109 protein-coding genes and 1 pseudogene (1 of these 110 running past the window's edge) are annotated in these 115,343 nt (G+C 43.8%); 46 read left to right on the plus strand and 64 right to left on the minus strand.

Annotated features, from left to right (window positions below):
* The coding region (locus FTV48_RS00005; RefSeq protein WP_257218539.1) for an IS1 family transposase at positions 1 to 233 on the plus strand (233 nt) is incomplete at its 5' end.
* Positions 234 to 261: 28 nt separating this feature from the next.
* Here FTV48_RS00005 and FTV48_RS00010 read toward each other — a convergent pair.
* The 4 genes and pseudogenes from FTV48_RS00010 to FTV48_RS00025 all read right to left on the minus strand — a co-directional run.
* A pseudogene (locus FTV48_RS00010) lies at positions 262 to 657 on the minus strand (hypothetical protein); the annotation flags it as partial.
* A gap of 82 nt (positions 658 to 739) precedes the next feature.
* Positions 740 to 1,240, minus strand: a complete 501-nt coding sequence (locus FTV48_RS00015) for a hypothetical protein (protein ID WP_163167891.1) — start codon at positions 1,238 to 1,240, stop codon at positions 740 to 742.
* Positions 1,237 to 2,166, minus strand: coding sequence for a MobA/MobL family protein (locus tag FTV48_RS00020; protein WP_163167893.1), 930 nt, complete (start codon positions 2,164 to 2,166; stop codon positions 1,237 to 1,239). The genes FTV48_RS00015 and FTV48_RS00020 overlap by 4 nt, the downstream gene beginning before the upstream one ends.
* Positions 2,166 to 2,321, minus strand: a complete 156-nt coding sequence (locus FTV48_RS00025; RefSeq protein ID WP_171521753.1) for a hypothetical protein — start codon at positions 2,319 to 2,321, stop codon at positions 2,166 to 2,168. Before FTV48_RS00025 ends, FTV48_RS00020 begins: the two co-directional genes overlap by 1 nt.
* Positions 2,322 to 2,601: 280 nt before the next feature.
* Between FTV48_RS00025 and FTV48_RS00030 the strand changes: the two genes are divergently transcribed.
* Positions 2,602 to 3,012, plus strand: coding sequence for a conjugal transfer protein TraD (locus FTV48_RS00030; RefSeq protein WP_163167895.1), 411 nt, complete (start codon positions 2,602 to 2,604; stop codon positions 3,010 to 3,012).
* 149 nt (positions 3,013 to 3,161) lie between these two features.
* Here the strand turns inward: FTV48_RS00030 and FTV48_RS00035 are convergent, their stop codons facing one another.
* The 17 genes from FTV48_RS00035 to mazG all read right to left on the minus strand — a co-directional run bounded on the left by FTV48_RS00035 (position 3,162) and on the right by mazG (position 19,908).
* A complete protein-coding gene (locus FTV48_RS00035) occupies positions 3,162 to 3,671 on the minus strand; it encodes a glycosyltransferase family 2 protein (protein ID WP_179999029.1) in 510 nt (169 codons plus the stop codon).
* Positions 3,672 to 3,692: 21 nt separating this feature from the next.
* Positions 3,693 to 4,751, minus strand: a complete 1,059-nt coding sequence (locus tag FTV48_RS00040) for a glycosyltransferase (protein WP_179999031.1) — start codon at positions 4,749 to 4,751, stop codon at positions 3,693 to 3,695.
* A gap of 6 nt (positions 4,752 to 4,757) precedes the next feature.
* The gene (locus FTV48_RS00045; RefSeq protein WP_253602684.1) at positions 4,758 to 5,570 is read right to left on the minus strand and encodes a glycosyltransferase family 25 protein; all 813 of its coding nucleotides are present in this window, start codon (positions 5,568 to 5,570) and stop codon (positions 4,758 to 4,760) included.
* Between the two features lie 2 nt (positions 5,571 to 5,572).
* Positions 5,573 to 6,316: a hypothetical protein gene (locus FTV48_RS00050; RefSeq protein WP_179999035.1), complete on the minus strand. Its 744-nt coding sequence runs from the start codon at positions 6,314 to 6,316 to the stop codon at positions 5,573 to 5,575.
* Between the two features lie 38 nt (positions 6,317 to 6,354).
* The gene (locus FTV48_RS00055) at positions 6,355 to 7,077 is read right to left on the minus strand and encodes a glycosyltransferase (RefSeq protein ID WP_179999037.1); all 723 of its coding nucleotides are present in this window, start codon (positions 7,075 to 7,077) and stop codon (positions 6,355 to 6,357) included.
* Positions 7,078 to 7,205: 128 nt separating this feature from the next.
* Positions 7,206 to 8,132: a branched-chain amino acid transaminase gene (locus FTV48_RS00060; RefSeq protein ID WP_179999039.1), complete on the minus strand. Its 927-nt coding sequence runs from the start codon at positions 8,130 to 8,132 to the stop codon at positions 7,206 to 7,208.
* 24 nt (positions 8,133 to 8,156) lie between these two features.
* Positions 8,157 to 10,907 (minus strand): bifunctional [glutamate--ammonia ligase]-adenylyl-L-tyrosine phosphorylase/[glutamate--ammonia-ligase] adenylyltransferase, encoded by a 2,751-nt coding sequence (gene glnE / locus FTV48_RS00065; protein ID WP_100355735.1) that lies wholly within the window; start codon positions 10,905 to 10,907, stop codon positions 8,157 to 8,159.
* Between the two features lie 84 nt (positions 10,908 to 10,991).
* A complete protein-coding gene (locus FTV48_RS00070; protein ID WP_179999041.1) occupies positions 10,992 to 12,260 on the minus strand; it encodes a sensor histidine kinase KdpD in 1,269 nt (422 codons plus the stop codon).
* A gap of 986 nt (positions 12,261 to 13,246) precedes the next feature.
* Positions 13,247 to 13,780 (minus strand): ribosome biogenesis factor YjgA, encoded by a 534-nt coding sequence (gene yjgA / locus FTV48_RS00075; RefSeq protein WP_179999043.1) that lies wholly within the window; start codon positions 13,778 to 13,780, stop codon positions 13,247 to 13,249.
* Positions 13,781 to 13,782: 2 nt separating this feature from the next.
* Positions 13,783 to 14,052, minus strand: a complete 270-nt coding sequence (locus FTV48_RS00080; protein ID WP_034608740.1) for an HPr family phosphocarrier protein — start codon at positions 14,050 to 14,052, stop codon at positions 13,783 to 13,785.
* Positions 14,049 to 14,900 carry an RNase adapter RapZ gene (gene rapZ / locus FTV48_RS00085; protein WP_179999045.1) on the minus strand — a complete coding sequence of 284 codons (852 nt, stop codon included), beginning with the start codon at positions 14,898 to 14,900 and terminating at the stop codon, positions 14,049 to 14,051. Before rapZ ends, FTV48_RS00080 begins: the two co-directional genes overlap by 4 nt.
* An 18-nt stretch (positions 14,901 to 14,918) precedes the next feature.
* The gene (gene panC / locus FTV48_RS00090; RefSeq protein ID WP_005095700.1) at positions 14,919 to 15,767 is read right to left on the minus strand and encodes a pantoate--beta-alanine ligase; all 849 of its coding nucleotides are present in this window, start codon (positions 15,765 to 15,767) and stop codon (positions 14,919 to 14,921) included.
* 1 nt (position 15,768) lies between these two features.
* Positions 15,769 to 16,578, minus strand: coding sequence for a 3-methyl-2-oxobutanoate hydroxymethyltransferase (panB, locus tag FTV48_RS00095; RefSeq protein ID WP_074384037.1), 810 nt, complete (start codon positions 16,576 to 16,578; stop codon positions 15,769 to 15,771).
* A 53-nt stretch (positions 16,579 to 16,631) separates the two neighbouring features.
* Complete coding sequence (gene folK, locus FTV48_RS00100; protein WP_005095697.1) at positions 16,632 to 17,117, minus strand: 2-amino-4-hydroxy-6-hydroxymethyldihydropteridine diphosphokinase; 486 nt, start codon at positions 17,115 to 17,117, stop codon at positions 16,632 to 16,634.
* Positions 17,114 to 18,586: a polynucleotide adenylyltransferase PcnB gene (gene pcnB, locus FTV48_RS00105; protein WP_005095696.1), complete on the minus strand. Its 1,473-nt coding sequence runs from the start codon at positions 18,584 to 18,586 to the stop codon at positions 17,114 to 17,116. Before pcnB ends, folK begins: the two co-directional genes overlap by 4 nt.
* 136 nt (positions 18,587 to 18,722) lie before the next feature.
* The gene (locus FTV48_RS00110; RefSeq protein ID WP_005172659.1) at positions 18,723 to 19,136 is read right to left on the minus strand and encodes a ComEA family DNA-binding protein; all 414 of its coding nucleotides are present in this window, start codon (positions 19,134 to 19,136) and stop codon (positions 18,723 to 18,725) included.
* Entirely contained in the window at positions 19,096 to 19,908 is an 813-nt protein-coding gene (gene mazG, locus FTV48_RS00115) for a nucleoside triphosphate pyrophosphohydrolase (protein WP_179999047.1), read from the minus strand. Before mazG ends, FTV48_RS00110 begins: the two co-directional genes overlap by 41 nt.
* Positions 19,909 to 19,998: 90 nt before the next feature.
* On the opposite strand from mazG, the gene FTV48_RS00120 reads away from it, so the two are divergent.
* Positions 19,999 to 20,769: an SDR family oxidoreductase gene (locus FTV48_RS00120; RefSeq protein WP_179999049.1), complete on the plus strand. Its 771-nt coding sequence runs from the start codon at positions 19,999 to 20,001 to the stop codon at positions 20,767 to 20,769.
* Positions 20,770 to 20,791: 22 nt separating this feature from the next.
* Here FTV48_RS00120 and FTV48_RS00125 read toward each other — a convergent pair whose 3' ends face one another.
* Complete coding sequence (locus tag FTV48_RS00125; RefSeq protein ID WP_373683521.1) at positions 20,792 to 21,385, minus strand: 4'-phosphopantetheinyl transferase superfamily protein; 594 nt, start codon at positions 21,383 to 21,385, stop codon at positions 20,792 to 20,794.
* 313 nt (positions 21,386 to 21,698) lie between these two features.
* Here FTV48_RS00125 and FTV48_RS00130 point away from each other — a divergent pair, with 313 nt between their 5' ends.
* Positions 21,699 to 22,268 (plus strand): hypothetical protein, encoded by a 570-nt coding sequence (locus FTV48_RS00130; protein ID WP_005095685.1) that lies wholly within the window; start codon positions 21,699 to 21,701, stop codon positions 22,266 to 22,268.
* A gap of 58 nt (positions 22,269 to 22,326) precedes the next feature.
* Here FTV48_RS00130 and der read toward each other — a convergent pair whose 3' ends face one another.
* From der to FTV48_RS00205, 15 genes are all read right to left on the minus strand, one after another.
* Positions 22,327 to 23,736: a ribosome biogenesis GTPase Der gene (gene der / locus FTV48_RS00135; protein ID WP_005095683.1), complete on the minus strand. Its 1,410-nt coding sequence runs from the start codon at positions 23,734 to 23,736 to the stop codon at positions 22,327 to 22,329.
* A gap of 171 nt (positions 23,737 to 23,907) precedes the next feature.
* Positions 23,908 to 25,056 carry an outer membrane protein assembly factor BamB gene (gene bamB / locus FTV48_RS00140; protein WP_005095682.1) on the minus strand — a complete coding sequence of 383 codons (1,149 nt, stop codon included), beginning with the start codon at positions 25,054 to 25,056 and terminating at the stop codon, positions 23,908 to 23,910.
* The gene (locus FTV48_RS00145) at positions 25,053 to 25,748 is read right to left on the minus strand and encodes a tetratricopeptide repeat protein (protein ID WP_005095680.1); all 696 of its coding nucleotides are present in this window, start codon (positions 25,746 to 25,748) and stop codon (positions 25,053 to 25,055) included. The genes bamB and FTV48_RS00145 overlap by 4 nt, the downstream gene beginning before the upstream one ends.
* 30 nt (positions 25,749 to 25,778) lie before the next feature.
* Positions 25,779 to 27,074 (minus strand): histidine--tRNA ligase, encoded by a 1,296-nt coding sequence (gene hisS, locus FTV48_RS00150; RefSeq protein ID WP_005095678.1) that lies wholly within the window; start codon positions 27,072 to 27,074, stop codon positions 25,779 to 25,781.
* A 3-nt stretch (positions 27,075 to 27,077) separates the two neighbouring features.
* Positions 27,078 to 28,199: a flavodoxin-dependent (E)-4-hydroxy-3-methylbut-2-enyl-diphosphate synthase gene (gene ispG, locus FTV48_RS00155; RefSeq protein WP_005172685.1), complete on the minus strand. Its 1,122-nt coding sequence runs from the start codon at positions 28,197 to 28,199 to the stop codon at positions 27,078 to 27,080.
* 23 nt (positions 28,200 to 28,222) lie between these two features.
* Positions 28,223 to 29,014, minus strand: coding sequence for a helix-turn-helix domain-containing protein (locus FTV48_RS00160; RefSeq protein ID WP_179999053.1), 792 nt, complete (start codon positions 29,012 to 29,014; stop codon positions 28,223 to 28,225).
* Positions 29,005 to 29,805, minus strand: coding sequence for a type IV pilus biogenesis/stability protein PilW (gene pilW / locus FTV48_RS00165; protein WP_005172689.1), 801 nt, complete (start codon positions 29,803 to 29,805; stop codon positions 29,005 to 29,007). The genes FTV48_RS00160 and pilW overlap by 10 nt, the downstream gene beginning before the upstream one ends.
* A gap of 14 nt (positions 29,806 to 29,819) precedes the next feature.
* Positions 29,820 to 31,055 (minus strand): 23S rRNA (adenine(2503)-C(2))-methyltransferase RlmN, encoded by a 1,236-nt coding sequence (rlmN, locus tag FTV48_RS00170; RefSeq protein ID WP_159138485.1) that lies wholly within the window; start codon positions 31,053 to 31,055, stop codon positions 29,820 to 29,822.
* A gap of 122 nt (positions 31,056 to 31,177) precedes the next feature.
* The gene (gene ndk, locus FTV48_RS00175; protein WP_004647460.1) at positions 31,178 to 31,609 is read right to left on the minus strand and encodes a nucleoside-diphosphate kinase; all 432 of its coding nucleotides are present in this window, start codon (positions 31,607 to 31,609) and stop codon (positions 31,178 to 31,180) included.
* Between the two features lie 110 nt (positions 31,610 to 31,719).
* Positions 31,720 to 31,920: a Fe-S cluster assembly protein IscX gene (iscX, locus tag FTV48_RS00180; protein ID WP_005172695.1), complete on the minus strand. Its 201-nt coding sequence runs from the start codon at positions 31,918 to 31,920 to the stop codon at positions 31,720 to 31,722.
* Between the two features lie 88 nt (positions 31,921 to 32,008).
* Entirely contained in the window at positions 32,009 to 32,560 is a 552-nt protein-coding gene (locus FTV48_RS00185) for a phosphatase PAP2 family protein (RefSeq protein ID WP_179999129.1), read from the minus strand.
* A gap of 30 nt (positions 32,561 to 32,590) precedes the next feature.
* Positions 32,591 to 33,862, minus strand: a complete 1,272-nt coding sequence (locus tag FTV48_RS00190; RefSeq protein WP_100357514.1) for a glycosyltransferase family 1 protein — start codon at positions 33,860 to 33,862, stop codon at positions 32,591 to 32,593.
* A gap of 549 nt (positions 33,863 to 34,411) precedes the next feature.
* Positions 34,412 to 35,428 (minus strand): ketol-acid reductoisomerase, encoded by a 1,017-nt coding sequence (gene ilvC / locus FTV48_RS00195; protein ID WP_005172704.1) that lies wholly within the window; start codon positions 35,426 to 35,428, stop codon positions 34,412 to 34,414.
* Positions 35,429 to 35,532: 104 nt separating this feature from the next.
* Entirely contained in the window at positions 35,533 to 36,024 is a 492-nt protein-coding gene (gene ilvN / locus FTV48_RS00200) for an acetolactate synthase small subunit (protein WP_004813125.1), read from the minus strand.
* The gene (locus tag FTV48_RS00205; protein WP_034608751.1) at positions 36,021 to 37,748 is read right to left on the minus strand and encodes an acetolactate synthase 3 large subunit; all 1,728 of its coding nucleotides are present in this window, start codon (positions 37,746 to 37,748) and stop codon (positions 36,021 to 36,023) included. The genes ilvN and FTV48_RS00205 overlap by 4 nt, the downstream gene beginning before the upstream one ends.
* A gap of 687 nt (positions 37,749 to 38,435) precedes the next feature.
* Between FTV48_RS00205 and FTV48_RS00210 the strand changes: the two genes are divergently transcribed.
* The 4 genes from FTV48_RS00210 to holA all read left to right on the plus strand — a co-directional run bounded on the left by FTV48_RS00210 (position 38,436) and on the right by holA (position 43,362).
* Positions 38,436 to 38,786, plus strand: a complete 351-nt coding sequence (locus FTV48_RS00210; protein WP_179999055.1) for a DUF4124 domain-containing protein — start codon at positions 38,436 to 38,438, stop codon at positions 38,784 to 38,786.
* Positions 38,787 to 38,910: 124 nt separating this feature from the next.
* On the plus strand, positions 38,911 to 41,547 hold the full coding sequence (gene leuS / locus FTV48_RS00215) for a leucine--tRNA ligase (RefSeq protein WP_179999056.1): 2,637 nt from the start codon (positions 38,911 to 38,913) through the stop codon (positions 41,545 to 41,547).
* 273 nt (positions 41,548 to 41,820) lie between these two features.
* Positions 41,821 to 42,354 carry a hypothetical protein gene (locus FTV48_RS00220; protein ID WP_005095647.1) on the plus strand — a complete coding sequence of 178 codons (534 nt, stop codon included), beginning with the start codon at positions 41,821 to 41,823 and terminating at the stop codon, positions 42,352 to 42,354.
* A gap of 9 nt (positions 42,355 to 42,363) precedes the next feature.
* Positions 42,364 to 43,362, plus strand: coding sequence for a DNA polymerase III subunit delta (holA, locus tag FTV48_RS00225; RefSeq protein ID WP_005095645.1), 999 nt, complete (start codon positions 42,364 to 42,366; stop codon positions 43,360 to 43,362).
* Here holA and FTV48_RS00230 read toward each other — a convergent pair.
* Positions 43,359 to 43,808: a bacteriohemerythrin gene (locus tag FTV48_RS00230; RefSeq protein ID WP_005172715.1), complete on the minus strand. Its 450-nt coding sequence runs from the start codon at positions 43,806 to 43,808 to the stop codon at positions 43,359 to 43,361. The genes holA and FTV48_RS00230 overlap by 4 nt on opposite strands.
* A gap of 590 nt (positions 43,809 to 44,398) precedes the next feature.
* Here FTV48_RS00230 and FTV48_RS00235 point away from each other — a divergent pair.
* The 3 genes from FTV48_RS00235 to FTV48_RS00245 are packed head-to-tail and all read left to right on the plus strand — an operon-like array spanning position 44,399 to position 49,168.
* Positions 44,399 to 45,760, plus strand: coding sequence for a MacA family efflux pump subunit (locus FTV48_RS00235; protein ID WP_179999058.1), 1,362 nt, complete (start codon positions 44,399 to 44,401; stop codon positions 45,758 to 45,760).
* Positions 45,761 to 45,762: 2 nt separating this feature from the next.
* Positions 45,763 to 47,739, plus strand: coding sequence for a MacB family efflux pump subunit (locus tag FTV48_RS00240; protein WP_004647445.1), 1,977 nt, complete (start codon positions 45,763 to 45,765; stop codon positions 47,737 to 47,739).
* Between the two features lie 10 nt (positions 47,740 to 47,749).
* Positions 47,750 to 49,168: an efflux transporter outer membrane subunit gene (locus FTV48_RS00245; RefSeq protein WP_159516231.1), complete on the plus strand. Its 1,419-nt coding sequence runs from the start codon at positions 47,750 to 47,752 to the stop codon at positions 49,166 to 49,168.
* 70 nt (positions 49,169 to 49,238) lie between these two features.
* Here FTV48_RS00245 and FTV48_RS00250 read toward each other — a convergent pair whose 3' ends face one another.
* The 3 genes from FTV48_RS00250 to orn all read right to left on the minus strand — a co-directional run bounded on the left by FTV48_RS00250 (position 49,239) and on the right by orn (position 52,957).
* Positions 49,239 to 51,074, minus strand: coding sequence for a tetratricopeptide repeat protein (locus FTV48_RS00250; RefSeq protein ID WP_179999060.1), 1,836 nt, complete (start codon positions 51,072 to 51,074; stop codon positions 49,239 to 49,241).
* 98 nt (positions 51,075 to 51,172) lie between these two features.
* A complete protein-coding gene (locus FTV48_RS00255; RefSeq protein WP_005172727.1) occupies positions 51,173 to 51,943 on the minus strand; it encodes a ThiF family adenylyltransferase in 771 nt (256 codons plus the stop codon).
* Between the two features lie 456 nt (positions 51,944 to 52,399).
* Positions 52,400 to 52,957, minus strand: coding sequence for an oligoribonuclease (gene orn, locus FTV48_RS00260; protein ID WP_004278381.1), 558 nt, complete (start codon positions 52,955 to 52,957; stop codon positions 52,400 to 52,402).
* A gap of 124 nt (positions 52,958 to 53,081) precedes the next feature.
* On the opposite strand from orn, the gene rsgA reads away from it, so the two are divergent.
* The 4 genes from rsgA (at position 53,082) to secB (ending at position 55,414) form a co-directional block, all read left to right on the plus strand.
* On the plus strand, positions 53,082 to 54,140 hold the full coding sequence (rsgA, locus tag FTV48_RS00265) for a ribosome small subunit-dependent GTPase A (protein WP_005095621.1): 1,059 nt from the start codon (positions 53,082 to 53,084) through the stop codon (positions 54,138 to 54,140).
* Between the two features lie 93 nt (positions 54,141 to 54,233).
* Positions 54,234 to 54,641, plus strand: coding sequence for a rhodanese-like domain-containing protein (locus tag FTV48_RS00270; RefSeq protein WP_005095619.1), 408 nt, complete (start codon positions 54,234 to 54,236; stop codon positions 54,639 to 54,641).
* Positions 54,642 to 54,659: 18 nt separating this feature from the next.
* Positions 54,660 to 54,917, plus strand: coding sequence for a glutaredoxin 3 (gene grxC / locus FTV48_RS00275; RefSeq protein ID WP_100329331.1), 258 nt, complete (start codon positions 54,660 to 54,662; stop codon positions 54,915 to 54,917).
* 38 nt (positions 54,918 to 54,955) lie between these two features.
* Positions 54,956 to 55,414, plus strand: coding sequence for a protein-export chaperone SecB (gene secB / locus FTV48_RS00280; protein ID WP_004278389.1), 459 nt, complete (start codon positions 54,956 to 54,958; stop codon positions 55,412 to 55,414).
* Positions 55,415 to 55,625: 211 nt separating this feature from the next.
* Here the strand turns inward: secB and FTV48_RS00285 are convergent, their stop codons facing one another.
* The 7 genes from FTV48_RS00285 to FTV48_RS00315 form a co-directional block, all read right to left on the minus strand.
* Complete coding sequence (locus FTV48_RS00285) at positions 55,626 to 56,432, minus strand: enoyl-ACP reductase (RefSeq protein WP_005095616.1); 807 nt, start codon at positions 56,430 to 56,432, stop codon at positions 55,626 to 55,628.
* A 127-nt stretch (positions 56,433 to 56,559) separates the two neighbouring features.
* Positions 56,560 to 57,384 carry a TatD family hydrolase gene (locus FTV48_RS00290; RefSeq protein ID WP_005172732.1) on the minus strand — a complete coding sequence of 275 codons (825 nt, stop codon included), beginning with the start codon at positions 57,382 to 57,384 and terminating at the stop codon, positions 56,560 to 56,562.
* Complete coding sequence (locus FTV48_RS00295) at positions 57,381 to 58,343, minus strand: RsiV family protein (protein ID WP_100357525.1); 963 nt, start codon at positions 58,341 to 58,343, stop codon at positions 57,381 to 57,383. The genes FTV48_RS00290 and FTV48_RS00295 overlap by 4 nt, the downstream gene beginning before the upstream one ends.
* A 49-nt stretch (positions 58,344 to 58,392) precedes the next feature.
* The gene (locus FTV48_RS00300; RefSeq protein WP_005095610.1) at positions 58,393 to 59,217 is read right to left on the minus strand and encodes a hypothetical protein; all 825 of its coding nucleotides are present in this window, start codon (positions 59,215 to 59,217) and stop codon (positions 58,393 to 58,395) included.
* Between the two features lie 107 nt (positions 59,218 to 59,324).
* A complete protein-coding gene (locus FTV48_RS00305) occupies positions 59,325 to 60,917 on the minus strand; it encodes a peptide chain release factor 3 (protein ID WP_005095608.1) in 1,593 nt (530 codons plus the stop codon).
* A gap of 299 nt (positions 60,918 to 61,216) precedes the next feature.
* Positions 61,217 to 63,067: a bifunctional diguanylate cyclase/phosphodiesterase gene (locus tag FTV48_RS00310; RefSeq protein WP_179999062.1), complete on the minus strand. Its 1,851-nt coding sequence runs from the start codon at positions 63,065 to 63,067 to the stop codon at positions 61,217 to 61,219.
* A 447-nt stretch (positions 63,068 to 63,514) separates the two neighbouring features.
* Positions 63,515 to 65,701: a carboxy terminal-processing peptidase gene (locus FTV48_RS00315; RefSeq protein WP_179999063.1), complete on the minus strand. Its 2,187-nt coding sequence runs from the start codon at positions 65,699 to 65,701 to the stop codon at positions 63,515 to 63,517.
* A 199-nt stretch (positions 65,702 to 65,900) separates the two neighbouring features.
* On the opposite strand from FTV48_RS00315, the gene nagZ reads away from it, so the two are divergent.
* Together nagZ and FTV48_RS00325 are read left to right on the plus strand one after the other, a co-directional pair.
* Positions 65,901 to 66,923: a beta-N-acetylhexosaminidase gene (gene nagZ, locus FTV48_RS00320; RefSeq protein ID WP_005172743.1), complete on the plus strand. Its 1,023-nt coding sequence runs from the start codon at positions 65,901 to 65,903 to the stop codon at positions 66,921 to 66,923.
* A 120-nt stretch (positions 66,924 to 67,043) separates the two neighbouring features.
* Positions 67,044 to 67,910 carry a class I SAM-dependent methyltransferase gene (locus FTV48_RS00325; protein ID WP_005172745.1) on the plus strand — a complete coding sequence of 289 codons (867 nt, stop codon included), beginning with the start codon at positions 67,044 to 67,046 and terminating at the stop codon, positions 67,908 to 67,910.
* A gap of 24 nt (positions 67,911 to 67,934) precedes the next feature.
* Here the strand turns inward: FTV48_RS00325 and FTV48_RS00330 are convergent, their stop codons facing one another.
* Entirely contained in the window at positions 67,935 to 69,272 is a 1,338-nt protein-coding gene (locus FTV48_RS00330) for an alpha/beta fold hydrolase (protein WP_005172747.1), read from the minus strand.
* A 322-nt stretch (positions 69,273 to 69,594) separates the two neighbouring features.
* Here FTV48_RS00330 and FTV48_RS00335 point away from each other — a divergent pair, with 322 nt between their 5' ends.
* From FTV48_RS00335 to pta, 3 genes are all read left to right on the plus strand, one after another.
* Positions 69,595 to 70,860 (plus strand): glutamate-5-semialdehyde dehydrogenase, encoded by a 1,266-nt coding sequence (locus FTV48_RS00335; protein WP_034609142.1) that lies wholly within the window; start codon positions 69,595 to 69,597, stop codon positions 70,858 to 70,860.
* A 449-nt stretch (positions 70,861 to 71,309) separates the two neighbouring features.
* A complete protein-coding gene (locus FTV48_RS00340; RefSeq protein WP_005172750.1) occupies positions 71,310 to 72,530 on the plus strand; it encodes an acetate/propionate family kinase in 1,221 nt (406 codons plus the stop codon).
* Between the two features lie 54 nt (positions 72,531 to 72,584).
* Complete coding sequence (gene pta, locus FTV48_RS00345) at positions 72,585 to 74,723, plus strand: phosphate acetyltransferase (protein ID WP_179999065.1); 2,139 nt, start codon at positions 72,585 to 72,587, stop codon at positions 74,721 to 74,723.
* A gap of 793 nt (positions 74,724 to 75,516) precedes the next feature.
* Here the strand turns inward: pta and FTV48_RS00350 are convergent.
* On the minus strand, positions 75,517 to 75,756 hold the full coding sequence (locus FTV48_RS00350; protein WP_005095591.1) for a DUF2171 domain-containing protein: 240 nt from the start codon (positions 75,754 to 75,756) through the stop codon (positions 75,517 to 75,519).
* 726 nt (positions 75,757 to 76,482) lie between these two features.
* On the opposite strand from FTV48_RS00350, the gene FTV48_RS00355 reads away from it, so the two are divergent.
* Positions 76,483 to 78,009 carry a fumarate hydratase gene (locus tag FTV48_RS00355; RefSeq protein ID WP_005172753.1) on the plus strand — a complete coding sequence of 509 codons (1,527 nt, stop codon included), beginning with the start codon at positions 76,483 to 76,485 and terminating at the stop codon, positions 78,007 to 78,009.
* Positions 78,010 to 78,440: 431 nt separating this feature from the next.
* Here the strand turns inward: FTV48_RS00355 and FTV48_RS00360 are convergent, their stop codons facing one another.
* The 4 genes from FTV48_RS00360 to tig all read right to left on the minus strand — a co-directional run bounded on the left by FTV48_RS00360 (position 78,441) and on the right by tig (position 82,789).
* A complete protein-coding gene (locus FTV48_RS00360) occupies positions 78,441 to 79,157 on the minus strand; it encodes a DUF2846 domain-containing protein (RefSeq protein WP_005172754.1) in 717 nt (238 codons plus the stop codon).
* Between the two features lie 170 nt (positions 79,158 to 79,327).
* On the minus strand, positions 79,328 to 80,638 hold the full coding sequence (clpX, locus tag FTV48_RS00365) for an ATP-dependent protease ATP-binding subunit ClpX (RefSeq protein WP_005095585.1): 1,311 nt from the start codon (positions 80,636 to 80,638) through the stop codon (positions 79,328 to 79,330).
* Between the two features lie 29 nt (positions 80,639 to 80,667).
* Positions 80,668 to 81,273: an ATP-dependent Clp endopeptidase proteolytic subunit ClpP gene (gene clpP, locus FTV48_RS00370; protein WP_005095582.1), complete on the minus strand. Its 606-nt coding sequence runs from the start codon at positions 81,271 to 81,273 to the stop codon at positions 80,668 to 80,670.
* 184 nt (positions 81,274 to 81,457) lie between these two features.
* Positions 81,458 to 82,789: a trigger factor gene (gene tig / locus FTV48_RS00375; protein WP_005095580.1), complete on the minus strand. Its 1,332-nt coding sequence runs from the start codon at positions 82,787 to 82,789 to the stop codon at positions 81,458 to 81,460.
* 265 nt (positions 82,790 to 83,054) lie between these two features.
* Between tig and FTV48_RS00380 the strand changes: the two genes are divergently transcribed.
* The 8 genes from FTV48_RS00380 to rdgB all read left to right on the plus strand — a co-directional run bounded on the left by FTV48_RS00380 (position 83,055) and on the right by rdgB (position 93,861).
* Complete coding sequence (locus FTV48_RS00380) at positions 83,055 to 85,187, plus strand: TonB-dependent receptor domain-containing protein (protein WP_179999067.1); 2,133 nt, start codon at positions 83,055 to 83,057, stop codon at positions 85,185 to 85,187.
* A 312-nt stretch (positions 85,188 to 85,499) separates the two neighbouring features.
* The gene (locus tag FTV48_RS00385; RefSeq protein WP_179999069.1) at positions 85,500 to 87,797 is read left to right on the plus strand and encodes a TonB-dependent siderophore receptor; all 2,298 of its coding nucleotides are present in this window, start codon (positions 85,500 to 85,502) and stop codon (positions 87,795 to 87,797) included.
* Positions 87,798 to 87,868: 71 nt separating this feature from the next.
* Positions 87,869 to 88,552 (plus strand): Fe2+-dependent dioxygenase, encoded by a 684-nt coding sequence (locus tag FTV48_RS00390; RefSeq protein WP_179999071.1) that lies wholly within the window; start codon positions 87,869 to 87,871, stop codon positions 88,550 to 88,552.
* Positions 88,553 to 88,980: 428 nt separating this feature from the next.
* Positions 88,981 to 90,678, plus strand: coding sequence for a 2-isopropylmalate synthase (gene leuA, locus FTV48_RS00395; RefSeq protein ID WP_159138504.1), 1,698 nt, complete (start codon positions 88,981 to 88,983; stop codon positions 90,676 to 90,678).
* A 113-nt stretch (positions 90,679 to 90,791) separates the two neighbouring features.
* Complete coding sequence (locus FTV48_RS00400) at positions 90,792 to 91,952, plus strand: homoserine O-acetyltransferase (RefSeq protein ID WP_100329258.1); 1,161 nt, start codon at positions 90,792 to 90,794, stop codon at positions 91,950 to 91,952.
* Positions 91,952 to 92,545, plus strand: coding sequence for a methionine biosynthesis protein MetW (gene metW / locus FTV48_RS00405; RefSeq protein WP_004278415.1), 594 nt, complete (start codon positions 91,952 to 91,954; stop codon positions 92,543 to 92,545). The genes FTV48_RS00400 and metW overlap by 1 nt, the downstream gene beginning before the upstream one ends.
* Positions 92,542 to 93,132: a tetratricopeptide repeat protein gene (locus tag FTV48_RS00410; protein ID WP_100534625.1), complete on the plus strand. Its 591-nt coding sequence runs from the start codon at positions 92,542 to 92,544 to the stop codon at positions 93,130 to 93,132. The genes metW and FTV48_RS00410 overlap by 4 nt, the downstream gene beginning before the upstream one ends.
* Before the next feature lie 102 nt (positions 93,133 to 93,234).
* Positions 93,235 to 93,861 carry an RdgB/HAM1 family non-canonical purine NTP pyrophosphatase gene (rdgB, locus tag FTV48_RS00415; RefSeq protein ID WP_074383999.1) on the plus strand — a complete coding sequence of 209 codons (627 nt, stop codon included), beginning with the start codon at positions 93,235 to 93,237 and terminating at the stop codon, positions 93,859 to 93,861.
* Positions 93,862 to 93,991: 130 nt separating this feature from the next.
* Here the strand turns inward: rdgB and FTV48_RS00420 are convergent, their stop codons facing one another.
* Complete coding sequence (locus FTV48_RS00420; RefSeq protein WP_100534627.1) at positions 93,992 to 94,873, minus strand: permease; 882 nt, start codon at positions 94,871 to 94,873, stop codon at positions 93,992 to 93,994.
* Between the two features lie 185 nt (positions 94,874 to 95,058).
* Here FTV48_RS00420 and tatA point away from each other — a divergent pair, with 185 nt between their 5' ends.
* The 4 genes from tatA (at position 95,059) to FTV48_RS00440 (ending at position 98,929) form a co-directional block, all read left to right on the plus strand.
* Entirely contained in the window at positions 95,059 to 95,277 is a 219-nt protein-coding gene (gene tatA / locus FTV48_RS00425; RefSeq protein WP_100355649.1) for a Sec-independent protein translocase subunit TatA, read from the plus strand.
* 9 nt (positions 95,278 to 95,286) lie between these two features.
* Positions 95,287 to 95,709 carry a Sec-independent protein translocase protein TatB gene (gene tatB / locus FTV48_RS00430; protein WP_100355648.1) on the plus strand — a complete coding sequence of 141 codons (423 nt, stop codon included), beginning with the start codon at positions 95,287 to 95,289 and terminating at the stop codon, positions 95,707 to 95,709.
* Positions 95,706 to 96,482 (plus strand): twin-arginine translocase subunit TatC, encoded by a 777-nt coding sequence (tatC, locus tag FTV48_RS00435; protein WP_100355647.1) that lies wholly within the window; start codon positions 95,706 to 95,708, stop codon positions 96,480 to 96,482. The genes tatB and tatC overlap by 4 nt, the downstream gene beginning before the upstream one ends.
* 194 nt (positions 96,483 to 96,676) lie before the next feature.
* Entirely contained in the window at positions 96,677 to 98,929 is a 2,253-nt protein-coding gene (locus FTV48_RS00440) for a PhoX family phosphatase (RefSeq protein WP_179999073.1), read from the plus strand.
* A gap of 52 nt (positions 98,930 to 98,981) precedes the next feature.
* On the opposite strand, the gene FTV48_RS00445 is transcribed toward FTV48_RS00440, so the two are convergent.
* Positions 98,982 to 99,764 carry an NRDE family protein gene (locus tag FTV48_RS00445; protein ID WP_005095550.1) on the minus strand — a complete coding sequence of 261 codons (783 nt, stop codon included), beginning with the start codon at positions 99,762 to 99,764 and terminating at the stop codon, positions 98,982 to 98,984.
* A 93-nt stretch (positions 99,765 to 99,857) separates the two neighbouring features.
* On the opposite strand from FTV48_RS00445, the gene lgt reads away from it, so the two are divergent.
* The 3 genes from lgt to FTV48_RS00460 all read left to right on the plus strand — a co-directional run bounded on the left by lgt (position 99,858) and on the right by FTV48_RS00460 (position 101,529).
* Entirely contained in the window at positions 99,858 to 100,667 is an 810-nt protein-coding gene (gene lgt, locus FTV48_RS00450; RefSeq protein ID WP_005095548.1) for a prolipoprotein diacylglyceryl transferase, read from the plus strand.
* Positions 100,668 to 100,757: 90 nt separating this feature from the next.
* Positions 100,758 to 101,150 carry a hypothetical protein gene (locus FTV48_RS00455; protein WP_100534632.1) on the plus strand — a complete coding sequence of 131 codons (393 nt, stop codon included), beginning with the start codon at positions 100,758 to 100,760 and terminating at the stop codon, positions 101,148 to 101,150.
* Entirely contained in the window at positions 101,143 to 101,529 is a 387-nt protein-coding gene (locus tag FTV48_RS00460; protein WP_100534633.1) for a hypothetical protein, read from the plus strand. Before FTV48_RS00455 ends, FTV48_RS00460 begins: the two co-directional genes overlap by 8 nt.
* An 18-nt stretch (positions 101,530 to 101,547) precedes the next feature.
* On the opposite strand, the gene FTV48_RS00465 is transcribed toward FTV48_RS00460, so the two are convergent.
* Positions 101,548 to 102,063 carry a hypothetical protein gene (locus tag FTV48_RS00465; protein ID WP_005095543.1) on the minus strand — a complete coding sequence of 172 codons (516 nt, stop codon included), beginning with the start codon at positions 102,061 to 102,063 and terminating at the stop codon, positions 101,548 to 101,550.
* A gap of 407 nt (positions 102,064 to 102,470) precedes the next feature.
* Here FTV48_RS00465 and FTV48_RS00470 point away from each other — a divergent pair, with 407 nt between their 5' ends.
* From FTV48_RS00470 to msrA, 6 genes are all read left to right on the plus strand, one after another.
* On the plus strand, positions 102,471 to 102,962 hold the full coding sequence (locus tag FTV48_RS00470; protein WP_179999075.1) for a lipocalin family protein: 492 nt from the start codon (positions 102,471 to 102,473) through the stop codon (positions 102,960 to 102,962).
* Positions 102,963 to 103,143: 181 nt separating this feature from the next.
* Positions 103,144 to 103,986 carry a thymidylate synthase gene (gene thyA / locus FTV48_RS00475; RefSeq protein WP_179999077.1) on the plus strand — a complete coding sequence of 281 codons (843 nt, stop codon included), beginning with the start codon at positions 103,144 to 103,146 and terminating at the stop codon, positions 103,984 to 103,986.
* A 199-nt stretch (positions 103,987 to 104,185) separates the two neighbouring features.
* Positions 104,186 to 104,698, plus strand: coding sequence for a dihydrofolate reductase (locus FTV48_RS00480; protein WP_179999078.1), 513 nt, complete (start codon positions 104,186 to 104,188; stop codon positions 104,696 to 104,698).
* A 26-nt stretch (positions 104,699 to 104,724) separates the two neighbouring features.
* The gene (locus tag FTV48_RS00485) at positions 104,725 to 105,771 is read left to right on the plus strand and encodes a DUF4105 domain-containing protein (RefSeq protein ID WP_005095536.1); all 1,047 of its coding nucleotides are present in this window, start codon (positions 104,725 to 104,727) and stop codon (positions 105,769 to 105,771) included.
* A gap of 102 nt (positions 105,772 to 105,873) precedes the next feature.
* A complete protein-coding gene (locus FTV48_RS00490; RefSeq protein ID WP_100534637.1) occupies positions 105,874 to 106,335 on the plus strand; it encodes an META domain-containing protein in 462 nt (153 codons plus the stop codon).
* 103 nt (positions 106,336 to 106,438) lie between these two features.
* The gene (gene msrA / locus FTV48_RS00495) at positions 106,439 to 106,963 is read left to right on the plus strand and encodes a peptide-methionine (S)-S-oxide reductase MsrA (protein WP_005095533.1); all 525 of its coding nucleotides are present in this window, start codon (positions 106,439 to 106,441) and stop codon (positions 106,961 to 106,963) included.
* A gap of 65 nt (positions 106,964 to 107,028) precedes the next feature.
* On the opposite strand, the gene FTV48_RS00500 is transcribed toward msrA, so the two are convergent.
* The 5 genes from FTV48_RS00500 to FTV48_RS00520 form a co-directional block, all read right to left on the minus strand.
* Complete coding sequence (locus tag FTV48_RS00500; protein ID WP_005172785.1) at positions 107,029 to 107,433, minus strand: biopolymer transporter ExbD; 405 nt, start codon at positions 107,431 to 107,433, stop codon at positions 107,029 to 107,031.
* Positions 107,433 to 108,056 carry a MotA/TolQ/ExbB proton channel family protein gene (locus FTV48_RS00505; RefSeq protein WP_005095531.1) on the minus strand — a complete coding sequence of 208 codons (624 nt, stop codon included), beginning with the start codon at positions 108,054 to 108,056 and terminating at the stop codon, positions 107,433 to 107,435. The genes FTV48_RS00500 and FTV48_RS00505 overlap by 1 nt, the downstream gene beginning before the upstream one ends.
* A gap of 25 nt (positions 108,057 to 108,081) precedes the next feature.
* Positions 108,082 to 108,852, minus strand: coding sequence for a TonB-dependent receptor (locus tag FTV48_RS00510; protein ID WP_179999080.1), 771 nt, complete (start codon positions 108,850 to 108,852; stop codon positions 108,082 to 108,084).
* 193 nt (positions 108,853 to 109,045) lie between these two features.
* Complete coding sequence (gene purU, locus FTV48_RS00515) at positions 109,046 to 109,912, minus strand: formyltetrahydrofolate deformylase (RefSeq protein ID WP_005095527.1); 867 nt, start codon at positions 109,910 to 109,912, stop codon at positions 109,046 to 109,048.
* Positions 109,913 to 109,960: 48 nt separating this feature from the next.
* The gene (locus FTV48_RS00520) at positions 109,961 to 110,692 is read right to left on the minus strand and encodes a TetR/AcrR family transcriptional regulator (RefSeq protein ID WP_179999082.1); all 732 of its coding nucleotides are present in this window, start codon (positions 110,690 to 110,692) and stop codon (positions 109,961 to 109,963) included.
* Between the two features lie 115 nt (positions 110,693 to 110,807).
* On the opposite strand from FTV48_RS00520, the gene FTV48_RS00525 reads away from it, so the two are divergent.
* From FTV48_RS00525 to FTV48_RS00540, 4 genes are all read left to right on the plus strand, one after another.
* Entirely contained in the window at positions 110,808 to 112,256 is a 1,449-nt protein-coding gene (locus FTV48_RS00525) for a coniferyl aldehyde dehydrogenase (RefSeq protein ID WP_179999084.1), read from the plus strand.
* Between the two features lie 165 nt (positions 112,257 to 112,421).
* The gene (rpmB, locus tag FTV48_RS00530) at positions 112,422 to 112,658 is read left to right on the plus strand and encodes a 50S ribosomal protein L28 (RefSeq protein ID WP_000048256.1); all 237 of its coding nucleotides are present in this window, start codon (positions 112,422 to 112,424) and stop codon (positions 112,656 to 112,658) included.
* Positions 112,659 to 112,670: 12 nt separating this feature from the next.
* A complete protein-coding gene (gene rpmG, locus FTV48_RS00535) occupies positions 112,671 to 112,826 on the plus strand; it encodes a 50S ribosomal protein L33 (RefSeq protein WP_001205031.1) in 156 nt (51 codons plus the stop codon).
* A 135-nt stretch (positions 112,827 to 112,961) separates the two neighbouring features.
* On the plus strand, positions 112,962 to 114,677 hold the full coding sequence (locus tag FTV48_RS00540; protein ID WP_005172795.1) for a cation:proton antiporter: 1,716 nt from the start codon (positions 112,962 to 112,964) through the stop codon (positions 114,675 to 114,677).
* 223 nt (positions 114,678 to 114,900) lie between these two features.
* Here FTV48_RS00540 and FTV48_RS00545 read toward each other — a convergent pair whose 3' ends face one another.
* Together FTV48_RS00545 and FTV48_RS00550 are read right to left on the minus strand one after the other, a co-directional pair.
* Positions 114,901 to 115,179, minus strand: coding sequence for a hypothetical protein (locus tag FTV48_RS00545; RefSeq protein ID WP_004278462.1), 279 nt, complete (start codon positions 115,177 to 115,179; stop codon positions 114,901 to 114,903).
* A 105-nt stretch (positions 115,180 to 115,284) separates the two neighbouring features.
* Positions 115,285 to 115,343, minus strand: partial view of a DUF6586 family protein gene (locus FTV48_RS00550; protein WP_179999086.1) — the end only. 445 nt of this gene lie beyond the right edge of the window; the window shows 59 of its 504 coding nt (coding positions 446–504); the start codon falls outside the window, past its right edge; its stop codon occupies positions 115,285 to 115,287.

The following is a 115,343-nucleotide window of genomic DNA, read 5'->3' on the forward strand; positions in this document are numbered from 1 at the left end:
TAAGCTATACATGTATATCAAGTGACCATTGGGATAGCTTTGTTACGACCTTTAAAGAATGCAAACAGTTGATTGGTAAATTTTTCACTGTGGGTATAGAAGGCAATAATTGTCGATTACGGCATCGGATCAGGCGAGGCTTTAGGAGAAGCTGCAACTTCTCCAAAAAGCTTGAAAATCATTACAAAGCCTTTGATTTAGCGTTCTTTTATATCAATAATGGATTCGTTTAATGCCAGCATACTTTTTGAAACACCACCCAAAATCATAGTCATGATAAGAAATTACAGCATATCGGGTATTTTTCTTAGTCGGACTTTTAATATAACCTTTAACTGTTGCCTCCCCTTGATCAAGTAACTTTTTCAAATAGAAATCTTTGATTTGGTTTTCTATAAGCGCATTACCTCTATAGAACCTAAGCTTCTGACTGATTTCCGCCTGTTCTTCCAGGTTGTCTTCATCAACAAGTTTTAGCTGTTCGGATTGGTCAAGGAATTGAGCATAATTATATTGAGCAAGTTCGGATGTCCAAATCAGTAACTGATCAAGGTTTTTAGGCATAGGAACTTTCAAATCATTCAAATCAAGCTTTTTAATGGGCGCAAGTTCTTCTTCCTTAAACTCTGTTCTTTCTAAACTTGATTGCTTTAACATAATAATTTCCTTAACTTCCACTAATTTTAAAACATAATAAAAACTATAAATGAGTGCTTAGAGCTTTCATTTTTAGATTTAGCTATTTGGGGTCAATAACGCATAAATCCCCATACTTCCCATAGCCACACTGCTCTTTCATCACTCGGACGCAAGGCTTGGACTCTTCTCCAACGGCACAACTTTGAATATCAAACTGAATACCTTGCTGCCTTAAACTCTCGATCTTTGGAATATTCTCTAAAGGCTTAATATAAGATGCAAATAGCCACGTCATAGTCAGTATGAGAACTGAAAAAATACCTAAGAAAATGGTAATTAACTTCCATGAAAATTGATCACTGGTTGATTCAATCGAATTTTTTAAATGTCCAAGTGCTTTGGCAGTCTTAATAAGTTCCGCTGTACCCTCCTGTAAGCCCGTATTTAGCGATTTTGATACAGTATGATGGGTTTGCCCTGCGATGACCTTCTGAATGCGTTCCTCGGTGATTTGAAGCTCTTTAACGGCCTGATTAACTAAGTTTTGCTGTTGTTCTGCAACTGCCATCAGTGCATATAGCTTTTTTTCATCAGGTGTCATCGACTCATCCCCTTATAACTCATGGTTTTCTGTTGCTCTCGTTCTAATTTCTGCTGTTCTTTGTACTGTTTCAAAGCAAGCTGTTTGAAGGTATCAAAATCAGCCTTAAAGCTTTCAATACCCTGTTTAATTTCTTTGTCTGAAATTGGACTGTCTTTAAGGTCTTTCAGGTCTTTTTTCGGGTCGCCTAAATCAAGTCGTTCAAGCTCTTTATGGACTGTTCGTGACTGTTGCAGGGCTTCCCTGATTTCAGGATTCTTCGCTTGGCTTGGTAGCAGTTTTTTCTCAGGTTCTTTCTCTATGCCTTGCTCTTTGTAGCTTCGCATATCAATACGGCTGTCAATTTGATGTTTTTCTAAATGGCTGTTGCATAAATCTGCCCATCTTTGGCGTAGGTCTTTAATATCGGTTTTTCGTTCCTGGTAACTCTTGCCTGTATTGTCTTTTTTAGCTCCGCCACGTTCAGGATTCTTGCTGTTATAGCGTTTAAAATATTGCTCTGGATCTCGCTCGATTCCATCTTGTAGACGTTCATTAAACATGAGGTGAACGTGAGGCTGATCGTTGCCGTCCATTGCTTTAGGGTTATGAATCGCAAACTGATACGGATATTTTGAGCCAATTTCAGACTGAATGAAGTCCTCAACCAGTTCTAGGCGTTGCTCGGCATTCATCTCTCTAGGCAGGGCAATTTCATATTCTCGGTAGGTACTACCATTTTTGCGCTCATAAAGGTCGGCTGCCTGCCAAAAGTTAATCGGATTATGTTCTGCCCATTTCGGCATGTTTCCATAGTCACTATGTTCAAGGTCAGTTTTAGCCTGTTCCTCTTTTTTCTTTTTTTCTTCATCCCGATCTATATATTCGGCATGCGGTGCTGCCTTTCCTGCCTTACCGACTTTGACACTTAAACGAGCAATCGCCATTAGGTTTTATCCTGTTCCTTTTTTCGGTTGCGTTCCTTCTTAAACGCTCTTTGATCGAGTATCGAAGCAAGCACCATAATGAGGATGAGTAGCGGTGCTGCGATCACGCCAAAAATAATATCTTTGATCTTTCCCAATACCTGTTTTAGTTGCATGTTGTTGCTCCTAGCTTTGGTACTTCTTTTTTTCATTCAATTTTCAATTGAACGAAAAAAAGAAGTTTCAGGGTTTTAGGGATGAAGTCCCTAACGTGCTTAGGTTTCTCAATGAAATTGAGAAACGTCTAAGCGCGCCATCAAATTTTTGATGGAAGTACAGGCGAACTTCTCTAGGACGAACTTTAACAAAATTGCGGACATTGGACGTAATTATTTTGTTATCGTTCTTTGAGAATTGAGCCTGTACTTTTGCGGTATCTTACTTGAGGAATTGAATATGAATAATGATTGGCTGTCTGAAAAAATTACCTATATTTCTGCTTTAAAGAATCCCAGTGATGCACAAAAGCTTTTATTAGAATTAGCTCAAATCCAATACCGTACCCCTGACCAAGAGAAAAAACTGAATGCCTTGATCAAAGCAGAAAAAGCCATAGATCGAGCGAATAAACAAAAGGTAGTGGTTAGAAAATTATTGAATGCTGAAAAGGAAGCTGAACGTAAAGCTCGTACACGGCACCTTATTCAATTAGGTGCACTTTTTGAGATTGCAAATCTAGGTCAACGGGACCCAGCAGAATTACTTGGAGTTCTGCTTAAAACTGCTGAAATCGACCCAAATGATATGAAGTGGCAGATTTGGAAAGAACTCGGACAAGAAACTTTAAATCAACGTAAAAAGACTTAAAATTTATATTTCAATATATTCTTTAATTTAAATAATTAAAATCATGAAAAAAATCCCAACTCTGATAAGTTGGGATTTTAAAGATATTGAAGTTTAATAATAGAAATTTTTGTAAAGTACATTATGTTGATTTTAGTGAAAATCAAGAATTAATCATTAAAAAAATCAATAAGATTCCATGAAATACTAGCTGAATATCTTTCATTGTTATCAAGTAAATTAATAATTTCCATTTCATAACCAGCTAGTAGTGCTTCACCAATATTAGAACGTCCAAAATGTAGCTTTAATTCAGACTTTACAGATGGAATATTTACAAATTCCTTTAATGGTAATGATATTCTATCTATAAAATCCTGATCTTTAATCAATTCATCATCATATTGATAGTTAGTTTTTAAATACTTATTAAGCTTATCTATGACTTCATTTTCTTTCTGATAGAAAACTTTTAAATGTGGATAGCAATGGTGTATATCTCTTAAAATATCTGCACTTTCATCAGTCGATGCATCATCTAAAAGCAATACTTCAATATTTGAAGAAAGTTGAGGTAAAATTGAATGCAAACAATCTGCTAAATAAGGAGCAACATTATAAACAGGAATAAGAATACTGAGTAATGGACGAATGCTACTACCTGATTGAGCTACTATCATAAATATCTACCAAATAAGATGCTAATCTTGCTTTTTTAAATCTAAATAAAGCTTCACTGCTGTAGAGATAGAAAATTTTTCATCAAGATGTACTAAAAATTGATCAGGGCTTTGTAAAAATTTATTCAACTTGAGCGCCAAATTTTGAGTATCACGTATTTGGACCAAATGATGCAAGGGAAGCACCTCACTTGGCCCAGAAGGACAATCAGTGCTAATAATAGGCGTACCTAAAGCCAAGGCTTCTAAAATCGCAATACTAAAACCCTCAAAGTCAGATGATACAACCATCAACTTTGCATGTTTAATATATGGATAGGGATTTTTTTGAAAGCCAGTAAAAATCACCTTATCTTCAATACCCAAATCTTTAACCAGTTTTTTAGAAGCTTCTAATAACTCACCAGTCCCGACCAAAACCAGTTTTTCTTGAACATCGGCTTTTGCATAAGCTTTAATTAAAATATCATGTCGCTTCTGCTGCTTAAATTTTCCAACATTTACAATATACGGTTTTGCAATATCAGGAATATATTCATTTGCTGTTGAGACTACTTGTTCAACATCAATCGGATTATAGATTGTAGTAATACGACTTTTTGAACCAAATATTTCAATAAAGTCTGATTCAACACCCTTACTCACAGCGACACAAGGCTTGGCTAAATAAATTTTTTCCAGCTGTTTTCTCATTCCCTCTAATCTTTCGCCATATTCCAGACTCGTCGTGTTATGAATGACTAAATGAACATTCGGTAACCGACTTTTTGATAATACAAAATCAACAGGAAACAAGTTTGATAGGACAAGATCAGGAGTCCCAATATTTTTTAATACAAAATTATCAAATGCTTTTGCTGCAAAAATGGCCCGCATGAATTTTGGAATCGCACGATATTTCTGATAATCAAAAAAGTGGAGTTTTACCCCCTCAGGAATCGGTAGATCAATAATATTTTTAAAATAAACAATGTGTGCTTCATGACCCGCATCAATTAAACCTTTTGCCAAAGTTAAAGCAAAACGTTCAGCGCCATTTCCCTGTAAAGTAAAAATGGCTAATACGATTGTTTTTTTCATGAAGCACTAATCCTGAATAAATCTTGCTTGATCTAGGTTAATCAATCTTTTTTCTGCTTTTCCCATGACCTGCAAATAGCGCATCGCCATCGCAATCTGCCCCACCAACCGTCTTTTTTTAAATTTAATTTTTTCATTAATCGAGTTAAATTCAGACTTAAAGTGTTCAGAGCGTCCAATGGTTGAATCAAAACTTACTTGAGCAATCAGACCATAAGCAGCAAGCTGATCTTCTTGAATAATCGCTGCGGGTTCAGCTTGTAAACATTGTAATTCATACGCAGAAAATATAAACCCATCTGCAATCGCTGGTGCTGTCCGCGCCAAACGGTCTAATAATTTTTGCGCACCACTTGGATAAAGAATATAGCCTGCTGCTCCAGTACGATCCTGATACAAACTATATAATTTAAGCTGAACCTCATCTAAAGTGAATACAGGTGTCCGGCTAATAATTTTTTTACGACTTCTGACTTCAAGGTTAATTAAATCTACATCTTGAATGTGGTGCTCTTCGATTTTCTTTAAAATTTCTTTTGTATTTGAAGCGAGTACTGCATCATCTTCAAGAATTAAACAAGGTTCATTCTTCTTCAGTACTTCTTCCCACGCTTTTTGATGACTCAGAAAGCAGGCCACTTCCACTTTACGTAAAGGTCTTTGCCAACCAAAACCTAATTTCTGGTACTGCTCTTCACTCAAGTCTGCAACTGAAAATGCATCTAATACTTCAAAATTTAAGCCTAATTTTTCAAATTGCTTTTTTTGAAAATCGAGACGATCCTGTGAGGTCTTTAAATTAATAATTAAAATATTCACATTTACCACCATCTCGTTTTATCACGAGTATGACGCTGTTTGAATCGTGAATACACATTGTTATTCTGATCAAGCTGCAATCTGTCAAAAACTTTCATCACAATTTGCCCAAGCTCATGGGTTTCACATATCTGCTCTAGACGCCAACGCATATTACGCAAGGTATCATCTGTCCCGACAGTAAATGCAGAAGTGCCATCAAATAAAGCATAGCGTTGTTGTTGCAATAAATCCTGATGCTGTAAATTGACTTCGAGTGACTGATCACACAAGAATCTTTCAGTTTCTTGAAGCTTAATCGTATTAATCAGTATCACTGCATTCATCAAAATTGCTTGTAATAGCGGATCATCTTCTAAATCAATAAAAGTATCACAAGCAGAAATTAACCACCGCGTGTTTAATGAAGCCAGTAAATAGTCGCGCTCAGTCATCCATAATGCTTTAAATTTTGCATAATTATTCGGAACATCCACTTCGCGGCGTATCAGAACAATTAAACTGGCATGATAATGATTCAGTGCAGACTGACCGACAAATTCCTGTTCAAGCTGTTCAATATGCTCATTTAAATCTTTAGCAGAACCATGGGTATAGCGAGTTTCTTTACCATCAATGATCTGTTTTTTAAGCGCATCAAGATCTACATCATTAAACTGAGCATAGACCTTATCCGCTCCAAATCGACGCTGATGGCGACTAAATGAAAACCATTGTTCGAACTTACTCTTCTTTCTTACAGGCATTTGAAATCAAATCTCTTTCAATTTCACATTAGTTCAACTTACTGCCAAGCATCCTTAATCCACTGCGAAGGCAGCACATAACGGTACCACTTTCCACCACCACCATTGACTGCATCAGGTGGATTAATTTCACCATGAAACACAATAATTTTGGCACCTTCAGGCTTCACTGGGGGCTTGAAATAAGCCATCGGAATTTTTTGCAGGCAATGATATTTATAACTCTTACACCAGCTTTCTGGCCAATAAGTCTGCTTGCCCTCTTTATCTACATACCAAGACAAATAAGCCTGCTCATTACGGAATTTTTGACGGATTTCATCAAAATTTTCACGGAAATACGGTAAAAGTCCCGGAAATGCACCCAGTTTAAAACGATACACCGAACTGTTGCCGGTAATCCGCCAAGGACGTTTCCAGTCATGGATAATCAGAAAATCACCCGGATAGCTAAAAAACTCATCGATGTTATCGACAATCACCACATCAAGATCGAGAAATAGCGCATTGCCCTCTAAACCATATAAATCCGGTTCAAAAGTAGACAGCTTATTCCAGCCACGCTCAGGCGCACCTTCAGGCAATGCCAAAGGTGGAATTGGGAAACATTGTACTTCAGAATTAATTCCTTCCGTACGATCCGTCAGACAGACCATTTTGAAATCGACTGTCGTATGTCGTTTAACCATGTTGTATAAACGATTGACGTATTCAGAACCGTATTTGGTTCCCCATTTCATACAAATAACGATGTTACTCATTGCGTATGCCTAAGCTCATCTTAAAATCTTCTGGATACCGAATATGATGACATAAGTTCGGCAGAATAAGTATATCCCTTAAAAAAAACCTCTCAAATGAGAGGTTTTTTCAATCAGTAAATTATTACTTATTTCACGTAAGTTAACCAATGTGCATATTTAGGATCTTTACCCTGAACTGCATCAAAATAAGCTTTCTGGATTTGCGTCGTGATTGGACCACGGGCACCTTCACCAATTTGACGGTCATCATATTCACGGATTGGTGTCACTTCCGCAGCAGTACCGGTAAAGAACGCTTCATCGGCAATATAGAATTCATCACGGGTAATACGGCGTTCAACCACGTCATAACCCAGGTCTTTGGCAATGGTAATAATGGTTTGACGGGTAATACCATCCAGCGCACCACCGGCAATATCAGGGGTATGAATTACACCGTCAGTCACCAGGAATACGTTTTCGCCTGACCCCTGGCATACATAGCCTTGTGGATCAAGCAACATGGCTTCATCATAACCCGAATGCGCGACTTCCTGATGCGCCAGAATCGACAGCGTGTAGTTACCAGACGCTTTGGCTTTACACATGGTCACGTTTGGATGATGGTGGGTAAATGACGAAGTTTTCACGCGAATACCCTTCGCCATGGCTTCTTCACCCAAGTAAGCACCCCAGCTCCATGCCGCAACCACAGCATGAATCGTGTTATCAGTTGCAGCAATACCCAGTTTTTCAGAGCCAATAAAAAGGATTGGACGTAAATAGCAAGATGCCAGTTTATTTTCACGCACCACATCAATTTGCGCTTGTTCTAATGTTGCATGATCAAATGGAACTTTCATTTGATAAATTTTTGCAGAATTCAACAAACGCTTGGTATGTTCTTTTAGACGGAAAATAGCCGTTCCATTCGGAGTTTCATAAGCTCGGACGCCTTCAAACACACCCATGCTGTAATGCAAAGTATGGGTTAATACGTGGGTTTTCGCCTCACGCCAGTCAACCAGTTGTCCATCTTGCCAAATAAAACCATCACGATCAGCCAAATTCATGCCACAAACTCCAATTTTTCACAATTATTCACTATCCAGCGCAAAGCTTGCACTTGGATCAATTAGTCTTTGCCATAACTTGCAAACGGTCATTCGGGTATCGTGCCAGTCGCTTGCAGACACTTGCATGGATTGATTTGCAAGGGCTAAGCGGTGGCTCTCGGCGCGTTCACTGAGATAAGCTTGAATCAGAGCAGTCGCATCGTCGCTGGATAAGCAACCTGATTTTGCGGTATCCTCAAGAATTCTTACATTGTCGGAGAAATGGGCGAGATCTTTATTCGTCCCACTCCAGGCCAACACCGCATACTGTGCCATAAATTCGATGTCTACGATACCACCTGTATCTTGTTTTAAATGAAAAATTCCATCTTTTTTCTGCGCTTTGGAGGAGCCCAGATGATCCTTCATTTTCTGACGCATTTTTAGTACTTCTGCCCGCACATAATTTTCATCACGAGGCTGAATCAAAATATTACGGCGTAAGATTTCAAATTTTTGTCTTAGGCTTAGCTCACCCGCAATTGGACGCGCGCGCACCAAGGCTTGATGCTCCCATAACCAGGCACTCTTAAGCTGATATTGTTCAAAGGCTTTCAGACTGGTGACCAGGAGTCCTGCTTCACCAGAGGGACGTAAACGGGTATCGACCTCATAGACCCGCCCATCCAGGGTTTGCGTGGTCATCAATGACATGAATTTTTGTGCTACACGCATGGCAAACTCAAAACCACTAATCGGCTTGAGTCCATCTGTATCGGCCTGTTCTCCCATAAAATGAATAAATACTAAATCCAAGTCCGAGCCATAACCCAGTTCAATGCCACCGACCTTGCCATAACCAATGACCGCAAAAGCAGTATGCTCGATTGAACAGCGCTTGCCTTCGGCATCCAGTGGAAAACCATGCCTTTTGGCCACCATCTGATAGGCCAAATGCAGAGCTGCATTGACAGATACTTCAGCAATATCGGTTAAGGCATCAGAAACTTTCATCAAAGGACTTTCAGCCAGAACATCACTGGCTGCTACGGCCAAGACATTGGATTTTTTAAACAGGCGCAATACCCGCATCTGATCTTCAACCTGATCAATCTCAATACGGAGTAATTGCTGGCGTAAAGAATCTTCCAGATCCTGTCGTTTCGGCAACTCAAAATCCATCGACAGAAACTCATCCAGCAATACCGGATATTGCGAGAGTTCTTCACAAATCCAGGGACTCACCGTGGCCATTTTCACCAGTCGTTGCAGTGCGCCTTTACTTTCAATCAGCATGACCAGATAGACAGTACGGCGCATCACCGACTCAACCAGAGGCATGAGACGCAACAACGCCATTTGCGGCTTGGCAGACTCCAGAATCGCTTCAATCAGATAAGGCCAAAAGGTTTTTAAACGTTGAATCGCCTTGGCCGGCAACTTTTTCAATGCATGACCATGCCAGAATTCATGAACCAGATTCTTGGCGGCATCATCCAGAACATCGTTGAGCTTCTTTTCCAGCTGGACAAAACTTTCGACCTGGGTTTCCGGTTCATTTTCCTTAATCAGATGCTCAAACTGATAAATGACTTTGGCTCGCTTCTGGTTCAGGACAGTCATAAAATCTGACCAGTCTGCAAAACCTAAGGTCTCCACCATTCGCTGACGTAAATCAGGCTCAGTCGGTAATGATTGGGTTTGTTGATCGTTTAAGGCCTGAATCGCATGTTCCACCCGGCGCAGGAACAGATAGGCATCTTCCAGATCTTGGACTGCCTGTTCATCCAAGAGTTCGGCATCATCGAGATGGTTCAGATTGACCAGACATTGGCGATCCTGCAATTCAAGTTTGGCTCCACCATAAATCAGCTGAAAGACCTGCACGATAAATTCAACTTCGCGAATACCGCCAGCACCGAGCTTGATATCATCTTCAATATTACGCCGCTGGACTTCACGCTCGATCATGGTTTTCATTTCGCGCATGGCTTCAAAAGCACTGTAATCCACGTATTTACGAAAGACAAAAGGACGGGTCATGTCAAGCAGAGCATCACCTTCCGGACTTGGATTGACAACACGCGCCTTGATCCAAGCGTAGCGCTCCCATTCCCGGCCATGCTGACTTAAGTATTTCTCTAAGGCCACATGACTAATGGCCAGGGCTGAACCATCACCCCAAGGACGCAGACGCATATCGACCCGAAACACAAAACCATCCGCCGTGATCTGATCCAGCAGGTGAATCAGTTTTTGTCCCCACAGGATGCAAAACTGCTGCACATCGATACATTTGCGTCCATCGGTTTCACCCTGTTCATCGAAGGCAAAAATCAGGTCAATATCACTGGAAAGATTAAGTTCTTGCGCGCCGAGTTTGCCCATAGCGATGACAATAAGATCCTGAACTTTACCGTTATAAGCAATCGGCTGGCCATACTTGGCAGCAATCGGCATACGGGCAAAATCTTTGGCTGCACAAATACAGGCATCGGCAAAATCGGAGAGTTCTCGGGTGAGAGTGATGACATCGGTCAGTTGATTGGCATCCTGCCAGATCCAGCGAAACATCAGGCGGGCCCGCAGAATACGCATGGCGCGCATCCAGGCGGCTTCGTCTATAATATTCAGGATACAGTGCTGCACCAGCTGGTCAATATATTCCCGACTGAGTGCAGCCTGAAACTGGTCAATTGCATAATCCTGTTCCAGGAGGCTCTGGTGATTGGCCAATACCTGTTCAGCATATTGGCTTGCTCTTAAGGTTTTTTGCAATTGTGTCGCATTCATCACTCAACTCTTCCCCCGAAACGTTCTGCTTAGTTATAGCAGGAGTTTTGTCTCAGGGGGAGTGTTTTAGTTTGAAATTATCTTTTAGGATTTCTCAGCATGCAGATCTTCAAGCACCAGTGCCTGATGATCATTGGTGACCATTGGCAAACGCACCGTAAAGGTCGTACCTCGACCTTCTTTTGAATCCACCGCGATTTGACCATGATTCAGATCAATAAAGCGCTTGCACAATACCAAACCTAAACCAGCACCTTTCTCTTCAGCGGTACCTCGGACACTCACCATCAACGTCGGCTTGAACAGATTCTGTATTTGCTCTTCAGTCATACCCAGACCGGTATCCTGAATGGTGATTTTAACCTGCTCACCGTCCATTTCTGCCTCTAAAATGACTTTACCGCCTTGATTAACCGGGGTGAATTTCAGCGCATTGGAAACCAGATTCTGCATCACTGAAGTAATCATATTGATATCCGCATGGACTTTAATGTCTTCGGGAATATTGTCGATTAATTCAATTTTTTTATTCAACGCCAGACTGTGCAATACACTGCAGACAATTTTACTGGATTGCTTGAGTTCATAATTAATCGGATGATATACAAAGCGTCCGCCCTCGGCCATGGCCCAGGTCAGCAAGCTTTCCAGCAGGTTATAAGTCGATTGTGCATTATCATATAAATAATCCGCGATACTCTGAATACTGGACTCATCCAAGGTATCACGTTCCTGCGCCAGAACTTCGGAAAAGCCCAGCAGTCCATGAAATGGCGCACGCAGATCATGTGCGATGATCTGAAAAAATTTGGTTGTACTAAAGTTTTGTGCACATTGCTGTTCGTATAGTTCTTTCAGCTCAGTATGTTCTTCATTGAGTTGGATTCGAATTACTAAACTTTCAGCAAATTGCTTAACGGTCTCAATATCATCCTGATCAAACATGTCAGTTTGATCATCAAAAAAAATCACCTGACCTAGCGGCTGACCAGCATTCGCTTTTAAATTAAATGCGACCAGTCGGTGATGCACCACACCCAGCTCTTTCACATAATTCGACAATTCTGCATAAGCAGGATGAGTCTGGTCGATGACATCTGCCTGTTGCAGATATGTAGGGATGGCAATTTCCTGCGGGGCATGCATGGCCCGAAAACCGTGCGGACAGCTGTACCAGATATACGGCTCCATATGGAATCCAATAATACTGGTTTTAACGCCTAGGACTTTACGGGCAACCTTACAGAAGGTGTCTAGTAAATTATTGGAGGTATAGACGCCTAAAATGAGAGATATACGACATGAGCTTAAAAGCTCCGTATTCTGACCGACCTCTAGCAGTTTTAGTTCCATGTCTGCCTCTCTGAATATGTATGGAATATAGAAAACACTGCCGACCAAATTTATACAATCAATAACAAAGATTCTATATTTACTGAACGCTGAAAACTCACCTATAGGTTAAAGGATTTGTTAATCTGTTTCTATCCAAATACACTCATAACCGCAAGGCGCTGATATTTAATTAATTAAGAATAACTTGAAAATTTAATATTCAAAAAAAGTCTGCTTAAGTATTTGAAACTCAATATCTAAGCTAAAATGAAGCATGTTTATTTGTATTTACTTTAACACACTCTTGACCAAAAAATACTCAGCATCGATTTTTATCCCCTTTTAAATAAAAGTTAATGGTTTTTCAACTATATAAATTTAAATTTCGTTTAAAAAAATAAATTAGATTGGCTTCACTCTCTAATAACGCTCAAAATTCATTTTTTATTTTTAAAAAATACTTAACAATGATCTTGAGTCTCAACTTAAAGTCTCAAAAAAACTGTCTGAAAGATAGCCTTTGAATTGTAAAGAAATTACAGTCTTTAACAAATTAATTGCGAAAATTTTGTGATTTTTTATCACTCAAGCTTACATTAAAAATGGAAATTTCATGCTGAGGAAGAATGAATCCAATTCAGGGTATTTTTTTACACAAGGCATAGTGCACTTAAGGTAAAGACAAAAAAAGCGGCCCAAAAAGACTAATGCTGATCAGTTAAGGAGTTTAGAAATAGACTCTTTAACTTTTTAGTCGTTCACGACGGAGTCTTAAATTTATAAATCAAATACTTAAAAATAATTTGTTACTTTGGTTTCGCCCAAATGAGAAGCGAAGCTTCGCAAGGAAGGCATCTTGCGGTGCAATACACCTCATGCCTCAAACAGTTGCGGATGACTTTTCTATCTATCAGATATAATCATGAATTTGAAAAAGAAAATGCCAGTCAATTCCTTAACTGACTGGCATTAGCCTAAAAAGACCGCTTTTTTTTAACGAAGAATTAATTGTCTGAAATTAACGCCACTTGCTGTACATAGTTAAATAACTTTAACTTAGATGCATTGATCTCTGCTTCAGGTGCCTGATTCTTTAAATCACGATGTACGCGAAGATAATGCTGACGCAAGGTATGACGCTCTGTGGCATTATAGGTTTTGGTAAATTCATTAATGGCCGGGTCACCATCTTTGACAATTCGATCGACCCAACGCTGTAATTGGGCTGTCTTTTTAAGACCTTGCTTTGGTGTTAAATAAGATAAAATCACCGTTTCATTTTCATTGCGCAGTAATTTACCAATACGTGAAAATTGACGGCGACGTGCTTCATGTGAGGTAAATTCCTGTACATCGAGCAATGCTTCAATCAAACGCTCTTCAACAGGCAAGTTTTTAATTTGTTTAGCACTCAACTCAGCCAGCTGTGCACCCAAAGCCGCCATACGCTGGACTGCTTTTTTCTGTTCGGTTTTACTTGCGCGTCCCTCTAAAGAATCAAAATCTTCTTCAGTTAAACTGTTCGGTCGACGTGCCACGATTAATCTGCCTCATAAAATTTTGCTGCAAATAGTGCCTGAATTTCAGATAAGGCTTTGTCCTCATCCGCTCCTTCAATCACCAAGCGTAAAGTTGTTCCTTTGCCCGCACCGAGCATCAGCAAGGACATGATATTTTTTGCATCTACCAGTTTGTCCGTTTTTCCAATCTGGATACTGGAACGAAATTTGGTAGTCACTTCTATAAGTTTACCAGATGCGCGTGCATGTAAACCCAGTTTATTAATTACGTCAACAGTGGTATCAATCATGACCAGTGCTTCATTTCTCGATGGAGGACTTGAATAGACCATTTTGCCTCAAGGGCTTTTTTTAGTCTATCCACAATGTAAACAGAACGATGCTGACCACCGGTACAGCCAACCGACACAGTCATATAATGACGATGCCCTTCAGAAAAGGTTGGCAACCATTTGTCCAGAAAATGATAAATATCATTAAACATATCCTCGACCTGATCGCTCTTTTGCAAAAACTCCTGCACCGGTTGATCGAGTCCTGAAAATTTGCGTAATTCCAGTTCCCAATGCGGGTTAGGCAAATGCCGGACATCAAAGACATAATCGGCATCCAGTGGAATGCCATGCTTATAACCAAAAGACTGCAAAATCAGGATCAGGTTATCGGTCTGTCCCAACTTGGTCAATAAGGTATGTTTCAGGTCATGCACGCTTTTATCTGTAGTATCGATGTGCACGGTAGAACGCAGCTGGATGGGCATTAGCAGGATTTTTTCTTCCTGAATGCACTCGTTCAGACTCTTAAAGCGCGAAGCTAGAGGATGCGGCCGACGCGAGGCACTAAAGCGCGCAATCAGTTCCTGATCCTGCGTGGTTAGATAGATAATATCAACCGAGCCATGCTGTTGTAGCTGCTCGAACACATGATCAAATTCTTGCAAATCGGCACGGGTACTGCGTACATCGACCCCCAAAGCCAACTGTTCCAGATTGTTCTCACTGTGCAGTTTCGCCACGATTTCGGGAAGCAATGCCAAAGGCAGATTATCAATACAGTAATAACCCAGATCCTCAAGCACCTGCAATGCAGATGATTTACCTGAACCAGATTGTCCCGTGACAATTAAAATGCGCTTCATACATGCTACCCTTTCATCCTATCCGGCAGTGTATTTGACCTGCAGGTTATCGATCAGACGTGTATTACCTATCTTTGCAGCTACAAATAACACAACATCTTGATTAAACGTATGAATTTTTTTTAATTCTGGCGTTCGTGCTTCAACATAGTCTACGACAAACCCGACATCTGTTAAAGTCTGGCGAAGCTCGGCCAATACCGTATCCAGTTCAATCGCAGCATGGAGCTGCTGTTCAGCCTTTTGTAAGCTTTGATAAATGACCGGTGCGATTGCACGATGCTCTTGGCTTAGGTAACCATTTCGAGAACTTAAGGCTAAACCATCTTCTGCACGGGCAATTGGCACGCCAATCACTTCTAATGGAATATTCAGGTCTTGTACAAACTGGCGAATCACTGCCAACTGCTGATAATCTTTTTGCCCAAAGAAAGCATAGTTTGGCTGAACAATGTTAAACAATTTGGTCACCACCACCGCTACACCATCAAAATGGCCGGGGCGCTGCAAACCACACAAGTCATCAGTAATGTCAGAGATACTGATATTGGTCAGGCGCGGTTTTTTGCCATACATTTGCTCAACCGTTGGCGCGAAGACGATATCACAACCGACGTCTGCCAAAAGCTGCTGGTCCTGCTCCAACGTACGCGGGTAGTTATCAAAATCTTCATTGGGTCCAAACTGGATCGGATTGACAAAGATACTGACCACCACCACATCACACAGCTTACGCGCTTCACGTACCAGATTTAAATGACCCTGATGCAGATTGCCCATGGTGGGCACAAAACCAATAATCTTGCGGTTGGCACGTGCCGGATTAAGTGAGGCCGCGAGTCCCTGAATGGTGGTTTCTGTTTTCATCTTACAATTCAACCTGAAAAGTTTGTGCGGGTGCCGGGAAAGATCCATCCAAAACTGCAGCATGGTAAGCTTTAAAAGCATCCAGAATGGCAGTAGCACCCGATTGTTCCTGCATAAAATTACGGACAAATTTTGCAGTATGGCCAAAGGTTAAACCCAGCATGTCTTGTACTACCAAGACCTGACCATCAGTGGCTGCGCCTGCACCAATGCCAATCACCGGAATTTGTGGAAACAGTTCCGTGATTTCCTGACCCAATTGTGCCGGTACACATTCCAGCAGTAACAGTGCAGCACCTGCATCAACCACTGCTTTACAGTCTGCAATCAGTTGATCCGCTGCTTCACGGGTACGAGCTTGCAGCTTATAACCGCCAAAGACATGTACCGATTGTGGCGTCAATCCCAAGTGCACACAGACTGGAATACCGTTACGGGTCAGGACCTGCACGGTTTCTGCCAGCCATGCACCGCCTTCCATTTTCACCATTTGCGCACCGGCCTGCATCACGGTTTTGGAACTTTGCAAGGCATCATTTAAGGTGGCATAACTCATAAACGGCAAGTCAGTCATGATAAAGGCATGCTGGTTACCACGGCGTACCGCAGCGGTATGATAGGCCATATCTGCAACAGTCACTGGTAAAGTCGAATCGCGGCCCTGAATTGACATTCCCAAAGAGTCGCCAATCAGAATACTGTCTACTTCTGCAATTTCCATGGCTTTGGCCATGCTGGCATCATAGCAAGTCAGACATGAAAATTTGCGTCCATCTGCTTTGAAGCGTCTTAAGTCACTCAGACTGACCATGAAGATGTTCCTCTATGATTGAAGTTCTCGCGAACATACCCATAACTCAAAAATTAAATATTTGCCCAGTTTGTGTCATCAAGTACCGTTAAGGTCGATTGCTTGACGATGTCCAGGTCTTTTAAGGATGTAGCATGAACCTGTATTTCAGCATCAATGTCCAGCAACGGAATGAGTACAAAATCACGCTCTAACACACCGACATGCGGTACAGTCAGGCGTTGATTCTGTATCTGTTCATCTCCGTAGATCAGCAAGTCCAGATCCAGCGTACGCTCGCCCCAATGACGCAAACGTACCCGACCGGCTTCCTGCTCGAAGGCTTGCAGACGATCGAGGAGCTCTAATGCTGCCAGATCAGTATTCAACTGCACCACAGCATTCAGATAATTTGGCTGATCCTGTGGCCCCATCGGTGGACTTTGATACAGATGCGAAGTTTTCACCTGACCCAATGTCGCCAGTTTCTGTACAGCTTCTGCCAAAATCTGGCGTGAATCGCCCAGGTTACTGCCCAAGCCAATATACGTCACGATCATTGTGTTGGCCCAAACACCACCTGGCTTAAATCACGTTGTACCCGCTTACGTTTCATAATCGGATGATCTGCGCCAATTTCACCACTGGCACTGGCTGCCACATGTGACAGGGTTTTCGCCTTATCTTCAAACTTGGCTTTACGCACCCGGCGGTTACGTGGTTCAGGTTCATTGACTAAAGGCTCAATCTCGGCAAGATCTTGCTGCTGGGTCAGTTTCTGTTCCAGATGTTCTTCTTGACTCGCCTTACGACGGCTCTTGGCACGCTGACGGTTATACTGGCTAATCGCCCGTTCTTTCTCATCACCGCTCATTTGCTGGTAAGCATCCCACCAACTGCCCATGCCTTGCGCCGTTGCATCGCCTGATTTTTCGCGCAACAGCAAAAAGTCAAATCCGGCACGGAAGCGCGCATGACTAGACAAGGCCTCAATTTGTTGCGGTTTTGGATTCAGTAAACGGGTCTGCATTTCCCAGACTTCACGAATGAAAGTCTCGGCGAAGCGAGGAATAATGGTTCGGGTTGCCTGACGTTTCAAAACATCCAGACCCGCTTGGGCACGTGCTTCTGCTGCGACCACGCCTTTATTCAGATAAAACTCACAACGCTCGAGGAATGGCTGCCATAACAGTACCGCGTAGAAAAATGCAGGATTGATGGTCTTGCCAATCGAAATACGCTGATCGGTATTTTTCGCGGCACGCTCCATAAACGGCGTGATTTCAGCTTTGATATCGGCGAACAGCTGATGCCAGATTCCGAAATCAATCAGCATGGGCAACACACGATTCAGATGCCCCATGGTGAATAACTTTTGTGATTCATCATAGAGTCGATGCGGAGAGACATCACGCAGCAGCTGGGTCATTTCCGGGGTAAAGATATCCAAAATTGCTTCATCAATATTGAAATTCAATTTGGCAGCAAAACGTAAGGTACGTAACATCCGCACCGGATCTTCTTCAAATCTTAAGGCCGGATCACCGAGCAAACGTAAAGTTTTGCTGTGAATATCATCTACAGCATTGCAGAAATCCAGCACAATCGCTTTACGCGGCTGGTAATACATTGCATTGATCGAGAAGTCGCGACGGGCAAAATCCTGCTCGATGCTGCCCCAGTTATTATCACGCAGAATCATCCCCGCGGCCGAGGTGACTGCTTTTTTTGGAGGTGCCCGGAAAGTGGCCACTTCAACCAGTTCCCGCCCTGAATAGACATGCGCCAGTTCAAAACGCCGTCCGATAATTCGACAACGTCGTCCGAATACTTCCTTGACCTGAGCCGGGGTTGCATTGGTAACTGCATCGAAATCTTTAGGATTCAAACCTAACATCAGATCTCGAACACCACCACCCACGATATAAGCTTCATAGCCTGCCTTGTTTAAGGCATCAATCACATCGAGAATATAAGAAGGTAATTGAGCGGTTGATAAACCACATTTTGACGCGCGCAAAGTTTGCAAAAGACGCTGTCTCCTACGTCTGAACGTAAAATTCTAAGATGACGCTAATCATATCGCTTACACGACTAAAGGGCAATTTGATTATGTCAATCCTGCCGCTCAGATTGATTCTGTATTTTGCATCAATTCAGTCTATTCACAACGCGAGTCTGGCCTTGTTTTTGGCAAATAATGCCGGCCCAATGCCTTTGACCAGCTGAATATCTTCAATGCTTTTAAATTTCCCATTTTTCTGCCGATACTCAACAATGGCTTGGGCTTTCTTTTGTCCCACGCCATGCAACTGTTGCAATTGTTCAATATTTGCACTATTTAAACTAATTCTATCACCTGTCGCTTGTACCGAAAGTGCCGGTTTTGCCAGATAGTGATCTGCTTTAGTCGATGCATTCTGTTGTTTGAGCCGCGCATCATGTTGCTGTTGTCTGGTCTTCCATTCCATATAATCGGTCGCAGTTGCATGTGCAGTTCCAATAGCAATATAGCCTAGCCATAAACCCAGAAGAAGATTAATCCACGCCGGACTTGTTCGATGTTGTTGTTTGTTCATGCGCCGCTCTTTGTTTTAATTCTAATTTGGCCTGTTCCCAGAGCTGATCCAATTCAGCCAGTGACAAGCGGTCTATATTGAGTTGTTGTTTTTCCGCCTGATGTTCCATCAAGGAAAATCGAGTACGAAACTTATGGATCGTGCCTAATAATGCCATTTCACTCGAGATTCCAAGTTTACGGCCAACATTGACCAGAGAAAATAAGCAGTCACCAAATTCTTCCTGTATTTCATCGGAATTCTGGCTTGCCAAAGCTTCTTTTAACTCGGCCAGCTCTTCTTCTACTTTGTCATATGCCCCAGTGACATCGGGAAAATCAAAGCCGATTTTTGCGACATTTTTCTGGATTTCATCTGCCTGTACCAAGGCCGGTGCATGCTTGATTTCATCTAAACGGGAACGTGGCTTGCCCTGCTTTTCTTGCTGTTTAATTTCTTGCCAGAGCTGAGAGACATCTTCCGGGCTCAATTTTACAAACTGTTCAGCCTGAAATACATGCGGATGACGGCGGATGAGCTTGTCGCTAATGGCCTGCACCACATCCTGAAAATCAAAAGCACCCTGCTCGCTGTACATTTGCGACTGGAACACCACCTGTAACAGCAGATCGCCCAGTTCATCGCGAATTTCGTCAATATTTCCAGAACGTACTGCAGCTTCTACTTCATAAGCTTCTTCAATCGCATATTGGGTCAGAGATTCGGGAGTCTGCTGCTGATCCCATGGACATTTTTCACGTAATTCACGCATGATATTAAGCAATTGTTCCACTTTTAAAACCTCTTCTTTACCAAATAGTCGCGTCAATCTGCCTGTTTCTTGTTATGCTCAAGAAAAAAAGACAATAAGGAGATCAAGCACATGCACAGTATATTGATTAGTGGGGCAGCACAAGGAATTGGCGCCGCGACAGCCATGCTATTTTACCAGCACGGCTATAAAGTCGGTATTTATGATATCAATGTGGCACAGGCCGAACAGCTGGCCCAGCAACTGGGCGAACATGCCAAAGCAGGCTTTCTGGATGTGGCAGACTATACTTCCTGGGAAACAGCTTTGGCGGAGTTTTCAGCCTGGGCCGGTGAAATCAACATTCTGGTAAATAATGCCGGAATTTTATATTCAGGGCCTTTTGAAGACACCACAATTGCAGCGCATCATCGCACGCTGGATATTAATGTTAAAGGTCTCCTCAATGGCTGTCATGCCACTTTCCCTTATTTAAAAGAATCTTCCTTTGCTCGTGTCATTAATTTATCCTCGGCATCCGCCATTTATGGACAGGCCGATTTAGCCTCTTATGCGACCAGTAAATTTGCCGTGCGCGGTCTGACTGAAAGTCTGGATATTGAATGGCAACCCTATGGGATTCGGGTGCTTGATGTGATGCCACTTTTCGTCAGTACAGCCATGGTGAAAGATATGCAGGCAGAAAGTATTAAAAAAATGGGGGTACATTTGAAAGCAGAGGATGTCGCACAGGATATTCTAAAACTGGTACAGCTTAAAGATTCCATCTGGCACGCTACGCACCATCCGGTTGGATTAAAAAGTAAATTTTTATTTCATCTATCACGTATGAGTCCACAGTTTGTGAACCGAATCAGCAACCTGTTGATTGCCAGACAATAGAGTCTATTTCTACTCTGCTGATTTAAACAGATTGATGAATCTGGATTAGCGGAAATCTGAAACCCTTGTATGAATGCTCACTTTGCCAGGCCACGGTGAGCATACATCCTGCCATATTATAATTTTGATAGGCATAGACGCCGATCTCTGGATGTTCACATCTTCCACCATTCTGATCTGGATGAATCTGGGTATTTAACTCATTCAGGTTGATGCGTATGCCCAGTCCTGAGGCCTTTAATACAGCTTCCTTGGTGGTCCAGACCTTAAACCAGTATTCGGAATCATAGTCCAGTGCCTGCCACTGTTTAAGCTCTTCAGGATGAAAGGCATGTTGTGCCATGGCTTCAAATCGAACCTTACGGCTCAGCTCTTCAATATCAATTCCCAAATTTTGGACATTATTGCTCGTTGCCAGAGCATAGAAATTTTGACTATGGCTATGGTTAAAGTTGAAGTCTGGATGAGTGTGGAGATAGGGTTTGCCGAATTCAGTAATGCTAAAATCTGAAGACTGGATAAGATAATTAAGTTGATCTGAAAGCAATTGGTTACGATGGGCATAAATAATATTTTTACGCTGTTGAATATAGTCTTTACGATTATTTTGGATCAAATTTGCCAATAAAGGCTCTAGAGGAGTCCAATGAATATTGATATTTCGTTTCAATATTAAATGCCTACAGGCTTATTACAAAGCTTATTTCTAACATAAAATTTCCTAGATAGCTGTATCTGACGTCGCATTATCTAATCCTAAGTATTGTTCAAGCATCTGTTAATCTCCCACACAAAAATCAATGCTTATTAAAATTATTTAAAAAATTAAAATTAAAATTAAAATACTGTTATTAAATGTCATTTAAAATTTATACAAACATTAGTTACAATTCAATTACAATTTCACACATACAAAAACAGAGGGTCACATGTTTAAACAAATCATACTCAGCACTACTCTTGCAGTATCATCATTTTCAATACAGGCCGCCTCTTGGTTAGAAGCTGCAACAGCGGTGATGGGAGCAAAAAATGGCGCGATTATGGATCAGGCCGAAGCTAATATGGAGCGTAGCCGTGCACAGGCGAATGCTGCTGTGGCACGAGCAGACCGCACATATGCTTTTAACTATAATAATGCTTCACAGCAGAATAATAGCGTCTACTCAACCGCATACTTAAAAGGTTTAGATTGTACTGATTTAGCGGTAGAAGCACGCAGCTTTGAACGCACTCTAGAAGCCAGTCAAAATGCACAAAACCAGGCAAATGCTCAAGCCAATAATCCTGTTTCAAAATTAGCTGGTATTGCAAGTGGTGCATTGTCTGCTTTTGCAGGTCAATCACAAACAGTTGCACGTGCAAGTGAAATTACGAATGCCTTTTCTGGCAATAATAATCAAAATAATTTAGCCGCTTCTCAAGCCGATGCAGATGTTGCTTTAGCTAATCTTGAAAATATCCGTATTTATCAAAAAGCAAAAAAATGCACTATCTAAATGTAGCCGATAAAAAGCCTGCATCAGCAGGCTTTTTATCGAAAACTAAAAAAAGAAATTAACGTTTAAATTTCTTCTCGGCTTTCTTGAACTTCTGTACATAACGACGTTTACGCGCTGCAATACGCTCATCCATCACCGTCTTACGCCCTTCAAACGGGTTTTCAGAGGTTTTAAACTCGATTTTAATCGGCGTACCTTCAAGCTTGTATACTTTACGGAATACGTTTTCAAGATAACGACGGTAATCCGCAGGGGTTTTATCGACCTTGTTACCATGGATCACGATGGTTGGTGGATTCTGTCCGCCCATATGCGCATAACGCATTTTAATACGACGACCCTGAACCATAGGCGGTTGGTGGGCATCTGTTGCATCATTTAAAATCTGGGTGATTTTTGCCGGTGATACTTTCAAACGAGATGAATCATAGGCACGGTGAATCGAAGGATAAAGCTCACCCACACCCGTTCCATGCAATGCAGAAATCAAATGCACTTTTGCCCATGGAATGAAATCGAAGCGACGCTCTACATCGAGCTTACATTGCTTGCGATCATATTCAGTCATGTTATCCCATTTGTTGACAGCAATGACCATGGCACGACCCGCTTCAAGCGCATAGCCAATCAGATGCAAATCTTGCTCTACAATACCATCACGTGCATCGACCACAACCACAATCACGTTGGCATCTTTCATCGCCTGCAAAGTCTTAACAATCGAGAATTTCTCAATCATTTCATCCACTTTACCTTTACGACGCACCCCTGCAGTATCAATCAGGGTATATTGACGGCCATCACGCTCGAATGGAATATAAATCGAGTCACGTGTTGTACCCGGCTGGTCAAATGCCACCACACGCTCTTCGCCGAGCAAACGGTTCACCAGCGTAGATTTACCCACGTTTGGACGACCAATAATCGCTAAACGCAGACCAGTGTTTTTATCATGCTCTTCCGGGTTTTCATCTTCCGGTACATCGGCAAGCACGTCTTCCAGCATTTGCTGAACACCACGACCATGGCTGGCAGCAACTTGTAGCGGCTCGCCCATGCCCAGTTTGTAGAATTCAACCAAGGCAGCTTCAGCATGTACGCCATCGACTTTATTGGCCGCCAGAAAGACCTTTTTACCTAAAGTACGCAGTTCACGCGCAATCTGCTCATCGGAAGCCAGCAGTCCGGCACGCGCGTCGACCACAAAAATGATAATATCGGCTTCATGAATGGCAGTTTTAGATTGCTCTGCCATATACGAGTCAATACCGCCTTCATTTTCACCAATACCACCGGTATCAACCACAATGAAAGATTTATTTTGATAGGTTGCATCGCCATATTTACGGTCGCGTGTCAGACCAGCAAAGTCTGCCACCAATGCGTCACGGCTCTTGGTAATCTGATTGAACAGAGTTGATTTTCCGACGTTCGGACGACCAATGAGCGCAATTACGGGTTTCATAGAGTAACCTTTATTCAATAATCAGGCAGTCAAAGTGGCCTGAACATCAGAAAGTATAGGAAGATATAAGGGGAAAAATACCCTAAATAAAAACACGGGGCATTGATTTTTCAATCACCCCGCGTTCACAAAAATACGGTTGCGGCTAGTTTAACATAAGGCTCGTTAAAATTAACGGTTCTGCCAAATGCTTAATGCGCCCTTGCGTGTAGAAACATAAAGCTGGTTGTCGATCACGCGTAAGTTACGCACTTCACCAGAGGTTTTCGAACGACCAGTAATTTGTCCGGTACGCGGATCAATCAGGTGCAACACACCATCCAGATCACCGACCACCAAATCCGTGCCTAACATCACTGGATTACTGAGCTGACGATTCAACAATTGATCATTTTCCCAAAGCGGTTGACCCGAGCTAATCTCAAAAGCTTTAATTTTGCCATCAGTTTGCGCCACGAATACGCCATTGCCGACAACTTCTGGACGCTGGATGCTGCTGGCATCTTCACTCCAGATGACTTGCTGTGAAGCCAAGTCCAGTACAGTCACCTGACCTTGATAACTGGTCGTCACCACAAACTGGCCTGCAACGACCGGCTCACCGTCAATATCGACCAGACGCTGAATATCAGAACGGCCATCCGACACGGCGACACGACGCTGTAACTTTGGTACGCCACTTAAGGCATCCAGTGCATAAATATACGCATTTGAAGATGCAATCAGCACATTACGCGCATCTAATGGCACAGGAGCCGCCATACCACGCAGGCTGAATTGTACATTAGGCAGGTTATAAGTCCAAACTTGTGCACCGCTTGCCACTTCATGCGCATAGACCATACCGTCATTGCTCACACTAATCACACGACCTGCATGAATCAGTGAAGGCGCCAGTAAAGCACCCGTCAATTGTGCAGTCCATTTTTGCTCACCGGTTTGCTGATCGAGTGCAAACAGTTGGCCCTTCTGGCTACCGACAACAACCAGACCCTCGGCCGCTTCAACGCCAGAACTTAGATTATCTTTGCTGACTTTTTTCTGCCAAAGACGCTGTTTGCCCTTAAATGCAGACACCTCACCTTTTGGATCAATCGCAAAAACCACACCATTGTCTGCATCCAGACGTAAACGCAATGGATCGGCAGCATCTGTCGCAGATACACTGGTGGAAAATACAGGAACCAGTGTTTTGGCTTGGGTCAGTTTTGGAAGTGGGTTCGGTTTTACTTCTGGAACTTTATTTGTTTTACCTGCACAGCCAGCCAGTGCAAGCGTTAAAACAGTCAAGGCACAGGTAATTTTGTATTTTCTATTCATGCAGCTTCTTCCGCTTGTGTTTCTATAATTGGGCGTTCGATTTCTGGATCATCGACCAACACGCCTACGCTTTCGAGCTTAATTTGTAAAATCTGACGTTCTTCTTTACGTTCAATCAAGGCATCCCATGCACTTTGATATACTTTTTTCGCATTTTCAATATCATTTTTGGCAACATAGATATCGCCACGTGCTTCATCGGCAGTTGCTTTAAACGCAGGTTCAGTCACTGCTTCTAAAGTTTTCAATGCAGCATCATATTTTTTCTGTGCCAGTTGCGCATAAGCCAGACGAAGTTTGACCACCTGAACCAGACCTTTATCGTCTAGTGTCGAGTTTTCAACTTTTTGTAGCGCTTTCTCAGCCGCAGCATAATCTTCTTTGTCATAGGCCAGTTTCGCCATGACCAGCTGAGTCTGAATGGCCTGAGCTGAATCTGGTGCTTCTTTGACAATTTTGTCCGCAGTTTCAGACAGCTTGGCAAAGGCATCGCCCTGCGTCGCCTGTGCATCATCCATCAACTGCTGAACCTTGGCAGTGTGCATTTGCGACTCTGCCAGGTTTTTCTTCTGCCAATATTCCCATCCAAAAAAGGCAATCAGCGCAATCAAAATCCCTGTAATGATCGAAGAACCATATTTCTTCGTAAAGGATTTTAAGCTTTCAAACTGTTCATCACCCACTGCGCTCATGAGACTACCCTTTTCCTGATGTTTTATCGATTATTTTAAAGAAATTTTAGCACTAAAAAATGCAACGAAGTCCGTAAATGGTACATTCGATTGCTCTGCGGTTGCCAGTTCTTTCACCGTAAAAGTCTGCGCTTCAAGTTCACGCTCACCTAAAATCGCAGCAAACAAAGCACCGGCCTGATCGGCCTTTTTCATTTGCGACTTCATTGAACCTTGAGAGCCCACTTTCAAACGCACCTGACTCCCCGCTGCTTCAAGCTGATCACGGATCTGTTCAGCAATGACCAAGGCTTGACCTTGAGAAGCCGGTTCAGCCACCAGGAATACTTCACAATCACGCGTTGGTGTATTGTCTTCAACCTGTTCAAGCAGAAGCAATAAACGTTCGATACCCATGGCAAAACCAACCGCAGGTACAGACTGATCAGGCTTGCCCTTCAATTGACCAACAAGACCGTCATAACGGCCACCGGCACACACGGTTCCTTGTGAACCTAAATGTGTTGTGGTCCATTCAAACACAGTTTTGTTGTAGTAGTCTAAGCCACGTACCAGTTTTTGGTTGATCACAAAACTCACGCCGGCATCAGTCAGGTACTGTTGTAACTGGGCAAAATGCGCCAGAGTTTCTTCACCCATAAAGTCATGCAGTTTCGGTGCATTTTCTAGGATGCTTTGGGTTTTGGCATCTTTAGAATCCAGAATACGCAGTGGATTTGTGGTCAGACGGCGCTGAGAATCTTCGTCCAGATCGGCTTTATGTGACTCTAAAAATTCAACCAAGGCTGCACGATAGGCTGCACGTTCATCCGATTCGCCTAAAGTATTTAATTCAAGTTGAACCTTGTCCGCTACGCCCATACGTTTCCACAGACGGGCAGTCATCAAAATCAGCTCTGCATCCATGTCCGGAGTCGCCACACCAAAGGTTTCTACACCAAACTGGTGGAACTGACGGTAACGGCCTTTCTGTGGTTTTTCATAACGGAACATTGGCCCGATATACCAGACGCGAGGAGTTGCACCACGAAGCAGATTATGCTCCAGCATGGCACGTACACAGCCTGCAGTTCCTTCAGGGCGTAGTGTCAGAGACTCAGGCGGATTACCTTTGTCCAGAAAGGTATACATTTCTTTTTCAACGATATCGGTGGCATCACCGATCGAACGTTTGAACAGATTGGTCTGTTCAACGATAGGCAAACGGATTTGTTGATAGCCATAAGCATCCATCAAACCCGACAGATGTTGTTCAAGACGTCTCCAAGCTGGGCTTTGCGTTGGGAGAATGTCATTAAAACCTTTGATTGCGACGATTGAACTCATGATCTACTCAGAAAAACTTGTACGAATAATTTCTTTAGATTTAGCTTCTTCAAGCTCGGTAACACGTTGACGAACCATATTTTCGATCTCATCAACCAGTTGATTGGTATCAATTAGATGGCTCTTTTCACCATTACGATACACCAGTGAACGTGGCGCTGCACCTACGACACCGATATCGGCTTCTTTAGCCTCGCCCGGCCCATTTACTTTACAGCCAATCACCGAGACATCCATCGGGGTACGGATATCTTCCAGACGCTCTTCCAGTTGTTGCATCACTGAAATCACATTAAATTCCTGACGTGAACAGCTTGGGCAGGCAATAAAATTAATGCCGTTAGAACGCAGACCCAGCGATTTTAGAATATCAAAACCGATTTTAATTTCTTCTTCAGGCTCGGCAGCAAGCGAAATACGCATGGTATCGCCAATGCCTTCCATCAGCAAACCACCCAGAGCGATTGCAGATTTAACCGAACCTGTACGGTAAATACCGGCTTCGGTTACACCCAAATGCAGCGGATTATCAATTTGCTGTGACAGCAAACGGTACGCATCCATGGTCAGGAACACATTGGATGCTTTAACTGAAATTTTAAATTCCTGAAAATCCAGACGGTCTAAAATGTCGATATGACGCATCGCAGATTCAAGCAATGCTGCGCCTGTCGGCTCGCCATATTTCTTTTGAATGTCTTTTTCGAGTGAACCGGCATTGACACCAATCCGCATTGAAATATCATTATGACGTGCTGCTGCCACCACTTCACGAATCTTTGCTTCTGAGCCGATATTGCCCGGGTTAATCCGCAAACAGTCTGCACCGAAGTCCGCAACTGCCAAAGCAATTTTATAGTCGAAGTGAATATCCGCCACCAAAGGCACATTCACCTGCTTACGAATTTCACCAAAGGCTGCCGCCGCTTCCATCGTAGGCACAGAAACCCGCATGATGTCTGCACCGGCATCGACACAGCGCTGAATCTGTGCAACCGTGGCTGCCACATCACAGGTTTCAGTATTGGTCATAGACTGGATACTGATTGGTGCATCACCACCCACATAAACTGAACCGACACGAATTTTACGTGTTGGACGACGTTTAATTGGATTTACGATCATGGTTTTGCTCTACTCTTGATCTGTTAAGGTGACAAACGGAATTCTGCTTTTCCGTTTACGGTATAAGGTGACAATGAAATATTTTCATTATTCAGGCTGAGTGATACAGCTGCCGCATCATCAAGACGAATCTGGAATGGCGCTTCACCATTGAGTTGCAAACTCGATGCCTGACGGCCAGTCGCTAAAACGTTACCGGCTGAATCGACGATATGCACAGAGGTCGGACGGTTAAAATCGAGTTTTAGCTGGTCGCCAGACAGTGCGGCGCCTGCATCCAGATTCAGAATCTCGATATTGGAAGCACCGACTCCAGAAACTTCACTGCTATTTTGCGAACTACTGCTCGACCAGTTCTGAACCATGGCAAACAGTGCGCCCAAAATTAGCAGCAAGACCAGCGTAATAAAAATGCGCTTTAACCATTTACGGTTACGGTCACGCTTGGAACCTGGCAATTTCCCCATAATTTTGATGGGGGAATTATTCAGCGCATGATTGGGCAACAAACCCGTATCATTGGTATAAATTTCATCAAAACGCTGAATAATAGTCGACGCATCTACACCCAAAAGTTTGGCATAGATCCGGTAATAGCCTTTGATAAAAGTCGCCTCAGGCAAAGACTTATATTCATCCTGCTCAAGTGCAGTCAGGGTTTTAACCGGAATATTCAGCTCTTTGGCTACATCTTCCAGATCACGTTGCTGATTGAGACGAATCTGGCGCAAGTACTCGCCCGGACGTTGAATATTTCCTAACGCATTTGGAGCTACGCTCGAATGATTCGAAGGTGAATTAGGATTTACTTCCATACGGCCTCAGTACTGTACTGTAATTGCAAATAACGTTGGTATTCCTGGCTTTCAGGAAACAATGCACGTAACTGGTTCACCAATACCTGCATCCCCAACTGATCACCACTGGCACGCGCAGTGCGAATGCCAACCCAGAGCGCACGGGCACCCTGATTTTTCTGTCCCACACCACGCGCAAACTGTTGATACAGTTGTGTCGCTGCCGGGAACTGCTGGTTTAAATAAAAAATTTCTGACAACTCTAACATTGATATATATGAATCGCGATTCGCCTGAAGCGCCTGTTTGAATGATTTTTCAGCATTCACCACATCGCCCATTTTCAGGTAAATACGTCCCATATTTTCCAGTGCACGGAAACGCTGATCATAACCTAAAGTTGCACCGGCAATGTTAAACTGCTCGATCGCATCATTATAGCGTTCTAGCTGATATAAATACGTGCCATAGTTGTTGCGTGCCTGTGCATTTTTCGGATCTGCCGAAATCGCACGCTTGAAATAAGCATCTGCTTTCTCAAGATTGAGCTGACTACCTTCCTGTTGCAGTAGCACGCCCATCATCATATTCGCTTGCGAATCACGCGGAGTCGTTTCAAGTGCCTGATCCAGCGCACGTTTGGCTGCATCCAGATCACCTGTTCTTAAATATTCTGCCGCCAATTGGGTACGGACTTTGGTGGCTTTTTCAGGATCTTTCTGACCCAAATCTGGCGTTTGACATGCAACCAAAGCTAAAGACACACATACTGTTGAAATCAAAGCAATTTTAGATGTTAGATTTCTCAACTGGCGACCTCTTATTATCCTTGTGAACGCATAATCTCATTTGACTGCGCAATTTTCTTTTTCCACTGTTCCGCACGACGGGTACGATCAGCCACTTGACCTACAAGCTGTCCACACGCCGCATCAATATCATCACCGCGTGTCTGACGAATCGTACACACAAAACCGGCATCAGACAAAGTTTTTTGGAAAGAAATAATGCGGTTACGGCTTGAACGCCCATAAGGCGCGTGCGGGAAAGGGTTGAATGGAATCAAATTAATCTTGCTCGGCAAGTTCTTCAGCAGCTTAATCATTTGCTGTGCATGTTCAGGATGATCATTCACACCATCCAGCATCACATATTCAATGGTGACGTGTTTACGTGAACTTTCATTACCATCTTTGGCAATATAACGCTGACACGCCGCAATCAGTTGTTCTAAAGGATATTTCTTGTTGATTGGCACCAGTTCATTACGCAGTTCGTCATTTGGTGCGTGCAATGAAATTGCCAGTGCAACATCAATGTCTTTGACCATTTGATCGATTTTTGGCACCACACCTGATGTCGATAAGGTCACGCGACGTTTCGACATGCCATAAGCAAAGTCGTCCAGCATAATGCGCATGGAATTGAGTACGGCATCGTAGTTAAGCAGTGGTTCGCCCATGCCCATCATGACCACATTCGTGACTGAACGTTCACGATCTGCCACAGGCACATCTTCCATATAGGAATAGTTCGCCACCCACAACTGACCAATGATTTCTGACTGATCTAAATCGCGCTGAAAACCCTGTTTACCGGTTGAACAGAATGAACAGTCCAGTGCGCAGCCCACTTGAGACGAAATACACAAGGTACGACGTAGGCCGCTACGATGTTCTGCTGGAATCAATACAGTTTCGACAAGAGAGCCGTCACCATCACCGACACGGAAGACCCATTTACGGGTACCGTCTTTAGAATAATTTTTATGCACCACTTCGGGCGCTTTAATTTCACAAATACGTTCCAGTTTTTCACGCAGTTTGCCCGAGATATTGGTCATCTCGGCAAAATCAGTCACGAAAAATTGGTGAATCCATTTCATTACCTGCCCGGCACGAAACTTCTTCTCCCCCATATCCTCAAAGAATTGCTCCATTTGCGGACGAGACATGCCGAGTAGGTTCACTTTTTCCACAGCATTCTGCTGTGTGGGAGTGGACGGAGATGGTTGCTGTGCAGCTGAAACTGCAGATACAGCGACGACTTCAGTACTCATGTGTATTACCTAAACCATGTCTAAAGATCAAAGGAGAAGCTCAATATGTGAGCAAAGAATTATTCAAAGAATAAAAAAACCAGATAAGTATAATAACACTTATCTGGTTTGAATACTGCGAATTAACGAGTACGTGGAGCAATCTCAGTTTGAGCGAAGAAGTAGTTAACTTCACGGTCAGCTGATGCTACAGAGTCAGAACCGTGAGCAGCATTTTCGTCGATGCTTACAGCGAAATCTGCACGGATTGTACCAGGAGCAGCTTCTTTAGGATTCGTCGCGCCAAGGATGTCACGGTGAGCAAGAACAGCGTTTTCACCTTCAAGAACTGAAACAACCACTGGACCAGAAGTCATGAAAGCAACAAGATCAGCAAAGAAACCACGTTCTTTGTGCTCAGCGTAGAAGCCTTCAGCTTCAGCTTGAGTCAAGTGTTTCATTTTAGTTGCAACAATTTGAAGACCAGCTTTCTCGAAACGAGCAAAGATGTCGCCGATGTGGTTTTTAGCAACTGCGTCTGGTTTTACGATAGATAAAGTACGTTCGATAGCCATGATAGGCTCCTTAAGTCAATTGTTGACATGAAAATTTGGCGCATTATACCGAGATAATGCGCACTTTTCTGCTTTTACACTGTAAAAATATGCTTTTTTCAATCGGGCACTTAACGCGCTTCGTCAATCCATGCCATTTGAATCGCTTCCAGCAGACCTTCTGTGGATTTAGTCGGGTCATCTGCAAACTCAGGCAAGGCACATACCCAGGCGTGTAAATCAGTAAAACGAATCCACTGCGGGTCCACATCCGGATGCGCTTCGTAGAGTTCAATCGCGATATCGAGGGTATCAGTCCAACGTAAACCCATCTCTATTTCTCACCATATTTGCTTTAATGCTGTACTTTAGCAAATTTATAAAAATCTGCGAGCTTTCGCCCCAGTTTTCACTTATTTTTTACAACATAATATTGAGATAAGGTGCGCTCAGCACAATGACCACGGCCATCATGCCTCCGATCATTGCCCCAACCGCGACATCACTTGGATAATGCAATCCCAGAATCATGCGCGATAAAGCCACCAGCAGCGTAAAAGGGAGCATCAACAGCAATAATAGCGGTGCAACATAACCCAAGAGCGTGGTTGCCATTACCGCATGCAAGGTATGTCCAGACGGAAAACTAAAATGATCCAGCGGCCGCTCACCCAGTCGAATCACCTGATGCACCTGATAAGGTCTTGGACGTACAGTTTTTGTTTTGAGAATTTTATAAATCAGCGTGCCGAACGTTCCGCCCAAAATGATATAGAGCATCTGTAGCCCATATTCCAAGCCACGAAATCCCCATGCGGCAAAACACATCACATACCAAAACACGCCATCCCCCAAACGGCTAATGATTTTAAAAAAAGCAGCGATTCGATTTGAGTGGGAGAGATGATTGAGGTAGACACAGCCTTTTAAATCTATTTCTAAAAATTTGAGTTTGGCATTGTGGATTTTCATCATGTTGCTCCCGCTCTTGTTTTAATTAGGTCATTTATTTTGCCTTGTGATTGAATACAGAACCTGTTCAAACTGCTCTACAGGATGTTGCCATCCGACCTTCTGTGCACAGTGTGAAGCATACACACCCATTCTTCTAAGTGTGTGATAATCTGGTAACTTTAAGATATTGGCTGTTAAATCTTCTTGTAGACCCAGTGAGCTGAGCCAGCCTGTTCGGTCGTGTTGTACATGTAGATGTGCACAAGCATAATCATAAGCAATAACCGGTAGTCCACTGGCCATCGCCTCCAATACCACATTGCCAAAGGTTTCAACCTGACTCGCAAAGCAAAACACATCGGCACTGGCATAGGCTTCAGCAAGCTGTTGACCACGCAAACTCCCGGTAAACACAATCGAAGCATCATGATTCAACTGCTCTAAGCGCTGTCGGTCTGGACCATCTCCGACCACCACCAGACGCACATCCTGACAATGCATATGACGCAATGTGAAATATGCCTGAATCACCACTGGTATTTCTTTTTCAGGCGATAAACGCCCGACATACAACATGACACGGGTCTCTTTGGAAGCTCCCCAGCTCTGGCGTAGGGAATCAGAACGCCATTTAGGTGAAAAGGCTTGTGTATCTACCCCTCGTCCCACCACAACCAGTGGACACGTCACTCCAAATTTGCGGAGTGCTTCGGCAGTCTCACGACTCGGTACACAGGTAATTGCGGTATGATTATGAAACCATTTGAGATAATGCTGAATAGGTTTAACCAAAAATGCCAAATCAAAGAAACGGCTAAATTCCTGAAATGGTGAATGAAAACCGCTCGATACAGGAATTTCAAGGAATCTTGCAGTTTGCTGCGCGGCAAGCCCTAATGGGCCTTCTGTGACGATATGCACTACATCGGGTGCAAAGGCTTCTACCGCATGGCGAACCTTTAGAAACTGCGGCCAACCGAACTGTAAGCCTGAATATTTGGGAATACGCTGTGCTTTAACCAAACATTCCCGATAGGGTTGAAATTCAGCACAGATGCCTTTTTGCTCGGGTCGAATCAATAAAATTTTATGCCCCTGTTTTTTCAGCCCTTTGCAGAGTTGTAACAATGAATTTGCTACCCCATTAATTTCAGGTGGCCATGTTTCGGTCACTATGGCAATTTTTAAGCGGGGGCGTACCAAATCTGCAAGCGCAGATGATTTTTGAGGACTTTTCAGACGTTGCTGTTTTAAGTCAAATTGAAAGCCATCAAGGAGTGCTTGTTGTTTTGTTAAGGCTTGGCTGTAGGGCTGATTCATGTCGCACCTATCTTACTTATTTATGTTTTAAGCAAAGCATAGGTGTTCTGTGTGACTGTTTGATGAAGTAGCAAAAACTTAATAATGGGTGCTATGCAACCCAAAATAAGCCTTCTGAATTGAATATCATTTTGGCTGTAAAAGCTTTTTGATCTTTAATAGTTAGAATTAATCCTTTGTAGTAATTAGGGTCATTACAATCAATAAATACATCACGCTTAAAAATATCTTTTATCTCAAAAAACTAAATTGCTCTCAATAAAATCATTAATATTTATTAGATTCTTTTCTGTACTAATCTCAAATCCTAAGCATTTAACTTTCATGCATTTTCCAATAAAAAACCCCATAATAACGAGGCCTTTATAGCATAAAATTCAACCAAAAGGAGTATTAATTCTTTTCCTTATCAACGATTTTGTTTACTTGAATCCATGGTACGAAAAAAATAAAGCACTGCTTTATTCTTCTTGAGGCACGTAACACCAAAAATAAAAAACCCACTCAAAATGAGTGGGTCTTCGCATTCAAATCAATTGATTCGAGAAATTAGTTTTTCTCTTTATCAACAATTTTATTTGCTTGAATCCAAGGCATCATCGCGCGAAGTTTGTTACCCGTTACTTCAATACCGTGAGCAGCGTTTTGACGACGACGAGCAGTCATAGATGGGTAGTTCAACGCACCTTCTTGAATGAACATCTTCGCGTATTCGCCAGATTGAATACGTTTAAGTGCATTACGCATCGCTTCACGAGACTGCTCGTTAATTACTTCAGTACCCGTTACATATTCACCATATTCAGCGTTGTTCGATACTGAGTAGTTCATATCCGCGATACCGCCTTCGAACATCAAGTCAACGATCAATTTAAGCTCGTGTAGACATTCGAAGTACGCCATTTCAGGCGCATAACCAGCTTCAACCAAAGTTTCGAAGCCCATTTTAACCAGCTCAACTGCACCACCACAAAGAACTGCTTGCTCACCGAAAAGGTCAGTTTCAGTTTCTTCACGGAATGAAGTTTCGATAATACCAGTACGGCCGCCACCTACGCCTGAAGCATAAGAAAGTGCAACGTTACGCGCGTTACCAGATGCATCCTGGTGAATTGCGATTAAATCAGGAACACCTGAACCACGCTGGTATTCAGAACGTACTGTGTGACCAGGTGCTTTAGGCGCAACCATGATTACGTCAAGGTCAGCACGTGGAACAACTTGGTTGTAAAGAATCGAGAAACCGTGAGCAAACGCTAAAGTAGCACCTTGCTTGATGTTTGGCTCAATCTCGTCACGATAAAGTTGAGATTGGAATTCGTCTGGCGTCAAGATCATGACTACGTCCGCTTGCGCTACAGCAGCAGCAACTTCAGCAACTTTAAGACCTGAATTTTCAGCTTTTTTCCAAGAAGTAGAGTTCGCACGTAAACCTACAGTGACATCAACGCCAGAATCTTTCAGGTTAAGCGCATGCGCGTGACCTTGTGAACCGTAACCAATGATCGCTACTTTCTTAGATTGGATGATAGATAAGTCAGTGTCTTTATCGTAAAAAATTTGCATTGCTGTCTCCGCTTAATGCTTGTTTGTCTGTTTAAATCAGGCAATGACCCTTGTATTTACATTGCCTGATACCCCCTTCTTATTAGGATGAGGAAATATTTAAATTAGATGGTTAAAACTTTTTCGCCGCGCGCAATACCTGAAACGCCTGAACGCACCACTTCTAAAATGGTGTGTTCTGCAAGTGCATCAATAAACGCATCAACTTTTTCAGTCGTACCTGCAATTTGAATGGTATAAGTCGTTGGTGTTACATCGACAATCTGACCACGGAAAATATCTGCGGTACGCTTAATTTCGTCGCGAGATGAACCCAATGCTTTGACTTTGATCAGCATCAGTTCACGCTCAATGTGCGCACCTTCAGACAGGTCAACCACTTTCACTACTTCAACAAGCTTGTTGAGTTGCTTGGTGATTTGCTCAATCTTGTGATCATCGCCATAAGTGGTCAAAGTCAAACGAGAAAGTGTTGGATCTTCAGTTGGCGCAACGTTTAATGTTTCGATGTTGTAGCCACGCTGAGAGAATAAGCCCACTAAACGGGAAAGCGCACCTGCTTCGTTTTCAACAAGTACAGAGATGATATGTCTCATGCTGTGCGCTCCCCTTTTGCTAACCACATATCTTGCATCGATTGACCTGCAATCAACATCGGATAAACATGCTCAGTACGATCAACCATGACGTTAATAAATACGCACTTGTCGTTAATCGCCATCGCTTCTGCAAGTTTCGACTCAAGCTCATCGGCATGATCAATCTGAATACCGACGTGACCATACGCTTCCATCAACTTGGCAAAGTCAGGCAGTGACTCTACATAAGAGCTAGAATGACGACCTTCGTAATTCATGTCCTGCCATTGTTTCACCATACCTAAAGCACGGTTATTCAGGCACAAGATTTTTACGTTCAAGCCATATTGCTTACAGGTCGAAAGCTCTTGGATACACATCTGAATCGACGCTTCACCCGTAATACACACCACCTGTTGATCCGGGAAGGCAAGCTTCGCAGCCATCGCATAAGGCAAACCTACACCCATGGTGCCTAGGCCACCTGAGTTGATCCATTGACGCGGACGCTTGTATTTGTAATACATCGCACCAAACATTTGATGCTGGCCTACGTCCGAAGTAATGATCGCTTCGCCATTGGTCACTTTATCCAATACCTGAACCACTTGTTGTGGCTTCATCACACCATCAACACCTGCTGCATAACGACCGCCATGCACTTTGCGCCATTCATTAATCTGAGACCACCATGCCGCAATCACTTCAGGATTTGGCTTGGAAACATTGAGCTGTTTCAACTGGTTCAACATTTCAGTCAATACCGGCTCTACCGCACCGACAATTGGAATGTGCGCCATAATGGTTTTTGAAATCGTCGCCGGGTCGATGTCAATATGAATCACTTTGGCATTCGGACAGAATTTTGCCGGATTGTTGGTGACACGGTCATCGAAGCGCGCGCCTACACACAGAATCACATCTGCATTGTGCATGGTCATGTTGGCTTCATAAGTACCGTGCATACCGAGCATACCGATGAACTGTTCATCATCACCCGGGAATGCGCCCAAGCCCATTAAGGTATTGGTTACCGGATAGCCCAATAGATGCGCAAGCTCTGTCAATTGTGCAGATGCATTGCCTTGAACCACACCACCACCCGAATAAATTACTGGGCGCTTAGCATTGACTAATTCTTCAATCGCTTTACGAATTTGACCTGAGTGACCACGAAACGGTGGCTGATACGAACGCATCTTCACTTTTTCCGGGTATTCGTAAGCAAATTTTTCTGCAGGATTGGTCGCATCTTTAGGAATATCAATTACGACAGGGCCTGGACGACCAGATGACGCGATATAGAATGCTTTTTTAATGATTGCAGGAATTTCGCTGGCATGACGCACCTGGAAACTATGCTTCACGATTGGACGTGAAATGCCGACCATATCGGTTTCCTGGAATGCATCTTCACCAATCAGATGACTCGCAACCTGACCTGACAAAATCACCATCGGGATTGAGTCCATATAGGCCGTTGCAATTGGCGTTACCGTATTGGTTGCACCCGGACCTGAGGTCACCAGCACCACACCAGTCTTACCTGTGACGCGTGAGTAAGCATCCGCCATGTGACCGGCAGCTTGTTCGTGACGTACGAGGTAATGATTGATTTTGTCTTGTTGAAATAGCGCATCATAAATATGAAGAACTGCGCCGCCTGGGTATCCAAAAACATGTTCAACGCCTTCGTCCGCTAATGCGCGAACAAGCATTTCACCACCAGATAGAAGTTCCAACGTGATTCACCCTAATATTATGACACTGCACAAATGGGAGGCATTTGCAGTGTTTCATTTGTTAACTGTCTGCACTGTTATAGCACACAAATTTCATAGTTTTCATAGCAATAGGAAAAAAATCTGATCTCTTGGCTGTTCGAGCAATACAAGACCTAAAACATGTTGGGATAAACATATTTTGCTTAGCTTTGTTCAATTTCTCGGCTAGAGAAATCGCCCACTGCATGAAATGACACTTAGTCGAAGGGTGATCGATTAAGGCATATAAAACTATTGCAGCATTCTTGTGTTTTCAGGCTTTAAAGTCAAGTTTAAAAAACAGGCAATATGCGCTTTAAAATACCTGATTTGCTGTTTTTAACAGCAATCTAGAGCAAGGATAGTAATAAAGAATTAATCTAATAATATTTAATCTAATAAAATTCATAAACTTATATATTTAATTTTATAAATTTTTAGTATGTCTTATATAAAAAAAATGAATGAATTTTTAATAAATCCAGTGAAGTTGTTTATCAATAAATTTTGTGTCTGAAAATTTGCTCACCACTTCTACAAACGAGATGCAGAAGCTGTTCGATCCGTGATCATGAATAGAGCGGATAAAAATTCATTATTTTTACTGTGAAAATCACTACAATGTTTTGTAGTATTTTATGGCTAGAACACAGAGGCTCAAAAACAATGAAAATATCTTTTTTAACTGCCTTAAGTCTGAGTTGTGCAATTTCTCTGGGCATTTGTAGCAGTAGTGCTTCAGCAATCCAGTATTATAAATGGGTCGATGCCAAGGGCACCACGCACTATACAAAAACACCGCCCCCGAAAACAGCGAAAAAAGCCACAACTGTCGATACCTATGGCTGGAAAAACTCGGCACCGACACCGCCTAGAACGAATGAAACTGAAGTGCAAACAGAAAATAGTACTCAAGAACGACTGCAACAGCCTCAAATTCCTGCGAATCAGGATCAGCAGCAACGTGAAGCCAACGAAGCCTTAGAACAATCGAAAAATCGCGCAGTGGCTTTATAAGCGACCTCCACTATGGAACTGATCATTTTTTCTTAGGGAAATGCCTGCGCAAAATTCACTTTTAGGTGCATTTTGCGCTATGCTGTGCAACAGACTTTTTTCACCGTAATTCACTGATACGTTTATGACTACTCACATTGATTCCGAATATCAAGCCAGTGCGATCGAGCCTCAAGTCCAACAGGATTGGGAATCTCGCAAAGCCTTTAAAGTTGCCGACAAAGTAGAAGGTCCACGTCGTTATATTCTCTCGATGTTCCCTTACCCAAGTGGCAAACTGCATATGGGTCATGTGCGTAACTATACGATTGGTGACGTGATCAGCCGTTTCCATCGCTTAAAAGGTGAAACGGTCCTGCAACCGATGGGTTGGGATGCTTTCGGTCTACCTGCTGAAAACGCAGCGATTGCACACCAGGTTGCTCCGGCAAAATGGACATTTGAAAATATCGCTTACATGCGTGACCAATTAAAGAAATTGGGTCTAGCTGTCGATTGGGATCGTGAATTTGCCACCTGTACCCCTGAATACTATCGTTGGGAACAATGGCTATTTGTTCAGCTTTATAAAAAAGGCTTAATTTACCGTAAACTTTCAACTGTAAACTGGGATCCGGTCGATCAGACTGTGCTTGCCAACGAACAGGTTGAAAATGGTCGCGGCTGGCGTTCAGGTGCATTGGTTGAAAAACGTGACATTCCAATGTACTACTTCCGCATTACCGATTATGCGCAAGAATTATTAGATGATCTAGACACGCTGAAAGACGGTTGGCCTCAACAAGTTCTAACCATGCAACGTAACTGGATTGGTCGCTCACAAGGGATGGACATTAGTTTCCCTTCAGCAAATCCAGAAATCTACGCTGAAGGCTTAACAGTCTTTACCACACGTGCTGACACGTTAATGGGCGTGACTTATGTTGCTGTTGCAGCAGAACACCCAATGGCACTCAAAGCTGCTGCTCTCCAATCAGAAGCAGGCAACCCTGAACTTGCTGCATTTATTGAAGAATGTCGTATGGGTTCAGTTGCTGAAGCGGATCTTGCGACTGCCGAGAAGAAAGGTATGGCAACAGGCCTGTCTGTTAAGCATCCTGTGACTGGTGAAGAAGTTCCGGTCTGGATCGCCAACTATGTGTTGATGTCTTACGGTTCAGGTGCGGTGATGGCGGTTCCATCACACGATGAGCGTGACTTCGAATTTGCCAATAAATATGGCTTAAGCATCAAACAAGTCATTGATGCCAAAGGCGCTGACGATAGCGACTTTTCTGCAACAGATTGGCAAGAATGGTACGGTTCGAAAGAAGGCAAACTGGTGAATTCAGGCGAGTTTGACGGTCTAGATTTTCAGGGTGCATACGATGCATTCCTAGCCAAACTAGAACCAACAGGTCTGGCAAGCTCTAAAGTTCAATTCCGTTTACGTGACTGGGGTGTTTCCCGTCAGCGTTACTGGGGTTGTCCAATTCCAATGATTAACTGTCCATCATGTGGTCAAGTGCCGGTGCCTGAAGAGCAACTTCCTGTTGTACTTCCGACTGACGTGGTTCCAGACGGTTCAGGCAATCCATTGAACAAGATGCCTGAGTTCTATGAAACGTCATGCCCAAGCTGTGGTGGCGACGCGCGTCGTGAAACAGATACGCTAGATACCTTCGTAGAATCATCTTGGTACTATGCACGTTATGCATCGCCTGACTTTACCGATGGCATGGTAAAACCAGAAGCAGGTCAAACCTGGCTGCCAGTCAACCAATACATCGGTGGTGTGGAACACGCGATTCTGCATTTGTTATACGCACGCTTCTTCCACAAACTCATGCGTGATGAAGGTGTAGTCCAAGGCAATGAACCATTCACCAACCTTTTAACTCAAGGTATGGTACTGGCAGATACCTTCTACCGTGAAGCGAATTCTGGCAAAAAAACCTGGTTTAACCCGGCGGATATCGAACTGGAAAAAGATGAAAAAGGCCGTGTGCTATCTGCGAAATACACAGGCGATGGTCAAGAGGTTGTGGTTGGCGGTCAGGAAAAAATGTCGAAATCGAAAAATAACGGTATCGACCCGCAATCCATTATCGACCAATACGGTGCAGATACCGCACGTGTATTTATGATGTTTGCAGCACCACCGGATCAATCGCTTGAATGGTCGGATGCCGGTGTTGAAGGTGCTAACCGTTTCTTGAAACGTGTATGGCGTTTGGCAACAGGTTTCCTTGAAAAAGGTAATGCTGCATCAAATATCGACAAAGCTGCACTTTCTACTGCTGCCCAAGACTTACGCCGTAAAACCCATGAAACCATCCAGAAAGTCGGTGATGACATCGAACGTCGTCATGCATTTAACACTGCAATTGCCGCGATGATGGAATTGCTAAACGCAAACAATAAGTTTGAAGCCAAAGATGACAATGACGTTGCGGTAGCACGTGAGTCGATCACTACACTTCTGACTTTGTTAGCTCCATTTGCACCGCACTTAAGCCAAACTTTATTGGCTGAGTTTGGGATTGAATTGAATTCAACCCTATTCCCTGCTGTAGACGAGTCTGCACTGACACGTAATACGCAAACCATTGTGGTACAAGTGAACGGTAAGCTTCGTGGCAAACTTGAAGTTTCTGTGGATGCATCAAAAGATGACATCTTGGCGCAAGCCAAAGCATTGCCTGAAGTTCAACAATTCCTGACAGGTCCAACTAAGAAAGAAATCGTTGTACCGAATAAATTGGTGAATTTGGTGGTTTAAATCCTGAGGAATTGTTTAAGCACTGCTTTAAACAATTCTGCAAGGGGATGAGGGCGAATAATTCACTCTCCCTAACCCTCACTTGCGTTCAGTTTTAAAAGCGCTGCTTTAAAACCTCACTCAGGAGAGGGACTTTAAAAAATAATCCCTCCAAACCTCCCTTTGCCAAAGGGAGGCTTAAAAAACACAAAGCCCGTTGCCAACCAGCGGGCTTTGACTTTACAATCCGGTTCAGGATTTCAAATATTTCCCTGAGGGAAAAAGAGGATACTCATGCATTTAGGCAAACGTTTAGCAGCAATTGTTTTAACTTGTGGTCTAAGTGCAGGCTTAGTCGGTTGTGGCTTCCATTTGAAAGGCACCAACCCAAGCTCGGCACCTGTTGCCTATTCGGTTATGAGCCTTTCTTTACCCCCCAATACTGAAGAATTACAAGAAAAGCTGGCAGTTTACCTCGGTGCTGCAGGCGTACAACTCAGTAATGCACCTAATGCTTATGTATTGCGTGTTCTCGATTACACGCCGCGCCGCTTAGAATTAAACGGCAAGCTGGTAGAAACCTTGCTGCGTTTAAATGTAACCTTCCGCATTGAAGATGCGCAAGGCAATCCGGTGACCGAACCACGCACTGTGGTGGCAACGCGTACTTATCAATATGACATTGAAACAGTCAACACTGATGACCAGGAACAAAAGTTTTTGAATCAGGTGATTATTGATGATGTGGCACAGCAGATCGCGCGTCAGATTTCATCGAACCGCCTCCCCTTGGCCAAACAAAATACCCCAGCGCAACCTGCTCAATAAGAACGCCTTATGAAACTTGACTATCTGCAAGCCCTAAAACGTGTCGATGAAGCTCGCGGTGCCTGGGTCTTGCATGGTCAAGAGCCTTTGCTAGAACAAAACCTGATCGATGCCTTTCGCGCACATTGGCAAGCCAAAGATATCGAACGTCAACGTTATGATGTCAGTTCAGTTTCTGAGTGGAAAAATGTCTTTAATGCATTGAACAGTTTGTCATTGTTCTCAACCCAACTGGCAGTTGAAGTGCATGGCAATATCAAACCAGATGCCAGTAGCCTCAAACTGCTGAAAAGCTATTTACAACAAGACAGTGATAATCTGCTATTGGTCGTTATGCCCAAGCAAGATGCGAGCAGCCTCAAATCCAGCTTCTTCCAGACGGTTGAGGCCAATGGTGTCTGCGTTGCGCTTACTGCAAATTATCCACGCGATCGTCAGCAAATTTTGGCAGTTGAAGCAGAGAAACTGGGGATTAAACTGGCCCATGATGCCTGGCAATGGCTGGAACAGCATCATGAGCACAACTTGCTGGCAGCCAAAAACAGCCTGATGCGGGTCAGTGACACCTTTGCAGAAGTTGATGTGATTCAGATTGATCATTTATATGCCTGCTTACAGGATCAATCACGCTATAGCACCTATGATTTGAGTGATGCCCTACTGCAAGGCAATCTCTCGCAATCGATCAAGATTTTCCAGTATCTGGTCGCTTCAGGTGAACCGATGAGCCTGATCTTATGGAGCCTGAGCAAGGAAATGCGTCTGTTGATGCAACTGTTTGAACAGCCGCAAAATGCCTTGCAAATTGGAATCTGGAAAACCAAAGTCGGGCTATATCAGCAAGCTTTACGCCGTCTCAGCCCCCAACGCTTTTTGAGCTGGCCCCAGCTGTTAATCCGTATTGATGCAGCCATTAAAGGAATGTCCAAAGAGAACCCTGAACATCTCATCTTACAGGCCATTGCTGAAATGTGCGGTCAACGCTTATTTTTAGCGCCGAGTGCTTAACCAAAGAAACGTGCAAACCAGCCCTTGCCTTTTTTGCTTTCCTGAGCACGTAAATAACTCAACATATTATCGCGCACTGCATCGACATAGTCCTGATCATCATGTTGAATATGATTGATCAGCCATTTGGACAATAAACGATATAAATCATTTTCAATCGATTCTCCCTTCTCGAACTTGAGACGATAATCATTGAGTCGTTTCACAAATAATTCATGTATACCGCGATGCGAAGGTAGGTATTGATAACTGACCTGTTCCAGCAGGTTTTCTTCAAAGCTGAAATGTGACTGGGTATAATCGATTAAATCCTCCAAGACCTCTTTGATTCGATCGCGATCTCCTGTGCTTTTTACCTGCTCCAAAGCATTTATATAATCTAAAATTTGACGGTGCTGATTATCGATTACGTCGATTCCAATATTATAGCTTTCATTCCATTCCATCGTTAAACCCTCATCAATGTTGCGAGCAAAGTTGTATTATTTTTGCACAATAAATGTGCATTTTCTTGTTAAGTGGTAAAACCATAATTTTTTTATGGAATTAAATCTTACAAGCTTTATTTATTTAAATCCATATATAAAACATGGGTTTTTAAAATTTTTTTCTACTTAATTTTCAACTGGTTTTTACTATTGGGACTAAAGGGAGGAAAATTAAGCCAGAAACAGCCTTAGAACAAATATCACACAACAAATCTAGTATGTTTGGTCTTATGTCTTTATTGATTCACACTCGATTTTATTTGTGCAGCGCTTTGATTGAAAAAATACTGTTGGGGACAGTGATCATTTTATTCAAGAGTCACCTGATGATCTTTTAAACAGGATCGATGTTATCTATAGAGGGTCAAATCCTGTTATCAATGTCAGAACAAGCAATTCATGGAGCATTTTAAAATGGTCTGTATGGACGATATTTTCAGAAATCAGCCAATAGAAAATAATTCTCATTATAATTCAAAAAATTCACGATTTATCCCAATTTCGCTTTTATAATCAATCCCTATCTTTGATCCGAATTCGTACTCAATATGCCAAAAATAAAACCGACGAAACTAATTATGGCCGCCGTGATTGCCATTGTGTTAATCGCTGCGGGGTGGTATTTCCTCAAACCTAAAGAACAGCCGCCACAGTATATTACTGCTGAAGTGACGCAGGGTGATATTGAAAGTTCTGTACTGGCGACCGGTATTTTAGAAGCCACCAAAATGGTCAGCGTAGGTGCCCAGGTTTCTGGCCAAGTGAGACAAATGTATGTGGAACTCGGTGATCAGGTTAAACAGGGTCAGCTGATTGCACGAATTGATTCTGTTCGTCAGGAAAATGATTTAAAAACTGCTGAAGCCAGCATTAAAAACCAGATGGCACAGCTTGCGGTGAGACAGGCGAATCTGGCCAAAGTTGAAGCTGAATACAATCGTCAGAAAGCCATGTATGCACAGGATGCGACTTCCCGTTCAGAGCTGGAATCTGCATTTGCCAGTTATAAAACGGCTCAGGCCGATATCACGGCAATCAATGCACAGATCGAACAGTCGCGCCTGACCTTGGCAACTGCCAAAGAAGACTTGGGTTATACCCAGATTGTGGCACCGATGGATGGCACGATTGTGGCGATTGTGACCGAAGAAGGTCAAACCGTGAATGCCAATCAAAGTGCACCGACCATTGTGAAACTGGCCAAGCTCGACACTATGACCATCAAAGCTGAAATTTCTGAAGCAGATGTGATGAAAGTGGAAGAAGGCCAAACCGTTTATTTCACCACGCTGGGCAATAACGAGAAAAAGATTTACGCCAAACTGCGTCAGGTTGAACCTGCACCCAATTCGATTAATACCGATTCAAATACATCTGGTTCATCGTCAAGTTCTGCGGTGTATTACAACGCTTTATTTGATGTCCCGAATGAAGATGGAAAATTGCGTATTGATATGACGGCGCAAGTTTATATCGTGCTGGATGAAGCCAAAAATGTACTGACCATTCCTGCTGCAGCCATTCAAGGTTCAAACCGTCCGCCACGTGCCAATCGTGGTGAAGCTCGTGGTGAGGGTTCTCGCGGTGAAGGCGGCCCGGCATCACGTTCTGAAGCTGAATCGGCTCAAGGCAACCGCCCTGCCGGTGAACGTCCAGCGCGTCTAAACCTGTCTGAAGCAGAACTTGCGCTGATTGAGCAAGGTAAAGCACAGCGTGGCATGGTTCGTGTCTTGCAAGCCGATGGTACTGCAAAACCAACCCCTGTATTAATCGGTTTGAATAACCGCGCGACTGCGCAAGTGCTGAAAGGTTTAAAACGTGGTGATCAGGTGGTGATTGCCGATGGTTCTGATACCTCCAATGATGCAGCAAAACGCGGTGGCAATAGCCGTGGCCCAATGAGAATGTAAGCATGAATTCACAACAACAGCCTCTCCTCGAGGTGAAAAATCTGGTTCGTGAATTCCCTGCGGGTGAAAGCACGGTCCAGATTTTAAAAGGGGTGAATCTGGAGATTTATCCAGGTGAACTGGTGGCGATTGTCGGCCAGTCCGGTTCGGGTAAATCAACCCTGATGAACATTCTGGGTTGTCTGGACAAACCAACTACCGGTAGCTACAAGGTCAAAGGCCGTGAAACCCGCGAACTGGAAGCGGATGAACTCGCGCAATTACGCCGTGAATATTTCGGCTTTATTTTTCAGCGTTATCATTTACTGGGCGATTTAAACGCAGCAGGCAATGTCGAAGTTCCTGCGATTTATGCTGGTGCAGATTCATCTGAACGGCATGCACGAGCCGTCAAGATTCTGACTGATCTGGGGCTGGGTGAAAAAACCCTGAACCGTCCGAGTCAGCTCTCTGGTGGTCAGCAGCAACGGGTTTCGATTGCCCGTGCGCTGATGAATGGCGGTGACGTGATTTTGGCCGATGAACCGACAGGTGCATTGGATAAGAACAGCGGTATTGAAGTGATGCGTATTTTGCGTGAACTGAATGCCAAAGGTCATACCATCATTCTGGTCACGCATGATCATAATGTAGCGAAAAATGCGACGCGTATTATCGAGATTTCAGACGGCAATATCATTTCCGACCAACCCAATGTTCCTGAAGTCGAAGAGCATCTGGAAAAACAGCCGCTAATCCGCAGTGAACAAAAGAAGATTTCTTCATGGCGTTCTGCAGTTGACCGTCTAGGTGAAGCCTTTCGTATGGCCTTGCTGGCCATGAATGCACATCGCATGCGGACTTTCCTGACCATGCTCGGAATCATTATCGGTATCGCTTCGGTGGTCTCGGTGGTCGCGCTGGGCAATGGCTCACAAAAACAGATTCTGGAAAATATCAGTAGTCTGGGCACCAATACCATTACCGTATTTCAGGGTCGAGGCTTTGGGGACAATTCCAGATCTTCACAGTCTAAAACCCTGATTCCGGCCGATGCCGATGCACTGGCTGAACAACCGTATGTCGATGGCGTCAGTCCGTCGGTGAATAGCAGTGTCACCGGCCGTTATAAAGAAATCGAAGCTTCAACCACGGTCAACGGCGTCAGTGAAGATTTCTTCTACGTGCGTGGTATGACCTTCCAGTCCGGTCAGCCCTTTGATCGCAGTAGCGTCATGCAACAGGCGCAAGATGTCGTCATTGACACCAATACCAAAAATACCTTCTTTAAGGATGGCACCAATCCGGTGGGTCAGGTGATTTTACTCGGAAGCGTACCGAGCCGAATTATCGGGGTGATCGACGCGCAAAAAGGCATGATGGGCAATAATGACAGCCTGAATGTCTATCTGCCTTATTCCACCGTGATGAGCCGTATGCTGGGGCAATCTAACGTTCGCAGCATCATTGTGCGGATTAAGGATGAATATCCAAGTGCGGCGGCTGAAAATGCAATTTTAAACCTGTTGGTACAGCGCCATGGCGCGCAGGATGTGTTTACCCAGAATGCCGACAGTATTCGTGAAACCATTCAGCAGACCACAGCGACTATGACGCTTTTAATTTCGGCGATTGCTGTGATTTCACTGGTGGTCGGCGGGATCGGGGTGATGAATATCATGCTGGTGTCCGTGACTGAACGTACTCAGGAAATTGGGGTACGTATGGCAGTAGGTGCACGTCAAAGTGATATTTTGCAGCAATTCCTGATTGAAGCAGTGCTGGTGTGTATTTTAGGCGGTATTTTGGGTGTGCTGCTCTCGCTCGGGATTGGCCAGCTAATTACACACTTTGCCGGCGGTACTTTCCAGATGGCCTATTCAACCACTTCGATTGTGGCTGCCTTTGTCTGCTCAAGCCTGATTGGAATTGTGTTTGGCTTTATCCCGGCACGTAATGCCGCTCGTCTGAATCCAGTCGATGCGCTTTCTCGCGAATAAGGAACCTGATATGCAAATGAATTTAACCAAGCTTGCCAGTGCCCTGTTGCTGGGAAGCTCGCTGACCGGTTGTGCGGCAGTGGTAAAAACACCTTATGAGCAGCCTGCGATCAATATGCCGGGCAACTTTCAAAATAATAAGGTTTTAAGTCAGCAGATCCATGCCGACATTCTGGCAGATCAATGGTGGACCTTATTTAAAGATCCGCAATTGAACAGTCTGGTCGATCAAGTGCTGGCGCAGAATACAGATCTGGCGGTGGCTGGCATCAGTTTACAGCAGGCGCGCATTCAGGCCAGACAGGCACAAAGCCAGCAAGGCGTCCGTGTCGGTGATGCACGAATTTCAACGGGTCAGCGTTTTGATCTGGAGGGTGGCAGCAATGCTTCGACGGGTCTTTCACTGGGCTATCCGGGCTTAAGCTATGAACTGGATCTGTTTGGCAAACTGGCCAATCAGACTGAAGCGGCGCGCTGGGAAGCCTTGGCATCTGCACAGGACTTACAGGCGACGGCGCAGAGCCTGATTGGCACCACGGCACAGCTTTACTGGCAATTGGCTTATTTAAACGAGCGTTATAGCGTGGTACAGCAAAATCTGGCAACAGCGCAAAAAACCTATGATCTGGTGCAGGTACAATATCGTGCCGGTGCGGTGTCCGGTCTGGATTTAACCCAGGCCGAACAGGCGATTCAAAGCCAGCAAGCCACCTTAAGCCAGATTGAGCAGCAACGGGTGGAAACGCGTACCGGCCTCGCAGTATTGCTGCATATGCCAGTACAACAGCTTTCTATTCAGGAGCCAAGCCGTTTACCGAATATTCAATTACCGAGTATTCAGGCCGACTTACCCGCGAGTTTATTGTCCCGTCGTCCCGACCTCCAAGCGACTGAACTACGTTTGCGTAAAGCGCTGGCCAATAAGGATGCCAACAAAGCCAGTTATTATCCTTCAATCAGTCTGACTGGGAATTTGACTACAGGTATTGGCAGCAGTACCTCGCTTTCAAATGCGTTGAAGAATCCGGTGGCGACTTTAGGTGCGGGTCTGACCTTGCCCTTCCTGCAATGGAATGACATGAAACGTGATCTGCAAGTCAATGAGCTAGAATATGAAAAAGCGATTATGCAATATCGCCAGACCATGTATGAAGCCTTCGCCGATGTGGAAAATGCCTTGTCGAACCGGACTGAAATCAGTAAGCAAGTCACTTTGCAGCAACGTAATGTCGAACTGGCTGAACGTACCGAACGCCTGACTGAAGTACGTTATCGTAATGGCGCGGTGGCGTTAAAGAACCTGCTAGATGCGCAGGAAACCACACGGAATGCACGGCTGTCTTTGGTACAAACCCGACAGAACCAGTACAATGCCTATGTGACTTTAATGCAGGCATTAGGTGGTAGTCCAATCCAGCAATTACCTTAAACAAAGCTTGAACCATAAAAAAAACCGCTGTCTAACAGCGGTTTTTTATATTGCGTGATGTCAATAAAAATTACTTCATTTGCAAATAGGCATGCACATTTTTCAATAATTCAGTTGATCGCTCATGCCCGAGCAAACTGCCTTTTTCCAGCCAGTCCCGCGCGACTCCAATATCGCGTTCCACCCCAATTCCCTTGGTATATAAACGTCCCAGATGACTATAAGCATCGGCATTGACCTGCGCTGCCGCCTGACGGTAATACTGTACCGCCTGTTCGATATTTGCCTCAGTGCCTATGCCATTTTCAAACGCTTCCCCCAGCGCATTCAGTGCCACACTATTCTGCTGAGCAGCCGCTTTTTGCAGATAGCTCAAACCTAAGGCAATATCCTGCGCAATCTGTTTTCCTTTAAGATACTCCAAGCCCAATTCTGCCTGTGCCTGTGCATGTCCCAGTTGTGCAGCCTGATGCAGATAACGATTGGCCTGCTCTGGATTAAGGATAAAGACCGGATAAAGACCTGACAGAGCCTGATACAGGAACCAGGCTGCTTCCTTGGAGCCTTTCGCGACCGCCTGATTCAGATATTGAATGGCTTTGTCGCGTGTCGGCAATGGATATTCCGCCAGACTATAAAAACGCCCGACCACATAAATTAAATCTGCCTCAGACTGAGCCTCGATCTGCCAGTATTGCTGGGCCACTGCCTGAATCATGCTGGTGGCTTTGGCTGTGTCTTTTACAGTACCGATGCCATTTAAATAACACAGTGCCAGACCCATTTGTGCATAAGCATCATCGGAACTGAGCTGAAATGCTGCCTGATATAATTCAAATGCCTTTTGCGGCTCATAAGCCACTAGATGCTGTTCAAAATACAGCGCGGCAATCATGCATAAAGCGGGCGGATGCTGAGTATTGGCAGCTTCAGACCAGTAACGAAACGCCATGGTTTCATTTTTATCGACATACCAGCCATGAAAATAAGCCAGTCCAATTAAAGTCTTGGAATGCGCATCGGCATGTTCTTTGGACTGCTGCATCAAATGCTGGAACACGCGCTGACGCTGGTCGGTATCGATACGGCCTTGCAGTACGCCAGCATAATAATCATAGAGACCTTTTTGATCACCAAGACTGATACAGCGTTTAATAAATTGCAGGGCTTGAGTCTGGTCTTGGGGCAGCCTCTGTCCACGCGCATAATCATCGGCGATCTGCTGATTGGCAGCCAGATGATCTTGCTGCGCAGCTAAAAACAGATAATGAATTCCCTGAACCAAATCTTGAGCCGCTGAATCTGTTAAATAATACTGCGCCAGTTGATACTGCGAATTGCTATGTCCCTGCCCGGCATTTTGAATGAGTAAGGCCAAGCGCTGCTGTTCAGCGTTCTTCTCTTCTGGATTTGTTTCTGTAGTGGAAGAAAGTTCAGTGATGCGGTACTGGGCATCCAGATTGCCACGGGCTACGGCATGTCGGTACCAGTACAGCGCTTTTTCCGGGTCAGCCATTTGATAGCGTTGCTCCTCATGAATCTGCCCTAGATGATAAGCTGCGTCATCACTGCCCAGATGAAAGGCTTTATCGAGATAACTGATGGCTGTTTCCGTATTTTGCGCATGTCCCAGACCCTGCAAATGCATCAGCCCCATGCCGACATAAGCCTGTGGAATTTCCTGTTGCTGGGCAAGATTCTGGTAAATCTGATAGGCGCGTGCATAATTCGGATGTTCAGGATCTGAACTCAAGCGCGCCGCATGCTTGAGCTGTGCATCAAGCTGCTCAATCCATAGATCATGCTGCACAGCTTTGGCCTGATCACGTTTCACCGGATCCGGACGTTTCCACATCCAGATTCCCAAAGCCCCTATCCCCAAAATCAATACCAGCAAGAACCACATAACTGCTCCAAAACATTATTTTTGTTCTGCAAATGAATCCTTTCATTCTAAACGCCGTCTCAAAAAAAGCACATATCTTGTGCTTTTTATTTTGTAAATCAGGCTTTTGCTCTTTTACTATCCAGCTTCTTCAAGCCTTCTGCCACAGCGACCATGGCAAAGCTTGATGTCACCACCACGGCAGAGCCATAACCACCACAGCGCAAGCCGGCACTGGCACAGACATCGGCACTCGAGAACGGATTATCGATTGAATAGACACAGGTAATGCCGAATTTTTCTTTAGGTTTTTTACAAATACCTTTGCCGCGTAACTGGGCACGCAATTTGGCCAGCATCGGATCCTGTTCGGTTTTAGATAAGTCTGCGACCCGAATTTTCAGGGGATCCAGTTTACCGCCTGCCCCGCCCGACACAATCAAGGGAATCTTGTTAAAGCGACAATGCAGCATCAAGGCAAATTTGGCCTTCACATCATCAATACAGTCGAGAATTAAATCAGGATTACCTGCTAAAATTTCTTTGATATTTTCCGGCGTCAGATAGTCATCAATCAGATTGATCTTGATCCGTGGATTAATGGCATGACAACGCTCGGCCATCACTGCAATTTTTTCATGGCCCAAGGTCGTGCTCATGGCAGGCAATTGACGATTAATATTGGATGCCGCCACCACATCCATATCGACCAAACTCAGCTCGCCCACACCGCTACGTGCCAGCGCTTCTACTGCCCAAGAACCGACACCACCGATGCCAATCACCATCACATGACTTTTTTCATAATGACTGAAGCTGTCTTCTCCATAAATTTTGGCAACACCCGCAAAGCGGCGCTCATATTCATCGTCTTGAAGCAGTTCAGTCATAAGTCATCAATAGCTGTTAAATCACGGCTTATTTTAGCAAAGTCAGCATTTTTTTACTGCTTCTAAAATTTTGATACAAAATCTATCAGCAAAATCAGAAAGATAAATTCAGGAACATTTATAATTGGATAAAATTCATACATAAAACTTTAAATATGGGAGTCAAACACTGTGCTGATCAATGCTCTTTTGGCTCTCAATTTTATCCTGATCACTCTACATTTTTATTTTTACAGTAGCCAAAAACAGAAAAACTATGCGCTGAGTATTTTTATTCGTTTGCTGATTTTAGGCCTATTCGGATATGTGATCCTAGATCGCCATGAAACCCAGACCCATCTGATTTTGGTACTGATATCCTGGGTGATATTTGAACTGATTGAGAGTTTATATCAAAAGAAAAAAGCATCAATCTCATAAAAAAAGAGGCTTGCGCCTCTTTCAATCCATCTAAACTTAGTCTTTATTCATGATAAAGAAATATTGACGATAGTATTTCAGTTCGGCAATTGAATCACGAATGTCATCCATCGCCAGATGCGAAGCATTTTTCTTGAGACCACTCATAATTTCTGGACGCCAGCGTTTTGCCAGCTCTTTCACTGAAGATACATCCAGATTACGGTAATGGAAATACTGCTCCAGCTCAGGCATCAGGCGATGCAAGAAACGGCGATCCTGACAGATCGAGTTGCCACACATCGGGGATGACTTTGGATTGACCCATTTTTTCAGGAATTCAATGGTTTGCTGTTCTGCATCCTGAGCCGTCAGTTTACTGCGACGCACCCGTTCAATCAGACCCGATTGACCATGTTGACGAGTGTTCCACTCATCCATGGCATTTAACAGACGTGCAGGCTGATGCACCGCAAGCACAGGACCTTCTGCCAGAATATTCAAATTGTCATCGGTTACAATCGTCGCAATTTCAATAATTTGGTCATTGTCTGTGTCTAGACCTGTCATTTCAAGGTCAATCCAAATCAGGCGGGTATCAGCGGTGCTGCTCATAAATGTGCAATCTTATTGGGTTTAAAAACAACTATAGTAGCAAATTAATTACATCTTGGGTGTCATTCGGGGGCTGCTTCATGCTATTTTTGCCATCTGATTTACCCGGTTTTTTAGGATATGAATGGCCTTAATACGTAAGCGTCGTCTGACAGAGCAACAACAGCGCCGCATTCAGAAACAACAGAAAACACGTCAAGAAGATCTCGATACCTCCAGTGATCTGGAAGGTTTGGTAGTGCAACACTACGGCCGCCAACTTGAAGTGCAAGCTTTGTCTACTCCTGACATTCACCCTGAAAAACCTGTGGTCGCCGATGGTGAGCCTGAACCTTTCTGGAAAGAAATTGAACTAGGCAGCGTCTGGCGCTGTCATACCCGAACCAATCTGGATTTACTGGTCACGGGTGACCGGGTTAAATGGCAAGCCGATCCGAATACCGGTTTAGGAATTATTACGGCGATTCATCCACGTAAATCCTTATTGACCCGTCCTGACCGCTATCACAAGGTTAAACCGGTAGCGGCCAATATTTCACTGATTGTGATTGTGTTTGCACCATTGCCTGAGCCAGCACCGGGCCTGATCGACCGTTATCTGGTGGCCTGTGCCGATGCCGATATTCCTGCGCTTCTAGTGATGAACAAAGCCGATTTGTTAAAAGAGAACGATCCAATTCTGACTCTGCTACAAGAATATCAAGACCTCGGTTATGAAGTAATGCAAACCCAGTCCGATGGTGATCTGACTGTATTGTCCAATCGTCTGGAAAATGAAACGGTGGCTTTTGTCGGTCAATCGGGTGTCGGTAAAAGTACGCTGATCAATGCGATCGTGCCAGATGCAGCCCAGAAAACCAATATTATTTCGGAAAACTCGGCACTCGGTCAGCACACCACCACCTCAACCCGTTTGATCGGTTTTGGTGAAGGTGCTGCCCTGATCGACTCTCCGGGAATTCGTGAATTTGGCCTGTGGCATCTGCCTTTAGATAAGGTACAAATCGGTTTTCCTGAAATTGAAAACCTGCTCGGACACTGTCAGTTCCGGAACTGCACGCATAAGCATGAAAAACAATGTGCTTTACGTCAGGCCGCGAGTGCGGGTGAAATTTTACCGCGCCGACTGGACAGCTATTTGCGTTTAATCGATGAAATCACTGAAGCACAGCAAAAAAATTAATTTTCTTGTGCCTCAACCCTTGAAGCGGTGATTTTGATCACCATATTTATGAGCTATACTCTTGGCAATTTTAAAATTGTAATTAGGTGAATTGTGGAACGTTGGTTCGAGTTTATGGGGAATCACCCCTTCTTATTTGGAACACTCGCGGTATTGGTAGTTTTGTTCTTCATTATCGAAGGTCAACGTAACGGTCGTAAAATTTCTCCGCAGTCGCTGGGAATTTTAGTCAAAGCAAAAAATGCCATGCTGATTGATTTACGGGATGCCAAAGACTTCCGTGAAGGTCATATCAGCGGCAGCCGTAACATTCCATATAGCCAGATTACAAAGCATGTTGAAGAGCTGAAAGCATCTGATCGCCCTTTGGTGTTCATTTGCAACCTTGGACAGGTGGCTGGTACTGCGCTACAACAAGTGGGTCATGCCGATGCATACCGTCTTGATGGCGGCATCAGCAACTGGAAAGCCCAAGGTTTACCTTTGGTGAAAAGCAAATAATCCACGAACAGGAGATTGATCATGGCTGACGTTATTGTTTATTCAACGACTGTGTGTCCTTATTGCGTGCGTGCAAAACAGTTGCTTGAGCGTAAAGGTGTCGCATATAAAGAAATTAATCTATCTCAAGAAGCACCTGAAGTACGTCTTGAATTGATGCAGCGTACCAATCACCGCACTGTGCCACAAATTTTTATTAAGGATCAATTCATCGGTGGTTTCGACCAGCTTTATGCTTTAGAGCGTGAAGGCAAACTTGATGAATTACTGGCTTAATTCTACTAAAATCATCACTTTATATTAAGGATCAAAGAATGAGTGAAGAACAACAAGCTCAACCACAATTGGCATTAGAGCGTATTTACACCAAAGATATTTCTTTTGAGGTTCCTGGGGCACAAGTTTTTACCAAGCAATGGCAACCTGAGCTCAACATCAATCTTTCTTCTTCTGCAGAAAAAATTGATGAGACTCATTTTGAAGTGGCTTTAAAAGTCGTTGTTCAAGCGACCAATGAAGGTGATACTGCTTTTATCGTCGACGTGACTCAAGCCGGTATCTTCTTGGTAGATGGCGTTGAAGAAGAGCGTCTTCCATACATCCTGGGCGCATACTGCCCGAACATTCTGTTCCCGTTCCTGCGTGAAGCAGTGAATGATATGGTGACTAAAGGTAGCTTCCCACAGTTGCTGCTTACCCCAATCAACTTCGATGCTGAATTTGAAGCCAATATGCAACGTGCACAAACTGCCGCTGTAGATGGTCAGGCTTAATCGCTGTCCTGCAAATCTAAAAAAGACCGCTTATGCGGTCTTTTTTATGGCCTTGAGTGAACTCCCCCTTTATCAAAGGGGGAATGAGGGGATTTTGCTCATTCACTCTTTTTTTTAAGAAAGGGTTTAGCGAGATTAAAGAAAAATAATCCCTCCTAACCTTCCTTTAAAAAAGGGAGGAACTCTCCCTCCCACGGCAGAGAATAGACTTTTATTCCGCATCCGCCATTAAATCAGCGCTCATACCCACGGTATTGAAACCGGCATCGACATACAGGATTTCACCGGTAATGCCATTGGCCCATGGCGAGCACAGGAATAATGCTGCATTGCCGACATCTTCAATCGTTACATTACGTTTTAATGGCGCAACTTTTTCATTTAAGTCGAGCATTTTACGGAATGATTTAATGCCTGAAGCAGCCAGAGTACGGATTGGACCCGCAGAGATGGCATTGACACGAATACCTTCCTGACCCAAGCTCGAAGCTAAATAACGAACACCGGCTTCTAAAGAGGCTTTGGCCATACCCATCACGTTATAGTTCGGCATTACGCGCTCAGAACCTTGATAAGTTAGCGTTAACAGGCAGCCTTGACGAACTTGTAGCAAAGGCTTTGCCGCACGTGCCATCGCGATAAAGCTATAGGCACTGATGTCATGTGCAATATTGAAACCTTCGCGGTCTGTGATTTCGGTAAAGTCGCCATCCAAAGTATGCGCCGGTGCGAAACCGATAGAATGCACTACGCCATCCAGACCATCCCAGTGTTTCGCCAGCTCAGCAAATGCATTATCAATATCAGCATCTACCGCCACATCACAAGGAAAAACCAGTTTTGAACCAAACTGTTCAGCAAAGTCATCTACCCGCTTTTTCAGCTTTTCATTTGGATAAGTAAAAGCCAATTCAGCACCTTCACGATGTAATGCCTGAGCAATACCAAAAGCAATGGATAATTTACTCGCAATACCCGCGATCAAGAAGCGCTTACCCGCCAAAAGTCCTTGTGCCATGTGAATCTCACCTAAAATAATATATATGCATGATGCCAAGTCTGAGGCATTTTAGAAATTGCATAATGCATCTTTTTTTAACAGATACCCAATTACAGCAGATACAGTCAGGCAATAAAAACCGGCATTATTCATCGGCCAAATTCAAAACCTGATGGGTATTCTGCCAGAGTTGCTGTGCCAATTTGGCTTGATCTTGCCCTAAGCTTTGTGCCAAACCTTCCAGAACATAGGGCAGATTTGCCGGGGTATTTCGGGTTCTATGCTCAGTCGAACATTGACAACATAACGGCGTCATATCCGGACAATCGGTTTCCAGTACCAGATGTTCTGCACCGACTGCCTGTACCACCTGATGCAGTTTTCTGGCATTCGGATTGGTAATCTGACCAGTAACACCAAGCTTAAACCCCAACTTGACAAAAGCCTTGGCTTCCTCGACACCTCCGCCAAAGGCATGTGCGATTCCACCCTGTTTAAACTGATGCTGTTTTAAAATTTGTAAAACTTCTGCATGTGATTTACGGATATGCAGCAAAATCGGCTTATCAAATTGTTGTGCCAGTTCAATTTGTGCAGCGAAAAAATCTTGCTGCTTTTGAAAAATTTCAGGTTGTTTATGCTGCTTTAAAAATGTGTCGAGACCGATTTCACCAATGGCAATGCATTGTTCATTTCTAAGTAGCTGCTCCAGATCATATAAATGTTCAGCCTGATGCTGTTCAATATAAAACGGATGCAAGCCGGGTGCCAAGTGGCTATGCGGTGCATTTTCCAACCCGTTGATAAAATGGTGGGTTTTTAACAAATCCTGAAAGCGGTTTTGCAAAAAGCCAATTAGAACCAGATGTTCCACACCTACCGCTTTGGCCGCATAGGCCAGATGTTCCCGATCAGGATCAAAATCGGGAACATCAAAATGGGTATGCGTATCGAACAGTTTTAACTTCATTCGGCTTTAGATGCTAACGCTGGCTGTGCCTCAGAGGCTGCTGTTTCAGCTTGCGGCAGATATTGCGGTTTTAGCACGCCTTGTAGCTGCGCATAAGGAATCATTAAGCGCGGCAAACCCACCACATAAGGTCCGATTTCATATTCGGCATATTGTAAGATCAAACCTTCTTTGGCCAGATAAAAATTATCGGTCAGTGTGAACTTCCAGGCCTGTTCATATTCAGCGACATCTTTTGCCAGCTTGGACTCCATGACCCAGACTTTAAAAGCCTCATATGCCTGTGCTTCAAGTTTGGCTTTTTGCTTCTCTGCAATAATGTCATCCAGCTTGACCAGTGTTTGCTGTTCAAGATCAAAATTATAATAGCGCTGTGCAGATGCCCCGTGCGCACCTCCCAGATAATGGCTACTGTTTAGTACCACAGTCGCCAATGGATCACCCGAATTCAGAATCTTGGGCTTAATCATCAGGCTAATGCTATGACTGGCACTCAGTGCTTTGAGCTCCTTATCCAGATTCAAGAAGGTCTGCATAGAGGGCTGAATTTGCTGCTCAAGCTGCTGTTTTGGTGTAGTGACCGTCGATAAGGCTGTTTTTGGTTCAGAAGCAGCCACTTCGGCTTCACTGGCAGCAGTGGCTTTTGCCGGCTCAATCGCATCGACAGACAGGATATTTTTTAACTGTTGCAAAATCTGCTGATCGATCCATTCATCAATAAAGCGCTGATTACTGTTCAGGCGTTCAATCGAAATTTCCGGACAGTTTTTACCCTCACACTCTGGAATCACCAGCTTGAGTTTTTCGGTATCACCACTAAGTTTCAGGACTTCTGGCTCGGTTTGTACCACTTCAGGAGAAGTCGGCTCTTTCGGCTCATTGCTCTTCGGCTGACATGCACTCAGTAAAACTGCGGATGCCAGTATCGATAGACAAAAAATATTCTTATATTTTGGCATTCATTACCCTTTTCAAAACGTGTAATTAATCCTGAGAGGATTACGACCTTTAGAACATATTCCGATAGACTTCGGCTTTCAAGACCTGTTGTGTTTGTTCTTTTGTTAAATAGATATCCAGTTGTTTGGCATCTTTGCTAATGTCATGACTACGATAATGCAGACCAATCCCTTCCTGATCGAAGAACCACTCAGCCTGCCCCCAATACAGTTTTTTCGGTGCTTGCTGCTGAACCTCGTGATTATTGTCTTTTAACCATTTTTCATAAGCGGTTTGAATGATCTGATCCATTAACAACTGTTGTTTGGGATCGATAATATCCAGTGGGGTCAGCATTTTTTGCTGTTGACGATCGACTACAAAAAAATAATAGCGCTCATACACACTGATATTTTCCTGTTTACTATCAATACCAATTTGCAGCAAGACATATTGATTACGCTGATAGGGAATGCGGGTATACAGCGATAATTCATAAGCCTGATTGAGCTGGAGTTGAGCCTGCCAGGCATCCGATTTTTTCACATAGGCATTCATTGCCTGTTGTAAACTCATATCCTGTTTTAAGCCAATTTGATCCTGAATTACCTTGGCCTGCTGTTTTTCGATCCAGTGATTCATCCAGGGATCAGCCGTATATAAAGTCTGGATATCGACATTGATACAGTTTTTGATTTCACAAAATGGCAAGGCGATCTTGGCCGGTTGTTCTTGAATATTCAGGTAAGGCAAAATACTGGCACTTTGCTTAACTGGTGTTGTTTTTCCATCCGGCTGGTCAAGTTCCGGTTCTTTTTCGCTTTTATCACAGCCACTCAGGACAAGAGTTAAACCAATGACAGCACCGAGGGCGGCTTCCTTGCTGAACTTCATTTTTAAACAATCTATCAGGTTATGAATAGTTTAAATGTAACATAAAACAAAACAGCTTCCGGAGAAGCTGTTTGATATTTTTAGACGATATTTGAATGCCTGAAAGTTTAGTGTTCGCGCGTATTATGGAACACGATGTCCGGATAACGTTCTTGCATGAGCTGTAAATTCACTCGGCTTGGCGCAAGATAAGTCAAGTGACCACCGCCATCGACTGACAACTGGTCGTGGGCTTTTTTCTTAAATTCGTTAAATTTTTTCTCGTCATCACAAGACACCCAACGAACAGTATTGATGTTCACGGGTTCGTAAACACAGTCAACTTTATATTCTTCTTTCAAACGATACGCCACCACTTCAAACTGAAGTACGCCCACTGCACCCACGATCAGGTCATTATTATGCTGTGGCATAAATACCTGTGTTGCACCTTCTTCAGACAACTCTTTCAGGCCCTTTTGCAACTGTTTCGATTTCAAAGGATCTTTTAAGCGTACACGGCGGAACATTTCTGGTGCAAAGTGCGGAATACCTGTGAACTGTAGCTTTTCACCTGAAGTAAAGGTATCACCAATCTGAATGGTGCCGTGGTTATGCAGTCCGATAATATCGCCCGGCCACGCTTCTTCCAGATGCTGGCGGTCACCGGCCAGGAAGGTTAAGGCATCACTAATCCGCACATCTTTATCCAGACGTACATGCTTCATTTTCAGGCCTTTTTCATATTTACCTGAACAAATTCGCATGAATGCAATACGGTCACGATGTTTCGGGTCCATATTGGCCTGAATTTTAAAGACAAAACCGCTAAAGCCTTCTTCATCAGCTTCGACAACACGAGCCTGAGTAGGATGGGCCTTCGGCGGCGGTGCATATTGACTGAAGGCATCCAGCACATGGTCAACCCCAAAGTTACCTAAGGCTGTACCGAACAATACCGGCGTTTGACGGCCTGCCAGAAATTCTTCACGATCCAATGGCTCATTGGCCATTTGCACCAGTTCAAGTGATTCTTCAAATGCAGCCCACGCCAGCTCACCAACTTTCTCACGAAGATCCGGATAGTCATAACCATCACGTATTTCGATTGTAGGAATGGTTGAACCAAAACCGGTTTTGTAAATGTAGAATTTTTCTTCGATTAAATTAAATACACCGGCAAAATCACGCCCCGTACCCAATGGCCAGGTGATCGGAACACATTTAATTTTCAGAACGTTTTCGATTTCATCCAGAAGCTCGAGTGGCTCACGGATTTCACGGTCCATTTTGTTAACAAAAGAAATAATCGGTGTATCGCGCATACGACACACGTCCATCAATTTAATGGTCCGGTCTTCTACCCCTTTTGCACCATCAATCACCATTAATGCCGAGTCAACGGCGGTTAAGGTACGATAGGTATCTTCCGAGAAATCTTCATGTCCCGGGGTATCGAGCAGGTTGATCATCTTGTCTTTGAACGGGAACTGCATCACCGAGGTCGTGATCGAGATGCCACGTTCTTTTTCCATTTCCATCCAGTCTGATGTAGCGGCCCGGTCAGACTTACGGCTTTTCACCATACCTGCAACCTGAATCGCCTGCCCCCATAACAGCAGCTTTTCTGTCATGGTGGTTTTACCGGCATCGGGGTGGGAAATAATGGCGAATGTACGTCGCTGAGCGACCTGCGCCGCTAACTCATCTTTAAAACTCATGGAAAATACCTACTGCAGAACCGCAGTGCTCAAGATCAAAAACGATCAATATGAAAATTGGCAATATTGTAGCAGATTTCTAAAGCCAATAAGTATGCCCACGGCTGAAGGAAATGACAGTATTTATAAGATCTACACTTGCTGACTGCTGGATTTTTCAGCCCAGATTGAGTCGGAAATAATACGGTTATGAAGCTTAAATATGGGAGTTTGTGTCATTCAACTGGCCTGCTGAATAACGCTAAATATAGGTCCACCGTACTCTTTAGTACCGCATTAGTAGCGTATAAAAATTCAAATTAAGACAGAAAATCCTGTATTTCCAATGACTCGACTGGCATCGGCTTTGCCAGCAAATAACCTTGTAATTGCTGACAACCGAGTCGAGTCAAAATATCTGCTTGCAGCGTGGTTTCTATACCTTCAGCCGTTACTTTTAAACCCAGTTTAATCGCCAGCCGAATAATGCTTTCCAGAATCATTTCTTCTTTAGAGCCGACGCTAAGATCCTGAATAAACTCTTTATCAATTTTCAGTTCATCCACGGGCAGATTTTTTAGATATAAAAAGCTGGAATGTCCGGTTCCAAAATCATCAATCGCCAGCTGGATGCCGATATTACGTAATTGTTCAAGGGTACGAATACTGGCATCGATATAATGCATGGCGGTCGATTCAGTAATCTCGATCATCAAATGCTGCGGATTGATCTTATAGCGTTTAAACAGGTTTTGCAGATTAGCTAATAGATGCTTATGCTCAAACTGCACCGCAGACAAATTCACGGCAATCGGGAAAAAGTCGGTATTATTTTTTTCCCAGAGTTGGATCTGTTTGCAAGCCTGCTCCAGTGCCCAATAGCCCATCTGAATAATAAGCCCAGTTTTCTCAGCGCCATGAATAAACATATTGGGACCCAGCAACCCATGTAACGGATGCTGCCAGCGAATCAGGGCTTCTACCCCACAAATTTTTCGCTCACTGGTAAATTTGGGCTGATAAAACAGTACAAATTGCTGATCTTCAACTGCTTTATACAGATCATTAATCAGTTTGCTCTGGCTCTTGGATTCATGCTGATCAGAAGAAAAATTAAAGACTGAATAGGTATTGCGGCCCTGATATTTAGAACTGAGCATTGCTGCATCGGCATTCACCAGTAAATCTTGCAGATTCTTGCCATGCTCCGGATACATCGCGATTCCAATACTGCCCGAAATATTAATGGTTTTGCCATCAATAAGGAAGCTGTCCTGAATCAGATTTAGAATCTGCTCTGACATTTCTGAAGCTTTGCTGACGGACGTATTTTCCAGCACCATCAGGAACTCATCGCCGCCAATTCTGAGCAGCTTGGAACGGTCACCCCATAACTGATGAATACGCGCAGTCAGTTGAATCAGCAACTGGTCTCCGACCTGATGACCAAACACATCATTCACCGCCTTAAAACGATCCAGATCAATATATAAAAAGGCAATTTCCTGCTGATGTTGTTGCTTGGAAAACAAGATATCTGCGTATTCAGCCAGGTATAAACGGTTGGGTAATTTGGTGAGATTATCCTGGATATTTTGATTTTCGAGCTCTTTATTGGCCCATCGCAGTTGGCGATTCCGAGATGCCAGGCGCAATTCCGAGAGAACCAGACGAATCATGGCAATCAGTAACAGAGCACTGATTAACACAACCGCGAACCACAGATCATAAGTCGCATGTGAAGATTCTGTGATTGGCGTAATCTCTGTTCTCTCAAAGTTGGCCCTAAGACTACTTGTATAGTGCATGGCTGAGACCCCGAGACTCATCACCACGATCGCGAGAGCCACTCGGGAAAATGACCAGATGCTTTGGATCATTAACCAGAGGGTAAAAATAGAAGCCGTAAAGACACTCAAATAAGAGAGCAACATCCAGCTGAAATCAAAATGATAGGCATGACTTAAATGAATCGCTGTCATCCCAATGAAATGGATCGACCAGATCAACAGCCCCAGTAATGCGGCCGTTACAAATAGCATGAGTGTTGCAAATTTTCTTCGCGACTCACGCCACCATATTTTTTGAATCGGCATCAAAAAATAGCCAGCGACGAAAGCAAAGAGAGTTGACCCGATGACCAGACTGATATCATGCTGAATAGGGATCATATAAAATGTTCCGTATTGGTCATCATTGTTATTATTCCCCTCACGTGTATTTCTATTTCCACCTGTTCAAGTTTAAAGCCGTCAGAATCGTAAAGTTGACAATCAATGCACATGTGTCGCTGTGCAAAGCCTCTGGTTTTAAATAAAATTAGAATTTATATTTCTTTAATTCAGTGTCGAGAACAGATTCTGAAATCATGATGAGCATCAGCATAAAATATGACTTCTATCTTATGAGTCTTGAAAATTTTAGCAAATGTTTAAATCTATTTTTCCAGTTTATTTATTCGACCACCGTCACAATTTTTTTCTTTTTATTTAGACAGCTAGCAATTCATGTGAAAAATTTATTCTGATTTTTAAATAGCCGGATATCATAAAAAAATAGCCTGTCGAAACAGGCTATTTTTTTAGATCCTTAGATACTTAAATGGACATGCTTAAAAGTTACTGTTTGGCCTGTAACTTAGCATAATCCAGCAACACATGCGCAGCTTCGATCACAAAGGCTTCTTCTTCAGGAAGCGCCGGACGCTCTTTGGCTTTCATTTTGGCACGGGTTTCAATCAGTGCATCCATTGAAGCCTGATAAGTTTCCCAGTTCGGATAAGGTTTAAGACCTGTAGCCATACGGCGGGTATTTTCTGCCTCCAGCGTTTTTTGCTCCATGGCAATCAACTCTGCTTTACGCTGTTGCAAGTCCAGTACCTGACGCTTTTCTTCCTCGGCTTTTTTCATCACCGCCTTACGCTGTTCCAGATACTTGAACTGAGAATCCAGCACGACCCGTTGCTGAGAAAGTTTAGCCAATTCAGGTACATATTTCTGTACTGCACCTTCACGTTTAAACGGTGCGGTTGGAATGGTATCCCACTGCAAGGCATTTTTAGCCTTACGCTCACCAAATTCTTCGTTATAAATATCGACCAGTTTAATGTCTGGCACAACCCCTTTATTCTGGGTACTACCACCAGTCACCCGGTAGAATTTACGCTGTGTCAGTGTCGCCTGACCATGGGCCAAGCTATCCAGTTGCACCTGCGCCGTACCCTTACCAGTGGTGGTACTGCCGATCACAATCCCGCGTTCATAATCCTGAATCGCTGCGGAGTAAATTTCGCTGGCCGAGGCAGAGGCCAGATTGATCATTACTGCCAAAGGACCCGCATAGGTTTGTGTACCGCCATCATCATCTTCAAAGACGCTAACATTGCCATTACCATCACGAATCTGTACCACTGGGCCAGATTTAATCACCTGCCCCAACATACGTGCCACCTCTTCCAGTGAGCCACCCGGGTTATTACGCAAATCGACAATAATTCCGGCAACATTTTTGGCCGCCAGTTCTTTTAAAGCCTTATTGGTATCTTCAGAGACTGAACGATAATCTGTACCGGCACGACGTGCACGATAGTTCAGGTAGAACGACGGGATTTCAATCACACCATATTGATATTTCTTGCCATCGCGCTGAATGTCGACAACACGCGTACGCACACCGGCATCTTCTTCCTGAATCACATCACGGGTAATGGTCACGTTACGTGCCTGCCCCATGGTCGCGCCTGCACCGAGTAAACGTAGAGTGACTTTAGTGCCACGCTTGCCGCGAATCAGACCGACAATTTCATTGCTTGGCCAGCCAATCACATCGACCATCTGTTCGCCATCCTGGGCTACACCAATGATGCGATCACCCGATTTCACCTGACCGGATTTACTCGCAGGACCACCTTCGACAATGGTTTCAATCTTGGTGTAATCTTCATTGCCACGTTCAGGACGAATCGAGACCCCGACCCCTTCGAGCTGCAAAGTGGTCTGACGATTCAGCTCCATCGCATCTACAGGCGGGAAATAATTACTATGCGGATCATAGGTCAGCATCATCGCATTCAAGGTCTTGTCGAGCACATCATCACTCTTGATCCGGCTGACACGTTCCAGCTGACGGGTATAACGCTTGGTCAAGGTTTGTGCAGGCGTCAGATCTTCAGGTCCGGTAAGGTCTTGTCCATTGGCCAGTTCTGGATTGGCCTTCAGTGCTTTCTGTTTGGCCTGTTCTTCTTCTTTACTGATGGTCAGATTGATCAGCTGGGACACCAGCATTTTTGACCAGTGCGCGCGCTGTTCAGCCTCAGTTTTAAAGAATGGCGCTTTTTCACGATCAGTTTCGATATAGACATTTGGCTGATTCAGATTCTGTGGTTTCTTCAGCTCATTCAACATATAGGTGTAAAACTGGGTCAGGCGCTGACGATATTGCGCATGGATTTCATAAGGACCCGACAAATTGCCAGCTTTCAGGTGAGCACCAAAATTGGCCCCATAACGTTTCTTGTAATTTTCAACTTCTGGTGCCAGAAATAAGCTATGTTCCGGATCCAGACTATCGATATAGAAATCGAAAATACGCTGCGAAGTCTGGGCATCCAGACGCATATTCAAATAGTGCTGACGATCCACCAGCGTCGCCAGTTGACGTGATACCAATGCCTGTTCCTGAGATGGCTGAATGGCTTTGCTGACCACTTCTGCACTATTGGCTGCAATCGCATCATTCACGACATGGGTAAAAAAGAAGCCACCTGTCGCAATCGCAACGGCGCAAGCTATCGTTTGAAATTTCATAAATAATTCGTACTTCCTTGGCCTAGAGACCAATGTGACCGTGTTGCTTTTCGACCAGAATTTAAAGTATTCAGCATCTTAAACAACTTAATATGTTTATGTCGTGTAGTTTTATCATATTCTGTGCTGACAAAGTGTAGCAAATCATTGCAGAAATCAGGTATTGTTTCCCGGAAAAATTCTAAAACGGATTCCGCATATGATTGGCGCATTGATGCTCGACATCGCAGGCACAACCCTGACTCAAGAAGATATTGAACTATTCGGTGCGCCGCAAGTCGGTGGAGTCATTTTATTTGGACGTAACATCGAATCTGCGGCTCAAGTCCGTGCCTTAACCGATCACATGCGCCAGATTCGTCCTGATATTTTGATTGCAGTCGATCAGGAAGGTGGACGTGTGCAGCGCTTAAGACAGGGCTTTACCCTGCTCCCTGCGATGGGGAAATTTGGCGAACTGTATGCTCATGATTCGCAGCGTGCTTTAGATTTGGCCGAAAAATGCGGCTGGCTGATGGCGATTGAAGTACTGGCTGTCGGGATTGATTTCAGTTTTGCGCCGGTGCTGGATTTAAACGACATCAGTGATGTGATTGGTGACCGAAGCTTTGCCAGAAATATTTCAGATATTATTCCACTGGCCAGCGCATTTTTAAAAGGGATGAAACGTGCAGGAATGGCGTCAACTGGGAAACATTTCCCGGGTCATGGTTCAGTCAAAGCGGATTCACATGTTGCCGCAGCCATTGATATGCGCAGCTATGAAGACATTCAGCAAAAAGACATGCAGACCTTTATCCAGTTACAGCCGCAACTCGATGCTTTAATGCCAGCGCATGTGATTTATAGTCAGGTAGATCCCAATCCGGCCGGATTCTCGGAATTCTGGATTCAGAAAGTTTTGCGTCAGCAACTCGGTTTTGACGGCGTTCTGTTCTCGGATGATTTAAGCATGCAGGCCGCCTGTGTGGCAGGCGGTGCCGATGCCCGAATTCAGGCCGCACTGAAAGCCGGGTGTGATATGGGGCTGGTCTGTAATGATCGTGCAGCACAATGTATTGCACTGGAAGGCATTGCCGACCTGCCGTTGCCAAATCAGGAACGTTTAGAACGTATGCGCGGTCAAATTCCAGCGATTCAAATTGGCACTGAACTGGATCTGGGTGATGAATGGCGCAAGATTCGTGATGAAATACTGGTATTCAAGCAGCAGACTAGCTGAAACTTTTTAAATCCAATCAAGATGATAAAGGAACACGACAAAGTGTTCCTTTTTTATTATGATGTTAAAAGGCGTTACTTCTGTAGCACCCAACTAAAATAACAATAAGGTCAGAACCCTATGCCAAAATCACTTTCGCAGCATCGCCATATTTCTTTTACAGCACATTATACCGGCTATATCTGGTATCAAATGGGGATCTCACATCCGGTCTTTGCCACGACTAAAGGCAAGTTTCTGGCCACACTGCTACATCCACTCGAAGTATGGGCAGAACGCTCTGTGGGTGGCAGTATGCGTACCACACTCAAGCAGCGTCATCAGATGATTGATGAACATCTGTGTCAGTTGATCGAGCAACATCCACAACTTCAGATTCTTGAAATTGCCTGCGGTTTGTCTCCACGTAGCTGGAATTTCAGGCAAAAATTTCCCGAGATTGATTATCGCGAACTGGATCTTCCCGACATGGCCAGAATCAAGACCCAAGCCTTGCAGCAGATTGATCAGCAGGCTCCCGAAGTGCTCACTGCAGATATTTTTAGTGAAGAGTTGGACTGTATCTTTCAGATGTTTGATCCCGACCAACCTTTGGTGGTAATTAATGAGGGGCTGATTAATTACTTTGATCAACGCATGTTGCGTATTCTGTTGCAAGGTATTGCAGAGAATGCACGACATTTTCCAGCCTTGCATTACCTTAGCGACATTTACCCGGAACCCGTCAAAAATAAATTGGCGAATTTTATTTGGAGCTGTAGCCGTCTGCTTAAATTCATGTCACGCAGTGCATTTACCTTTCATTTTAAAACCCCCCAAGAATTACAGCACTTTTTTCAAGATGCCGGTTTCAATCAGGTTGAGGTACAACAACCGCAACGTTATTTTGCCGAGCCTCGTCAGCAAAATCTGACACCGGAGCAGGATGAACATCTCGGTGATCTGGTCTGGATGATTCATGCAGTGAAAAAAAACAGCGTTAAATGACGCTGTTTTTTTATTAAGCCCCGATTAAATCACTGCATCGAAAGCGTCTTCTTGCTGAAGGATTTTCTGTTGTTGCACAAAAGCCAATAAACGTTCTGCCACTTCAAAACTGCCATGTTTAAACAGGGCCCGCACTTGAGTCTCATCCTGTTCAAAGATCAGACATTCGATCTTGAACTCGCCGTTTTCATCTTCCAGATGCAAGGCCAGATCACGCGGATAAGCTGCGGCACACTCTGTCTGTCCTGCGTCTAACTCCAGCAATACTCCAAAGAAATTCATGTCGATAATTTCTACATTCAACAGCAGATCCGAATGACGATGACTCAAATAACGTTGTGGCTGTTGCACACAAATCCGTTCTTCACCGCGCCGTTCAATCTGCTGCATCTGTTCACGGCTAAACGGAATAATTCCCGGCAACTGCTCGACTGCTTCATCACGCAAGAAGGTGGCAAACAGATGCATAGTTTCTTTCCTGCGCTGCAACTGAGGCACATGGTCAGCACCGGCAATTTGTACATACTGCATATTTGGACATTGCAGGGCAAAATTGGCATTCTCATGTGGCAAGGTAAAACTGTCATATTGACCACAGGCCACCAGAACCTTGCACTGTGGAATCGGCACGTGGGTCAGACGCAATAGACGGTTGCAGTTAATATCATAACGCTCTTGTTCGGTCACCGTGAATTCTGACATCTGCTTGAAGAATAAGCGCTTTGCTGTTGGTGACATGCGGGTTTCTTTGAGACGGGCATGATTGACCAGATATAAAATGACCGCCTGACCAAATTCATCCATGCGCTGTTCTTTCATCAGATGCAAGGATTCTTCCAATAGCATGCGCCAGCTTTTGCGGGTTTTCTGCATTACGCCCATCAGGATCATCCGATCCACCAGTTCAGGGCGCTGGTCTGCCAGACAGGAGGCGACTACTGAGCCTAAGGACATGCCTAAAATTGAAACTTGAGGAAGTTGCATCTGCTCCAGCCATTGCCCCAGCATGGCAGCAAGGTCTTCAAGCTCCAGAGTTCCAGCCGACAGACCAGTATCCACATTGCTGATCTGCTGGTTGGCTCCCATCGAAGGCAAGTCAATCAGAATGATCGGGCCGGCAGCGAAGAGCTGTTCGACACAATATTTATAGGAATTAAAATTCTGGAAGGCGCCCCCAATGATCACCATCGGCCTGAGATGCAAGGTATCCGGACGGGCAATCGCCATATATTCGATTTTCCAGCCATCCATCCAGGTGCTTCGTGCTGGCTGCTTAAAACTGTGCTTATCATAAAGATCAAAAAAACCATAATGGCTTTGCGAATCCAATACATGGGCATCCATGTGGATAATGGAATTCATTTTCCTTTTCCTCCGTCCTTGCCTTATTTTTATTGTGCAAGTCATGATTAACAGATCTTATGCTTCAGACACATTCCGATGAGCCTGAACACGCATCCTGCTCTTTAATAATTATATATGACTTCAATGTCGCTTATTTCATTCTATACAGAGCGGCTTTTCACAAGCAACCGCTTCAGCGACCACTTATCTGCTTTTAAACAGAAAACAATTTCAAAATGTTTAGAAGTCCGCGAAAACGGATGATTTTTAACAGATGGGCTTCATTGTCCGGCAGCAGACTGTTAATATCGAAGTGAAATTTCTAAGTGATCAAAGCGCTATGCAAGAGTCTATTGAACAATATATGCAAACAGTAGGACAGCAGGCACGCCAGGCTTCTCGCATTTTGGCTCGTGCGTCCACCCAAACCAAAAACAACGCACTATCGGCTATTTATACGGCTTTGGAAAATAGCCAGCCGGCTATTTTGGCTGCCAACCAGAAAGATATGACCAAAGCGCATAATAACAATCTGGACAGTGCCCTGCTTGATCGCTTAGAACTCAACCCCGCACGCTTTAAAGGTATGTTAGAAGGCCTGAAAGATGTGATTGGCCTGAAAGATCCGATTGGTGAAATTAGCGATATGGCTTATCGCCCATCTGGCATTCAACTGGGCAAGATGCGTGTACCTTTGGGTGTGGTCGGCATGATTTATGAATCACGTCCCAACGTGACCCTGGAAGCGGCTTCACTGGCGCTGAAATCAGGCAATGCGATTATTTTACGTGGCGGTTCAGAAGCACTGGAATCCAATCAGGCGATTGCCGCGGCAATTCAACATGCGCTGAAAATTTCCGGCCTGCCAGAATCAGCAGTACAAGTGATCAATACCGTTGATCGTGCTGCAGTCGGCCAGCTCATTACCATGACCGAATATGTCGATGTGATTGTACCTCGTGGCGGCAAGAGCCTGATCGAGCGCATTACTGAAGAAGCTCGTGTCCCGGTGATCAAACATTTGGATGGTAATTGCCATATCTATGTGGAAGCACAGGCGGATCTGTTAAAAGCCTTACCCATTGCTTTAAATGCCAAAACCCATCGCTATGGCGTGTGTAATGCCATGGAAACTTTGCTAGTCGATGAAAAAGTCGCTGAAGAGTTCTTGCCCCGCATCGCAGAACTTTATCAGGAGAAAAAAGTAGAGCTCCGTGGTTGCAAAGAAACCCAGCGCATTCTTGCTGATGCAGTGATTGCGGCCACTGAAGAAGACTGGTATACCGAATATCTGGGCCCAATTCTGGCCATCAAAGTGGTTTCTGGCATAGAAGAAGCGATTGAACATATTAATCAGTATGGCTCACATCATACCGATTCGATCATTACTGAAAATTACAGTCTGGCACGTGAATTTTTGGCCGGTGTCGATTCGAGTTCGGTGATGATCAATGCCTCGACCCGCTTTGCTGATGGTTTTGAATATGGCTTAGGCGCGGAAATCGGAATTTCAACCGATAAAATTCATGCCCGTGGTCCGGTTGGTCTTGAAGGCCTGACCTCACAAAAATGGATCGTATTTGGTGATGGTCAGATTCGCCAATAACTATTTCAGATGATCACTTTAAAAATCAGCTTTGTTCACAAGGCTGATTTTTTATGGATATAAAAATTAAAACCGAAATGGATCAGAACCTTTGGGTCATTTTATTGATGAATCTCTGTATAGAATTGTATGTATAAGTCATATTTGCTGTTTTAGGCACTAAACTGAAAGCAATCTGTTCCAGTACGACATTGAAAATAGAATTTGGCAGCTTTATTGATTATATTTTCAGCATTATTTTATTTATAAATGAAAACTATGAACTGATAAATTTTAGTTATTATTGTCAGCCTGGTCGATAATGCTTAAGTCTAATCTGCTAAAGTCTATCTAGGACAGAAAAAAAACAAATGTTAAAACATCAATATTGATTCAGCTTAGTGCCTTTTTGCTGATCACTGGATCAAGTCAATGGACGAGAATTTTAATTAAAAATCGGGTAATCAATCGTGTCTAAATCAGTATTAGTTATTAATTGTGGCTCTTCTTCAATCAAGTTTGCATTACTTCTTGAGGAACAGAACTTCCGTATTCATGGTTTAGCTGAGAATTTAGGCACAGAGAATGCTCGTATCAAAGGCGTGACTGTCGGTAACGAACCGGTCGATATCCATATTCCTTTTGCCGACCATAAAAAAGCCCTTGAAGTTGGTTTGGAGCGTCTGGCTAACTATCGCCCAGATGCGATTGGTCACCGTGTGGTACATGGTGGCAGCCTGACCAAAGCAGAATTGATCAATGATGAAATTATTGAAAAGATTCGTGAAGCAACGCCGCTTGCGCCCTTACACAATCCGGCACATCTGATTGGCATTGAAGCCACCAAACGCTTGTTCCCAGACTTACCGCAAATAGCAGTATTTGATACCGCATTCCATCAAAGCATGCCAGCACATGCATATCGCTATGCCCTGCCAAAATTCTTATATACAGCCCATGGTGTGCGTCGTTATGGTTTCCACGGCACCAGCCATGCTTATGTTTCAGACCGTGGTTCTGAACTGGCAGGTAGCCTGAAACAAGGCGGCTGGTTAACAGCACATCTCGGTAATGGCAGCTCGACCTGTGCCGTGTGGAATGGGAAAAGTGTAGATACGTCAATGGGCTTAACCCCGCTTGAAGGTATTGTCATGGGCACCCGCAGTGGCGATGTCGACCCAAGCCTGCACAGCTTCCTGGCAAAGAACCTGGGTTGGGATATCTATAAAATTGACAAGATGCTGAATAGCCAGAGCGGTCTGTTGGGTCTGTCTGATTTGTCGAATGACATGCGTACCCTGATTGAAGCATCGGAACAAGGTAATGAAGATGCTGCATTAGCGATTGAAGTATTCTGCTACCGTCTAGCCAAATCTCTGGCAGCACTGAGCTGTGGTCTGCCACGTATTGATGGCTTGTTCTTCACTGGCGGTATTGGCGAAAATTCTGCCTATATCCGTGAAAAAACCATGACTTATCTGCCCCACTTCGGCTTCAACCTGGATAAAAGTGCCAATAATGACCTGAAACGTGGCACTGAAGGCCGTATCGATTCAGGTACAGGTCCACAAATCTGGGTAGTGCCAACAGACGAAGAAGGTCGTATCGCTCAAGAAGTACATAGCGTTGTAGAACTTGAAGTGGAGCAAAAAAACGCAAAAAAGTCTGAAGCTGAGGTAGCGCTTGCATAAGCAAGCAGGGCCACTTTTTAACTGATTTTTATTATTGTGTGACTGACGTAACTTATGAAAACGATTCTATTGGTTCCCACTGGGGAAGGCGTAGGCTTAACTTCTGCATGTTTAGGCCTGATTTATGCACTGGAATGCCAAGGGGTTAAAGCTGGCTTTCTCAAACCTTTTGCTCAGGAATTGAATGAAGTCGAAGACCGTACTACGGCTTTGTATCGTCATATTTCTCAAAGTGAAACTGTTGAACCAATCCGTTATAGCAAAGTCTTGCAGCAGATTAATCTGGGTGAACAGGATGAACTGCTGGAAGAAGCCGTACGTCTGCATCGTCAAATTGCCAGACAACATGACCTGATTATTGTCGAAGGTCTATTGCCAAATGCTCAGGACAGTTTTGCCGATGATCTGAATGCCTCGCTGGCGCAGGCTTTGGATGCCAAAGTGATTGTGGTCAGCAATGCCAATATCCAGCAGCCAGGTCAGACTGCCGATAAAGTTGAAAACCAGATTCGCAACTTTGGTGGCGCCAGTTCAACCCGCCTGTCTGGCATCCTGTTGATGCGAACCAAAGGTCTGCCTGAAGAATCTGCACAGATTCCTGTAACGCTTGATCCGGATTTACGTCTTGCAGAAGAAACCACACAATTTATTCGTGCCATCCAGCAAACCCATCCACATATTGGTTCAGAAAAGTTACCTGTAATTGGACTGGTGCCTTTCAGTAAAACTTTAAGTGTGCCGCGTATATCTGATCTGGCGGCACATATTCAGGCCTACTGGATTAATGAAGGCGAAGCGAAACAGCGCCGTGTCCAGCACAGCAGCCTGATTTCGGCCAATATTGAACATGAATTGCATAAGTTTGTAGCGGGTGAATTGATCATCAGTGCATCTGACCGGATTGATGTGTTATTGGCCAGCAGTCTGGCCAGCAGCAATGGTATTCCTTTGGCTGGCTTGGTGCTAACTGAACATCATCAGCCAAATGATCATGTATTGGAATTTTGCCAGACTGCCATCAAGCAAGGTTTACCGATTTTACATACACCGCTTAGTACCTTTGAAACCGCACAAAAACTGGCAAATCTCAGCAATGAAATTCCAGTGGATGATACCGAACGTGCAGATCAGGTGACACGTTTTGTTTCAAGCCATATCAATCCGGAATGGCTGAATCAAATGTTGAATGGTTCTTATAAGCCACGTCTGTCACCTTCCGCTTTCCGTCATGAACTGGTACAGAAATCGATTGCTGCGAAAAAACGTATTGTACTGCCAGAGGGTGATGAACCACGTACGATACAAGCTGCAGCAATCTGTCAGTCGCGTGGCATTGCACAATGTATTTTATTGGCCAATCCCGAATCTGTTTTAGAAGTGGCAAAAGCTCGTGGTATCGAATTGCCTGAAGATCTGGAAATTCTGGATCCGGATCTGATTCGTGACAACTATATCGACAAGATGGTCGAGCTACGTAAAGGCAAACTCAACGAACTGCAAGCGCGTGAACAGCTGCAAGACACAGTGGTGCTCGGCACCATGATGCTGGCGCTGGATCAGGTTGATGGTCTGGTCTCTGGCGCGGTACATACCACGGCCAATACCGTACGTCCTGCCTTTCAGCTGATCAAGACTGCACCGGATTATTCACTGGTTTCTTCTGTGTTCTTTATGTTGCTGCCAGATGAAGTCTATGTTTATGGCGACTGTGCGATTAATCCTGATCCAGATGCAGAGCAGCTGGCCGAGATTGCGATTCAATCAGCAGATTCTGCCAAAGCCTTTGGCATTGACCCGCGGATTGCCATGATTTCTTACTCTACCGGAACTTCAGGTATGGGTGCCGATGTCGAGAAAGTGGCTGAAGCAACACGAATTGCCAAAGAACGTCGTCCTGACCTGCTGATTGATGGGCCATTACAATATGATGCTGCCTCGGTTGAAAGTGTTGGCCGTCAAAAAGCACCAGATTCACAAGTGGCCGGACGTGCCAATGTCTTTATTTTCCCGGATTTAAATACGGGTAATACGACTTATAAAGCTGTGCAACGTGCTGCCAATGTAGTCAGTGTCGGGCCAATGTTGCAAGGTTTGAACAAACCGGTGAATGACCTGTCTCGTGGTGCTTTGGTCGATGATATTGTATTTACCATCGCTTTAACCGCGATTCAGGCAGAACAGCAGGCTCAATAAACTTAATAGCTCCGCACTCACCACCCTCTCGCAAGATGGGGTGGTTTTTTTAATCATTTTTGTTCTAAAGTCGGACATTCTATAATCTGTCGATTACTTTTCTAAAAATAAAAAATGCTCTCAAAGAGCATCACATCAACACTGATCTTAAATAGAACCGCATCTACTTACACTTAGTGAAAGTTGAAAATCTACTCACATTTTTAGCGCTCACGCAAATCGATGAAATACGTTATATGACCGGCTTGAAATGGCATTTTACACTTGAAGATATGCAGGCCATAGTCAGCGCTGTTTGGCTGATCCAACCCGTTATGACTTTGCGATTTGTTTAAACCATCATGATGAAATGATCGGTAAACTTTGAATTCTAGAAATCAATCTTGTGCTCAACATGCTGAATTTTGTATTGCAATCTCAACAATCACTTGGATAGCTCAAGGCTGTGGCAGTGAAGCGCTCAAGTTGGTCAAAGAGTTTTTCTTTAAGCCATTACAACTCAAAAGTCTTTGGACATAATTGAGGTGGAAGTCGTGCCTAGGAAAAATGTGGTTTTCAAACGCTAAAAATCATACAAAATGGTTTTGAATATGAAGGGAAATTTTCAGATAAAATCATCATACAGGCTCAAAATCCATTTCTGGCAGAATGCAAAACCAAATAAAAAAGAATCAACTACGCATAATAAATGCCAGTCTTTCGAACTGGCATTTTCAACGATTACTAATAAAGTCTGTGACATAAAAAATTAAGCTGAGACAGCCCTGCTTTTCAGTCCACTGACTTTAATTTTTTATAAGGTGGTCCACTCTTTACGCACATCTTCTGCTGTTTTATTGAGCACTACGCTATCGTCTTTGATTTCGCTTACCCAACTCAAGGGAATCAGATGATGCTCATTATTTTCATCATCACTTCTTGTTAATTTAATTGAATCCTGACCTTCTAAATGGTCTACCTTCCCGACTTGAGTACCACATGAAGCAATGACTGAAGCATGTTCTTTAATATCACTTGCATTAAAATTGTTCATTCTACTTGCCTGTTTCTAGAAGTTGAGAGAAACAGTCTAAGCAATAAAAAATGCCACATGTGTAAGGGTTTTCAGGCTTTGAGTTTTTCTGGGTTAAAAATGTAAATGGTCAACATGGCTTGAGTAAGCTATAGGAGAGATGCTTTTTAAATTTGAGTTTTCAAATATTTTTATAACTGGATTTGAAGATTTGAAGATTTGAAGATTTGAAGATTTGAAGATTTGAAGATTTGAAGATTTGAAGATTTGAAGATTTGAAGATTTGAAGATAGGTTAATTTTTTATGTCTTAAAATAAAAAAGAAGATAAAGCTTAGGCTTGATCTTCTTTCTGACCGTACATCCAAGTTGCAGCGATATATACACAAAAACCACTTGCCATTAAAATACCTGTAACCATTGTTAAGATCTCCCGTTTCAATAGCTGCATTATGTAAAAGTTTTATGACAGTTATATGACAATCTGGTTTTTTATTAAATTTAAAATAATTAATAAAATTCAATTGCTTAATACGGAATAAGCAAAATTATGCGTATTTTTTATCTGAAATATGACACTAAATATGACCGATTACTGTCATATTTGACCCGCTGAGCTGCTCAAGTCGTCCTTCAGATTGCTTAAACTATAAACTTTCGGCCAATGCTCGCCCAAAATGCCCACAACCCGATTCTTTTGTCTTATAATTTAGCCCGCTAGCTATCAGCCCGCTCAAGAGATATTTGTATGACAACTATTATCAAGCAAGATGACTTAATCACATCGGTTAAAGATGCGCTTCAGTTCATTTCTTACTATCACCCACAAGACTTTATCCAAGCGATGAGCCGTGCGTATGATCGTGAAGAGAACAAAGCTGCTAAAGATGCGATCGCGCAAATCTTAATTAACTCACGCATGTGTGCAGAAGGCCACCGCCCAATCTGTCAAGATACCGGTATCGTCAACGTATTTGTTGAAGTGGGCATGGATGTTAAATTTGATTTAACCATGGGCCTGGATGATGCAATCAATGAAGGCGTACGTCAGGGTTATTTAGAAAACTCCAACGTGCTTCGTGCATCAGTTCTGGCCGATCCTGCTTTTGGTCGTAAGAATACCAAAGACAACACTCCTGCCGTGATTTACCACAAGCTTGTGCCTGGTAATAAAGTAGATATCACTGTAGCAGCCAAAGGTGGCGGTTCAGAAAATAAATCTAAACTCGCAATGTTGAACCCATCTGATTCAATCGTAGATTGGGTACTGAAAACTGTTCCAACGATGGGTGCAGGCTGGTGTCCACCAGGTATGCTAGGGATTGGGATCGGTGGTACTGCTGAAAAAGCCATGATGCTTGCCAAAGAAGCATTGATGGAAGAGATCAACATGGACGAATTACTTCGTCGTGGTCCACAATCTAAACTTGAAGAACTTCGTATCGAAATCTTCGAAAAAGTGAATGCTTTGGGTATTGGCGCACAAGGTCTTGGCGGTTTAACCACTGTTCTTGATATTAAAATCAAAGATTATCCATGTCATGCTGCGGGTAAGCCAGTCGGTATGATCCCGAACTGTGCTGCGACTCGTCATGCACACTTCACACTTGATGGTACGGGTGTTGCCAACATCATCGCACCAAAACTTGAAGACTATCCTGAAGTCACTTGGGATTCTTCATCTTCTAAACGTGTTGACCTAGACAACATCACACAAGAAGAAATGAACTCTTGGAAACCAGGCGATACGCTTCTTCTAAACGGTACGATTTATACTGGTCGCGATGCTGCACATAAACGTATGGTCGACATGCTCAACAATGGCGAAGAACTTCCGGTTGATCTGAAAGGCAAGTTTATCTACTACGTCGGTCCAGTCGATCCAGTCGGTGATGAAGTTGTAGGCCCTGCTGGTCCAACAACGGCTACGCGTATGGATAAATTCACTCGCCAAGTCCTTGAAGCAACTGGCATGTTCGGCATGATCGGTAAAGCGGACCGTGGCCCTGCTGCTGTTGAAGCCATTAAAGATAACCAGGCAACTTACCTCATGGCTGTGGGTGGTGCTGCTTACTTGGTATCGAAAGCGATCCGTGAAGCTGAAGTGGTGGCTTTTGCTGACTTGGGTATGGAAGCAATTTACAAGTTTGTCGTGAAAGATATGCCGGTTTCTGTCGCAGTTGATGTGAATGGTACATCTATTCACGCCACTGCACCTAAAATCTGGCAAGCAAAAATTGGTAAGATTCCAGTCGTGGACGCTGCTGCAGGCTAATTTTGACTGCAATAAAAAAGCACCCTCTATCGGTAATGCCAGTCAGTTAAGGAATTGACTGGCATTTTCTTTTTCAAATTCATGATTATATCTGATAGATAGAAAAGTCATCCGCAACTGTTTGAGGCATGAGGTGTATTGCACCGCAAGATTTAAAAATGATTGTTTCTGCGACAAACTTACTAGTCGATGGTGGCTGACGAGTTTTGCGGATGAGGAGTGTTGCTCCGCAAGATGCCTTCCTTGCGAAGCTTCGCTTCTCATTTGGGCGAAACCAAAGTAACAAATAATTTACAAGAATTTGATTTATAAAATTAATACTCCGCTGTGAATGACTAAAAAATTAAAGAGTCTATTTCTAAACTCCTTAACTGATCAACATTACCCTCTATCGGTGCTTTTTTATTATATTTATTCTAGAAAATGTTCCATTACCAAGTACGCGGATCCCAAAGTTTAAAAGGTGCCTTCAACTGTACATCTAATGATGGATTATAAGCAGTTGGTTCAATTTTCTGCGCTTTTTTGCGAATCTGGCCAGTTTCCTGATCTTGCGCCACAAAATTAAAACTGTGAGATTTAAGCTGAGTAAAAGCAATTTCATTCAGACCGACCTTTTCCGGCATGAGCATGAAGGGCCCCGAGACACTACGCCGGGTGCTGATATTTTCTTCATCATATTTAATAAAATAGGATTGTCCTGCTTCCACACTAAAATCCAGATATTTAGGCTTCTGAAAATGCAAAGCACCCAACGGTCGACTGGTACTTAAACGATATGTTCCTGTAGGAACTTCAATCCAGTAATAATGATTATGCAAAAGACTTGGAATATGTTCTTGATTGATAAACAGGCTGGCAGCGACAATTTCCTGACGGTTCCATCTGGAATCAGGACGGTATAAGTACACGATGGCGGCTTGATCATGTTGTGGTTTCACCGTTTGAAACTGATTGCCCTGCTTTTGATTGACCCAGCCACCAATAGTAAACATACCAATACGATGCTGTTCCACAAAGCCCGGTTTTTTTTCAAGATCAATATTTTTTAGAGTGCTGAGTGACTGTGTAGGCTCAACGACGGCTTTCTTACCATGACACCCCAGCAATGCCAAACTGCTGATGAGTACAATTGCGACTCCACGCATACTTATCCCTCACTGCGTCTTTATTCTTTTATATGCAAGTGCTTTGCGATTTATTTTTTATAAGTTTTAGGCATCCACGTCTAGTCAATCAGATTAACATCCAGCTTTATTTTTGGAAATAAAAAACCTGCGAAAACACGGAGTTTTCGCAGGTTTCGGATGAATAGCAGTTAAGCAGATTTGCTATTCACCACTTTTAAATCTATTTTTGTCGCTGTCTCTTGCTGCTCATGCGGTTGACGCTCGGCACGATATTCTGGCTCTGCTTCACCTTTAATCACCGCTTCATTGACGACCACCGTGCCGACATCGCTACGGCTTGGCAGGTCATACATAGTTTCGAGTAATGAATTTTCCAGGATCGAACGTAGACCACGCGCGCCAGTATTACGCTCAACCGCTTTTTTCGCCACGGCACGTAATGCGGATTCTTCAAAGACCAGATCCACGTCTTCCATATCAAACAGATGTTGATACTGACGGGTTAATGCATTCTTCGGTTCAGTCAGAATCTGCATCAAGGCTTCTTCATCTAACTCATCCAAAGTGGCAATCACCGGCAAACGACCAATAAATTCTGGAATTAAACCAAATTTCACTAGGTCTGTTGCTTCAACTTGACGGAACAGATCAGACAGCTTCTTGGTTTCATCTTTTTTACGCACTTCTGCGGTAAAGCCGATGCCACCTTTTTCCTGACGCTGCTGCACAATTTTCTCAAGTCCAGAGAATGCACCACCACAGATAAACAGAATGTTGGATGTATCAATCTGAATGAATTCTTGCTGCGGATGCTTACGGCCACCTTGGGGCGGAATCGAAGCAACCGTACCTTCGATCATTTTCAATAAAGCCTGCTGTACGCCTTCACCCGATACATCACGCGTAATCGATGGATTTTCAGACTTGCGGGTAATCTTGTCGATCTCGTCGATATAGATAATGCCCTTCTGTGCTTTCTCGACATCATAATCGGCTTTTTGCAAAAGCTTCTGTACAATGTTTTCTACATCTTCACCCACATAACCTGCTTCGGTCAGTGTGGTTGCATCTGCCATGGCAAAGGGTACATCAAGAAGGCGCGCAAGCGTTTGTGCAAGCAAGGTTTTGCCTGAGCCCGTCGGGCCGACCAGCATGATATTACTTTTTGAAAGTTCAACTGAATCGTCAGCTTTTTTGCCATTATTCTGCACTTTCAGGCGCTTGTAATGGTTATACACTGCAACCGACAAGGTCTTTTTTGCGATATCCTGACCAATGACATATTGATCCAAGGCCGCACGGATTTCCTGTGGTTTCGGCAAAGGACGATTGGCCCAGTCATTGGTTTCCACCTGTTGACTGGTTTGAACCAAATCTAAGCATACGTCCACACATTCGTTACAAATGTATGCGTCCTCGCCTGCAATCAGCTTCCCGACTTCAGACTGCGTTTTACCGCAAAATGAACAATGCTTTTGTCCTTGAGGATGTTCGGACATATTTACTCCACTATCTGAATCTTTAAAACTTATGGACGTTTAGTTAAAACTTCGTCCACAAGACCGTATTCTTTCGCTTGCTGAGCAGTCATAAAGTTATCACGGTCTGTATCGCGTGCTACTTTCTCGTATTCCTGACCGCTGTGTTCAGCCATTAAACGATTTAAACGTTCTTTAATAAATAGAATTTCACGGGCATGAATTTCAATATCCGAAGCCTGACCACGGAAACCACCGAGTGGCTGATGAATCATAACACGGGCATTTTCTAAGCAGTAACGCTTACCTTTAGTTCCGGCATTGAGCAGGAAGGCACCCATAGATGCTGCCTGCCCCATACAATAGGTCACCACGTCAGGTTTGATAAACTGCATGGTGTCATAAATTGCCATACCTGCAGTCACTGAACCACCTGGCGAGTTGATATATAAATGAATATCTTTATCTGGATTTTCAGCCTCTAAAAACAACATTTGCGCAACGATAAGGTTCGCCATATTGTCTTCAACTTCGCCCGTCATAAAAATTACACGTTCACGCAAAAGGCGTGAATAAATATCAAAAGAACGCTCACCACGAGAGGATTGTTCTACCACCATTGGCACTAAAGCGTTTTCAATCGTTGGAACATACATACGTTTATTTATTCCTAAATTTTTTGTGACCTAACCCATAATCACAATATGAGGGATAATCACTGAAATTGCAAAAAATTCGCCAATAAATCTCTCATATTTTTTGCATTAGTTTTGTGAAAAACAGATATATCAATAATATGAAAAAAGGCGCACAAAGCGCCTTTTTTATGGAAAGCTAAAATTAAGCTTGTTGACGAGCTTGCTGCTCTTTCAATAAGTCTTCATAGCTTACAGTCGCATCAGTTACTTTAGCAGAAGCCAAAATGTAATCAACAACTTGGTCTTCTAGTACAACAGCTTCGATTTGTTGACGTTGTTGCGCATCGTTTTTGAAGTATTCGATCACTTCGTTTGGATCTTCATAAGAAGATGCCATGTCTTGGATATACGCTTCAACACGTGCAGCATCTACTTCGATTTTCGCATCAGCTAAAACACGGCTAACCAATACGCCAAGTTTTACAGATTTTTCAGCTTGTTCTTTGAACAATTCGTCTGGAAGCATGCTTGAATCAAATGCTTGCGCACCTTGAGCACCGAACTGTTGAGTGAACTGCTGAATCATTTGTTGACGTTGACGGTCAATTTCTTGAGCAAGCATAGCCGCTGGAAGTTCAACTTCGTTTGCAGCAACAAGCGCATCAAAAGTCGCACCTTTTACCTGGTTACGCAGGCCGTTTTTCACTTCACGTTCCATGTTTTTACGAACGTCAGCTTTCAACTTCTCAACGCCTTCTTCTTCAGACACACCGAAGATTTCCAGGAATTCAGCATCAATTTCTGGAAGTTTTTGTTTTTCAACAAGCTTCACAGTGATTTTGAATTGAGCTTGTTTACCAGCAAGGTTTTCAGCTTGGTAATCTTCAGGGAAAGTTACATCAATCACTTTCTCTTCGCCTTTCTTCATACCAACGATGCCGTCTTCGAAGCCAGGAATCATACGGCCAGAACCGAGTACAAGTTTGAAGTCTTCAGCAGCGCCGCCTTCAAATTTCTCACCATCAACCGTACCTTCAAAATCGAAAGTCACTTGCATGTCTTTTTTAGCCATGCCTTTGGTTTCAGCCCAAGCAGCACGTTGTTTTTGAAGATTTTCGATCATCTTCTCAACGTCTTTATCGTTGACTTCAGTTGCTTTACGTTCAACTTCCAGACCTTCGAATTTCACTTCAACTTCTGGATAAACTTCAACAGTCGCTGTATATACCAGCGCGTCGTCTTTCATTTCAGTTTTTTCGATGTTTGGCATGCCCACAGCATTGATTTTCTCTTGCTGGATTGCTTCGAAAACTGTGTCACGAATAATATCGTTTACTACTTCTTGGTAGATACCCGCGCCGTATTCACGACGAACTACGTTTACAGGCACTTTACCTGGACGGAAGCCGTTGATCTTCGCAGTTTTAGCAGTGCGTTTTAAACGAGCTTCAAATTGCTCATTAATACGGCTCGTCGGTACAGAAACATTTAAACGACGGGCAACGCCCGAAACCGCTTCAGAAGTTACTTGCATGGCTTCCTCTATATATTAGGTTATAACAGGTTTATAAAAATGTGCCACATTATATGACAACATTTAAGGATATACAAAAAATACGCGCGAGTTCCAGTTTTTAAACCCTTTTTTTACTTGAATTGGCATCTTTTCAAATATTCAGGCGATTAAATTGAAATGAAGGAATTGTATATTTTTATTGCAAATGATAAATATTATCACTAGTATTCACTTTCAAATTTGATACAAAACTTTGAACTCTCTCCATATTGGAATTTTGGTTATGCGTGATTTTAATCTTCGACCTTTAGCTGTGGCTATTCTTGGGGTTACAGCTACCTCTGCACATGCTGAAACAAATAATACCAATGTACCAGTAACACAATTATCTACAATTGTGGTTTCAGCAGCGGGTTTTGAACAAGATATTAAAAATGCCCCTGCTTCCATTAGTGTGGTCACAAAAGAAGATATCGAAAAGAAAAATGCAACCAGTATTGCTGATTTATTGGCAGATGTTCCTGGTGTTGACGTTCGTAATGGTGTTGGGAAAACGGGTGGTTTAAATGTCAGCATGCGCGGTATGAAGGCAGAAGACACACTCATTTTAATTGATGGCCGTCGTCAAACGACTGCAACTGACAATATTATGCCGAATGGTTTTTCTGAAGCTTCAACGAGCTTTATGCCTCCACTTTCAGCGATTGAACGTATTGAAGTCATTCGTGGCCCGATGTCTACGCTTTATGGTTCGGATGCCATGGGCGGTGTGATTAACATCATCACCAAAAAAGTATCTGACGTTTGGAATGGTAACGTTACAGTTAGTGGTAACGTGATGGATAGCAGTAAAGAAGCTGATTCATGGAAAACCAGCTTCTTGGTGAATGGCCCGATCGTTAACGATAAACTGGGCTTACAACTTCGTGGTAGCTACTACGATCGTGGAGAGTCTGAACGTATCAACAATGGTACTTCTCGAGATCCTCGACCTACAACTGCTGAAAATTACGACGTAGGTGCAAAACTGTCTTTCCAAGCAGATAATCAAAATGCTTTATGGTTAGATGGTTTCCAGTCAGTTCAAACCTATGATAATGCTGATAATCGCTTAGGTACTCAAGATACCCCAGCGAAAGCAAGTGGTTATAAAAATGAATTAGAATTCACGCGTAATCAAATTGCAATTGGTCACGATGGTGATTATGACTTCGGTATTTGGAACACCTATATCAGTCACACTGAAACTGAAACTGATGGCAGAACGCTTCCGACTGAAGCATTTGAAAAAGGGAGTACAAGCCCTCTTATTGGCTCAGATCGTACATTAAAAAGTACCGACTTAGTTGCAGACAGTCATATAGTTTCTCAACTTGGCAATCACAAAGTTACTGGTGGGCTTGAGTTTAAAAAGCAAACGATTGAAGACAATATCGCTCGACACATTACTAGCAAAGATAAGTTCGATAAAGACTCTTGGTCTATTTATGCTGAAGATGAGTGGAAAATTGCAGACTCACTTGGCTTAACTTTCGGTGGTCGCTATGAAGATCATTCAGGTTTTGGTGGTCATTTCAGTCCGCGCGCTTATTTAGTCTGGAATACCAATGATATATTGACCATTAAAGGTGGTATTACTACAGGTTATAAAGCGCCAAGCGCCAAAGATCTTGAAAATGGCCTGGTTGACATGAGTGGCCAGGGTAAAACATATGTATTTGGTAACCCAAACTTAAAACCAGAGACATCGACGAACTACGAACTTGGTTTTAATTTACAGCCAACGGACAAAATTAACTTCACTACTACTGCATTCTATAATCAAATCGAAGATGCGATTATTAGCAAGGATATCAGCGACCAAGCCATTTGTCCTGTTGAAGAATGCTCTCAAGATATCAATGCTCAAGAAGCTAAAGTATATGGTGCTGAGGCAAGTTTACAATATGCAATTTTGCCTGAGTGGGATATCAAAGCATCTTATACTTACACGAAAAGTGAAGTAACAGATGGCGGAAATGAAGGTTTGTATTATAACAATAACCCTCGTGATGCCTTTAACTTAACATCTACTTGGCACATTAATCCTGATTTAGATATTTGGCTACAGCATGAGTATAAATCTAGCCGTACTCGTTTCACAAGCCTCCCAACGTCTGGAGATAATTTAGAAGTTTATAAAATGTATGGCAATAAATTTGCTGGCTATAACCTATTTAATTTAGGTACAAGTTATTCAGTGAATGAACAAGTTCGTGTAAATATGGCTGTAAATAATTTACTCGATAAAGATTTTACTGAACACCAAACTGTGAATGGTGTGACTGGTTATAAATATCTTTCAACTGGTCGTAGCACTTCTGGTACTTACCTACCAGGTCGCAACTACTGGTTATCTGTTTCATACGACTTCTAATGCACGCGTCGTAACTCAAAACCCTGCCTCCGGCAGGGTTTTTTCTGGTCCTCAGAGCAGCATGCCCAAAAGTCTTGCCAATATATGCCCTTCCATAAACATCATTATTCTCAATAAAAAATTAATAATCAGATTAATTTATCAATATTTATTAAAAACATAAGCTTAAATTAAAATTGTTACATCATTACATTTAAAAACTCATTTAATATTTTCTTAAAGATCATGAATTCCCATCATTAAAAGATAAAAACAATAACAAGAATCATTATTATTCGCATACATTTTTAATATTCATTTCTTAGGTTTAACATGACCTTCATTAAAACACGTAAAAAAATCGTTTCCTCTGCAATTGTTTCTTCTTTGTCGATCGTGGCAACACATGCAATTGCTGAAGACAATGTCGTTCGACTCGACACCATTCATCAAGAAATCAAAGCCGAACCATTACCCAGCTTAAAAGTAGATCAGTCTGCCAACAACAAATTTGTCGCACCTTTACTTGATACACCCAAGTCAGTTTCGGTCATTTCAAAACAGCTAATTGCAGATACCCAAGTCACCACCTTAACTGATGCTTTGCGTACTGTGCCGGGTATTACCCTAGGTGCAGGTGAAGGGGGCAATCCAAACGGCGATCGTCCGTTTATTCGTGGTTATAACTCTGAAAGCTCCATGTATGTAGACGGCGTTCGTAATGCCACTTCACAAAACCGTGAAATGTTTGCTGTCGAACAGGTCGAAGTGACTAAAGGTTCTGCGTCTGCCATGGGCGGCGCAGGAGCGACCGGTGGTAGTATCAACATGATTTCTAAAGTCGCTAAAGCGGGCGATTTTCTAGAAGGTTCGGTCGCTGGCGGCACAGATAATTATCAACGTATTACTTTAGATGGCAACAAAGATTTTGGTAATGGTATTGCAGCACGTGTTGCAGTCATGGGGCATCAAAATGAAAAAGCCGGTCAGAAAGATGGTGCAGAATATAAACGTACTGGTATAGCACCGAGTATTAGCTTTGGTCTAGACACCCCTACCCGTGGGACTCTAAGTTATTACTACTTAAAAACCGATGACACGCCTGATTCAGGTGTTCCATATTGGAATTCTGCAGATAATACTGCTACTGGTAAACCGTTAAATGCTAAACAAGGTATTTACTATGGTTGGCTAGATCGTGATTTCCAGAAACAGGAAAATCAGGTTGGCACATTAAAACTAGAGCACGATTTAACAGATAATCTAACCATCAGTAATACGGTTGTGTATGGAAAATCTAAAAATGATTATGTCTGGACTCAGCCAGATGATTCAAAATTAAATATTGCTAATGGACAAGTAGTTCGTCGTGCAAATACACGTATTACTGACACAGATACCTTTAGTGATCAACTTTCATTAACAGGTAAATTCAATACCGGCACGCTAAAACATAGCTTTAATGTAGGCACTGAATATTCAAAACAAGAATCTGATAAAGGAAATTATTTACTTACAGATTTAGGTCAGGCGGCAACTTCTACTCTTCCAGCTAATCTTAGTGGAAGTAAAGCATGTAACACATTTACGAATGCTACCTCCAACAATTGGTGTACTAGTGCATATAACCCGAACTCAAAAGACTCTTGGTTGGGCTCAATAACAGCTGCGCAAAAAGCAAGTACAACCGAAACAGAAAGCACCGGAATCTACTTGTTAGATAATATTGAATTAAATTCACAGTGGTTACTAGATCTAGGTCTTCGTTGGGACAAATTTGAAACTGAACAAAACATTCATGCTTCAGATACTAAATATACAAATGACAGTGATTTCTTTAACTACCAGGCGGGCGTGACATATAAACCACTGGAAAACGGTTCTATTTATGCAAGCTATGCAACTTCCGCCAATCCAGTTGGGGTAGACGCTGCTGATGGTTCAGAATCACTGTCCGTTCCTGGCAGAAATACAACTGAAGAACAAGCCAAAGCGATCAACAATCTAAAACCAGAAGAAGTTAAAACATATGAAATTGGCACAAAGTGGGATTTATTTAATGACAAATTAAATCTAACCGCTGCTATTTTCCGCACAGAGAAAACGAATACGCGCTCTACTGACTTTGATGGTTTTACACGAAATATTGGTGAAACACGTGTAGACGGTTTTGAGCTAGGTGTAAACGGTAATATCACGGATAAATGGGCTGTATCTGCGGGTTATACTTATTTAGACAGTGAAATTGTAGACGCTGGTTTTGTGAGTACTGCTCCTTCAGGTCAACCACCAGTATATGAAACTAGTCCTAATAATGGTAATCAAGTTCAGAACGTTGCGAAAAACTCTGCAACTCTTTGGACAACCTATGCGATAACTCCTGCTTTAACCCTAGGTGCTGGTGCAGTGGCGATGGATAAAGTTTATGGTGATGCAGCCAATACCAAATATGTTCCAGGCTATGTTCGCTATGATGCCATGGCACGTTATAACGTGAATGAAAACGTTGATTTGCAATTAAACCTCAACAACCTGTCTGATGAACGTTACTTCACAAAAGCTTACGCCTCTCACTATGCCACTGAAGCAGAAGGCCGTAGCGCAGTGCTGGCAGTCAACTTTAAATATTAATTCAATGCAACCGCATAGCCTCCTGATGGGGGCTATGTTATTTTTAAAATATGATTATTCAGGGGTTTCCAGTGCTGCATCATATTCCAAATGTACTGAGCAAAGAACAGGTGCAATATTTCCGTGAGGAGATGAGTAAGATTGAGTGGGTCAATGGCAAGGTTACCGCGGGTACACTCTCTGCCACCGTGAAACAGAATCAGCAATTGCCTGAAGATCATCCCCTGACCCAGCATTTAAGCACGATCATTCTTGAATCTCTGGGACAGCATCCACTATTTTTATCAGCGGCAATTCCGCTGGATATCATTCCCCCGCTTTTTAACCGCTATGAAAATAATGAAGCTTTCGGCTTTCATGTCGACAATTCGATTCGTCGTATTCGCGGCAGCAATGAACGCCTTAGAACGGATTTATCCTGTACGGTTTTCTTGAGTGAACCTGAAGAATACGTCGGTGGTGAACTGGTGGTCGAAGACACTTACGGTTATCACGAAGTAAAATTGCCTGCCGGCGATATGATTCTGTATCCATCCACCAGCCTGCATGAAGTCACGCCCATCACTGCCGGTTGTCGAATTGCTTCATTTTTTTGGGTACAAAGCATGATCCGGGATGATGCAGAACGGCATATGCTGTTTAATCTGGATCAGAGTATTCAAAACCTGAGAATGCAGCTGGGTGATCAGCATGCCGAAGTTATGAAACTGACCAATTTGTATCACAACCTCATGCGCAAATGGGCCGAGCTTTAAAAGCTTGCCCGGATTAAATGTCTTTAGCCATCTAGGGCTATCTTTTCTAAAAATATAGGCTGATATGGCATGATTGGGTGTAAAAAATAACGGCTTATTTTGAAATTAAGAAAATATAAAACACTATACTTAAAATACATGGGAATATTTTTCAAAACTTAAAGCTTATAAGAAAATTTTTATTAAGATACGACTAAAATCTATTAAAAAAGCAAAAACTTTTCGGTTTAACTGGATTAAACTTAAAGTTATAAGTTGATCATGCAGGTTTTTTGATTAAAACTAAATCCCAAATATTCCAGAAGATTTTTAGTTTTAATGCTGGTTCCAATCTGTATGTAGACGATTATAGACACAATCTATTCGGTAACCTTTGCCAGTGCTTCAACCAAGCGCAGACTCTATCAGGTTACACAAGGAGCTCTCTCATGATGTTGGCTGATCCAAGTAAAAAATACCGTCGCATGTATCAACGTGTGGACTTACCAGACCGTCAATGGCCGAACAATGAAATCAACAAAGCGCCAATCTGGATGAGTACTGACCTGCGTGATGGTAACCAGGCGATCTTCGAGCCAATGAACATGGAGCAAAAATTCAAGATGTTCCAGATGTTGGTGAAAATCGGTTTCAAGCATATTGAAATTGGTTTCCCTTCAGCATCGCAAATTGACTTTGATTTCACTCGTAAATTGATTGAAGAAGATCATATTCCTGAAGATGTTTATATCGAAGTTTTGGTTCAAGCCCGTGATCATTTAATTGCTCGTACCTTTGAATCTTTACAGGGTGCAAAACGTGCCATTGTGCATATCTACAACTCCAATTCACCGACTTTCCGCGAGAAAGTCTTAAATGTAGATGTAGCGGGCGCAAAACAATTAGCCGTCAATGCAGCACAAAAAGTCAAAGAATATGCCGCAAAACAGCCTGAAACTGAATTTGTCTTCCAGTACAGCCCGGAATGTTTCACTGCGACTGAATTAGAAGTTGCAAAAGATGTCTGTGATGCTGTGACTGAAATCTGGGAAGCATCACCGACCAATAAAGTGATCTTGAACTTGCCAGCAACGGTAGAAGTTTCAGGTCCACATATCTATGCCGATCAAATCGAATGGATGCACCGCAATATTCAGCGTCGTGACGGCGTGATTATTTCAGTGCACTGTCATAATGACCGTGGTTGCGGCATCGCGGCATCTGAATTGGCGATGATGGCTGGTGCCGATCGTGTTGAAGGTTGTGTGTTTGGGAACGGTGAGCGTACCGGTAATGTCGATGTGGCAGCAATCGCATTGAACATGTATACCCAAGGTGTTGCGCCAAACCTGGATTTCTCCAATATCAATGAAATTATCGCGACTGTAGAAGAATGTACCGGTTTGCCAGTACATCCACGTCATCCATACGCAGGTGATTTGGTCTTTACTGCATTCTCCGGCTCACATCAGGATGCGATCAAAAAAGGTTTCGAATTCCAGAAAGACCAAGAAATGTGGGATATGCCATATTTACCAATCGATCCAAAAGACTTGGGCCGTGACTATGATGCGGTGATTCGCGTTAACTCACAGTCAGGTAAAGGCGGTATCGCCTACTTGTTAGAATCGAATTACAACGTGACTTTACCACGTCGTTTACAAATCGAGTTCTCGCAAATTGTACAAAAACGTACCGATGAACAAGGCACTGAAATTTCTGCAACCGAGATCTGGAAGTTGTTTAAAGAGACTTATGTCGATGTTAAACATGTACATTACTCAACTAAGAACTACAAGTTATCGGATGACAATGGCAATCAGGTGATTGAGCTGGATCTTGAAGTTGAGGGTCAGTCCCGCCGTGTTCGCGGTGAAGGCAATGGTCCAATTTCTGCAATCTTGGATGCACTTCAGTTACCGATTGATGTGGTGAACTATGAAGAGCGCAGCATCAGTTCAGGTGCGCATGCCAAAGCCTTGGCCTTGATTGAACTGCAAGTCAAAGGCACTGGCAAGTCTGCCTTTGGTGCGGGTGTGCATGACAACATCGTGACCTCTTCGATCGAAGCAATTCTTGCATCGACCAACCGTCTGATTGATCAAGGTGTATTAAGCACTGATCAGGTAATCGCTGCTGCGGTCTAACCGGCTGTATTAGAATTAGCGATAATTCATAGCACTAAAATGACTTTAGAAGGATATCCGCTAGTGGTATCCTTTTATTATTCATACTCAAGATTTTAAGGCGAATCCTCCCCGTGTCTTTTCCAGCTGACTCAGTGGGCATTGTTGTCCCACAAAAGTTCCAATTTGAAGAGCCGTTAGAGCTTGAATGCGGTCGCATCCTCCCCCGTTTTGAACTGATGGTTGAAACTTACGGTACCTTAAATGCTGACAAGTCGAATGCCATTCTGATTTGTCATGCCCTTTCTGGTCATCATCATGCCGCAGGTTATCATCATGAAGATGATAAAAAGGCCGGCTGGTGGGACGCCTGTATTGGTCCCGGCAAAGCCATTGATACTGCAAAATTCTTTGTGGTTTCACTGAATAATATTGGGGGCTGTAGTGGCTCTACCGGTCCAACCTCACCAAATCCTGAAAATGAAAACCGTCCTTATGGTCCAGATTTTCCGCTGGTCACGGTCCGCGACTGGGTTAAAACTCAGGCTTTATTGTCCGATCGTTTAGGCATTCAGACTTGGGATGCCATCATTGGTGGTTCACTCGGTGGCATGCAGGCACTGCAATGGTCAGTGGATTACCCGAACCGTTTAAGAAAATGTGTGATTATTGCCAGTGCGCCAAAACTTTCAGCACAGAATATTGCCTTTAATGAAGTAGCACGTCAGTCAATTTTGTCTGATCCTGACTTCCACAACGGCCGTTATCTGGAAAATGACAGCTATCCCAAACGTGGCCTGATCCTGGCGCGTATGGTCGGTCATATTACCTACCTGTCCGAAGAAGCCATGAAGCAGAAATTTGGCCGTGATCTGAAATCTGGCAAATTTATGTATGGTTTTGATGTCGAATTCCAGGTCGAAAGTTATTTGCGTTATCAAGGTGAACAGTTCAGCCGTAACTTCGATGCCAATACCTATCTGATCATGACCAAGGCACTGGATTATTTTGATCCGTCACGTGAATATGAACAGTCACTGAAAAAAGCCATGGCCCATACCCGGTGCAAATTTTTGGTGGTGTCCTTCACCACTGACTGGCGTTTTACCCCTGCCCGCTCGCAGGAAATTGTGGATGCCTTAATTAGCAATCATAAACCGGTGAGCTATTTAGATATTGATGCCGAACAGGGTCATGATTCCTTCCTGTTCCCGATTCCCCTGTATGTAAAATCTTTGCGTGCATTCCTGGGTGGTGAAGAACACCTGAAAGCCACACCGAAGGAGACCGTATAATGCGTATCGATCAACAACTCGCTGAAAAGTGGATTAAGCCCGGTTCTAGCGTACTTGACCTGGGTTGTGGCGATGGTGAACTGCTGGCACAAATGAGTAAAAAACACGATATTCGCGCATACGGATTAGAAATTGATCAGGAAAAGATTGCAATTGCGGTCAGTCGCGGGTTAAATATCATCCAACAAGACTTAAACCTCGGTTTAAGCCGCTTTGCCGACCAGTCTTTTGACAATGTGGTCATGGCACAAGCTTTGCAGGCTGTAGATGCACCTGACGTATTATTGCGTGATATGGTGCGTGTAGGGAAACAGGCCATTATTACCTTTCCGAACTTTGCGCATTGGAAGACCCGTTCTTTCTTGGCAATCAAAGGGAGAATGCCGGTTTCTGAAGCCTTGCCGTATATGTGGTATAACACCCCGAATATCCACTTATGTACATTTCGTGATTTTGAAGCACTTTGTGCGGAAAATAACATCAAAATTATTAATCGACTCGCTGTGAACGGGAATCAAGAAGATAGTTTGCTCAGCAAACATCTCCCTAATCTATTTGGTGAAGTCGCAATTTATCGAGTGAGCGCGCTATGAAAAAATTATTATTAGGTACGACGCTACTGGCTGGACTTTTTGGCATGCAAGCCCATGCCGACTATGTTGCTCCAAGTCCTTCTGTTGCCAGTCAAGCGGCTCAGTATTCAGTAATGGATATCAACAGTCTGATCAAAGCAGCTAAAGCAGGTCAGGCCGGTGCACAGTTTTATCTGGCCACCAAATACCAGTATGGCAAAGACATTCAAAAAGATGAACGACAGGCCTTTGCCTGGTACAAAGCTGCTGCCGATCAAGGTTTAGCCGTGGCGCAGTTAAATGTCGGCCGTATGCTGGCAGATGGCATGGGCACCCGAAAAGATGAAGCGCTGGCACGTCAGTATTTTGAAAAAGCAGCCAGCCGTGGTGATAACCGTGCCAGCTTTAACCTGGCCATGATGGAAGAGAAAAAGAAAAACTACATGGGTGCTTATCAGTGGTATGAACTGTCTACCCGTGATGGCATGCTCGACAATAAAGTGATTACCCTTTCTGAAGGCAAGAAAACAGCATTGGCGGCAAACTTGACCCAGGAACAGATCCGTCAGGCGCGTGACCGTGCCGACAGATGGATTCAGGCACAATAAAGCTGAATGGTATAAATAGCACCTTCGGGTGCTTTTTTATTGCCTACAAACCCGCAATGGCAGTTAAAATAGCACGATTGATATTTAGAGAATGAGTGACACATGGCTTCTACAGATTGGTTATCCCAAGGCACACTGGTATTGGCAAGTAATAACAAAGGTAAAATTGCCGAGTTTGAGAAAATGTTTGCGGAACTGCAACTGCCGGTAGATGTGATTCCTCAAGGTCAACTGAATATCGAAGATGCCATCGAAGATGGCTTAAGCTTTGTTGAAAATGCCATTATCAAGGCACGCCACGCGGCTAAAATCTCAGGTAAACCGGCGATTGCCGATGATTCAGGCATTTGTGTGCCAGTTCTTGGCGGAGCTCCTGGGATCTACTCAGCACGTTATGCCGGTGAACATGGCAATGATGCCGCCAATAATGAGAAACTTCTAGTAGACCTTAAACCATTGCGTAAAGATAGCGAAGCGATTGAAGGCATGTTTGTCTGTGTACTGGCACTGGTTCAACATGCTGAAGATCCACTGCCACAAATTTTCCAGGGCATCTGGACGGGTGAAATTTTAGAAGCAGCACGCGGTGAAAATGGCTTCGGTTATGACCCGCTGTTCTGGTTGCCGGAACTCGGTATTTCCAGTGCAGAAATGAGCAAAGAAGAAAAGAATAAAATCAGTCATCGTGGTCAGGCCATGCAGCTGTTTAAAGCCAGTTTGGCGAAATAATTTGTTTTACCCCTCCCTTTTCCAAAGGGAGGTTGGGAGAGATTTAAACATTAATGAATCCCCCTAAATCCCCATTTTTCAAAGGGGGACTTTATAACTCTTTCTAGCCTTCTCTCCAAAAAAGGAAACTTTATAGCGTAGGCATCACCGCATGCAACACCAGCCCATAGATCCCAATCAAAATTGCACTCGCAATCGTCCCCGAAGCAATATATTTAGCGGAATGCCCTGTGCCCTGATAATGGGTTTCTAAAGCCACGATGTTCGCTGCCGGTGGCAATAAGAAATACATCATCATTACACTATAAGTCAGGAGCTGATGTGGAATCGGCAAGAATATATAGGCAATACCAGCCAAGCCTAATGCAAAAATAAAGCGCCCGCTGATCAGCACCAGACTGCGCTTTAAATCCCTCAGCTGAATACGGACATGACGCAGCCACATGCCCAAAATGCACATTCCTGCAAAAGTGACTAAAAATTTATTGGCTGCATATGCCCATTGAAGGATGGGATGAAACTCATAATGACTAAAGTCCCAAAATGATAAAACCCCTGCAATACTGAGTGCGATCACCGGTGGTGATTGCAGGACATTTTTCAGAATAAATGTCCAATCTTGGCGAGTTTGGCTCACGGCAATGACAGCACTGACATTCCCAAATAATGAGCCACCAATATAAAGTGCAATCATGGTCGACATTGCGTCAGTGCCAAACACTGCTAAGGCAAACGGCAGACCGAGCCATACGCCATTCAAATAGCTAAAACACAGCGCACGCAATTTATCTTTGGCAAAATAATAAAACAGGCTAAACAGCACAATTGAACTAAAAATACTAAAGCCCATCAGCCACAGACTGCCCGCTTTATAAAACACCATATTGTAAATAATCAGCACAGGAATCAGGACACGTGCCAATAAAGCCGCCAAGACAGGTCGAATTGGCTTTAAATATTGCACGCCCCAATAACCAATCAAAAAAGACAGCAGGGGAAGAATCAAGGCCATGACAGTGCTGCTGAGATTTCCATATCAGGTTATATGCTAGCACAGCATCCTTTTCATCTAATGATAGATTTTTCATATGAATTACTCATTACCCTGCTGCCGTGTCGGCAAACTGTCATTAAAGCGTCACTGCATTGTCATACAAGCCTGCTGAGATAGGGGCATGAAATATAGAGGATAAAATAATGGCAGGATTATCAATTTGGCATGTGCTGATTTTTGCAATTGTGGTGATTTTATTGTTTGGTACATCGAAGCTGAAAAACCTGGGTAAAGATGTCGGCGGTGCAATTAAAGACTTTAAAAAATCAGTCAAAGATGAAGAAGCAGAAATGGCCAAGCTGCAAGAACCGCGAACTATTGATGCACAAGTCAAAACCCCTGAAACCTCGATCAAGAGTTAAGAGTCCGCTATGCTCAATATCGGAATGACCGAGCTGCTGATTTTCGGGATTATTGCACTTCTGGTGCTTGGGCCAGACAAGTTACCTGAGGCAGTCCGTTTTGTCGGAACATGGTATGGCAAGATCAAGCGCATGGTCAGCAATGTTCAGAACGATCTGGATCGTGAATTACGCTTGTCCGAACTGCGAGAACAGATGCAGGCCGAAATGCAGCGGATCCAGCAACTGGAAGCCAAGATGCAGGCACAAATGGCAGATTTGCAGCAGCCGATTGCAACTGATGAATTAAAAATAAAGCCTCAGGCTGCCCAGCCCGTGCTTCGCTATCAGCCTGTGGTACAGCCCGTATCAGCGGTGTATTTACCTCAGCCTGCACAAACTCAAGCAGTGATTTCCCAACAACGCTATACAGAAATGAAGGTGGCCGTATGACGTCTTTACCGACCACACCTGCCTCAAATGATGCTGCAGCGCTGAACCTTGAAGAGATGCCGATTACCCAGCATTTGGTGGTGTTAAGAAAACATCTGTTTAAAGTGGTTGCTGTCCTGATTGGCCTGTTTTTCTGTTTGCTGCCCTTTGCCAATCAGACCTATCAATGGTTATCTGAACCTTTACGGGCACAATTGCCTGCCAGCTCGACCATGATTGCCACGGATGTGACGGCAACATTCATGGCTCCGTTCAAGCTGAATTTCTTTGTGGCGCTGATGATCACAATGCCGTTTATTCTGTATCAGCTCTGGACATTTGTTAAACCGGCGTTATATGCCAAAGAAAAGAGTCTGGCACTGCCGCTTTTGATCGGCAGTATTGTGCTGTTTTATACCGGGATCAGCTTTGCCTACTTTGTGGCCTTACCTTCGATCCTGCATTTTTTTATCAGTGTCTCGCCGGAAACTGTGGCACCGATGACCGACATTAACAGTTATCTTAGCTTCTGTTTAAAGCTGTTTCTGGTCTTTGGTTTTACCTTTGAAATCCCGATTATTACCTTGGTTTTAATCCTGATTGGGGCAGTTTCAACACAAACCCTGGTGGAGAAACGGCGCTTTATTATTGTCGGCTGTTTCTTTGTCGCGATGTTCGTGACACCACCAGATGCACTGTCGATGATCATGTTGGCTGTACCGATGTGGTTGCTGTTTGAACTGGGTTTGCTGGCCGGAAAACTGATCGAAAAACGGCGTTTAAAAGCGCAATAAGAACAATCAGCCAAAACAAAAATCATGCTTTAACTCAGGCAGCTCCGGCTGTCTTTTTATTTTCAAAATATTATTAAAATACTGATTTATTTAACTTTAATGCAACATTTCCTTAAGATTAGTGTCATATCCCAAGCTTAAGGTATTGAAAACTTCTACACCACCAAGCACTTATTTTTACTTGAGACTTTAAAATGAAAAACGAAGACATGATACCTTGCCAGGATCTGGTTGAAGACAGTAATAATTCAAACAATAGCCACTTTCAAACAATTCTGGATCAATACACCAGTCGCCGTAGTTTTATTGCAAAAACCACCAGTGGGGCAATGGCCTTAGCCTTTGCAGCAACAGTAAGTGGTTGTTCAGATGATGATAATGATTCTGGCACGCCTGACACTAACCCCACCACACCACCAGACACCACGAACCCAGATCAACATGCATGGAGTGACCTGAAAGCGCGCCCGAATAAATTGACCTTTGAGCCGGTTCGCAAAAATACGCAAAACTTCTTTAGCGTGCCTGAAGGCTATGAACTGAAAGTGCTATATGCGGTCGGTGATCCAATTAACCCTGCATATTCAGAAAAGACAGATGTAACATTAGCTTCAGGTGCTTCTTATCAGTTCCGTGCAGGCGATAACCATGACGGCATGAGCTTTTTCGGTATGCATCCAAGCAACAAAAACTATGCGGCCAAAGAGTCCACCCAAGGTTTACTGGTTTTAAATCACGAATACCTGCAACAAGCTCAACTCCATACGCCAGAAGGCCCGATTACGATCGACGGTGTACGTCCAGAAGATCAGGTCCTTCGTGAAGTGAATGCGCATGGGGTTTCGGTAATTGAGATTAGCAAAGATGCCAATACACAAGAGGTTAAAATTAACTTAAATTCTAAGTTTAACCGTCGTATCACGGCAGCAACCGAGATGGAAATTCATGGACCCGCTCGCGGCTCTGACTTGGTGAAAACGATTTTCTCACCCGATGGAACGTTGACGCGCGGCACCTTTGCCAACTGTGGTAATGGGTATACACCTTGGGGCACTTACTTAACCGCTGAAGAAAACTGGAGTGGTTATTTTGCCCGTCAAGCCAATGATACCCGCGCGATTGCAAAAGAAGAAATTGCATTATCCCGTTATGGTCGTGGCGGTAGTGAGGCCCGTTCATCTCAATACCGCTGGAATACTCCGGTTGCTGAATTAACCGGTGATAAAGGACTTTATGATCGTTGGGATATTTCGGTTAAAGGCGCAAATGCTTTAGCCGATTATCGTAATGTCATGAATACCTGCGGCTTCATTGTCGAGATTGATCCATTTAGCGCGAACACACGTCCAGTTAAACGTACTGCATTGGGCCGCTTTGCCCATGAAGACTGCCGCTGTAGTAATCCGATTCCGGGTCAGCCATTAGCCTTCTATATGGGGGATGATGCAACCGGCGAATATATCTATAAATTTGTTTCTGATGCAGTCTGGGATCCGAAAGATGTCAATGGGGGTTATACTGCTGGTGATAAATACATGGATAAAGGCACATTATATGTCGCTAAATTCAATGATGATGGTACTGGTGAATGGTTAGAACTCAGTTATGGTAAAAATGGTTTAACTGCTGCCAACGAAATTTATCCATTTGCAGGCCAAGACGATATCGTCATTAATCTCCGTCTTGCTGCCGACCATGTCGGTGCGACCAAAATGGATCGTCCGGAATGGGTTGCAGTCAATCCGGAAAATGGTGAAGTCTATGTCACGCTCACCAATAACGGTAACCGCGGACGCGCCTACCCGACCGATGCAGCAAACCCACGTAGCTATATCGACTTCAAAGATTCAAATGCCAGCAATTCAGGCAATATGAATGGTCACATTATCCGTTTTAGTGAAAATGAGAATAATGTCAAAGCAACAACATTTGCCTGGGATATCTTCCTGTTCGGTGCAGAAGCACGTGCTGCCTCTAACATCAACCTTTCAGGTCTGGATGATTTAAATGACTTCTCTAGCCCGGACGGGATGTGGTTCGATCCGCGTGGTATTTTGTGGATCCAGACGGATGATGGCCAGTACACCGATGAAACCAACTGTATGATGCTGGCAGCCCTGCCAGGTACAGTCGGTGATGGCAGAAAAGCATTGGCAGCCAGCACCAAGGCTGAAGGACAGGAAACCTTTGTCGGTGCCAAACTGAATAATGATCGGGTTCGCCGCTTTCTCACAGGTCCATCGGGCTGTGAAATTACCGGTGTGACGATTACGCCGGACTACAAAGCAATTTTCGTCAATGTGCAGCATCCAGGCGGTGCATGGCCAGCCAATCAAAGCGAGCGTTATAGCCGTTTAGGCAAAGTGCCTCGCTCTGCGACTGTGGTCATTACCCGTAAGGATGGCGGTGCGATTGCCGGTGAAGCCTTGGAACAAGCGACAGCATAAAAAAATAAGTTTCATTAAAATGCCGGCAGATGTCGGCATTTTTTATCTGGGATTATTGTTGTAGCATCATGATTTTCTCGATCAATTGCCCTGCAGTCACACCTTGTTGTGACTTCTCGATCCAGTGCCATTGTCCTCGCTGCATTCTTAGAAAATTCGAGCAACGGGTGCCGTAAGTCGGGCTTTGAATAAAAGTCGAGGACAGCAGATGTTCCATTTCAACCGAGATCCCTGTTTCCGGCAACAGTTCAGGAATCACCTTGCGTTCATCTTCCAGAATATCCCAAACCGCATGACACAGATCAGTTTCTGGCATGGCTGGTTGTTGCAGCATGGGTAAAAATTCCTGGGTAAAGCGTTTACGCAAATGCCGGGTCTTATACCAGTCTTCGCTCATCAGGCCGTTGGAGACAACATAGACGCCTTGTGCCAGCACTTGCGGTGCTTCGCCGCGATTGCTCATATACACCGCCTGCTGCTGGTCTCCAACGAACAGGTTAAAACCGGCATAGTCACACTGCCGTTGTTCCAGATCTTGTGCGAAACGAATCGGCGTTAAGTCCGAATTTAAAAAATCCTGGATGATATGACCACGTGAAGTCGGATAATCTGTCCGATCTTGCCCGTTGCGAAAATTGGTAATCACTGCCCAGCGACCTGAGGCCGTGATACCCATCCAGGTGCCGCCCGACTGCAAATCCTGCCCGGCAATAATCGGACTATCTTCCCATTCATGCAATGCCTGTGTAGGCCGCTGATAGAATTCATCCCGATTTGAAATCAGACATAATGGGGTCTCATCCACAACCCGCCAAGCCAGTGCCACGATACACATAATTTACGCTCTCGATCTTTACACATTGAATGTACAACATTTTTCTTTGCTTTCAGCTAAAATCTGTGCAAAACAGAATCACAAGGAACAGGAATGCTCACCTATCCCAATATTGATCCCGTCGCGATTTCGCTCGGGCCCCTGCAAGTCCACTGGTATGGACTGATGTACTTACTGGCATTTTTATTTGCCTGGGGATTGGCAACGTTTCGAGCCAAACAACGCGGCTGGACGCCAGATATGGTCTCTGACCTGATTTTCTTCGGTGCGCTTGGTGTCATCATCGGTGGCCGTGTCGGTTATGTCTTGTTCTATGGTTTTTCTCAGTTCCTCGCAGATCCTTTATGGTTATTCCAGATCTGGACCGGTGGTATGAGCTTCCACGGTGGTTTCCTCGGTGTCATTCTGGCCATGCTGTGGTGGTGCCGGAAATACAAGATGACCTGGTTCCAGACCCTGGATTTTATCGCACCCTGCGTACCAACGGGGCTGATGTTTGGCCGGATTGGTAATTTTATTGGCGGTGAATTGTATGGCCGTCAGGTGACCGATCCCAACTTTGCCTGGGGCATGATTTTCCCGACCGATCCTTTGCAGCTGGTGCGTCATCCATCACAATTGTATCAGGCGCTGTGTGAAGGCCTGATTCTGTTTATTGTATTGTGGTGGTTCAGTTCCAAGCCGCGTCCACGTATGGCGGTCTCTGCACTGTTCCTGATCGGTTATGGTCTGGCACGCTTCGTGGTCGAGTTCTTCCGTGAGCCGGACAATGGTCAGCTGTTTATTGGCTGGATGAGCAAGGGCCAATTCCTGAGCCTGCCAATGATCCTGATTGGCTTGTGGATGATGTGGTATGCCTACCAAAAGAAAATCTATGACTGGGGGCCACAGAAAAACAGTTAAAACCAGCTTAATTGAGCGAGGCACAGGCCTCGCTTTTTTATAGCCAAAATATGCTAAAGTGCCGATTATCTTTTCGATTTCTTCATCACTATGCTTGAGTTCTGGTTCAATCCACAGGTGTCTGTTCTAAAAAAACTGTTGATCTTTATTGTGATTGCCGTGACAGCTGCAGTGTTGTACTGGATGGAACCGCTGCCCTTGGATGCAATTCTGATGTTTGTCGGTACGGGTGTGATTTTTCTGATTTGTCGTTACTGCAAAATCCACTTTGCCAGCAAAAAGCCGACCGGTTTACTGTATAGACTACTGACCTGGATTCCAATTGCCTTATTGATTGCTTTAGTTTTTATGAACATGCAGCAGGGTGAAATCCTGATTCCGGGTGCACAAGGCATTGCTTTTATGGCACTGGCAATTTGTCTGTTTTCACCGCTATCGCTGCTCAATCAGAACTCTCACGATCCAGAGCCGCCACATGCTTGAATTTTGGTATTCCGAACGCTGTCACCGTCAAATCAAACTGATGGTGATTATTGCGACCTGTATTGTCATTTACGCAGCATCAACTGTGGCCCAGTTAGGTCCGGCGTTGGTCGCAGTCAGTCTGGGCATTGGAATTGTCGTGCATTTACTGCATCATTTCCGCTTGAAAATCTCCAAGTCCAATCCCTATGCCAATGGTTTTAGCGCCTTAAGCCGGGTCATTCCTATCATTGCACTGATTACCCTGTTTGGTTATTTACCCGAGCAACATCAGCCATGGGCGAAACTTGCCTTGGGTCTGCAATGTCTTGGCTTTGCCGCGATTGGATTGTTTATCGTATCGGTCTATGAAAACCGTGCGAAGCGCTTTGAGGACTGATCACTTCGCAGCATTTTCTTAGAAGTATGTTTCCAGTCGATAGTAACTATAGGTCAGGTTTTTGGTGCGATAGATTGCATGACTATTCTGCTTGAAATCTGACACCCAGGCACTGCCTGAATATGCCGCAATGTGTCCATATTTATGATTTGAGGTACGGTCAATAATATAGATGTCACCTTTTTTCGGCCGGTCAAAAGAAGCATTAATTTTCTTATAACCCAGTTGCATCAGGGTATTTCCCCAATCCGCTGCTGCCACGGGATGATTGACAATTTTCGCACCCGAAGATTGCAGACCGACACGAATACTGCGCGCACATTTCTGTGTACTGGTATTTCGGGTAATGCCTTGCAGATAACTGGTAAATTTCTCGATATTAATACGCTGACCATTGCCTGCGCCTGAAGCATTACGGACAGTGGCTTTTTGCGTTGGCTTTTTAGGTCTTTGCTCCGATTGGGAACGCACCATGATATTCGCTTGCACAGGAGCATAAACTTCGCTCATGTTCACCTGATGATCATAGATCATGCCTTACCAACCGCTCCTCGCCTGCAACTTAGGCTTTCATATTGTTAACAAGCGGAGGATACTAGCCGGATAAATGTTATTTTTCACATAAAAAATGTAAACAAATTTGTCTATTTTTACAGCATTTAAATTAAGCCTTTCATTCTACTGTAATTACAAAAATAATCATCTTTATAAAAAAATTGTAAAGCAAATAAGACTCAAACAACCAATAAAGTCTGAGCATGCCTGAATAAGCATTCTCTTCATCTATTTTTTCGGCAATCTGGTAGGCATATTTAATGCATTGCAAAGCACTATTCCAAGATAACATTTCACTACAGGACTACATCATTTTTAGCCGCAAATCTCGTATTAAACTAATTCGGTAGTTTTAATATTGAATTGAGATTAACGGAGAAGAAAAAATGACTCAGGATTTAGCCACTGTTTCAAATTTTAATTTAGAACAATATTTAGGTACCTGGTATGAAATTGCACGTTTGCCAATGAAACACCAGCCCGAAGACAGCACTGATATTTCTGCGGTATATAGCTTGAATGAAAATGGTAAAGTTCGGGTGCAGAACCGCTGTCTGGATGGCGATGGCAAGCTCGATGAAGCCATTGCTGAAGCCAGCATCGTTGATGCAGAACATGCCAAGCTTGAAGTCAGCTTTTTACCCGAAGGCCTGCGTTGGATCCCGTTTACCAAGGGCGATTACTGGGTATTAAAAATCGATCCGGATTATCAGACGGCCCTTGTGGGCGAACCTGGTAAAGAATACTTATGGCTGCTACATCGCGGGACGATTTTAGATGAAGCCACTCAACGTGAATATTTAAGCTATGCAGAATCCTTAGGTTATAACCTGTCTGATCTGATTCACACCGTGCATACTGGCCATAAAACGGCTTAATTTACTGTAAAAAGACCTCTATCAGGAGGTCTTTTTTATTCTGGTTTGAGCGATGAAAGCTCATCAAAAAATGCTATGATATGCGCAATTTAAATTCTCCCTTTCAACAGCAAATTATTTTGGAAATAATCTATACTGCTGTTAAAACGGCGATTTTCAACAGATTTAAATAGAGAGACCTATGCGCCAATATCTTGACCTTTTACAACACATTCTCGACAACGGCGGTGATAAAGGCGACCGTACCGGTACAGGGACACGTTCGGTATTTGGTCATCAGCTGCGCTTCGATCTTTCCCAAGGTTTCCCTTTACTTACCACCAAAAAAGTTCATTTCCGTTCTATCGTGATTGAATTATTATGGTTTTTAAAAGGCGACACCAACGTTCAATATTTAAAAGATCATAAAGTTTCGATTTGGGATGAGTGGGCAACCGCCGAACAGACCGCACGTTTTGGCCGCCCTGAAGGTGAACTGGGGCCAGTTTACGGTCACCAGTGGCGTAATTTTGGTGCCAGCAAAAATGCAGATAATAGCTATAATCAGGATGGTTTTGACCAGATCAAATGGTTGATTAATGAAATTAAAACCAATCCGAATTCGCGCCGTCTGATTGTATCTGGCTGGAATCCGAATGAAGCGGGGCAGGTCGCATTACCCCCTTGCCATACCCTGTTCCAGTTCTTTGTACACAATGGCAAATTGTCTTGTCAGCTGTACCAGCGCAGTGCCGATGTATTTTTAGGTGTGCCATTTAATATTGCCAGCTATGCTTTGTTGACGCATATGATCGCGCAAGTCTGTGATCTGGATGTTGGTGACTTTGTCTGGACTGGTGGCGATACCCACTTGTACAGCAACCATTTTGAACAAGCACAGTTACAGCTCAGCCGTGAACCATTAGGCCTTTGTCAATTAAAACTAAATCCTGAGATCAAAGACCTGTTCGATTTCAAATTTGAAGATATCGAAATTGTCGGTTATGAATCTCATCCAGGAATTAAAGCCCCTGTCGCTGTTTAATTTTCTTTATTATAAAATTCCCTCTCCTCCTCGGAGAGGGCTAGGGAGAGGCCTTTTACCACGCGTGAATCGCCAACTCCTTTCAAAATATATTCCCGGCCCTAAAGCGTGAAGGCAATCAAGATAAATTGTGAACCTCTCCTTCGTACCAGTAAAAAATTACACGAAGGGCTTTGGGTTTGATGAGAAGGATCAATACATGTCATTTCAAGATTTAGAAGTTGTACACGTCGTCGCCATGGATCAGCAGCGTTGTATCGGCAAGGGCAATGACCTACCTTGGCATATCTCTGCCGACCTGAAACACTTCAAGGAAATCACCCAAGGCGGTGTGGTGGTGATGGGTCGCAAGACACTAGAGTCGATGGGACGTACTCTACCTAAACGGGTGAACTGGGTCATTACTCGTGATCCAAACTGGGCATTTGCAGGTACCAAAGTCGCTTATAGCATTGAAGATGCACTGAGCCAAGCCGTGGCAGATGTGAAAGCTTCAGAAAAGCCTGAAACCATTTTCATCATTGGTGGCGGTGAAATCTTTAAACAGACCATGGACATTGCCGACCGTCTGGAACTGACCCATGTCGACCTGGATGTACAAGGTCATGCCTATTATCCTGAAATTCCGGCAGAATTCAAAAAAGTCGCGACCGAGCAACATATTGACGACAAAACCGGGATTGCTTTTGAGTTTGCAACCTACAGAAAATAAAGCCTATTTCTCATGAAAAAGTGACTATGCAGGGACGCGAATATATTTCCAAGCACTGGAGTCTGTGGCTGCTGGGTAGCCTGTTTACCCTCTTTGTCATTCTGTCGAGTCTGTGGCTCAGCCTGATGCTCTGGGTTCAGCAACCTCTCGGCAAGATTGGCAGCTTGATCCTGATTGGTGTTTGGTTAACGTTTTCCCTGCTGGTACTCGGGATCTACTTCACCCGGCACCTGATCTCGCGTAAAGTCGATAGCATTCTATATCTTCTGGTCTTTCTGTTTTGTCTGCTGGGCTATTTTAGTCTGCAAGCGCGTCAGGATCGGGAGTGGAATCCTGAAGTGGCTCAGTTGTTGCACTATGAACAACAAGGCGATCAGGTCACCCTGCACAATATCCGGAACTTTGACTGGCAAGCTGATGGTCGTTATATCGAACGTTGGGAAAGCCGCAGTTTTGACCTGAACCAGATTAGCGGGGTGAATATCATTACCTCCTACTGGATGGGTCCGAAAATTGCCCACACGCTGGTCAGCTTCGATTTTGCCAATCAAAAACCTCTCACCTTCTCGATTGAAATCCGCAAGGAAAAACATGAAGAGTTTTCTGCAATTGGTGGGTTTTTCCGTAAATATGAATTGAGTCTGGTGGCATCGGACGAAAAAGATATTGTGTATACGCGTAGTAATATTCGCGGGGAGCAGGTGTATTTCTTTCCGGTGAATATGCCCCAAGCTCAGGCCAAAGCCTTATTCAAAGAATATCTGGCCCAGGCCGATGAATTGGCCAGAGAACCCAAGTGGTATAACACCCTGACCAGTAATTGCACCACTCTGGTCTTTGATATGGTTCAGGCAGTATCGCAACAACAATTGCCTTCAGATTATCGACTGTTAGCGTCCGGCTATTTACCGAATTATCTCTATGATCTGAAAGTGCTGGATCAATCCTGGGATATGCACACCTGGTACCAACGGGCGCATGTGAATCCACGAGTCAAACAGAGCGCCGATCTGTCTAGCCAGGAATATTCGCAGCGACTTCGTCAAGGCCTGCCTGCACCTCAGACACATTAACTGGCGTTTTTATCACTGTAAATAAAGATACAAAATCAACTGGAACCTGAGTCATTTTTTTGTTTATATACAAATAGCTAATCAATAATCAGAGTATCTTTCATGCTAAAAAAATTAACTGCAATTGCCCTATTAGGCTCGGTATTGGCTGTAATGGGCTGCGAGACCGTGCCGAATACCGCCACCACACAAACCACGAATCATTTACAACTTTTGCAAAATCGTACCTGGATTGCCACACAGATTGGCAATACTGAAATCAAGACCGCAGCTACTGCATCTCATCTTCCAAGTCTGCAATTTGATACCAGCACCCAGCGTGTTTCCGGTTCAGATGGTTGTAACCGGATCATGGGCAGCTATACGGCGGGCAAAGATACTTTGAATTTAAGCCAGATGGCAACAACACGCATGGCCTGTATGCATAATGATCAGCTTGATCAAAAATTTAATGAAGCTTTAGCCAAGGTGACGCATTATCAGGTATTTGGTAAAACCCTAAAACTATTGGATCGTCATGGTAATGTGTTAATTCAGCTGGAAAGTGCAGTTCAGCCACGTTAAGACTTCCCTACAAAAAGCCTGTATTGGCGGGCTTTTTTTATCTTTCATACTGATGGGCCAGGATTTAACCATCAGCCCAGTTCAATCGAATGAGGAATCAGCCATGCAACAAGCACTTTTTGGTGGTGGATGCTTTTGGTGTACCGAAGCGGTATTTTTACAAATTCAGGGCGTTCAGCAAGTCCTGAGTGGCTATGCCGGCGGTCATACCCCTGAGCCAAATTATGAGGCCGTGTGCGGCGGTGAAACCGGCCATGCTGAAGTTATTCTGGTTGATTTCGACGAAAACCAGATCAGCTATGCCCAGCTCCTTGAGGTGTTTTTTGCGACGCATGATCCAACCACTTTGAACCGTCAGGGCAATGACGTCGGCACCCAATATCGTTCCGTGATTTATTATCTGAATGCTGAACAAAAAACTCAGGCAGAAGCAGCCATGGATGCTTTAAAAAATGAAGGCCTGAATATTGTGACTGAACTCAGCCCGATGCCGACCTTCTATCCTGCTGAGGAATATCACCAAAATTTCTTTGCGAAAAACCCAAACCAAGGTTACTGCAATTTTGCCATTCCGCCAAAACTGAATAAATTACGCAGTAAATTTATGACTTTGTTAAAAACCCATTAATTTGCATAAAAAATGGGGATAAAAAAAGCGACTGAAATCAGTCGCTTTTTTTTGTTAGCTGAATCTTAGTTATCGGTTGCAAAGGCAATATCGCTGAGTCCGGCTCCACTCGCACGCGACATGACTTGAGCTACCGTGTCATAACGGGATTCTTTATCTGCTTTCAGCACAATCGTCGGCTGACGTTCAGTCTGACCTGCTTCATTAAAACGGGTCTGCAATTCGTCTAGGGTCAGGACATTGCCATTCCAGGCAATCTCACCTTCCGCATTGATGCTGATTGTGACATTTTCAGGCGGCAGATCAATAATCTCCGCAGTGGTTTGTGGCAAGGTTAATGGAATTGATGGGTTCGCAACGGTCGCTGTCACCAAGAAGATGATCATCAATACCAACATAATGTCGATGAGGGGAATGAGATTCATCTCATTCATACCTACATCGTTGTCTTCACCCAGTTGAAAAGCCATTAAGCTTGACCTCCCACTAAACTCTGTTGTGTTACTTTTTCATCAGACTTTTTTGCAGCAGATTCCTGTTGCAACATGGTGTCAATCAACAAGCCATGTGCCTGATCTTGTAACTCATGCGCCAAACCACGATTGAAACGCACACAGATGTTATAAGCCAGTACCGCAGGAATCGCGACGGCCAAGCCTAGACCCGTCATGATCAAGGCTTCACCGACTGGGGTTGCCACTTGTGCCAGACCAGCCTGACCGCTTTTACCCACTGCAACCAGCGCATGGAAAATACCCCACACGGTACCAAACAAACCGACAAATGGTGAAATCGAAGCAATCGTACCGAGGACGGATACCCCTTTTTCAGCATTGGCTTTTTCGGCTGAAATCTGACGTAACAATGCCTGTTCTGCCACTGCCTTACGCTGTTCAAAGCCCAAAGGAGCCAATTTGGTTTTCAGTTGCTCCAATGCTTGAGACAGCTGGGTATAAGCAACTTGTTTAAGCTGGCGAGTGCCCATTAAACGCAGCACAAAAATGGTCCATGTCGCAATCGACATTGCCAATAACACGAAGTACAGCGTTTTACTGACTGCATCAGCGTGTTGCCAATAAACTGAAAAGTTCATCTTCGAACTCCTAATGGGTTAGCCGTTATTTGGTAATTTGAAAATCGAAAGGCTGCTCAACCCGGGTTGGATAAGCCACACCATTTTCCACATATTTGGTTAGTTGCGCGCGGCGTACCGCTGCTTCAACTTTACGGTTCACTGCCGAGCTACAATCCGAATTACGTGCAGTCGCAGAAACCACTTTACCCTGCTCATTTGCCGCCACATCGACTACCATCGAACAAGTCGCTTTTAACTCACCTGAAGACAAGGAAACTTTCGGTGCGCGCTGCCAGCTCACTCCACCCCCAATCGAGACACTTTTTGGTGATGGCGGCGCAGCAGGTGCTGGCGGTGCTACAGGCGCAGGTGGCGCGACTGGAGCTGGTGCCGGTTGCACTTTGGTTTCGGTGACCACTGTCGGTACCACCGGACTTGGGGTTGGTTTAGCTTCAACGGGTGGTGCTTTCACGACTTTAGGTGCTTCTGCCTTCTTCACCTGTTCTATTTTTTCAACTTTTTTCGGTGGTGGTGGCAGTGGTTTATCTACAATTTTGACTTCTTTGGGCTTAGGCGGCTCTTTTTGTGGCTCGGCCTTCGGCTTTGGCGGTAAAGGTTTGGGTGCTTCCTGCAATTTTACAAAGCGCACTTTAAGCGGCTCTTTCTCTACAGGCTTGAGCTCCGGTGCGTCCATCTGGCTCACTGCCCACAATAGGCCCACATGTCCAACGAACACGGCCGCCAGAATCGAGATGACTTTCTTTTTCATCTTGTTGGGCGGTGTAGGTGGCATGGGAGCAGCAACTTGACTCATTAAATCTATTACCTTGAGGAGATGATGTGAAACAAACAATCAAGCTCATCGGTTAGCACAATTAAAGTACGCCAATAATAAATGAGAAGTGTTTTCATTTGCAACTACTAATCATACCTTTCACTGATTTTTTTTGCATCAAAACAAAAAAAGGCACACTAAAAGTATGCCTTTTTAAATAGGGATGCAAGTTTTATTGGAACACCACAGTTTTATTGCCATCGACAATAATACGGTCTTCCAAATGCCATTTCACTGCACGTGCCAGTACATTACGTTCTACATCCTGACCGAGTTCACGCAACTGTTCAACGGTAAAGTCATGATTGACACGTTCTACGTCCTGCTCGATGATCGGACCCTGATCCAGATCGGCAGTAACATAGTGTGCAGTCGCACCGATCAGCTTGACACCTTTTTCATGCGCCTGCTTATACGGATTTGCACCGACAAATGCGGGCAGGAATGAATGGTGAATATTGATCACTTTCATTTCCCACTTACTTACAAATTCTTCATCTAGAATCTGCATATAACGTGCCAATACCAACAGGTCATTGCCCTGCATTAACTGGTCAATTTCTGCATAGGCTTCAGGCTTGTTGTCTTTGGTCACCGGCACCACTTCAAATGGAATCCCAAAGTTTTCAACCGCTTCGCGTAAAGTCTCGTGATTCGATACCACCTTGGTAATTTCACATGGCAACCCACCACGGGCATGACGCCATAACAGCTCAAGCAAGGCATGATCGACCTTAGACACCAAAATACCGACTTTCTTCACATCGCTGACCAGAGCCAGACGCCATTGCATGCCATAACGCTCTGCGACATTTACCGCAAAAGTCTGGGTAATGCTTTCTTTACGGCTTTGCAGATGATCCAGTTCAAATTCAACGCGCATGAAGTAACGGCCGCCCTGCGCTGCTGTCGCATATTGGTCAAGCGCAGTAATATTGGCACCTTGATGATACAAGAAGCTCGAAACAGCCTGCACGATGCCCGGCTTGTCTTCACAAGTAATCAATAAACGTGCGGTGTTAGCAGTCGTCATATTCATGTTGGTTTAAGTCACTAATCAGTTAAATTAAAAAATAAGCCGAGTATTCTAACGCGTTTCTTGGATATTCTGAATAGTTTGTTCAGATTCAGAATCTTTAGACGACGACAGGCTGGCAAAAAGTTCCGAAGAGCCCAAACTATTCAATAAACCTTCATAAGTTTGACGACTTTCACCACGTAAATACGCCCCTTCCAGGAATACCATTTGACGGAGTGCCTGCCAGACCCATTTTTCTTCCAGCGTATTGGAATCAGTCAGATGACCTGACATATACAGGAAGTTGGTCCAGTTGGTCAGTACAATCCACAGGTTAATGATCAGTGCTTCAATCTCTGAATCGGTCATGTCCATCAGGCCTGCATTAACAAAGCCCTTATAGATTTTCTGGCCCTGTTGCATTACCTGCCCGGCAAAGCGTGGATACATCTTGCGAAAATCTTCGTTATTTTCCACCAGATGATAGACATCACGATGCAGGAAACGATAAGCCCATAACTGGCTGCTCAGTACCTGAAAATAATGCACCTTGTCATTGGCATCCAGCGCACGGTCATCCGGCAGCGCCAGCATTTCCAGAGTTTGCTGCTGGTACTCCTCCATCAGTTCTTTAATAATTTCATTCTTATTACGGAAATGATAATACAGGTTACCAGGGCTCATCCCGAGTTCAGCCGCAATATGATTGGTGGTCACAGAGCGTTCGCCACGTTCATTGAACAGCTGCAAACTGAGCTGCAAGATACGCTCTTTAGTTTTTAAGGTTTTGGTTTGGGACATCCTAAAATAACCATTCAGTTCGTGCATTAGCAGGCTAACACACAAAGTCACTTGACTAATTAGAGTATTTGCTCTAAAAATTAATTAATCGATTTTTGAATAATGGTAGTGCGGCATGAACAGTCACACAAAAACAATATCAATGACACCCCATTTTTTTGATGGCCAATACTTAAATGAGCTTTTGGCACAACAAAAACATGCTTACTTAAACTATCCTTTGCCGACGGCAAAGGAACGCATCGATCGTTTAGCTCGACTTAAGCGTATCTTAGTTAAGTATCAAGATCAATTTGCAGAGGCAATTAATCAGGATTATGGTAACCGCTCGATTGGGGAAACCAAAATTGGTGAACTACTCACCTGTCTGGAACATATCAAATATTATAGCAAAAACTTGACCCGATGGATGAAACCCTCCAAGCGTCATGTCGGCATTATTCATCAACCGGCCAAAGCTTGGGTGCAATATCAGCCTTTGGGCGTGATTGGGATTATTGCACCGTGGAACTATCCATTGTTGCTGTCCATTGGCCCGCTCATTTGTGCATTGGCTGCCGGCAACCACGCCATGATCAAGATTTCTAGTGCATCGGCTGCGTTTGGTGAAGTGCTTGAAAAAGCCTTGGCAGAAGCCTTTCCGAAAGAGCTGGTCGCAGTGGTCAATGGTGGCGGTGTGATCTCAGATGCTTTCTGTCGTCTAGCCTTCGACAAAATGATTTTTACCGGCTCGACTGCTGTGGGTAAAACCGTGATGGCAGCCGCAGCAGAAAATCTGGTTCCGGTGATTCTGGAACTCGGGGGCAAGTCTCCAGTCCTGGTACATCCATCAATTGATCTGCGTGATGTCGCACAGCGGATTGCGGTGGGCAAACTCTGGAATGCCGGTCAAACCTGTGTCGCACCGGACTATATGTTCCTGCCTCGTGGCAAGACGGCAGAATTTATTGATCATTTTAAAGCCTGCGTAGAAAGAATGTATCCGGATATCACTCATAATCAGGATTACACCTCGATTGTGAATGACAAACAGTACAACCGTCTGCAAGGCTATCTGGATGATGCACGTGAACAGGGTGCTCATGTTATTGAAATCAATCCGCGCCATGAAAATTCCGCTGATCTGCGTAAAATTTCCCCCACCATTGTGACCAATGTCACACCAAGCATGCAGATCATGCAGCATGAAATCTTTGGTCCACTGCTGCCAATCATGGAATATGATCAAATTGATGAAGTTATCGACTTTATTAATAGCCGTCCACGCCCACTTGCTTTATACTACTTCGACTTTGATCAAGCGCGTGCTGATTATGTCGCACAGCGTACCCATTCAGGGCATTTCGGGCAAAATACGGTATTAACCCATGTTGCACAAGACGATCTACCATTTGGGGGTGTCGGTGCATCAGGTATGGGGAAATATCACGGTCCAGAAGGCTTCTTCAGTTTGTCGCATGAACGCTCGGTAATGTCGAATCCAAAGCTGTATAGCTTGAAATACATTCTGCCGCCGTTCAATAAACCGATTCACAAGCTGATTTCGAAGACACTTCTCCGTTAAATGATCAAGGCATGAGCTATCGATATAGCTCGTGCTGCGTTTTGACGAAAATCGCTTGTCTTTTAAGCGCATTTTTGATATAAAACGCCCCTTGAATGATTTCAATCCGTTTATTTTTGACTGGCCATACAGATTTGCTGTTGGCTAAATCAATGGAGTTACACCATGTCTAAGGTTTGCCAAGTTACCGGCAAGCGTCCAGTCGTTGGTAACAACGTCTCACACGCCAACAACAAAACTAAACGCCGGTTCGAGCCGAACCTGCACCACCACCGTTTCTGGTTAGAAAGCGAAAAACGTTTTGTACGTCTTCGTTTAACCACTAAAGGTATGCGTATTATCGACAAATTGGGCATTGAAAAGGTTGTTGCTGACCTACGTGCTCAAGGTCAAAAGATCTAAGGAGTCTGAACCATGCGTGATAAAATTCGCTTAGTTTCTTCAGCTGGTACAGGTTATTTCTATACCACGACTAAGAACAAACGTACTATGCCGGAAAAAATGGAAATCAAAAAATTTGATCCAAAAATCCGTCAACACGTAATCTTCAAAGAAGCTAAAATCAAATAATTTTGGCTTTTTAAAAAAAACGACCCTTTCAGGTCGTTTTTTTTTGCATTTTTTTTACCCCACTTGATAAACTTTCTACATGTTTTGGCACTTTTTGTGCTTATTTCCCAGCAAACCTAACTAAAGGAGTATTTAGTGCCACATGACGTAGAACTCATTATATTATTGGCTGTTGGTTTTGGCTTAGCCCTGGTTTTTGGCTATATCGCTGCACGTCTGCGCCTCCCTCCACTTATCGGCTATCTGGTGGCCGGCATTCTGATTAGTCCCAATACACCCGGTGTGGTCGGCGATATTCATCTGGCCAACCAGCTGGCAGAATTAGGTGTCATGTTCCTGATGTTCGGGGTCGGGATGCATTTCTCGCTAAGTGATCTGATGCAGGTGCGGCGGATTGCATTGCCCGGTGCAATTTTGCAAATTGCAGTCGCCACTCTGCTCGGAGTGGGAGTCTCGATGTTATGGGGCTGGAGCTTTGGCTCTGCGCTCGTATTCGGTTTAAGCCTATCCTGTGCCAGTACGGTGGTTCTACTCAAAGCACTCGGTGATCGTGGTCTGCTCGATTCAATTAATGGCCGGATTGCCGTCGGTTGGCTTTTGGTCGAAGATCTGGTCATGGTCTTGGCCTTGGTATTATTGCCGGCCACTGCCTTACTTCTAGGCGGACAAGCACTTGAAGGTGCGAGCGATGAAAATATCTGGGCCACTTTAGGCATTACCCTGCTGAAAGTCGCAGGCTTTATTGCCTTTATGCTGATTATTGGTAAACGTCTGGTGCCGATGATCATCCAAGTCGTGGCACGTCTGGGTTCTCGTGAGCTGTTTACCCTGACTGTGGTCGCTGCGGCCATCTCGATTGCCTTTGGGGCCTATAAGGTTTTTGGGGTATCTATGGCGCTGGGGGCTTTCTTTGCCGGGATGGTGGTGAAAGAGTCAGATTTCAGTCATCGCGCGGAACAAGAAACCTTGCCGCTGCGTGAAATCTTCTCAATCTTATTCTTTGTTTCTGTCGGCATGCTGTTTGATCCGCGTATTTTACTGGAACAGCCACTCCATGTGCTGACAGTCGTCGGCATTATTCTGATTGGTAAAACTCTTGCAGCAATGGCACTGGTATTGTTCTTCCGCTATCCAATCAATACCGCGCTGACTGTTGGCGCTTCGCTGGCACAGATTGGTGAATTTTCATTTATTTTGGCAGCACTTGGGGTGTCACTGAATCTGCTTTCACTAGAAGGTCAAAACCTGATTCTGGCGGGTGCATTGATCTCGATCACTCTTAATTCCTTTATCTTCTCCGCGATTGAACCGGTACAAAAATGGATTCGGGAACGCTCGACCCTGGCACGCTTACTGGAACGCAGTGGTGATCCATTGGCAATGTTACCCGATGAAGTTTCACAGGATTACTTGCGTGATCAGGTGGTGCTGATTGGTCATGGTGAAGTGGGTCGTCGTATTACCCGCTCATTAATGGAAGAAAATATCAAGGTGGTTATTGCAGAAGAAAACCGCGATATTGTCGAAAATCTGCGTGAAAAAGGTATTGCCGCGGTTTCAGGCGCTGCGACTGAAGCCGGTGTTTTGATCCAGGCGCATATTCAACATGCGCGCTTACTGGTCATTTCCCCTATGGATATCATCGATATTCATAAAATTGTAGATATTGCCAAGACCTTGAATCCGAAAATTCAGGTATTGGTCTGTGCCGAAAGCAAGGAAGAAGCTGAAGCGATCCGTCGTGATAATATCGGCGCGGTGTATTATGCCAAAGAAGAAATGGCGAAAAATATGAGTAATCATATTTTAAACCAGATCGAAATTGCGCATCAGCATCCCCCTTCTCATTAATCTCTCTGCATAAAAAAAGTTGCCCAATGTGGCAACTTTTTTTATGCATAATCACAAGATTTTTTGTAATAAGCTGACTTCAAATCATCAGGAGTAAAATCAAAGAAACGAGGTTTTCATTTCTTGAAACTCACCTTGAGCTCGTACTTAAAATCTAACTTATTCCCCAACCCTTTAAAATCAAAAAGCACACCGATAGTGTGCTTTTGAATACATTGTAATCTTAACTCATATACTTCGGCTCTTCATCTACGACTTCAGCCTGCCATTCATTGACCTGCTGTTCCAGCAAGCCATACAGGGCCGCCTGAATCATCTGCTGCGCAATCACAGGCGTCTGCTCTCCGAGTAGAGCCTTCACCTCGTCATTAAACTGAATCATGACCAAAGGCTGTTTATGCGAACCTGCATTGCGTAAAGCCAAGGCACCACCTTCAAGTTGAACGAGTTCTAAAATCGCGTCTTGATTACCAAATAAGTCTTTCAACTGTTCTATAGACATATATCCTCCATGTTCAACATGGTGGCAAAGAGCCGGGTGCACTTTGCATCATTAGAGTAATTGATATAGGGTTAAAAATTCTAATTTCAAGTACGGTCGATCCGATTAAAATTCAATCATCTCATTGCGAAAACCATCGATGAGTTGTGTTAAGTCACGATGCC

Origin of the sequence: Acinetobacter sp. YH18001 (assembly GCF_013416975.1) — a bacterium.
Classification (GTDB): domain Bacteria; phylum Pseudomonadota; class Gammaproteobacteria; order Pseudomonadales; family Moraxellaceae; genus Acinetobacter; species Acinetobacter pseudolwoffii.

Coding starts and splice junctions, on each gene's coding strand:
- pta (WP_179999065.1), top strand. CDS start 72,585: ATGAAAACGATTCTATTGGTTCCCACTGGGGAAGGCGTAGGCTTAACT.
- rdgB (WP_074383999.1), top strand. CDS start 93,235: ATGGCTTCTACAGATTGGTTATCCCAAGGCACACTGGTATTGGCAAGT.
- rapZ (WP_179999045.1), bottom strand. CDS start 14,900: ATGAAGCGCATTTTAATTGTCACGGGACAATCTGGTTCAGGTAAATCA.
- rpmB (WP_000048256.1), top strand. CDS start 112,422: ATGTCTAAGGTTTGCCAAGTTACCGGCAAGCGTCCAGTCGTTGGTAAC.
- ndk (WP_004647460.1), bottom strand. CDS start 31,609: ATGGCTATCGAACGTACTTTATCTATCGTAAAACCAGACGCAGTTGCT.
- FTV48_RS00050 (WP_179999035.1), bottom strand. CDS start 6,316: ATGCCTGTAAGAAAGAAGAGTAAGTTCGAACAATGGTTTTCATTTAGT.
- FTV48_RS00470 (WP_179999075.1), top strand. CDS start 102,471: ATGACTCAGGATTTAGCCACTGTTTCAAATTTTAATTTAGAACAATAT.
- panC (WP_005095700.1), bottom strand. CDS start 15,767: ATGAAAACAGAAACCACCATTCAGGGACTCGCGGCCTCACTTAATCCG.
- FTV48_RS00490 (WP_100534637.1), top strand. CDS start 105,874: ATGCTAAAAAAATTAACTGCAATTGCCCTATTAGGCTCGGTATTGGCT.
- FTV48_RS00250 (WP_179999060.1), bottom strand. CDS start 51,074: ATGTGGTTCTTGCTGGTATTGATTTTGGGGATAGGGGCTTTGGGAATC.
- tig (WP_005095580.1), bottom strand. CDS start 82,789: ATGCAAGTAACTTCTGAAGCGGTTTCGGGCGTTGCCCGTCGTTTAAAT.
- leuA (WP_159138504.1), top strand. CDS start 88,981: ATGATGTTGGCTGATCCAAGTAAAAAATACCGTCGCATGTATCAACGT.
- FTV48_RS00300 (WP_005095610.1), bottom strand. CDS start 59,217: ATGAAGTTCAGCAAGGAAGCCGCCCTCGGTGCTGTCATTGGTTTAACT.
- FTV48_RS00245 (WP_159516231.1), top strand. CDS start 47,750: ATGCAAATGAATTTAACCAAGCTTGCCAGTGCCCTGTTGCTGGGAAGC.
- purU (WP_005095527.1), bottom strand. CDS start 109,912: ATGAATATGACGACTGCTAACACCGCACGTTTATTGATTACTTGTGAA.
- FTV48_RS00505 (WP_005095531.1), bottom strand. CDS start 108,056: ATGAACTTTTCAGTTTATTGGCAACACGCTGATGCAGTCAGTAAAACG.
- FTV48_RS00455 (WP_100534632.1), top strand. CDS start 100,758: ATGCTTGAGTTCTGGTTCAATCCACAGGTGTCTGTTCTAAAAAAACTG.
- FTV48_RS00485 (WP_005095536.1), top strand. CDS start 104,725: ATGCAGGGACGCGAATATATTTCCAAGCACTGGAGTCTGTGGCTGCTG.
- metW (WP_004278415.1), top strand. CDS start 91,952: ATGCGTATCGATCAACAACTCGCTGAAAAGTGGATTAAGCCCGGTTCT.
- FTV48_RS00520 (WP_179999082.1), bottom strand. CDS start 110,692: ATGTCCCAAACCAAAACCTTAAAAACTAAAGAGCGTATCTTGCAGCTC.
- FTV48_RS00120 (WP_179999049.1), top strand. CDS start 19,999: ATGCACAGTATATTGATTAGTGGGGCAGCACAAGGAATTGGCGCCGCG.
- folK (WP_005095697.1), bottom strand. CDS start 17,117: ATGATCGTGACGTATATTGGCTTGGGCAGTAACCTGGGCGATTCACGC.
- rpmG (WP_001205031.1), top strand. CDS start 112,671: ATGCGTGATAAAATTCGCTTAGTTTCTTCAGCTGGTACAGGTTATTTC.
- FTV48_RS00360 (WP_005172754.1), bottom strand. CDS start 79,157: ATGCGTGGAGTCGCAATTGTACTCATCAGCAGTTTGGCATTGCTGGGG.
- FTV48_RS00190 (WP_100357514.1), bottom strand. CDS start 33,862: ATGAATCAGCCCTACAGCCAAGCCTTAACAAAACAACAAGCACTCCTT.
- FTV48_RS00500 (WP_005172785.1), bottom strand. CDS start 107,433: ATGGCTTTTCAACTGGGTGAAGACAACGATGTAGGTATGAATGAGATG.
- der (WP_005095683.1), bottom strand. CDS start 23,736: ATGAAACCCGTAATTGCGCTCATTGGTCGTCCGAACGTCGGAAAATCA.
- iscX (WP_005172695.1), bottom strand. CDS start 31,920: ATGGGTTTACGTTGGACTGATACCCTCGATATCGCGATTGAACTCTAC.
- holA (WP_005095645.1), top strand. CDS start 42,364: ATGAAACTTGACTATCTGCAAGCCCTAAAACGTGTCGATGAAGCTCGC.
- FTV48_RS00015 (WP_163167891.1), bottom strand. CDS start 1,240: ATGACACCTGATGAAAAAAAGCTATATGCACTGATGGCAGTTGCAGAA.
- FTV48_RS00235 (WP_179999058.1), top strand. CDS start 44,399: ATGCCAAAAATAAAACCGACGAAACTAATTATGGCCGCCGTGATTGCC.
- FTV48_RS00240 (WP_004647445.1), top strand. CDS start 45,763: ATGAATTCACAACAACAGCCTCTCCTCGAGGTGAAAAATCTGGTTCGT.
- FTV48_RS00055 (WP_179999037.1), bottom strand. CDS start 7,077: ATGAGTAACATCGTTATTTGTATGAAATGGGGAACCAAATACGGTTCT.
- ilvN (WP_004813125.1), bottom strand. CDS start 36,024: ATGAGACATATCATCTCTGTACTTGTTGAAAACGAAGCAGGTGCGCTT.
- thyA (WP_179999077.1), top strand. CDS start 103,144: ATGCGCCAATATCTTGACCTTTTACAACACATTCTCGACAACGGCGGT.
- panB (WP_074384037.1), bottom strand. CDS start 16,578: ATGGTCAGTCTGAGTGACTTAAGACGCTTCAAAGCAGATGGACGCAAA.
- FTV48_RS00325 (WP_005172745.1), top strand. CDS start 67,044: ATGCCAAAATCACTTTCGCAGCATCGCCATATTTCTTTTACAGCACAT.
- FTV48_RS00310 (WP_179999062.1), bottom strand. CDS start 63,067: ATGATCCCTATTCAGCATGATATCAGTCTGGTCATCGGGTCAACTCTC.
- FTV48_RS00445 (WP_005095550.1), bottom strand. CDS start 99,764: ATGTGTATCGTGGCACTGGCTTGGCGGGTTGTGGATGAGACCCCATTA.
- FTV48_RS00220 (WP_005095647.1), top strand. CDS start 41,821: ATGCATTTAGGCAAACGTTTAGCAGCAATTGTTTTAACTTGTGGTCTA.
- clpP (WP_005095582.1), bottom strand. CDS start 81,273: ATGTATGTTCCAACGATTGAAAACGCTTTAGTGCCAATGGTGGTAGAA.
- FTV48_RS00020 (WP_163167893.1), bottom strand. CDS start 2,166: ATGGCGATTGCTCGTTTAAGTGTCAAAGTCGGTAAGGCAGGAAAGGCA.
- ilvC (WP_005172704.1), bottom strand. CDS start 35,428: ATGCAAATTTTTTACGATAAAGACACTGACTTATCTATCATCCAATCT.
- FTV48_RS00130 (WP_005095685.1), top strand. CDS start 21,699: ATGTTTAAACAAATCATACTCAGCACTACTCTTGCAGTATCATCATTT.
- msrA (WP_005095533.1), top strand. CDS start 106,439: ATGCAACAAGCACTTTTTGGTGGTGGATGCTTTTGGTGTACCGAAGCG.
- ispG (WP_005172685.1), bottom strand. CDS start 28,199: ATGATCGTAAATCCAATTAAACGTCGTCCAACACGTAAAATTCGTGTC.
- FTV48_RS00510 (WP_179999080.1), bottom strand. CDS start 108,852: ATGAGTCAAGTTGCTGCTCCCATGCCACCTACACCGCCCAACAAGATG.
- FTV48_RS00025 (WP_171521753.1), bottom strand. CDS start 2,321: ATGCAACTAAAACAGGTATTGGGAAAGATCAAAGATATTATTTTTGGC.
- FTV48_RS00060 (WP_179999039.1), bottom strand. CDS start 8,132: ATGAATTTGGCTGATCGTGATGGTTTTATTTGGCAAGATGGACAACTG.
- orn (WP_004278381.1), bottom strand. CDS start 52,957: ATGAGCAGCACCGCTGATACCCGCCTGATTTGGATTGACCTTGAAATG.
- FTV48_RS00305 (WP_005095608.1), bottom strand. CDS start 60,917: ATGAGTTTTAAAGATGAGTTAGCGGCGCAGGTCGCTCAGCGACGTACA.
- FTV48_RS00440 (WP_179999073.1), top strand. CDS start 96,677: ATGAAAAACGAAGACATGATACCTTGCCAGGATCTGGTTGAAGACAGT.
- FTV48_RS00255 (WP_005172727.1), bottom strand. CDS start 51,943: ATGACTGAACTGCTTCAAGACGATGAATATGAGCGCCGCTTTGCGGGT.
- FTV48_RS00525 (WP_179999084.1), top strand. CDS start 110,808: ATGAACAGTCACACAAAAACAATATCAATGACACCCCATTTTTTTGAT.
- FTV48_RS00160 (WP_179999053.1), bottom strand. CDS start 29,014: ATGGAAGTAAATCCTAATTCACCTTCGAATCATTCGAGCGTAGCTCCA.
- FTV48_RS00110 (WP_005172659.1), bottom strand. CDS start 19,136: ATGAACAAACAACAACATCGAACAAGTCCGGCGTGGATTAATCTTCTT.
- bamB (WP_005095682.1), bottom strand. CDS start 25,056: ATGAATAGAAAATACAAAATTACCTGTGCCTTGACTGTTTTAACGCTT.
- FTV48_RS00145 (WP_005095680.1), bottom strand. CDS start 25,748: ATGAGCGCAGTGGGTGATGAACAGTTTGAAAGCTTAAAATCCTTTACG.
- nagZ (WP_005172743.1), top strand. CDS start 65,901: ATGATTGGCGCATTGATGCTCGACATCGCAGGCACAACCCTGACTCAA.
- FTV48_RS00420 (WP_100534627.1), bottom strand. CDS start 94,873: ATGGCCTTGATTCTTCCCCTGCTGTCTTTTTTGATTGGTTATTGGGGC.
- FTV48_RS00410 (WP_100534625.1), top strand. CDS start 92,542: ATGAAAAAATTATTATTAGGTACGACGCTACTGGCTGGACTTTTTGGC.
- FTV48_RS00290 (WP_005172732.1), bottom strand. CDS start 57,384: ATGAAGTTAAAACTGTTCGATACGCATACCCATTTTGATGTTCCCGAT.
- secB (WP_004278389.1), top strand. CDS start 54,956: ATGAGTGAAGAACAACAAGCTCAACCACAATTGGCATTAGAGCGTATT.
- FTV48_RS00315 (WP_179999063.1), bottom strand. CDS start 65,701: ATGAAATTTCAAACGATAGCTTGCGCCGTTGCGATTGCGACAGGTGGC.
- FTV48_RS00465 (WP_005095543.1), bottom strand. CDS start 102,063: ATGATCTATGATCATCAGGTGAACATGAGCGAAGTTTATGCTCCTGTG.
- FTV48_RS00030 (WP_163167895.1), top strand. CDS start 2,602: ATGAATAATGATTGGCTGTCTGAAAAAATTACCTATATTTCTGCTTTA.
- FTV48_RS00385 (WP_179999069.1), top strand. CDS start 85,500: ATGACCTTCATTAAAACACGTAAAAAAATCGTTTCCTCTGCAATTGTT.
- FTV48_RS00285 (WP_005095616.1), bottom strand. CDS start 56,432: ATGGCACAAGGACTTTTGGCGGGTAAGCGCTTCTTGATCGCGGGTATT.
- FTV48_RS00040 (WP_179999031.1), bottom strand. CDS start 4,751: ATGAAAAAAACAATCGTATTAGCCATTTTTACTTTACAGGGAAATGGC.
- lgt (WP_005095548.1), top strand. CDS start 99,858: ATGCTCACCTATCCCAATATTGATCCCGTCGCGATTTCGCTCGGGCCC.
- hisS (WP_005095678.1), bottom strand. CDS start 27,074: ATGAGTTCAATCGTCGCAATCAAAGGTTTTAATGACATTCTCCCAACG.
- FTV48_RS00210 (WP_179999055.1), top strand. CDS start 38,436: ATGAAAATATCTTTTTTAACTGCCTTAAGTCTGAGTTGTGCAATTTCT.
- FTV48_RS00185 (WP_179999129.1), bottom strand. CDS start 32,560: ATGAAAATCCACAATGCCAAACTCAAATTTTTAGAAATAGATTTAAAA.
- tatB (WP_100355648.1), top strand. CDS start 95,287: ATGCTCAATATCGGAATGACCGAGCTGCTGATTTTCGGGATTATTGCA.
- FTV48_RS00035 (WP_179999029.1), bottom strand. CDS start 3,671: ATGATAGTAGCTCAATCAGGTAGTAGCATTCGTCCATTACTCAGTATT.
- glnE (WP_100355735.1), bottom strand. CDS start 10,907: ATGAATGCGACACAATTGCAAAAAACCTTAAGAGCAAGCCAATATGCT.
- FTV48_RS00330 (WP_005172747.1), bottom strand. CDS start 69,272: ATGAATTCCATTATCCACATGGATGCCCATGTATTGGATTCGCAAAGC.
- rsgA (WP_005095621.1), top strand. CDS start 53,082: ATGGCCTTAATACGTAAGCGTCGTCTGACAGAGCAACAACAGCGCCGC.
- FTV48_RS00350 (WP_005095591.1), bottom strand. CDS start 75,756: ATGAACAATTTTAATGCAAGTGATATTAAAGAACATGCTTCAGTCATT.
- FTV48_RS00335 (WP_034609142.1), top strand. CDS start 69,595: ATGCAAGAGTCTATTGAACAATATATGCAAACAGTAGGACAGCAGGCA.
- FTV48_RS00460 (WP_100534633.1), top strand. CDS start 101,143: ATGCTTGAATTTTGGTATTCCGAACGCTGTCACCGTCAAATCAAACTG.
- FTV48_RS00295 (WP_100357525.1), bottom strand. CDS start 58,343: ATGCCAAAATATAAGAATATTTTTTGTCTATCGATACTGGCATCCGCA.
- leuS (WP_179999056.1), top strand. CDS start 38,911: ATGACTACTCACATTGATTCCGAATATCAAGCCAGTGCGATCGAGCCT.
- FTV48_RS00355 (WP_005172753.1), top strand. CDS start 76,483: ATGACAACTATTATCAAGCAAGATGACTTAATCACATCGGTTAAAGAT.
- rlmN (WP_159138485.1), bottom strand. CDS start 31,055: ATGAGTACTGAAGTCGTCGCTGTATCTGCAGTTTCAGCTGCACAGCAA.
- FTV48_RS00380 (WP_179999067.1), top strand. CDS start 83,055: ATGCGTGATTTTAATCTTCGACCTTTAGCTGTGGCTATTCTTGGGGTT.
- FTV48_RS00480 (WP_179999078.1), top strand. CDS start 104,186: ATGTCATTTCAAGATTTAGAAGTTGTACACGTCGTCGCCATGGATCAG.
- tatA (WP_100355649.1), top strand. CDS start 95,059: ATGGCAGGATTATCAATTTGGCATGTGCTGATTTTTGCAATTGTGGTG.
- FTV48_RS00545 (WP_004278462.1), bottom strand. CDS start 115,179: ATGTCTATAGAACAGTTGAAAGACTTATTTGGTAATCAAGACGCGATT.
- FTV48_RS00230 (WP_005172715.1), bottom strand. CDS start 43,808: ATGGAATGGAATGAAAGCTATAATATTGGAATCGACGTAATCGATAAT.
- clpX (WP_005095585.1), bottom strand. CDS start 80,638: ATGTCCGAACATCCTCAAGGACAAAAGCATTGTTCATTTTGCGGTAAA.
- tatC (WP_100355647.1), top strand. CDS start 95,706: ATGACGTCTTTACCGACCACACCTGCCTCAAATGATGCTGCAGCGCTG.
- FTV48_RS00080 (WP_034608740.1), bottom strand. CDS start 14,052: ATGATTGATACCACTGTTGACGTAATTAATAAACTGGGTTTACATGCA.
- FTV48_RS00070 (WP_179999041.1), bottom strand. CDS start 12,260: ATGGAACTAAAACTGCTAGAGGTCGGTCAGAATACGGAGCTTTTAAGC.